This window comes from Aeromonas sp. 2MA4 (genome assembly GCF_029237305.1).
Taxonomy (GTDB): Bacteria; Pseudomonadota; Gammaproteobacteria; order Enterobacterales; family Aeromonadaceae; genus Aeromonas; species Aeromonas salmonicida.
Window position 1 is genome coordinate 114,366 of sequence record NZ_JAACFY010000006.1, and the last position, 104,584, is coordinate 218,949.

Genomic DNA, 104,584 nt, shown 5'->3' on the forward strand with positions numbered 1-104,584 from the left:
CCGCCGCCTTGGCCTTGCCCGCTGCGATATCGGCGGCCTTGGCCAGATGTCCCCAAGCCAGTGCCAGCAGCGGCAGGGCATACACCCATCTTTGCATCTTCTTCTCCTTGAAATGAAATAGCGCAATCGCCCGTTAGCCGAACTCGGCCGACGGCGGTATAAAGAGTGACACGAGCATACGCAGGGACGAATCGTACCACCATGAAGCTGATCAACACTTTTGCCACTGAATTGCCCTGGGCTTGTGAGCCTGTCGTCCCCCTGCCACTGCGTGAACCCAGGTTGCTGCATCTCAATCGTGGCCTGCTGGCCGAGCTGGGGCTGGATGGTGTCAGTGACACTGACTGGCTTGCCTGTTGTGGTCTGGGGCAGCCGCTGCCTGGCATGCAACCTGTGGCGCAGGTCTATGCGGGCCATCAGTTTGGTGGTTACAGCCCGCGCCTCGGTGATGGCCGCGCCCTGTTGCTGGGGGAGCAACTGACCACCGATGGTCAGCGCTGGGATCTGCACCTGAAAGGGGCGGGCAAGACGCCCTTTTCCCGCTTCGGTGACGGCCGGGCAGTGCTGCGATCCAGCATCCGCGAGTATCTTGCCTCAGAGGCGCTCCATGCCCTCGGTATCCCCAGCACCCGCGCACTGGTGCTGGTGGGCAGCAAGGAGCCTGTCTACCGGGAGCGGGAAGAGACGGGCGCAACCGTGTTGCGTACCGCGCCCAGCCATCTGCGCTTCGGTCACATCGAATATTTTGCCTGGAGTGGTCAGGGGGAGAAGATCCCGGCTCTCATCGACTATCTACTGCGTTACCACTTCCCCGAACTGGAAAACGGCGCCGAGCTGTTTGCTGAAGTCGTGCGCCGCACGGCACGGCTTATCGCCAAGTGGCAGGCGGCTGGTTTTTGTCACGGGGTGATGAACACCGACAACATGTCGCTGCTCGGGCTGACCCTGGATTACGGTCCATACGGTTTCATCGATGCCTATGTGCCGGATTTTGTCTGCAACCACTCGGATCCGGATGGTCGCTATGCACTGGATCAGCAACCGGCGGTGGGTTACTGGAATCTGCAAAAGCTGGCGCAGGCGCTGGCCGGGCATGTCGACGGCGACGCCCTGGCCACCTCGCTGGCCCAGTACGAACATCAGCTGATGCTGCACTACTCCGAGCTGATGCGGGCCAAGCTTGGGCTGACGCAGTGGGAGGAGGAAGATCCCGCCCTGTTCCGCCAGCTGTTCCAGCTGCTGGCGAGCCAAGGGGTGGATTATCACCTCTTCCTGCGCCGCCTGGGTGAGGTGACAGGGAAGGGGGAGTGGCCTGTCTCTCTGCTGGCCTTGCTGCCGGATCCTGCCATCTGGCAGGGATGGCTTGAACTTTATCGGGTCAGGCTGACCCGGGAGGGGAGCGAGGATGCTGTCCGCAAGGCACAGATGGATGCCATCAATCCCAAGTACGTGCTGCGCAATGCCCTGGCCCAGCAGGCGATAGATGCCGCCGAGAGTGGGGATATGACCCAGTTCGAGCGGTTGCTTGCTGCCTTGCAGCAGCCCTATGATGAACAACCCGAGTATGCAGATCTGGCTACGCCCGTCCCTCAGTGGTATTGCGGTGGTGAGCTTTCTTGCAGTAGCTGAGGAATAAACCATGAATTGGCGCGTGAATCGCATCGAACTGGAACAAGGGGTTGTGATGCTGGATTGCCCGGGACTCTGCTGGGATACCTTTCCGGCGCTGGCTGAGGGCTTGTTGCAGGAGTGGGAGTTAGGGTTTGTCGACAAGGAGTGGGGCGCCGATCGTCACAGCTGGCGGCTGGAATTTGAAGGGAGTCAGCTCAGGCTGGAATATGAGCACTACAGCGGTTGCTGGCTGGCGGCAGTGCAGCCAGCAGATCGCGAGGTGGTGATCTGGCTTGGCCGACAGCATAAAGATTGAACTATCGGTTTGGGGCCTATGGTCTTGTTCCTTAGGCGACAATGGCCGCTGGCCGAATCAGCAGCATAAAGATTGAACTATCAGTTGGGGGGCGTATAATCTCGCCCCTCAATTATCGCCAATGGTGGCGGTATGGGTTCCCTAACCCCATTAACCAAAAAGGTCACAATATGAATTTGACCCCTGCTCAGCACCGCACGGCGCTGGTGCGTCTCTCTTTGTTCCACATCCTGATCATTGCCAGCAGCAACTATCTGGTGCAGCTGCCGATCACCATTTTCGGCTTTCACACCACCTGGGGGGCGTTCAGCTTCCCGTTTATCTTTCTGGCCACCGACCTGACGGTGCGGATCTTCGGTGCCGGTCTGGCACGCAAGATTATCCAGACAGTCATGCTGCCTGCGCTGACAGTGTCCTATGTCCTCTCGGTACTGTTTTTCGAAGGCAGTTTCCAGGGGGTCGGTAATCTGGCCGAGTTCAACCTGTTCGTGGCGCGCATCGCTCTGGCCAGTTTCATGGCCTATCTGGTGGGCCAGTTCATGGATGTGGTGGTGTTCAACCGGCTGCGGCTGCTCAGGGCCTGGTGGGTGGCGCCGGCTGCCTCGACCCTGTTTGGCAATCTGGTGGATACCATCGCCTTCTTCAGTATCGCCTTCTGGCGCAGCACGGATCCCTTTATGGCCGAGCACTGGGTCGAGATCGCCACCGTGGACTATGTATTCAAGTTGCTGATAAGCCTTGGGTTGTTTGTACCGCTCTACGGTGTTTTGCTGCGTTACCTCAGCCGCAAGCTGGTGGGTGAGGCCGGATTGGCCGGTCTGCAAACGGCGACGCGCCAAGCCTGACGAGATTGACCACCCCGGCGGTGGTCAATTTTTTTGCACTTTCGGAAAATAAGGGTTGCTTAGTTAAATGAGAATGATTATTGTTAACTTGTTTTCCGGGAAAGACTTCATTCGTTCCAACGTGATGGACTTCTTGTGAAGGCACGACATTGCTCACATTGCTTCCAGTTATAGGGCCAGTTCTTCTGGCCCTCTTTTTTTGTCTTTTTTCAGCAAGTTTCAGCCATAAAAAATGGGAGCCAAGGCTCCCATCGTCATGTTGATTTCGGCTTACTCGATATCGAGTGCCTCAGGGGAGAGGATCACCCCTGTGGTATCTGCGTAGAGATGATCATCCGGCAGGAAGGTGACGCCACCGAAGTTGACCGGCAGATCTGTCTCTCCCACGTCCTTGCTGTCGGCGCCGACCGGAATGGCCGCCAGTGCCTGGATGCCGATATCCAGATCTTCCAGGATGTCGACTTCGCGCACACAGCCATAGCAGACGATCCCTTCCCACTCGTTCTCGGCGGCTGTGGTGGCAATGTCGCTGTCGATCAGGGCTCGGCGCATGGAGCCACCGCCATCGATCAGCAGCACGCGGCCGACGCCGTTCTCTTTGACGAGCTCACGAATAAGACCGTTTGATTCGAAGCATTTGACCGTGGTGATGACGCCGCCGAAAGAGGCGCGGCCGCCGAAGGAGCAGAGCATGGGTTCGAGCACATCCACCATGTCCTGATAGATGTCGCACAGTTCTGAAGTGTTGTATTCCATTGTGTCAAATCCACCGCTGGAAACAGGTGGAACCAGTATAAGGAGTGGGACTGGCATTTCAATGAATATTCCTTGAACAACAACAGGGATAACGTTTTCTGCATAAGCTCAATGCAGTCCATCCCTTGTTTGTGAGAGGCCCATAGTGTTGATCCGTCATAAATTGATCCTGAATACCGCGCTGGTGGCCGTTGCCATGCTGGTGCTGAGCGCTCTGTTCCTCTACTCCAGCCAGGTAAGCCGCCATCTGGCTGAAGCCCAACGCAATGTGGACGGGCTCGAAATCGCCATGTTGAACCTGCGGCGTGCCGAGAAGGATTTTCTGATCCGCAAGGATCTGACCTTCGTCGAGCGCTTCAATAAAGAGTTGGCTGATTTCCACACCCTCAACCGGACTCTGAGCACAGATGACAACATCAGCGTCGTGCACGGTGAACTGGCCCGGCTGGATCAGCAGATGGGGCTCTATGGCAAGGCCTTCAACGATCTGGTGACCCAGCAGCAGACTATCGGGTTGGGGCCGGAAGATGGGCTTTATGGCCGCTTGAGAGCGGCGGTGCATCAGGTTGAAGAGGGGCTCAAACAGCTGGATCAGCAAGGGCTGCTCGTCACTATGCTGCAACTGAGACGGGCGGAGAAAGACTTCATGCTGCGCTCCGACATCCAGTATCTGGAGCGTTTCCAGACCCTGCACAAGAGCTTCCAGGATAATCTGGCAGTATTGCCGGAGGCTGACCGTGGCAAGCTGGAGCAGGCCAGCCAGCAGTACCGGCAGGACTTCGTTGCCCTGGTGCAGGGGATGCAGGTGCTGGGACTGAAAGAGGATGAGGGACTGCGCAACCAGATGCGGGATCTGGTGCATCAGACCGAGCAGGGCTTTGCGGCTGTCGGCCAGCATATCGCCGACGAGCTGGTACGGCAGACCTCCCGCCTCAACAGTCTGATGCTGGTGTGTGGCGGTGTGATCATAGTGCTGATTGGCGTCATGAGCGTACTGCTGGGCCGCAGCATAGACAGACCCATCTCGCGGGTGAATGACACAGTCAATCGCATCCGCCAGGACAATGACCTGCGCCTCAGGATTGAGTTGAAAGGGGCTGACGAGATGGCCCAGCTGGCGGGCAATCTGGACGTGATGCTGGGCGGCTTTCGCCATCTCATCGGCGACGTGAAGCAGAGCGTGCATACCCTGACCGAGGCGGCGGATCACCTCTCCAGCAACGTCAGACGCACGAGCGAAGGGGCGTCAAGGCAGTTGCAGGAGACAGATCAGGTGGCGACGGCCTCCACCGAGATGGGCTCCACCATAGAGGAGATAGCACGCAACACAGAGCAGGCTGCCAACAATGCCCAGGCGACCAACATCAAGGCGATGGAGGGGCGCACCGCGGTCGAAAACACGGTTCGCCAGATCCGCTCGCTGGCGGGCAATCTGGAGAGCTCCTCCCGCGAGGTGGCCCAGTTGCAGAAAGAGAGCGAGACCATAGGCTCTGTGCTGGACGTGATCCGCGGCATTGCAGAGCAGACCAACCTGCTGGCCCTCAATGCGGCCATAGAAGCGGCGCGGGCGGGAGATCAGGGCCGTGGCTTTGCGGTGGTGGCAGACGAAGTACGCAGTCTCGCCATCCGTACCCAGAAGTCGACCCAGGAGATCGCCGGCATTATTAGCTCGCTGCAAAAACAGACCGGCAGCATAGTGGGCATGATGGCAACCTGCCGAGAGCAGGGCAACAGCAGCTCGGAGCAGGCCAGCACGGCGGGTGATCTGCTGGGGCAGATCACCCAGGATGTCACTCACATCATGGACATGAGCACCCAGATCGCTGCCGCCATCGAGCAGCAGAGCCTGGTTGCCAACGAGGTGAATCGCAACGTGACCAACATCCGTGATATCGCCCAGGAGTCGAGCCTGATGGCGGAGGAGAATGCCAAATCCAGCCATGGGTTGACCGAGCAGGCCAAGCTGCTCCACCAGGCGGTGGCCAAGTACCGGGTGTAGCTGCCCGAGCGGGATAGTCAAAGGGAGCCATAGTGGCTCCCTTTGTTGTTTGAGGCTGGTCGTTCCTAGATGAGGAACAGGGTGGCCAACCCGAGGAAGATGAAGAAGCCACCGGTATCCGTGATGGCGGTGATCATCACGCTGGCGCCTATTGCGGGATCCCGGCCGAGACGGGTCATGGTCATGGGAATGATGACCCCCATCAGGGCGGCGACCAGCAGGTTGATCATCATGGCCAGCGTCATCACGGCACCCAGCGCCGGATCCTGATAGAGCAGATAGGTCGCGACCCCCATGGTGCCGCCCCATACCAGGCCGTTGACGAGGGCTACTCCCAGCTCACGCCACAGCAGGAAGGAGATGTTGCCCGCCTGGATATGCTGCAGTGCCAGCGCTCGGACTATCATGGTGATGGTCTGGTTGCCGGTGTTGCCACCTATCCCTGCGACTATGGGCATCAGGGCCGCCAGCGCCACCAGTTGTGAGATAGTGTGCTCGAACAGACCTATGACCCGTGATGCCACGAAGGCGGTACAGAGGTTGATGGCGAGCCAGGCCCAGCGGGTCTTGACCGCCTTGCTGACAGGGGCGAACAGGTCTTCATCTTCGCTGATACCCCCCATGCGGCGCAGGTCTGTGTCACTCTCTTCATACACCAGGTCCACCACCTCGGCGACGGTGAGGCGACCCATCAGCTTGCCCTTGGCATCCACCACAGCCGCGGAAATCAGGTCATCCCGCTCGAAGGTTCGGGCCGCCGCTTCATCGTTGTCTTCCGGGTCGAAGGTAACAGGATCCCGCTCCATGACGTTGGCGACCAGGGTATCCGGTTTGTGCAGCAGCAAAGTGGTGAGGGGCAGCTCCCCCTGCAGGCGGTTGCGCCTGTCGATGACGAACAGCTTGTCGGTGTTGACGGGGATCTTGCCGCGCAGGCGCAGGTAGCGCTGCACTGTCGCCAGGCTCACCTCGGCTCTCACCGTGATGATCTCGAAGTCCATCATGGCGCCGACAGTGTGCTTGCCATAGCGGATCACGTCCCGTACCCGTTCGCGCTGGGGCGGGGCCATGGAGGTGAGCAGGCGGCCCATCAGGTTGCGAGGCAGGTACTGGCCCAGATAGATCTGATCGTCGATGTCGAGAGAGCGCAATGCGTGCAGCAGCGCCTTGTCGCTCATGCCGTTGATGAGGCTGTCCCACATAGTCTCCGATGCCTCGACCAGGATCTGGCCATGCTTCTCTTCATTCACCAGCTGCCACAGCGCGTGGCGCTCGTCCGGCGGCAGGGATTCCAGGGTATCGGCGACGTCTGCGGCGGGCAGTCGGTTCACCAGACGGATGATTTCGCCAGTCTGGTCGCGCTGCGTCGCATCCTGTGACGACTGGGGGTCGAGCAGGCTGTCGGTGAGGGCATCGTCGGCCAGCAGCAGGGTGAGGATGCGCCTTCTGTCTTTTTCACGCTGTTTGGCGCTGTTCTTGACGGGGTGAGACATGAAACGGAATTCCTGAAATCGGTTGGCCGGATGACCTCCCCATAGGATACCAGACTCAAAACAGGAGGTTATGACCATGAGTGCCGTCAGACGTCATAAAAAACCGCCGCCATGATGGCGGCGGTCTGAATGGACTGGCAGATAGCGGGTTCAGGCCAGTGCGGTGGCTTGCATCCCATGGTTGGTCTGACCGAACCAGGCGAGCTTGTCGGCCAGGGTGACTACGGATCCCACCATGATAAGAGCGGGACTCTCGACCCCGACGGCCAGCTCCGGCAGCTGGTCGAGGGTGCCGCGGATGACCCGCTGGCGAGGCTGGGTGCCCCGCTCGATCAGCGCCACCGGCGTTGTGCCCGCCTTGCCGTGAGCCGTCAGCTTCTGGCGTATGGTGGCGCAGGATGAGAGTCCCATGTAAAACACCAGAGTCTGTTGATCCCGAGCCAGCAGGGGCCAGTCCAGATCCTGGGTGCCACCCTTGCCGTGGGCGGTGACGAAGCGCACGCTCTGGGCGTGATCGCGATGGGTGAGAGGAATGCCCGCATAGGCCGCGCAGCCGCTCGCCGCCGTGATCCCCGGCACCACCTGGAAGCCCACGCCGCTGCCGACCAGCGTCTCCAGCTCCTCGCCGCCCCGACCGAAGATAAAGGGGTCGCCCCCTTTCAGCCGCACCACCCGTTGCCCCTTGCTGGCTTCTTCCAGCAACAGCTGGTTGATCCCCTCCTGCGGCACGCAGTGGTTGCCCGCCTGCTTGCCGACGAAGATACGCCTGGCATCGCGGCGCACCAGCGCCATCACCTCGTCGGAGACCAGCCGGTCATAGACCACCAGGTCCGCCTGTTGCATGTGGCGCAGGGCGTGCAGGGTGAGCAGACCGGGATCCCCCGGGCCTGCGCCCACCAGGATCACTTCCCCCTTGGCACCTGCATCCTCGGCAAACAGAGCGTCGGCCAGCTGGTTGGCCGATGCCTTGTCACTCCGTGCCAGCGCCTGACCGAGCCGGTCGGCGCCAAGCAGCCGCTCCCAGAACTGGCGCCTCTCTCCCATGCTGGCGAAACGGGCCTTGACCCGCACCCGCAGGCCGCCGGCAAAGGCGGCCACGGCACCCAGATGCTGGGGCAGCAGGGCTTCGAGTTTCTCCCGCAGCAAGCGGGCCAGCACGGGTGCCTTGCCGCCGGAGGAGATGGCCACCATCAGCGGTGAGCGGTCGATGATCGACGGCATGATGAAGCTGGAGCGTTTGGGATCGTCCACCACGTTGGCGAAGATGCCCGCCTGGTTGGCGCTCTGGTAGACCAGCGCATTGACTTCACGCCTGTCGGTGGCGGCCACCACCAGCCACTTGCCCGTCAGGTGTGCCGGCTCGAACTCGGCAGCCAGCCAGTCGATCGTCCCGCTGGTGGCCAGCGCTGCCAGTTCGGGGTCGAGTGCGGGAGAGACCACAGTCAGGCGGGCACCGGCGTCCAGCAGCAGGCGCGCCTTGCGCTCCGCCACCTCGCCGCCGCCAACCAGCAGCACGGGTTTGTTGTCGAGTCGGCAAAAGATGGGCAAGTAGTCCATGGGGCCTCCGGATCAGGCTGTTTGGGTATGGCTGGCGGCGGCGTTGGCGTCTGTCACTGCGACCGGACGATCCGCTTTCGGGGTGGCATACCAGTAGCCGAGACCCATGAAGAGGGCGCCGGAGACGGTGTTGCCGAGGGTGACCCACAGCAGGTTGTGGCCTATGCCGCCCAGTGTGTAGGCCTCGGAATGGGCACCGAACCAGGAGAGGGTGAACAGCGTCATGTTGGCGACCGAGTGCTCATAACCGGAGGCGATGAAGGCCAGCAGGCACCACCAGATGGCGATGAACTTGGCGGCACCTTCGGTGCGCAGCGCCATCCAGATGGCGAGGCAAACCAGCCAGTTGCAGAGGATCCCTTTCATAAACAGGGTCAGCGCCGGTGCCTGGGTCTTGGCCAGCGCCACCTTGTGGGCCAGGCTGCCCGCATCCGGCAGCAGGCTGCCACCGTAGGAGTAGATCAGTGCCACCGCTATGGAGCCGAGCAGGTTGCCGGCCCAGGTCTGCGGCAGGATGCGCAGCAGGTCGGCCATGGCGATCTTGCCGCTCTTCACCCCGAAGGTGAGGAACATGGTGTGGCCGGTAAACAGCTCGGAGCCGGCGATGACAACTAAGGTGAGGGCTATGCCGAAGGTGGCCCCCATCACCAGCGGACGCACGCTGGGATCCACCAGGTTGCCCAGGGTGAAGATGAGGATGATGCCAAGGCCCACATAGGCCCCCGCCATGGCGGAGCTGAGCCAGAAGCCGAGCTTGTCGCTGCGCTCGAAGCGGTTGATGCGGGCCGCATTGGCGGCGCACTTGTTGATGGTGTCGGTATACATAGGTGTTCTCTTTAAAGGGGGCCGCCCGTAGGCAGCCCTGATGTTCATGGTGTTAGACGGCGACCCAGACTTGCTGGTCGCGCACCTCAGCGGGATAGCTTTGCACCGACATGGCGGCGTTCTCGAGACAGTGGCCGTCGCTCAGGCGAAAGTGCTGCTTCTTGAGCGGGCTGGCGACCCAGAGTTCACCCTCGTGTTCACCTACGATGCCCCGTGACAGCACGTTGGCGGCGAAGAAGGGATCCCGGTTGTCGATGGCGAACACCTCGGCCGCCGCGCTCGGGCGGAACAGGGCGATCTGGCGACCTTCAATGAGTGCGCACACGCCGGTTCCTGGCAGGATGTCGTTGAGTTGGCAGGCAAGTTTCATCGCTTAATCTCCACGTCGAGTTGGATGAACTGGCTATCGAGCAGGGCGCAAACGTCCATGCAGCCCGACAGGATGTCATTGCGTTGGCAGGCAAGTTTCATTATTTGGTTTCCACCTCGATCTGGTAGACGGGGATGCGCTCCGCCGGAGTGGCGGGCCTGTGCTGATCGCGCTCGCTGACGAACTGCACGTCCGGGTCACGCTTGCCGCTGTTGATGAAGTGGCTGAAGCGCTTGAGCTGCTCCTCTTCATTCAGGGTGCGGGACCACTCGCACTCGTAGCTGTCGATCAGCACCTGGATGTCGCGCTCCAGGGTGGCATTCAGTCCCAGCTTGTCGTGGACTATCACCTCGCGCAGGTAGTCGACACCCCCTTCCAGGTTGCCGAGCCAGACCGAGGTGCGCTGCAGCTTGTCGGCGCTGGTGACGTAGAACATCATGAAGCGGTCGATCAGCTTGATGAGGGTCTCTCTATCAAGGTCGGAGGCCAGCAGGTCGGCGTGGCGCGGTTTCATGCCGCCGTTGCCGCCCACATAGAGGTTCCAGCCCGCGTCTGTGGCGATAATGCCGACATCCTTGCCCTGAGCTTCCGCACATTCACGGGTACAGCCGGAGACACCGAACTTCATCTTGTGGGGGGTGCGAATGCCCTTGTAGCGGTTCTCGAGGAAGACCCCGAGGCCGACGCTGTCCTGCACGCCGAAGCGGCACCAGGTACTGCCGACACAGGTTTTGGCCATGCGCAGCGCCTTGGCGTAGGCCTGACCGGTTTCGAAGCCTGCGGCCAGTAATTTCCGCCAGATGGCGGGCAGATCATCTTTTTGGGCACCGAACAGGCCGATGCGCTGGGCGCCGGTGATCTTGGTGTAGAGCTTGTAGTCGCGGGCCACTTCGGCCACCGCCAGCAGGCCTTCCGGGGTCACTTCGCCACCGGCCATACGCGGGATGACGGAGTAGCTGCCGTCTTTTTGCATGTTGCCGAGGAAGATGTCGTTGGTGTCCTGCAGCTGGGTATTGAGCGGGCTCAGTACGTAGTCGTTCCAGCAGGAGGCGAGGATGGAGCCGACCGTGGGCTTGCACACCTCGCAGCCATAGCCGTGTCCGTGTCTGGCCAGCAGCTCGTCGAAGCTCTTGATCCCCTCCACCTTGACCAGATGGAACAGCTCCTGGCGGGAGTGGGGGAAGTGGGCGCAGAGGTGGTTGTTGACCTCTATGCCCTGCTTCACCAGCTCGGCGTTGAGCACCTGGCTGATGAGTGGCACGCAGCCGCCGCAGCCGGTACCGGCCTTGGTGTGCTGCTTGATGGCGGCCAGGGTGGTGTGGCCCTCGGCGACTGCCTGGGCTATGTCGCCCTTGGAGACGTCGAAGCAGGAGCAGATCTGGGCGGTGGACGGCAGGGCATCCACCCCCAGGGTCGGCTTGGCACCGGCATAGGCGGGCAGGATCAGGGTATCCGGGTGGGCGGGCAGCGGCATGGCGTTGAGCATCAGTTGCAGCAGGTTGCCGTAGTCATCCACATCGCCAACCAGCACGGCGCCGAGCAGGCGACTGTTGTCTTCGCTCACCACGATACGCTTGTAGACGCCGGCCTGATCGTCCTGGAATACATAGCTGTGGCTGCCGGGGGTGCGGCCATGGGCATCGCCGATGGAACCGACGGAGACGCCGAGCAGCTTGAGCTTGGCGCTCATGTCAGCCCCTTCGAAGCGGCTGTCGCCACCGAGCAGGTGGTCGACCGTGATCTGCGCCATCTTGTAGCCGGGCGCCACCAGGCCGAAGAAGCGACCCTGCCAGGCGGCGCACTCGCCGATGGCATAGATGTCGGGATCCGAGGTGAGGCAGTGATCGTCGACAGCTACGCCGCCGCGCGGGGCTATGGCCAGTTCACAGTAACGGCCGAGCGTATCTTGCGGGCGTATGCCGGTGGAGAAGACCACCACATCTACTTCAAGCGTGCTGCCGTCGGCAAAGGCGAGTCGATGCCGGGCGTCACGACCGCCGTGCATCAGGATCTCGCTGGTGCTCTTGCTGGTGTGAACCTGCACACCCATGGATTCGATCTTGCGGCGCAGCAGCTGGCCACCCTGACCGTCGAGCTGTTCCGCCATCAAGACAGGGGCAAACTCCACCACGTGGGTCTCGAGGCCGAGCGCCTTGAGAGCACCGGCCGCTTCCAGGCCGAGCAGGCCGCCACCAATGACAACACCACTCTTGCCGCTCTTGGCGGCGCTGCGGATGGCTTTCAGATCCTCGATGGTGCGATAGACGAAGCACTCGTGGTGCTGACTGCCCGCAATGGGCGGCACCCAGGGGTAGGAGCCGGTGGCCAGCACCAGCTTGTCGTACGCGACCACAGTGCCCTTGTTGGAATGCACCTCGCGGGCCGCCCTGTCGATTTTTTTCACCGCTTCGCCGAGCAGCAGGCGGATGCCGTGCTTCTCGTAAAAACCGGGTTTGACGAGGGAGAGATCTTCGCTGGTGTGGTGGGAAAAGTAGGAGGAGAGATGGACACGATCGTAGGCGGGACGCGGTTCTGCACCGAAGACGGTGATCTCGAACCGGTCCGGATCGGCCCGCTCGATCAACTCTTCGATGAAGCGGTGCCCCACCATGCCGTTCCCTATGACGGCCAGCCTGACTTTGCTCATGATTGCCTCTAGTTTGGAGTAATAAAACATCATTCTGAGGCTAGGCTACCCAGTCGCAGGGACGGGACGATTGATGCAAATCAAGTGTCTATTTATATATCTCCTCAGGGGTAATTCGAGGGAATTCAAACCTATACATAAATGGGTATACCAGTTGACGGTTTCCGTACCCGGCGCGACCGCTGGCCCCGGTCGAGTTCCAGCATGGGGGGCAAGAGGCCGCCCCCTGGCAGGGGCCGGGTCATCAGGCGATATGGCGGCGGAACATGGCCAGCGCCAGGGAGAGGGTGACACCGGCGATGGCGAGCAGGGGCCAGAGCAGGGGCCAGGCCGCCGACCAGCCGAGATCCTTGAGGAAGACCCCCTTGAGCAGCAGGATGAAATGGCTGAGGGGATCCACGGCCGCCAGCCACTGGAACAACAGCGGCATGTTCTCGATGGGGGAGACATAGCCGGAGAGGATCACCGCCGGCACCATGAAGGAGAAGACCCCGAGAAACGCCTGCTGCTGGGTCGAACAGAGGGACGAGACGAAGAGCCCTATCCCCGCCAGCGCCAGGCCGTAGCAGACCATGCCCGCCATCAGCAGAGTGGTGCTGCCGCCAAACGGCACCTGATAGAGGAAGCGGGCTGCCAGCGCGACTATGGTACCCTGGCCCACCGCCACCAGAATGCCGGGTACCGCCTTGCCCGCCATGATCCAGCCCGCGGTGAGGGGGGAGACCAGCAACTGGTCGAAGGTGCCCTCTTCCCGCTCCCGCGCCACCGACAGGGCGGTGACGATGAGGCAGCCTATGGTGGTGATGATGGCCACCAGGGAGGGCAGTATGTGCCAGCTGAACTCGATGTTGGGGTTGTAGAGGTGGCGCACCGCCAGCTCCGGCAGCCCCTTGCCCTCGCTCTGCCAGCGGGCGATCACCTGATTGATGTAGCCTGCCGCGACCTGCCCCCCGTTGGAGCGGCGCCCGTCGATGATGAGCTGCAGCTTGGCTTGTTCGCCCCTGACCAGACGGCGGGAGAAATCCTGCGGGATGATGAGGCCGATCAGGGCCTGCTGCCCCGTGATGGCATCTGTCATCCCAGCCTCGCCCGCCACCGGCATTACAGTGGTGAAGGCGGGCATGTGGGTGAGGCGTTTGATGAGCTCCCGGCTCTGCGCCCCCCCATCCTGGTCGTAGATGGCCAGGGTGTTGCCGGTCACCTCCAGGGTGGCGGCGAAGGGGAAAAGTGCCGTTTGCAGCAGCACCGGCATGATCAGCAGGAAGCGTCCCTGGGTATTGCCCATCAGGGCTTGCAACTCTTTTCGGATCAGCCACCAGAGTCGGATCAGCATGGGGTTACTCCAGGGTGCGCCGCGTCTTGCGGGCGGTGAGGGCCAGCCAGAAGGCGGCCAGCAGTAACAGGCAGACGCCGTTAACCAGCAGGATGGAGAGCACGTTGCCCGCCTGGTAGAGGGTCTGCAACGAGCTCGCGAAGTAGCGGGCCGGGATCAGGTGGGTGATGGCTCGCAGCAGCGGCGGCATGCTGGCGATTTCGAACACGAAACCCGAGAGCATCATGGCCGGCAGAAACGCCGCCGTCAGTGCGGCCTGGGCGGCGTTGAACTGGCTGCGCATCACTGTGGAGAGAAAGAGCCCGAGCCCGAGGGCGCTGCCGAGAAACAGGGTGGTGAGCACGAACAGGGCGATCAGCGAGCCGCGCCAGGGGACCCCCATCACAGCCACCGAGAAGAGCAGGCAGATGAGCATGGCGGCGATGCCGAGCCCGTAGTAGGGCAGCAGCTTGGAGAGTAGCAGCTCTGTCTTGGTCACCGGGGTGGCGAGCAGCGCCTCCATGGTGCCGCGCTCCCACTCCCGGGCCACCACCAGGGAAGTGAGCAGTGCGCCTATGATGGTCATCACAACGGCGATGGACCCGGGCACCAGGAAGTTGCGGCTCACCAGCGCCGGGTTGAACCAGGCGCGGCTCTCCACCGCCACCGGCAGGGAAACTCCCTCCCTGACGAGCCACCCCTGCCAGATCCCCTGCACATAGTTGGTGACGAAGTTCGCCGTGTTGGGTTCGGAGCCGTCGGTGAGCAGCAAGACCCTGGGGGTGCTGCCGCCCTGGCCCGCCATGGCACGGGAGAACCCCTCGTCGATCACCAGCAGGCCGCGGATCTCGCCGCGCTCAAGGCTGCCGAGCAGCGCCTCCTTGCTCGGACCGCCCTGCACCTCAAGGGCGTTCGAGCCGCGCAGGGCCTGTTCTAGGCGGATGGCCGGTGCGCCGCCATCGGTGCGCCAGATGCCGAGTCGCAGGTGATCCACGTCCAGGTTGATGGCGTAGCCCATCACCACCAGCAGCACCACAGGCATGATGAAGGCGATGAGGATGCTGCTGGGGTCGCGCACTATTTGCAGGGACTCCTTGTGGCACAGGGCCAGCAGACGGCGGCGGTTGATGCTCATGCGTCCTCCTCGCTGGCCTGTTCGACTAGCGTGATGAAGGCCTCTTCCATCGTTGGTAATGAAGAGGTTGGTAAGGAGAGGGTGGCCCCCCCGGCGGCACTGGCCTTGAGTTCGTCCGGGGTGCCGAGCGCCAGCAGGCGACCGCGGTAGATGAGGGCGATGCGGTCGCAATACTCCGCCTCGTCCATGAAGTGGGTGGTGACCAGCACTGTCACGCCGTGATCGGCCAGGGCGTTGATGTGGGACCAGAACTCCCGCCGGGTCACCGGATCGACCCCTGAGGTAGGCTCGTCGAGGAACAGCAACGGCGGTTCGTGGAGCAGGGCGCAGGCGAGGGACAGGCGCTGGCGCAGGCCAAGGGGCAGGGATTCCGTCTGCTGGCCGAGCCAAGGGCCGAGGGTGAACGCCTTCACCATGGCGTCGATGCGCGTCTGCTGCTGGCGACCGAACAGGCCGTAGATGCCGGCGAAGAACGACAGGTTCTGGGCCACGGTGAGTTGCTTGTAGAGGGAGAACTTCTGGGCCATGTAGCCGAGGTGCTGACGCGCCGCCGAGGGACTGCGGGCCAGATCGATGCCAGTCACCAGCGCCTGCCCGCTGCTTGGGCGCAGCAGGCCGCACTCCATCTTGAAGGTGGTGGACTTGCCCGCGCCGTTGGGGCCGAGCAGGCCGAAGATCTCCCCCCGGCGCACCGCGAAGCTGACGTCGTCGGTGGCGGTGAAATCGCCGAAACGCTTGGTGAGGCGGCGGGCCTCGATCACCGCCTCCGGGGAGACCCCCTTGGGCAGGCTGGCCTCGCGCATCAGCTGAGCCAGGCTGGATTCTCCACCCGGGCCTCCCCCCAGCAGATCGATAAAGGCATCTTCGAGCCGCGCAGGGGTCGGTACGAAGCCACCCTCCGAGAGGCCGAGCTCCGCCAGGGGAGGTGGTATCTGGCCCGGGCGCAGCAGCAGACGCACCCGCTCCCCCGCCACAGTGCCGTCCATCACCGCCGGGTGGGCCAGGGCGCGGCGCAGCAGGGCGCGCCGCTCACGGCCGTCCAGTTCTCCGGCTTCCAGCAGCCAGCAGCGGCTCGCCATGGCCCCCATGAGATCTGCTGGCGTGCCGCTGGTGCGCAGCTCGCCGTCCGCCATCAGCAGCACGTGGTCGCACAGCTCAGCCTCATCGAGGTAGGCTGTGCTCCAGAGCACCGTCATGCCTCCCTGAGCCAGCTCGCGCACCATCTTCCAGAGGGCACGGCGGGAGATGGGATCGACCCCGACCCCGGGCTCGTCGAGCAGCAGCACGTCCGGGGTGCCGAGCAGGGCGCAGGCCAGACCCAGCTTCTGCTTCATTCCCCCCGACAGCTTGCCCGCCGGCTGTGCGGTGAAGCGGGCTAGATCGGTTAAGGCGAGCAGGCGCGCAAAGGTGGGGCTGCGCTCTGGCTCCAGCACCCCGCGCAAGTCAGCATAGAGGCTGAGGTTCTCCTGCACGCTGAGATCCTCGTAGAGCCCGAACTGCTGGGGCATGTAGCCCAGCCGCTGACGCAGGGCGTCCCCCTCGCGCACCGGATCCAGCCCCAGCACCCGGATTTCCCCGGTCTCCGGTACCAGCAGACCGGCCAGCAGGCGCAGCAGTGTGCTCTTGCCAGCTCCGTCGGGCCCCACCAGGCCCGTGATGCCGCCGGCCGGAATGGTGGCCGAGATGGCGTTGAGAGCCACCCGTTCGCCGAAGCGCTTGGTGAGCCCTGCGAGCTGGATGGCGGTGTTCATGGCTGTAGCCTGACGGTGACCGGCATCCCCTGGCGCAGGGCGGAGTCAGGATCCTGTACCACTATGCGCAGCCGGTAGACCAGGTGGGTGCGAAGATCCGGCGTCTCCACGGATTTGGGGGTGAACTCGGCGGTGGGGGAGACAAAGCCCACCACCCCCTGATAGGGCTTGTCCGGCCTTGAGTCAGTGGTCAGGGTCACCCTGGCACCGCTCGGGAAGTGGCCGAGCCAGGGCTCCTCCACATAGGCGCGCACCCAGACCGGCGCTGTCAGTGAGAGGTTGAAGGCGGTAGCCCCCGGCTGCACTATGCTACCGGCCTCGATGGCGCGGGTGAGGAGTATGCCGTCGCTCGGGGCTGTCAACACGGCGTCGGCGAGTGCCAGTTCGGCGCTGGCCAGCGCCGCTTTGGCCCCTTGCAGCTGGGCATCTGACTGGGCAATTTCTTCGGGGCGATAGCCGGTCTCGAGCTGGCCGAGCTGCTCGCGGGCGGAGCGCACCTGGGCCTGGGTCTGATCCCGCTGGGAGCGGGCGCTGTCGAGCTGGCCACGGGAGATGGCGCCGGTCGCCGCCAGCGCACTCTGGCGACGCCACTGCTGCTCTGCCTCGAGGGCGGCCGCCTCGGCGGCGGCCAGCTCGGCCCGTGCCCTGTCGGTCTCTTCCCTGCGATACCCCTTGTGGATCAAGGCGTTGGCCGCTTCAATCGCGGCCAGATTGGCGCGGGCGCTGTCGCGCTCGTGGGCGAGGGGTACGGGATCGAGACGGGCCAGCGGCTGACCCGCCTTGATGATGTCCCCCTCATCGACCAGCACCTCGCTGACCCTGCCGCCGACCCTGAATGCCAGGTTCACATCGCGGATGTCGACGTTGCCGTAGAGGATGGAGCCGTCGGCTGGGCGGCTTTGCCACCAGAGGTAGCCACTGAGCAGGGTCAGCAGCACGGCCAGAATGGCGATGCGTTGCTTCATGCGGGATCTCCTTCGGGGCGGCGCAGGCCGCGCAGGGCCCATACCAGGCGTTGCTGGGCGGCCTCGGGATTGTCTATCTGGGACAAAAACGGCGCCGCCTCCGGAGGCAGCCAGCCGAGCTGGCGACCGCCACCGGCGATCACCAGGGGCAGACCGACGGAGCCCATGATGAAGATCATCAGCTGCAACGGGTTACCCGCCACCAGGGATTCCTCCGCCTGCGCCTTCTGAACCTGCTCGAGCAGCAGCAGGGGGTGGCGGCGCGGCAGGCTCAGCAAAAAGCGCTGGGCCGCGCTCTCGCCGGACAGGGCATCGCCAAATAGGTGATTGATGAAGCTGCGCTGGCGCGCCACCAGGGCGATCACCGCCACCATGGTGGCCTCGAAGGTTGCGAGGGCAGAGGGGTAGGTGCCGCGGGCAGCCACCGCCTTGAGCTCATCAAAGAGGGGGGTGTACCAGAGCTCCACCAACTCGTCGATGAAGGCGTCGCGGTTGCCAAAGTGATAGACGAAGGTGCCGAGATTGACCTCGGTCGCCGCCGCCAGCTCGCGCACCGTGAGGCCGCGCAGCCCCTTGTCGGTGGCGATCGCAAGGCCCGTATCGAGCAGTTTTTGACGAGTGGGGTGCATCTAATAGCGCTCCTGTTGCACAGATTTTGATCTGAATTATACGCACGTATAAACTCGAGGGAAGGGGCGGGCCGATCTTTTTTTGAACAAGGGGTGAGCGGCGCCTCGCGGCTCTGTGTGACGGAGGGAAAATGCGGGTTCAGCGGGCCGGAGCCCTCGGGATCCCGGGCAGCCGCGCCGTGCTCCCCGGGCGGCCAGGAGGCGGATTTGCCTGCCGCCGGGGGGATCAGCTGTCCCTGATGTCCCCTCCATAGGGTGCCTGGGCGCAGGTTTCGCGGATGACGGTGCGCAACCAGCGGTGGGCCGGATCGGCGTCCAGCCGTGGGTGCCAGAGCAGGGCCAGGGTGATCCCGGGCAGGGGAAAGGGCAGAGGCAGAGTCACCAGATCGGCGTGCAGGGAGGCGCAGTGCAGGGCTGGCACGGTCGCCACCAGATCGCTGCCCCGCACCAGCGCCAGCGCAGTGGCAAACCCCGGCACCAGGGTGGTGATGGCACGCTCCAGCTTCAGGGCGGCGAGCGCCTCGTCGACGGGGCCGTGCTCCTGCCCGCGCCGCGACACCAGCACATGGCGGGCGGCGGCATAGCGGGCGGCGGTCAGGGGCTCCTCGCACAGTGGATGGCCCGGCCGTACCACGGCGACGAAGCGATCCTGAAACAGCGCCTGGGTGCGCAGCTCGGGCGCCGTATTGGTGCCGATCACGCCGGTTTCAAAATCCAGCTCACCGCTGCGCAGGGGCTGACTCTCCTTGTCGGGCTTGGCCATGAAATGCAGCCGCACCCCGGGCGCCTCGGCTGCGAGCCGCGCCAGCAGGGCCGCCCCGACACTCTCCACGAAACCGTCGCTGGATCTGAGACGAAAGGTGCGCACCAGGTGGGCCGGATCTATCTCCTGCTGGGGGCGCAGTACGGCCTCGGCCTCCTGCACCAGCTGGCTGACCCGCTCGCGCAGGGCCAGCGCGCGTGGTGTTGGCACCAGCCCCCGGCCCGCGCGCACCAGCAGCGGATCCCCAGTGGTGTCACGCAGGCGGGCCAGTGCCCGGCTCATGGCGGAGGGGCTGAGTTTCAGCCGCCTGGCCGCCCCGGCCACGCTGCCCTCATCGAGCAGCGCATCCAGGGTCAGCAGCAGATTGAAATCGGGGGTGGTCATGGTCGTGCCCTCGCCGAGCCGGGTGTTAGGGGTAACCAACCTGATGGCGGTCGGTTGGATTCATCATACGCGAGAATCCGGCTCTTCATATGGCGTGCCGTGCAGCTATAAGTTGCAAGCCGTGCGTCTTCCGCCAGATACACGCTCTGACTAGCCTTGTCGGCATCATAGTTCGCCGGAGGTCATGCCCATGTCACATTCCATCACAATCCCGACGCCTTTTGCCCGCCGTGCTGGCCTGCTGGCGCTCGGTCTTGCCACCCTGTTGCCCATGCTGGCGGGGAGCATGGCCAACATGGTACTGCCCGCGTTGGAGCAGGTATTTGCCGTGCCCTTTGCCAGCGTGCAATGGGTACTGGTGGCCTATCTGCTGGGGATCACCTGCCTGACAGTGGTGGCTGGCAGGCTTGGGGACAGGTTTGGCCGGCGGCGTTTGCTGCTCTGGGGCATGGCGTTGTTTGCATTGGCGTCCCTGCTGTGCACCCTGGCTCCCACCATGGGTTGGCTGATCGCGGCGCGCGTCCTGCAGGGAGCCGGTGCTGCCTGCATGCTCTCTCTGGCGCTCGCCATGGTGGGGCAGCTGGTGCCACCAGAGCGGCGTGGCTGGGGCATGGGACTGCTCGGTACCCTGTCGGCCTGTGGCACAGCCCTTGGCCCCTCGTTCGGCGGCCTCTTGATCGGTGCGTTTGGCTGGCAGGCTCCCTTTCTGCTGCTGGTGCCCGTCAGCCTGCTGGCACTGGGGGCCGGCATGCTGGGTCTGCCACCTGAGGGCGCTTTGCCACAAAGAGAGAGGGTGAACCTGGCGAGTCTGTCGATGCTGGTGATGGCGCTGCTCTGCTACGGACTGGCGCTGACCTCGGGAGGGACTTTGGCGCTGGGGTTGTGGGCGGGGGTACTGCTTGTCACTGCACTGTTCATTCGCCGCGAGCGCCTCGACCCCTCTCCCCTGTTGCCACTGGTGCTGTTGGCCGAACCCCGGCTCAGGGGCGGCTTGCTCGCCAGTGCCCTGGTGGCCAGCGTCATGGTGGTGACACTGCTGATCGGCCCCTTTTACCTGCGCGGCGTGTTTGACCTCGATATGGCGACGGTCGGGCTCATGATCTCGGGGGGACCCCTGCTGGCAGCCTTGACGGGTATGCCTGCCGGCTGGCTGGTGGACAGGTTTGGCGTGCTATGGGTCGTTCGGTCGGGGTTGGCTGTCATGGTCATAGCAGCCCTTGGACTGGCAACCCTGACGGCGGGATATGGTCCGCTCGGCTATCTGTTGCCCATACTGCTGCTGACGGCCGGTTATGCATTGTTCCAGACCGCCAACAACAGTGCCGTGGTCGGTGGGGCGAGTGAGCAGGCACGGGGGGCAGTAGCGGGCTTGTTGACCCTGTCGCGCAATCTGGGTCAGCTGACGGGAGCAGCCGGGCTCGGTGGCCTGTTTGCCACTCTGGTGGGGACGCACAATCTGAGCATGGCCATGCCGACCGATCTGGTGTTCGGTACTCAGGTTACCTTTGCCCTGACCGGCCTGCTCACAGGGTTGGCGCTATGGCTGGTGGGGCGCAGACGAGAGGAGGCGCTGGCGGTGGTGTGAGGATCATGAGACACAAAAAAGACGCCTCCATAGTGGAGGCGTCCAGAATAGTCAGTGCGGTGCCGAGACTCGCTTACAGGATAAAGCGGCTCAGGTCCTCATCTTCAATCAACTTGCCGAGGTGAGCGTTGACGTAGTCGGTGTCGATCACGAAGGTCTCGCCGGACTTCTCGGAGGCATCGAAGGAGATGTCTTCCATCAGTCGCTCCATCACGGTATGCAGGCGACGGGCACCTATGTTCTCGGTGCGCTCGTTGACCTGCCAGGCCGCTTCGGCCAGACGGCGGATGCCATCCTTGGTGAACTCGATATTGACCCCTTCGGTGGCCATCAGCGCCTTGTACTGATCGGTCAGGGAGGCGTTCGGCTCGGTCAGGATGCGCTCGAAGTCATCTGTGGTCAGCGCGGTCAGCTCGACCCGGATCGGCAGACGACCCTGCAGCTCGGGGATGAGATCCGACGGGCGGGCGACCTGGAAGGCGCCGGAGGCGACGAACAGGATATGGTCTGTCTTGACCATGCCGTGCTTGGTGTTGACGGTACAGCCTTCCACCAGCGGCAACAGGTCGCGCTGTACCCCTTCACGGGAAACGTCCGGGCCGGAGCTCTCGCCGCGTTTGCAGATCTTGTCGATCTCGTCGAGGAAGACGATGCCATTGTTCTCGACCGCCGCTATGGCTTTTTGCTTCAGCTCTTCCGGGTTGACCAGACGAGCGGCTTCCTCTTCGATCAGCGCCTTCATGGCCTCTTTGACCTTGATCTTGCGCTTCTTCTTCTGGTTCTGGCCCAGGTTCTGGAACAGCCCCTGCAGCTGGTTGGCCATCTCTTCCATGCCCGGTGGTGTCATGATCTCGACACCCATCGGGGAGGCTGAGAGCTCCAGTTCGATCTCCTTGTCATCCAGCTGACCTTCCCGCAGTTTCTTGCGGAAGATCTGACGGGTGTTGGAGTTGTCGGCTTTCTCTTCCTCACCCCAGGTGTTGCGCGGGTTGGGCAGCAGGGCGTCGAGGATGCGCTCTTCGGCGGCCTCCTCGGCGCGGTATTTCATCTTCTCCATCTCGGTCTCGCGCACCAGCTTGATGGCGACATCGGTCAGATCGCGGATGATGCTGTCCACTTCCTTGCCCACATAGCCCACCTCGGTGAACTTGGTCGCTTCCACCTTGATGAAGGGCGCGTTGGCCAGCTTGGCCAGACGACGGGCGATCTCGGTCTTGCCGACACCGGTAGGGCCTATCATCAGGATGTTTTTCGGGGTCACTTCATGGCGCATCTCTTCACCGAGCTGCATCCGGCGCCAGCGGTTGCGCAGGGCAACGGCGACGGCGCGTTTGGCATCGGCCTGACCAATGATGTGTCGGTCCAGCTCGTGAACGATTTCTCTCGGGGTCATCTCGGACATGATGGCATTCCTGTATCCGGGGCGGGCAGGGCCTACCCCTTCGAAAATGGGTTACTTGGCTGGCTTATTTAGCTGAATAATCCAGCACTTCTATGGTGTGGTTGCCGTTGGTGAAGACGCAGATGTCGCCCGCAATCTTGAGGGACTTCTCGACTATGGTTTTGGCATCCAGCTCGGTGTTTTCCAGCAGGGCGATGGCCGCGGACTGGGCGAAGTTGCCGCCCGAGCCGATGGCGATGAGATCCTGCTCCGGCTGCACCACGTCACCGTTGCCGGTGATGATGAAGGATTTGTGTTCGTCAGCGACCGCCAGCAGGGCTTCGAGGCGGCGAAGGGCGCGATCGGTGCGCCAGTCTTTGGCCAGCGCCACGGCGGCGCGCTCCAGATTACCCTGATGGGCCTGCAGTTTGGCTTCGAAGCGTTCGAGCAGAGTGAAGGCATCGGCAGTACCGCCAGCGAAACCTGCCAGCACCTTGCCGTTATAGAGACGATGAACCTTGCGGGCATTGCCCTTCATGACTGTGTTGCCGAGGGATACCTGGCCATCACCACCGATCACGACCTGACCGTTGCGGCGAACTGAAACTATGGTAGTCACTTTACTTACCTCGCTTGAGCCGAATAACGGCCTGACTGTGCATGGCAAGAAAGATGGGGATGCCTGCCTGGCTTTTCAACCCTGGGGGAGTATCCGAAGCGGGTCGACCTCTATCGAGACTCGGTGGCGCAGAAAAGAGAAAGGGCCGGGTCTGTCGACCCGGCCCTTTCTCAAGGTTCCCCTGACAGGGTTCACCCCTTCTTGGGGATGCAACCGCTGATGCCAGCGCTTTGCAGCTTGCGGTTGGCCGCATCTGTGGCTGCCTTGCCGCTGAACGGACCCACCATCACCTTGTAGACGGCACCACCTGCCCCGTTGACAACTTGCAGGCTGGAGGAGAGCCCGGCGGTGAAGGCGATACGGGCCTTGAGCGATTCGGCAGAATCCTGCGAACGCAGGGCGGCGCACTGCATCATGTAGCGTCCGCTGTCGTCGCCCGCGGCTGCCGCAACTTGTGGTTTGGGCGCAGCGGCCCGCTCACGTTCCAGTTCTGCACGGATCTCCCGCTCCATCCGCTCCCGGTCCGCCTGACGATCGATCACCTGCTCCTGGGCGCTGGCCACAGGGGCGGGTTTGGCCGGTTGAACCGGTTGCGGCTTGTAGGGCTGCACCTGACCAATGGGCGTACCCGGTTGGGGGATGTCGGTCGGTACCGGCTGCGGCAGTTTCTCCGGCTGCAGGGTGAGCGTTTCCGCCGGTGGCGGCGGCAACACACCCGGCTGGGGAGGTGGCGCTATGACATCGACCTGCTTGTTTTCAAGCCGTTCGATATAGCTCCACTTCTCCTGGGGCAGACCATTGTTCTGCGTCTTGGGCTTGTTGGCCTTGACCTGTTCTTCAATGGTGGGGGCATCGCTGCCCTTGCCATTGATCATGTAAAGGAAGGCGCCGAAACCCGCCAGCAGCGCCCCGGCCAGCAGTGCCGGGATAACAGGAAAGCGGCGAGGTGCCGCTTTCTTGGTGTTACGACCACCGGCCCGTCTTCTCGGGCTGTTGCCGACGTAATCCCGGGTTGCCATCTATTACATGCGCTCCAGGGTATGAATGCCCAGCACGCCCAGACCCAGTTTCAGGACCTTGGCAGTGGCGGCGCACAGCAGCAGGCGGCTCTGGCGGGTGGCTTCATCGACGCCATCCTTGTTGATCGGACAGGCTTCGTAGAAGGTCATGAAGTTGCCTGACAGCTCATACAGATAGGTACAGAGCAGGTGCGGCATGCCTTTGTCGGCAACGCCGTTGACCGCGTCGGAGAACTGGATCAGCTTCTGGGCCAGCACCTCTTCCGCCTCTTCGTTCAGGGTCACGTTGCCAATAAGCGTGCTGGCATCGATGTTGGCTTTGCGGAAGATGGACTGGATGCGGGTGTAGGCATACTGCAGGTATGGCGCAGTGTTGCCTTCAAACGACAGCATCATGTCCCAGTCGAAGATGTAGTCTGTGGTGCGGTTCTTGGAGAGATCCGCATACTTGACCGCGCCCATGGCGATGGCGTTGACCACGTTGGCCTTCTCTTCTGCAGAGAGGTCGCTGTTGCGGCTCTCCAGCAGGGCGGCGGCGCGCTCTTCCGCTTCATTGAGCAGGTCAACCAGCTTGACGGTACCACCGGAGCGGGTCTTGTAGGGACGGCCATCCTTGCCCAGCATCATGCCGAAGGCGTGGTGCTCGAGGGGCACGGATTCCGGTACATAGCCCGCCTTGCGGGTGATGGTCCAGGCCTGCATCAGATGCTGGTGCTGACGAGAGTCGATGAAATACATGACCCGGTCGGCGCCCAGGGTTTCATAACGGTATTTGGCGCAGGCGATGTCGGTGGTGGTGTAGAGGAAACCTCCATCGCTCTTCTGGATGATGACGCCCATGGGCTCGCCATCCTTGTTCTTGAATTCGTCCAGGAAGACAACGGTGGCGCCTTCGCTCTCGACTGCCAGCCCTTTGGCTTTCAGGTCGGTGACGATTTGGGGCAGCATGTTGTTGTACATGGACTCGCCCATGATGTCCTTGTTGGTCAGGGAGACATTCAGGCGGTCGTAGTTGATCTGGTTCTGTTCCATGGTCATGTCGACCAGCTTCTTCCACATGGTGCGGCAGTACTCATCGCCACCTTGCAGCTTGACCACGTAGTTGCGCGCACGCTCGGCGAAGGCTTCGTCTTCGTCGTAGCAACGCTTGGCCTGGGTGTAGAAGGCTTCCAGATCCTTGAGCGCCATGTCGCTGGCGTGCTCGTTGGCCATCTTCTCCAGATAGGCGATCAGCATGCCGAACTGGGTACCCCAGTCACCAATGTGGTTGGCGCGCACAACGTTATGGCCGAGGAACTCCAGAGCACGAGCGGCCACATCACCGAGCACGGTAGAGCGGATGTGGTGCACAGCCATCTCTTTGGCGACGTTCGGCGCCGAGTAGTCCACCACCACGGTTTGCGGCGTCGGCAACTTCACGTTGGCGTTGGCGCTGGTCACCATGGCCTCGACCTGGCCGGCCAGCCAGCGCTGGTCGAAGAAGAAGTTGATGAAGCCGGGACCGGCGATCTCGACCTTGGCGATCAGATCCGAGGCGGGCAGGTTTTCAATGATGGCAGCGGCCAGCTCACGGGGATTCTTGCGGGCCGGTTTGGCCAGCAACATGGCCAGGTTGGTGGCCAGGTCACCGTGAGCCTTCTCCTTGCATCGGTCTACTTGCACCCGGGCTTCCAGGTCCGCCGGCAAGACGCCTGCTGACTTGAGATTGGCTACCGTTTGTTCAAGTAGATGATGAATATGCTCTTTCATAACTGACCACCAAGGTTGCGCGTCGAAAAATGACTGATATATAAGGGCGTGAATTTTACCCGCATCGGCCCGAGAAAACTATAGGGACGGCCCGCCAGAGTTGGTCGGACGGATATTTCACTGCATTTGCCACCACTATCCAGAATATTCACTGGGATAAGCGGTGCTTATCCATTTCTACTGCATATCGAATCGGGTTGTCCAGGCTATTTTCCCCTGATTGTTAAGGGTTTTTCTATTCCAACTGGCACTCAATGATCTGCTCTGGTGCGGCCGTCGTATCAAGAAGCATCTCCAACAGAGGAATATCCTGATGAAACTGGCGCTGTTTCCCCTCTCGGCTCACCTGCTGCCCGGTGGCATCATGCCGCTGCGTATCTTCGAGCCCAGATACCAGCGCATGATCGCCGAGGCGGGAGATCAGGGCTTTGTGCTCTGCATGCTCGACCCCCGTCAGCCCGATGCGCTGCGCAACATGTACCCCATCGCCACCCGGGTGCGAATAGTCGATTTCGATCAACTGCCGGACGGTCTGCTGGGCATTACAGTGCTCGGCATGGAACGGGTCAGGATCGTCGATCTGTGGCAGGAGTCCGACGGGCTGAGAGTCGGCGAGGTGGAACTGCTGCCGCTCTGGCAGACAGGACGGCTCAATGCCGACCAGCACTCCCTGGTCAGTGCATTGCAGGAGGTGTTCAACGACTACCCGGAGTATGCGGCTCTCTACCACAACCCCGACTGGGATGATGCCAGCTGGGTGGCCCAGCGCTGGCTGGAGGTGTTGCCCATTCCCGTGGAGCAGAAGCAGTGGCTGCTGGCGGCGGAGAACAACCTGCCCGCGCTTTCCCTGCTGAGCGGCCTGCTGGTTGCCACTCATTGAGCGCGAATGTGCGACCCAGGGGTGATCCTTTTTCCGCGTCAGGCGTAATGGTGATGACCACAACATTCAAGGTATGGCGCAATGGCATATACTGGCCAACCCCAATCGACTCTGCGCAGGATATCGCCCCCCATGGACAATCCAGATGGCGATCTGAAGTCTCTTCTCATTCGGGTGGCCGAACATGCCGACAAGGCCGCGTTTGCCACTCTGTTCACTCACTTTGCGCCGCGCATTCGCAGCTACGGTCTGCGTCACCTTGGCAGCGAGGCCAACGCCATGGAACTGGTACAGGAGACCATGCTGCTGGTGTGGCAGAAGGCTCGTCTCTACCATCCCGAGAAGGGGGCGCCGACCACCTGGATCTACACCGTCATGCGCAACCAGAGCTTCGACATGCTGCGCCGCCGCCGCGCCAGCAAGGAGGATCTCTGCGCCGAGGAGTTGTGGCCCATGCTGGAGTTCAGAGCGGAAGAGGAGCACCTGAGCGGTGGTGAGGATGCGGTGCTGACCCGCCAGATGGCGCACTATCTTGCCACCCTGCCGGAACCGCAACAGCAGGTGGTGCGCGGCATCTATCTGCAGGAGTTCTCCCAGCAGGAGCTGGCGGAGCGACTCGGCGTGCCTCTTGGCACCATCAAATCTCGCCTCAGACTGGCATTACAGAAATTGAAAGAGCAAGTGGAGCAAGGCCATGATTAAAACCCATCCGACTCACGCCATGTTGCGCGCCTTCGCTGCCGACGAGCTGCCCCTGCCGCTGGCCGTCGGTGTCTCTGCCCATTGTGAGCTCTGCCCCGAGTGTGCTGCCAGTCTGCGAGCCTGCGAAGAGGAACTGGCTCGCCAGTATCTGGAGTCGGCCGAGCAGCCAGCCGAGGTGAGCGAGCCCATGCCAGCCGCACTCGATGCCGTACTGGCCGGCATATTGCAGCAGCCAGTGGCCAGCCAGGCCGAGCTCGGCCAACCGGCGCCGTCTACCCCCGAATTGCAGGTAGCCGGCCATTCATACCGCCTGCCCCGGGCACTTGCCCGTCACCATGCCCCCAAGTGGCGCCACATCGGTGCCATTCGTCAGCACAGCTTGCCGCTGGACGAGATGGGGGCCCGCGCCAGTCTGCTTCACATCGAGGCCGGTGGTCGTATCCCCGAGCACACCCATCAGGGCTATGAGCTGACCCTGTTGCTGGCGGGCAACATGCAGGATGGTGACACCTGCTATCAGGCGGGGGACTTCATCTGGCGCGATGCCAGCCATGCCCACAGCCCGCATACACCGGATGGTTGCCTCTGCTACACGGTGCAGGATGCGCCGGTCCAGTTCACCAAGGGACTGTCGCGGCTGCTCAACGGCATCACCCATCGTCTCTATTGAGGTGGGGCAGCAATAGAAAAAGGGACCGAAAGGTCCCTTTTTCATTCGGCTATTTGCCTGTCATCAGGCAACAAACACCAGGTAGACGGCGAAGGCTACGATGAAGCGGTAGATGGCGAACGGGATGAAGTCGAGGCGACGGATCAGCGCCAGGAAGGTCTTGATGGCAATCATGGCGACCACGAAGGCAGTGATGAACCCCACCGCAAACATGGGAAAGTCGGCCATGGAGAGGAGGTCGCGGCTCTTGTAGAGATCCAGCCCGCTTGCCGCCACCATCATGGGCACCGCCAGAATGAAGGAGAACTCGGCCGCTGCCTGACGGCTGATCCCCATCAGCATGCCGCCGCTGATGGTGGCACCGGAGCGGGAGAAACCGGGCCAGAGCGCCAGACACTGGAACAGACCTATGCCGAACGCCTGCTTGTAGCTGATGTCATCCAGGGTCTCGGAGCGTACCGCCGGACGAAACTTCTCGGCGATGATCAGCAAGATGCCGCCGGCAACCAGGGCGTACATCACGGTTTCCGGTCCGAACAGGTTGGCCTTGATCCAGCTGTGAATCCCCAAGCCGATGATCACGGCGGGCAGCATGCCGAGGATGATGTGCGCCAGGGAGAGGGTGGCGTGATCCTGAGGTGGTTTCTGGCCAAAGTGGATGCCAATCAAGCCAAACAGGCGGCGCCAGAAGACGGCCACGACAGCGAGAATGGAGCCCATCTGGATCACCACTTCGAAGGTGGCGGCCTTGGGCCCTTCGAAGCCCAGCAGGTGGCCGACGATGATCATGTGGCCGGTCGAGGAAACGGGCAGAAACTCGGTCAGGCCCTCTACTATGCCCAGCACAAAGGCGACAAACAGGGCGTAAGACTCTGTCATGGTTCAGATCTCTTGGTTGATTGGTCCGGATAAGGTCAGCCCCGAGCTGGGTCGGGGTGGCCAATGATGGAGGAAAACCGGGCAGGCAACCAGAAAATATTGGGGTGCTGTGAGGGACTGTCGTCATACAGGGTTGCCAGATCCCACCCTGCCCCTCCCTTGTCAGGGGAGGGGGGCCCTCTCTCGGGGAAGGTGCCGCCGTCACGCTCCTCTTGTCCACGCCGATGCAGCAGTGGTTCCTCCCCCCTTGCAAGAGCGGCGGCGGGAGAGGGTCAGGCCAGGGTCGTCTCTATCTGCCGTTGCAACGGCTCATCCAGCGAGGGTAAGGCGAGGGCATCGACAGCGTTCACTATCTGCTCGGGGCTGCTGGCGCCAATCAGGGCGCAGCTCACCACGGGATCGCGCAGCACCCACTGCAGCGCCAGTTGTGACAGATCCTGTCCTCGCTGCTGCGCCAGGGTGTGCAGGGCCCGGATCCTGGCCAGCTTGTCCGGAGTGATCTGTTCCGGCTTGAGAAAGGGGCTACCGCTGGCGGCACGGGAATCCGCCGGTATGCCCGCCAGATAACGGTTGCTGAGCAGGCCGCCAGCCAGTGGCGAAAAGGCCACCACGCCAACGCCTTGCTCGCGGCAGACCGGCAGGGTTTCGGCCTCTATTTCCCGCTGGAACAGGGAGTATTTGAGCTGATTGACCAGGCAGGGGGTCCCGAGTTCGGCCAGCCGGTTCGCCGCCCGGGCGGCCAGTTCGGCCGGATAGTTGGAAAGGCCGACATAGAGCGCCTTGCCCTGACGCACCATGAGCGCCAGTGCCTGGCAGGTTTCCTCCAGCGGGGTGCGGGGATCCGGCCTGTGGTGATAGAAGATGTCCAGGTAGTCGAGTCCGAGCCGGCGCAGACTCTGGTGCAGGCTGGCAAACAGATACTTGGCGCTGCCGCCGTCGCCGTAGGGGCCGTCCCACATCACATAACCCGCCTTGCTGGCGATGATCAGCTCGTCTCTGTAAGGAGCCAGACTGCGTTTGAGCACGCCGCCGAAGCAGGTCTCGGCGGAGCCGGGGGGCGGCCCGTAGTTGTTGGCCAGATCGAAGTGGGTAATGCCCAGATCGAATGCCTGATGCACCATGGCTTTCACTCTGGCGGGATCGCTGCTCTCGCCGAAGTTGTGCCACAGCCCCAGCCCTATGCTGGGCAGGCGCAGGCCGTGGCGACCGGCGGGTCGATAGGGTTGGCGCTGGTAACGGTTGGGGGCGGCCAGGTAGTTGTCATCCATAAAGACTCCTGAATCGGCTCGATAACTGTCAGTGTGCTGTCATGCCCGGTGTCGTTGGCCAAAGCCCCCACCCTTGTCGGAAGAAAGGGCGCAAACAAAGCGTCTCGTTGTCAGAGGGGGTGTCAGCCGGTTCCTCCCCTGACAGAGGGGCGGTCGGGAGAATGACGCCACCAGCACCTGTTTTAGTCTGCGGGGATAAAACGGTAACGGGTCTGGTGATGATAGTGCTGGCCCGGCAGCAGCCAGGGATCACCGAGCGCTGGCCGGTTGGGACTGTCCGGCAGCTGCTGCGCTTCAAGGCAAAAGCCGTCGTAATCCTGATGGGGCTGACCGCTGCGGTTCGGCGTGTTGGCCAGCCAGTTGCCGGTGTAGAACTGCAACGAAGGCTGGTTGGTATAGACCTCCATCGTCAGCTGTTTATCCCCCGACACCACCTGCGCTGCTCGCCCCTGTTCAGGACCATTGAGGAGAAAAGCGTGATCGTACCCCTTGGCCTGCCGTTGCTGGGGGTGGCTCAGCCAATCCAGGCCTATGGGACGTGCAACCCGCAGATCGAAGGGACCTTCCACTGGCACAATGGTCAGCGGCAGGCCGCTGCCGTCGGTAGGCAGGAAGTAGTCGGCATTGAGACTGATGGCATGGTCGCGCACATCGCCGCCCTTGCTGTCCCCGTCCAGATTGAAATAGGCGTGGCTGGTGAGGCTGACTGGAGTGGGGGCATCTGTGCTGGCTCTGAACTCCACCACCAGGTCGTACTGTTCCAGTCGATACTCCATCGTCACCCGCAAGTTGCCGGGAAAGCCCTGATCCCCTGCCTTTGACAGCAGGACGAGTTTGACCCGATCCGATTCCTGTTCCTTGATCTGCCAGATCCTGTGATGAAACCCCTCCTGTCCACCGTGCAGGCAGTGAGGCGGCTGATTGGCATCCAGAGCCCAGTGCTGGCCATCACGTACCAGCTCTGCCCCGCCGATGCGGTTGGCAAAACGGCCCGCGACGGCGCCCAGCCACACCTGTTGTGCGGGATAGGCTTCATCGGCGCAGCCCAGCAGCACTTCACGCCTTGAGCCTGTGACTGGCAGGGTGAGGGAGGTGAGGGTGGCGCCAAAGTCGAGGCCGCGCAGGCGCAGCCCTTCTTCATTTTCCAGCTCGAATGGTGTCATGGCTTGCCTGCCCCTGTGGTGTGGGGGCGGCAGAGAGGGCTGCCGCTCTTCATCCTGTCATTACATCCATATGCACTCATAGCTTGCCTGCCCCGGCACTGGCGCGGCAGACATAGCTGTCGGCCTTGATGCCGAAGCGGGCCGGGTACTCGGCGTCGACGGCGGCAATCACCTCGGCGACCTGCGCCGGGCGCAGCAGGGCAACCACGCAGCCACCGAAGCCGCCACCTGTCATCCGTACACCGCCCTCGCGGCCAAGCCTGGCTTTGATGATCTCCACCAGACCGTCGATGGGGGGCACTGTGATTTCGAAGTCATCGCGCATGGCGGCGTGGGACTCGGCCATCAGTTGGCCGAGGCGTACCAGGTCGCCGGACTCCAGCGCATCGGCGGCGGCCAGAGTACGGGTGTTGTCGCCCACCACATGGCGGGCGCGGCGGTAACAGACCTCATCCAGCCCGGCTTTGCCTGCTTCCAGTGCAGCCAAGTCCAGATCCCGCAGTGCCTTGACCCCGTAGTGGCGGGCGGCGGTTTCACACTGCTGGCGGCGGGTGTTGTACTCGCTGTCCACCAGACCGCGGCGCACGTTGGAGTTGACGATCAGCACCGCCAGGTCGGATGGCATGGGGATGAGGCGGGTTTCGAGCGAGCGGCAGTCGAGCAGCAGGGCGTGATCCTGCTTGCCGCTGGCGGAGATCATTTGATCCATGATGCCGCAGTTGCAACCGACGAACTGGTTCTCCGCCTGCTGACCGTTGAGGGCAATCTCGGCCTGGCTGATGTGCAGCCCCTGCGCCTCCTTGAAAGCCTGGCCTATGGCCACTTCCAGCGAGGCGGACGATGAAAGGCCCGCCCCCTGCGGCACATTGCCCGAGACCACCAGATTGAGGCCGTGCAAGGCCTGGCCGCGCTCCTGCAGGTACTTCACCACACCGCGTACATAGTCGCTCCAGCGTTGGCTGGGGTGGTGCTCTATGGGCTGGTTCAGGTCGAACAGGTCGCGCTGGTTGTCGTAATCGGCGGCGATCACCTGCACCTGGCTGTCGTTGCGCAGGCCGATGGCGACGCAGGTCTCGTAGTCGATGGCGCAGGGCAGTACGAAACCGTCGTTGTAGTCGGTGTGCTCGCCGATGAGATTGACGCGGCCGGGGGCGCGCACCAGCAGGTCAGGTTGCTGTTCGAACTGCTCGACAAAAACGGCGCTGACGCGTTGGCTGGGGGTCATAGGGCCTCCTCATTGGCTGGGCTGGTGTGTTTGTAGTGGATTGGACTGAGTGCGCGCAGTCGTTCTGCCGCTTGTTCCGGCGTCAGATCGCGCTGGGTCTCTGCCAGCATCTCGAAGCCCACCATAAATTTGCGCACTGTGGCGGAGCGCAGCAGGGGCGGATAGAAGTGGGCGTGCAGTTGCCAGGCCTCGGGACAGTCTGAATGGGGCGGGGCGAAGTGCCAGCCCATGGAGTAGGGAAAGCTGCACTCGAACAGATTGTCGTAACGGCTGGTGAGCTCCTTGAGCGCCACCGCCAGATCCTGCTGCAGCTCGGGGGTGAGGCCGAGCAGGGAGGGCACATGGGTCTTGGGCAGCAGCAGGGTTTCAAACGGCCAGGCGGCCCAGAAAGGAACGACTGCCAGCCAGTGTGCTGTTTCCACTACGATGCGGCTGCGATCTGCCAGCTCCCGCTCCACGTAGTCGACCAGCAGCGGGCGGCCGTGCTCGGCCAGCCAGTCGCGCTGGTGTTGCTCTTCGCGGGCGATCTCGTTGGGCAGAAAGTCGCTGCCCCAGAGCTGGCCATGGGGATGGGGGTTGGAGCAGCCCATGACGGCGCCCTTGTTTTCAAACACCTGCACCCATTGCCACGGGCCCGACAGCTCGGCCACCTGTTCCATCCAGGTGGTGATCACTGCCTCTATGGCGGGCAGCGGCAGCTCGGGCAGTGTCTTGCCGTGATCCGGCGAGAAGCAGATGACCCGGCTGGTGCCGCGGGCGGCTTCCAGTTTCAACAGGGGATCCTGGTCGCCGCGGGTGGCCGGTGTGTCTTGCATCAGGGCGGCGAAGTCGTTGGTGAAGACGAAGGTGCCCTGATAGTCCGGGTTCTGGTCGCCGGTGACGCGCTGGTTGCCCGCGCAGAGGAAGCAATCCGGATCGTGGGACTGGCTCGGTGCCTGACTGACCTTCTCGACCTGGCCTTGCCAGGGGCGCTTGGCCCTGTGGGGGGAGACCAGCACATATTGACCGGTCAGCGGGTTGAAACGACGGTGGGGGTGATCAACAGGGTTGAACATCATCACTCCTCATTACCTGATGAAATGGATGGGGTGGCCGCTAACGGGGGCCTGGAAGAGAGGGCGAGCGGCGCTGTGCATGCTTACGCCTCGTACCCCTGTGGATTTCTGGATTGCCAGCGCCAACTGTCGGCGCACATGGTTGCGAGGTCACGGCTGGCACGCCAGCCCAGCTCGCGCGCGGCCTTGGCGGGATCGGCCCAGCACTCGGCGATGTCGCCAGGGCGTCTTGGTTCGATGCGGCAGGGTAGCGGTTGACCGGAAGCGGCTTCGAACGCTGCGACCATCTGCAGCACGCTCTGGCCCTGCCCCGTGCCCAGGTTGTAGATATGTACGCCGCCCTGACGGGCGCAATGTTGCAGCGCTTTGACATGTCCCTCGGCGACATCCATCACATGGATGTAATCGCGCACGCCAGTGCCATCTATGGTGGGGTAATCGTTCCCAAAGACAGATAGACAGTCACGACGACCGATGGCGACCTGGGTCAGAAAGGGCATCAGATTGTTGGGGATACCCTGGGGATCCTCCCCCATGGTGCCGGACTCGTGGGCCCCGACCGGGTTGAAGTAGCGCAGCAGCGTCATGCTCCAGTGCGGTTCGGCCCGGTGCAGATCCTCGAGGATCTCTTCGATGATCAGTTTTGATCGACCATAGGGATTGGTGGCGCTGCGGGGGAAGTCTTCCCGGATGGGCGTGCTGGCCGGATCGCCATAGACGGTGGCCGAGGAGCTGAAGACCAGGCTGTTGACCCCCGCGCGTTTCATCGCCTGCAACAGGGTGAGGGTGCCAGCGAGGTTGTTTTCATAGTATTCGAGGGGAAGGCGGGTCGATTCACCGACCGCCTTGAGGGCGGCAAAATGGATCACGGCGGCTATCTGCTGTTCGGCGAAGATGCGATCCAGCAGTGCCGGGTCACGTATGTCCCCCTGATAGAAGAGGGGGGCACACCCGCTGATGGCGGCGATGCGGGCCAGCACGCCCACCTTGCTGTTGCAGAGATTATCCACCACCACGGGTTCCATTCCCGCGGCCTGCAAAGCCAGACAGGTGTGGCTGCCAATATAGCCGCAGCCGCCGGTGACCAGTACTTTCATCCTCTTCTCCATGCTGAAAAAAGCCTGTGAAGGAGTTTAGCCGAGCCCCTGACGAGCAAACTGTGAACTGCTTAACAAAAGTGTGTAAACGATTACATTTGCATGAGTGGTCATAAATGACACTACTTGGCTTTTTCCCCTGTTATCACTGATGATGCCCGGTATAATGGCTTCGTCTTGAACTGTGAAATAAGTGAAAACAGCATGAGTACCATCAAGGATGTCGCCCGTTTGGCCAATGTATCTGTGGCAACGGTTTCACGGGTGATGAACAACTCACCCAAGGCCAGTGCCGCTTCTCGCGAGGTGGTACAAAAAGCCATGGCCGAGTTGGGCTATACCCCCAACGCCAACGCCCGAGCACTGGTCAGCAAGACCTGTGACACCATGGGCGTGCTGGTGGGTGACGTGGCAGATCCCTTCTTCGGTGCCCTGATCAAGGGGGTTGCTGCGGTGGCAGTGGAGCAGGGATTGCACCTGCTGATGGGTAATGGTTTTCACAGGGCGCAGCAAGAGCGCGAGTCCATCGATTTGCTGATCGGCAAGCGGTGCGAGGCGCTGGTGGTACACAGCAAGGCGTTGAGTGACGAGGAGTTGATCGATTATGCCCTGCGGGTGCCCGGCATGGTGCTGATCAATCGCGACATTCCTGCCTTGAAGGGGCGCTGCATCGCTCTCAATAATCGACAGGGGGCCGCCACTGCGACCCGGCATCTGCTGGAGCTGGGCCACCGGCATATCGCTTTTCTCAGCTCGGACCACGCCATCGAGGATGCTACCTTGCGGTTGCAGGGTTACCAGGATGCGCTGACCGAGGCTGGGCTGCGCGCCGATCCCGAGCTGGTCGAGAGCGGCATGCCCAACGAGGAGGGGGGGGAGCGCGCCATGCTCAACCTGCTGGCCAAAGGGCAGCCCATCACGGCCGTGGTTGCCTACAACGATGCCATGGCGGCGGGGGCCATCTCAGTGCTGGCTGACAACGGCCTCAAGGTGCCTGAGGAGGTCTCGGTGGTGGGCTTCGATGACATCATCTACGCCCGATACCTGAGGCCCAAGCTTTCCACCATGCGTTATCCCATCGAACTGATGGCGGCCCAGGCAGCCAAGCTGGCGTTGCAGCTGGCGGCGGGTGAAAGTGAAGCTGTGCAGAGCCGTATTTACACCCCGACGCTTATCAATCGTCACTCTGTGGCACCCGTTCGAGCCTGATCCCTCCTGTTTCCGTCAGTTTCCTGTCCCGGGTCGCCCTTTTTTCAGGTGGGCGATCCGGCGGCGCTCATTTTTACCTTCATTTAGCGATTTTTTACCCTGTTTTACTTAACACAATGAGTGTAATCGTTTACATCTGTGTGAGCGAGATCGCCGATCCCCAGGCAAAACTCCCCTACACTGCATAGGTTTTCAGCGTCGATGCAGGGAGAGAAAAAGATGCTCAGGGAGATAGTGGCCCGTCAGGATTGGCAGACCCAGGCGATTACATCGGTGAATCGTCTGGCGGCTCATACCCCCTTGTTCAGCTGGCGCAGTGAGGCGGATGCCCGTACCGCTCTCGCCTCACCGTCACGGTTGCTGCTGGATGGCGAATGGCGTTTCTCCTTCTTCGAGGCACCGGAGTTTGTACCTGAGCAGTGGCTAGAGCAGGATCTGGCGGATGCCTGTGCCATCTCTGTGCCCGGCAACTGGCAGCTGGATGCCGCCTATCCGGCGTCGCGTCCCGCCACTGACGGTCCCATCTACACCAATATCAAGTATCCCTTCCCCTGTAACCCGCCCCGGGTACCAGCAGACAATCCGACCGGCTGTTACTCCCGCGAGTTCGAGTTGCCCGCCGACTGGCTGGCCAGCGGCCAGACCCGCATCATCTTCGACGGGGTGGACAGCGCCTTCTACCTGTTCTGCAACGGCCGCTGGATCGGTTATTCCCAGGACAGCCGGCTGCCTGCCGAATTCGATCTGAGCCCATGCCTCAATGCCGGTCGCAACCGGTTGGCGGTGCTGGTGCTGCGCTGGTCTGATGGCTCCTATCTGGAAGATCAGGACATGTGGCGCCTCGGCGGGATTTTCCGTTCCGTCAGCCTGCTGCACAAACCCGAGCGCCATCTGATGGATGTGCGGCTGACACCCGTGCTGGATGCCTGTTATCGGGATGCTCGCCTCAAGGTGGAGTTGCAAGTCAATGAGGGCGCCGGGCTGGCGGTGGAGGCCAAGCTCTATTTCGGTGAGACGCTGATCGCCGACCGGCGCCAGCTGTTGGGCACAGGCGCCATCGACGAGAAGGGCGCTTACACAGACAGGGCCGAGCTATGGCTGGAGGTAGCGGCGCCGCACAAGTGGAGCGCCGAGACGCCCCAACTTTATCGACTGACCCTGACCCTGCTGGATGAACAGGGCGAGTCCATCGAGAGCGAGGCCCATGACGTGGGCTTCCGGGCGGTGGAGATCCGTGACGGTCTGCTGCGGGTCAATGGCCAGCCTCTGCTCATTCGCGGCGCCAATCGTCATGAACACGATCCCGCCTTGGGCCATGTGGTGACCCCTGCCGCCATGGAGCAGGATCTGCGGTTGATGAAACAACACAACTTCAACGCGGTGCGCTGCTCCCACTACCCCAATCATCCTGACTTTTATCGCCTGTGCGATCGGCTCGGTCTCTACGTGGTGGACGAGGCGAACCTGGAGACCCACGGCATGGTGCCCATGGGGCGACTGGCGCAGGATCCCGCCTGGAGTGGCGCGTTTCTGGAGCGGGTCACCCGCATGGTGGCGCGCGACTTCAACCACCCTTCCATCATCATCTGGTCACTGGGCAACGAATCCGGCTATGGCCCTGCCCACGACGCCATGTATGGCTGGCTCAAGCGCAGTGATCCGAGTCGCCCGGTCCAGTACGAAGGGGGCGGGGCAGACACGGCCGCTACCGACATCATCTGCCCCATGTATGCCCGTACCCATCAGGATCAACCCTTCCCGGCCGTGCCCAAGTGGGCGCTGGCCAAGTGGATCGGTCTGCCGGGCGAGACCCGGCCACTCATCCTGTGTGAATACGCCCATGCCATGGGTAACAGCCTGGGGGGCTTTGCCCACTATTGGCAGGCGTTTCGCGATCATCCCAGGCTGCAGGGCGGCTTCGTGTGGGATTGGGTGGATCAGGGGCTCGACAAGCAGACCGGCGATGGCCGCCACTATTGGGCTTACGGCGGTGACTTCGGCGACCAGCCCAACGATCGCCAGTTCTGCTGCAACGGCCTGCTGTTTCCGGACAGGACGCCCCATCCCGCCCTGTTCGAGGCAAAGCGGGCCCAGCAATTTTTCGAGCTGACATTGCTGAGCCAGCATCCCCTGGTGGTGGGGATCGACAGTGAATACCTGTTCCGTACCACGGATAACGAATTGCTGCGCTGGCGACTGTGCGAGAACGGCGTTGTCGTGCAGCAGGGGGAATGCCCACTCACACTCGCGCCTCGGGCCAGTGTGGCGCTGACCTTGCTGGATACGCTGCCAGCCTTTGCGGCAGGCTCCCTCGCCTGGCTGGATCTGGCCATAGTGCAACCCGCAGCTACGGCCTGGGCCGAGCCGGAGCATGAGGTGGCGCACCAGCAATTTATGCTGCCAACGCCTATGGCGATTCCGGCGGCGTTTAAACCCGCCGCGATAAGCGAGCAGCCGGATCACTGGCTTGTCTGCGCGGCTGGCTGCGAGTGGCAACTGGACAAAAGCAGTGGCCGCATCCGCAGTTGGCAGAAACATGGCCGCGAGCGGCTGCGGGGGGCCATTGCCGATCACTTCTATCGCGCGCCGCTGGACAACGACATAGGTACCAGCGAAGCGGATCACGCCGATCCCAACGCCTGGATTGCCCGTTGGGAAAGGGCAGGGCTCAACCATCTGCAGCATCGCTGTCTCGGGTTGGAGGTCAATGCTCATCAGGGCTGTGTGGTGGTCACTCACGGTTACTTCGTCAACGAGGCGCTCAAGCTGTCGACCCGCTGGCAGCACAGCTTTGGCGCCGATGGTGCCATGGGACTCACCATCAGGGTGGAGGTCGCCGCAGACATGCCATCACTGCCCCGCATCGGTGCCAGGCTCTGGCTGGATGGAGGAGTGAACCATGAGTTCAATGAGGTGAGCTGGCTGGGTCGCGGCCCCCATGAGAACTATCCGGATCGCCTGCTTGGCGCAGATCTCGGTTGCTGGCAGTTGCCTCTGACGGCTCTGCACACCCCTTATGTGTTCCCGACCGACAACGGACTGCGTTGTGATACGCGCCAACTGTTGCTGGGGGACCTGACGTTCGAAGGGCAGTTCCACTTCAGCGTCAGTCGCTACAGTCAGCAGCAGCTGACCCTGGCGCGCCATCAGACCGATCTGGTGGCGCAGGGAGGCCTGCACCTCTGTCTCGATGGTTTTCATATGGGGGTGGGTGGCGATGACTCCTGGAGCCAGAGCGTGCGACCGGAATATTGGTTGCAGCCAGGGAGCTACTATTGGAACTGTGTTCTACGCTGAATCTGACCTGCTCATAGGTAGCGAAAAGGCACGTTCAGGTCCCTACCACGCGGGGTTAACTTCAACATTATGATTTTTAATGAATTTATTGCTATGTAACAGAATGTAAACGTTTTCATTTTGTTGCCATGATCACAGACCGGTATACAACAAACTGATTACATTAGGCTGGCGCCAGTTCAATTGGTGTACAGCATTCCCTACAAAAACAGATAGAGAGATCGGAGCATAACAATGAAAAAAATCACGACAGTTGCCGCCGTACTGATGAGCCTGATGGCAGGGGCCACTGCCCATGCTGAAACCCGTTTGGGTGTGACCGTCTACAAGTACGACGACAACTTTATGGCTGTGGTACGCAAGGCCATCGAGAAGGAAGCAGCGGCAAACCCGGGTGTGGAGCTGCTGATGAATGACTCTCAGAATGACCAGTCCAAGCAGAACGATCAGATCGACGTGCTGCTGGCCAAGGGTGTGAAGGCCCTGGCGATCAACCTGGTTGACCCGGCGGCTGCCCCTGTCGTGATTGAGAAGGCCCGTGGCGAAGATATTCCGGTCGTCTTCTACAACAAGGAGCCGAGCACTGCCGATCTGGCCAGCTATGAGAAGGCTTACTACGTGGGTACCGACTCCAAGGAGTCAGGCATCATTCAGGGTCAGCTGATCGCCAAACACTGGAAAGCCCATCCCGAGTGGGATCTGAACAAGGATGGCGTCATCCAGTTCGTGCTGCTCAAGGGCGAGCCGGGCCACCCGGATGCCGAAGCCCGCACCTCCTACGTCGTCAAGACCCTGAACGATGGCGGTCTCAAGACGGAGCAGCTGCACATGGATACAGGTATGTGGGATACCGCCATGGCCAAGGACAAGATGGATGCCTGGATCTCCGGCCCCAACGCCAACAAGATTGAAGTGGTCATTGCCAACAATGACGGCATGGCAATGGGCGCCGTCGAGTCACTGAAAGCCCAAGGCAAGACCGCCATACCAGTATTCGGTGTGGATGCACTGCCCGAGGCGCTGGCCATGGTCAAGAGCGGTGCCATGGCGGGCACAGTGCTGAACGATGCAGCCAACCAGGCCAAGGCCACCTTCGAGCTGACCAAGAATCTGGCTGAAGGCAAGCCGGCCGGTGAAGGTACCCAGTGGACTATCGTCGACAAGGTCGTACGTGTTGCCTACGTGGGTGTGGATAAAGACAACCTGTCTCAATTCGAGTAACTCCCTCCTCCAGGGCAAGGGAGATCCCCTTGCCCTTTTTTCAACCAGATGTGATGGCTGATATGACAACACAGCAACAATCAGAATGGCTGTTGGAGATGATTGACGTCAGTAAAAGCTTTCCCGGCGTCAAGGCACTCGATAATGTCAATTTACGGGTCCGTCCTCATTCTGTGCATGCGTTGATGGGCGAGAACGGGGCAGGGAAATCCACGCTGCTCAAGTGCCTGTTCGGCATCTATGAAAAGGATCAGGGCAAGATTTTCTTCAAGGGGCAGGAGGTCAATTTCACCTCATCCAAAGAGGCGCTGGAAAATGGCGTCTCCATGGTGCATCAGGAGCTCAACCTGGTATTGCAGCGCACCGTGATGGACAACATGTGGCTAGGTCGCTATCCCACCAAGGGCTGGTTTGTCGACCATGGCAAGATGTATGACGATACCAAGCGCATCTTTGACGAGCTGGATATCGATATCGATCCCAAGGTCAAGGTAGGCACGCTCTCCGTGTCCCAGATGCAGATGATCGAGATCGCCAAGGCATTCTCCTATGACGCCAAGATCGTCATCATGGACGAGCCTACCTCCTCCCTGACCGAGAAAGAGGTAAACCACCTCTTCAAGATCATCAACAAGCTGAAAGAGAAGGGCTGCGGCATCGTCTATATCTCCCACAAGATGGAAGAGATCTTCCAGCTGTGTGACGAGATCACCATATTGCGGGATGGCCAGTGGGTGGCAACCCAGCCGCTCAAGGGCATGACCATGGATCAGATCATCGGCATGATGGTCGGTCGCGAGCTGACCCAGCGCTTCCCGGAAAAAACCAATCAGCCCAAAGAGGTGATCCTCGAGGTCGAACATCTGACGGCCAAAAACCAGCCCTCCATCCAGGACGTGACCTTCAACCTGCACAAGGGGGAGATCCTCGGCATCGCCGGGCTGGTGGGGGCCAAGCGCACCGACATAGTCGAAACCCTGTTCGGCATTCGCGATCACAGTGCGGGTGCCATCAAGCTGCACGGCAAGGTGGTGGCGAATCATACGGCGCACGAGGCCATCTTGAACGGTTTCGCCCTGGTGACGGAAGAGCGCCGCTCCACCGGTATCTATTCGCGCCTCGATATCGCCTTCAACTCCCTGATCGCCAACATGGACAGCTACAAGGGCTCCATGGGGCTGCTCAGCAACAACAAGATGAAGAGCGACACCCAGTGGGTCATCGACGCCATGCGGGTCAAGACGCCGACCCAGCAGACGCAGATTGGCTCTCTCTCCGGTGGCAACCAGCAGAAGGTCATTATCGGCCGCTGGTTGCTGACCCAGCCGGAGATCCTGATGCTGGATGAACCGACCCGCGGCATCGACGTGGGGGCCAAGTTCGAGATCTACCAGCTGATTCTGGAGCTGGCGAAGAAGGACAAGGGCATCATCATCATCTCGTCTGAAATGCCCGAGCTGCTCGGGATCACCGACCGCATCATGGTGATGAGCAATGGTCGGGTCGCCGGGATCGTCAACACCAAAGAAACTGACCAGAGCGAGATACTGCGCCTGGCATCTCTGTACCTCTAGAGACAGGAAGACATTTATGGAGTCGGCTAAAAATTTCAATCTGATGCAGGCGCTCAAGGAAAACGCCATCTACTTGGTGTTGCTGGTGCTGCTCATGGTCATAGTGATCCAGGAGCCATCCTTCCTGAGCCTCACCAACTTCAGCAATATCCTTACCCAGTCCTCGGTGCGGGTCATCATAGCGCTGGGGGTGGCGGGCATCATCATCACCCAGGGGACGGATCTCTCGGCCGGTCGTCAGGTCGGTCTGGCGGCGCTGATTGCGGCGACCATGTTGCAGGCGCTGACCAACGTCAACAAGGTGTTCCCTACGCTGGGTGAGGTGCCCATTCCCGTGGTGATCCTGCTGGTGTGTGCCGTGGGTGCGTTGATCGGGCTGGTTAACGGTCTGATCGTGGCCTATCTGAACGTAACCCCGTTCATTACCACCCTGGGCACCATGATCATCGTCTACGGCATCAACTCCCTCTACTTTGACTCCGTGGGTGCCTCGCCGGTGGCCGGTTTTGACCCCCGCTTCTCGAGTTTCGCACAGGGCTTTATCCGGATAGGAGGGTTCAAGCTTTCGTATCTCACCTTCTATGCGGCCATCGCCAGCGTCTTTGTCTGGGTGCTGTGGAACAAGACCCGCTTTGGCAAAAACATCTTCGCCATCGGTGGCAACCCCGAGGCGGCCAAGGTTTCCGGCGTCAATGTGGCGGTCAACCTGGTCATGATCTATGCCCTGGCCGGTGTCTTCTACGCCTTCGGCGGCATGCTGGAAGCGGGCCGTGTAGGCAGTGCCACCAACAACCTGGGCTTCATGTACGAGCTGGATGCCATCGCAGCCTGCGTGGTGGGTGGGGTTTCGTTCGCCGGTGGTGTGGGGACGGTTGCCGGCGTGATCACAGGGGTGCTTATCTTCACCCTGATCAACTATGGCCTGACCTATATTGGAGTCAGCCCTTACTGGCAGTTCATCATCAAGGGCGGCATCATCATACTGGCGGTGGCTCTGGACTCCATGAAGTACGCCAAGAAGAAATAACAATTGGCAGGGAGGGTTGGCAATGCCGGCCCTCCCTTCTGGAGGGAACCCATGCCATTCAAGGTCAAGATTTACCTCTTGCTGCTATTGGCCATTCTGGTCACCATCGGCACTGCCTGGTTCAGTGTGAATCACTTTATCAGTGGTTACATTCGTACCCAGTCCACACAGAACATCAATGAACAGATAGCGCTCGTCAAAGAGAAGCTGGCGGGAGACATCAATCAGAAAATCCTGCTGGCGGCCAACCTCAACTTCGGCGTGACCAACGTCAAAAAGACCCTGCAAGAGACCGGATTTCACAACATCGTCAAGGTGATCGGCGACATGGCGTTCGATGTGGGCGGTGTCATCAACGATGCGGCCAAGGTGGATGCACTGCGCAAGCTGATCCCCGAAGCCAACAACCAGATCACCATCAGCCCGTTACAACAGGTGGATGGCAAGCCGGTCATTACCATACTGGTGCCGCGCGGTGCCGATTCTGCCTACCTTTATTACCTCGACATGAGCGAGTTCAAGCATCTGCTGGAGAAAGTGAGCGGGGAAGGGCGCTACTTCTCCCTTGCTGACGGTCAGGGCAATGTGCTCTACAGCAGCAAGCCGCAGGGAGAGAGCGAGTCTCGCCCCAATCAGCTGGATATTCGTGGCAGCAGCTGGACGCTGACCGGTTATGTCGATCTCGACTATATCCGCGCCATGACTCAGGTACTCAACGGCAAGATTGTCATGGCCCTGCTGGCGGTGGCTGTACTGGTGCTGGTGCTGGCCATGCTGGCGCTCAACGTGGCCTATCGTCCCATCCTCTCGTTGCGGGATCTGGTGCTGGAGCTCTCTCGCGGCAGCGGCGACCTGACCCGCCGACTGGCGGTGACGAGCAAGGATGACCTAGGCCAGATCTCGGCCGGCATCAACCGCTTCATCGAGCGTCTGCAGGAGATGATGAGAGAGGTGCAGGGGGCGAGTGGCCAGCTCAATACCGGCATCGAAGGATTGGCCAATCAGACCGGTGCCGCTCAATCCTTGCTGGCGGATCATGTGCGCGAGACCGAACAGGTGGTGACGGCCATCAATGAGATGAGTCGCACTGCGGTTTCCGTCTCGGAGAGTGCCGCCAGCACGGCCCAGCTCACCGGTCAGAGCCAGCAGCTGGCGGATCAATCCCGTCAGGTAGTCGATCAGGCCATGGCCAGCGTGATGGCGCTGGTGGACGAGGTGGCGGCGACGGCGCGATCCATCGAAGCCATGCAGCAGGATGTGCAGCAGATTGGTTCAGTGCTTGGGGTAATTGGCAGCATTGCCGAGCAAACCAACCTGTTGGCGCTCAACGCTGCCATAGAGGCGGCTCGCGCCGGTGAACAGGGACGGGGTTTTGCGGTGGTGGCGGACGAGGTGCGTTCGCTGGCTGCCCGAACCCAGAAGAGCACGGCCGAAATCCAGACCATGCTGGCCAGCTTGCAGCGGGGAACCCAGACAGTGGTGGATGCCATGAGCAACACCAAGCAGAGTTGTCAGGGGGCGGCCGAGAACACCACCAAGGTCAACGAGTCGCTGGACTTGATGGCGGGCGAAGTGGTGGAGATCAACGATCTCATCAGCCACATTGCCACGGCTGCCGAGCAGCAGAGCGCGGTAGCGGAAGAGATCAATCGCAACATGAGTGCCATCGCCGAGGTGATCCGTCAGCTGACCAGCAACGGGGAAGAGACGGTGGCAAGCTCGGCGTCGATGCAGAAGACTTATGATCGGCTGAGAGAAATCGTGGGGCACTTCCGACTGGCGTAATAGCGGTATGGTGTGGCCGAGGTAAAAAAAAGCCAAAAAAGATGGGGGCGACTTGCGTCGCCCCCGATAGTCTTATCGCTCATATCCTTGAACGAAGTTGCTCCCTGCAATCCCTGACTATACCTCTTCCTTTAGGTTTCCCCTTCCCAATCCTTTGGGGTGTCCTTTAGCCATCATGGCCTGACGAGTCATCCGTTCCCGTCGCACTTTCTCCGTCCTGGGAGGTGTCCTTTACCACATCCTGTGGTGAGTCCATTTGCCCAACCCTGGCAGCCAATCTTCCTGACCGACTTCATTGCGTCCGTGCAGGAGTAACTATAAGGATTTCAGGAGGGACGACAACGGCAGTGTGAAAAACGTTTTTACCGATCTGGTTACGAAGGAAACCTTTATGGTTTTTTTGTTTTTAAAATCATTATGTTAATAATTTTTTGTTCAGGTTTTTCGATCCTGTCTTCCGACTATCGCGGGGTCTTTTCAGGCGCCTGGCTTACGCAGTCAATGGCGAATGTCTCACACTCTATTTAACTCGGGTTCAGGAAGTAGAGAGGGAGTCACTACAGGGGAGCAGGGGGATGAGAATGGCTGTCAATACGGTGAGATTCAGTTGTGCTCTTGCAGCCGCTCATAGATGGTTTGGCGCTCTTCCGGGCTAAGAGAGGAGAAGTAGTGGGTGAACAGGCGCAACAGCAAGGATTTGTTCATGCCGTCCTGCTGGGTCAGGTTGCCCAGCTCGTCGATGGCCGCCGTGCTCAGGGAGAAAGTTGCCTTTTTATAGCTGGGTTTCAGGTGTTCGCCACGCTCGATAAAGGCGAGCGCCGTCAGGGCTTCATCCCGATGCAGGCTCAGCTCAAGACTGACTACTTTGGGTTTGCCCTTGGCGTAGAAATCCGCATCCTCGATAAACTCGTCGATGGTGAATTTCTTCTGATGATGCAGATTGTGCTTCTTCTTCAGGTCGGCAAGGCCCATTTCACACCTCCAGCTCCAAAAACTCCTTGGCGATGGTCCGGATCTCTTCGGCCGACTTGCCATCTGGCTCGATCTCCATGACGGAGAGGCCCTTCTCTTCGCTGTCGTCATAGACGTTGCGGCTGTAGGTGATGGCGTTCAGTACATCGACCCCAAACGAGGAGCAGACCTCCTTGGCCTCCAGAATGCGTTTTACCTGGTTGGGCAGAGCAGGGCACTGGGTCAGTACAACGGCAGCCTTGAGGGTGGGATTGACCATCTTGCAGGTAGTGATGAGGTCTTCCATGTGCGGCAACGTCTTGAGATCGCGGCGCTTGGGTCTCAGCGGGATCAGGGCATGGGTGGCCACCGCCATGGTGGAGCGCAGAGCCCGGTTATCCTGACCACCGCAGTCGACGATGACGTAGTCGTAGCGGTTCTTCAGGCTGAGGAGGTCGTTGCGAATGTTGCCGTAGAGCTGCACGCAGCTGATCTGGGGGAGATCCGGGTTGTCATTGCGCTCCTGGATCCAGTCGGAGGTGGTGCGCTGGGGGTCACAATCGACCAATAATACTTCGCCATGAAACCGGGTTCTGAGGTCGACTGCCAGATTCTGAGCCAGGCAACTCTTGCCGCTCCCACCCTTCTCACCACCGACCAGCAGGATCATGACAGTCCCCTATCCCTATGAAAAATAGCTGCCTTGAGTATAGGAGGGGGTTGATGCATGACAAGCCAGGAGGAGCCGAGCTCCTCCTGGCTGTCACACTCAGTAGTGCTGACGACCTCCGTACCACTGACACACATACTCGGGGACCAGCATCTGGGGGGCCTTGTCCACATGGCAGACCACCATGGGGATGGCGGGGGCGCCTTGCGCGCTGACCAGGGACGGTGTTGCGGGCAGAACCAGGGCGGCAAGCAGAAACAGGGACTTGATCTTCATGACTATCTCCTTGGTGACAGAACAGGGCGTGATCCGGATCACTTTCTGAGTTAAGTCGAGTCGGCCTGTGACGCAAGGTTGCGAAATAAATTCAACTAATGAAAAAAGTTTGAAAAGAGGGTGTGGCAGGGGCGGTGAAAAATGCATGACCAAGATGCTGGTTTTGTGCATATCCATATAAAAGGTATGTCACTGACAGCTTGCGGCACAGGCCTGTGCTGGCGGGTCTGGCACAATGCCATGATCTGGGACAAGAAGAGGATTATTCAGCGGGCGATCTGGTTATGACTATTTATCTTGGTATCCCTCCCTTTAAAATCAGTGAAGAATTCATTTTTTTGAATATTAAATTCAATAGATTAAGAATTTCTCTTTATGTGAATGAAAAATAAGTGTTTTTGTTTTTGTTTGTTTTGCACCATCGAGATTTAAAATGAATGAAATAAGCTGAAATATGAAATTAAAGTGTAGGAAATTGCTTATTCAAGCGGTTCTCTTGAATGGGAGATTGTCAGTTCTGTTATGCTCGTCAAAGAATAAACTGTGGTTTTATTCAGTTCTGGCTGAATGTGATCAATGTCCAAGTTTGGCGTGATTTGCAGGTCTAACCTCGGTCTCGAAAGGCAAGGGCAGGATAGAACACAAGCTGAGTACCCTACATAAAGAATATCCCGCCTTAGCCACGAGCATGAATAGAAGGAATCTATTCAATCACTCGCAGGGACCACTGCTAGACGGAATATAATCATGAGCAAATTTTATGTAGGTTCTGAAGTTGGCCAATTGCGCCGCGTCATGCTGCACCGCCCCAACCTCAGTCTGAAGCGTCTGACCCCCTCCAACTGCCAGGATCTGCTGTTCGACGATGTCCTGTCAGTTGAGCGTGCCGGTCAGGAGCACGACAAATTCGCTCAGGTACTGCGCGATCAGAATGTCGAAGTTTTCCTGCTGACCAACCTGTTGGCTGAAACCCTGGATGTGCCGGAAGCCAAAACCTGGCTGTTGCAACATCAGGTCTCCGATTATCGTCTCGGCTCTTCTCTTGCCAATGACGTGCGTTGCTTCCTGGCGGACATGCCGCACCGTGAGCTGGCCCGCATCCTCTCCGGCGGCCTGACCTACTCAGAGATGCCTTACAGTGGCGTCAACATGGTCGTCGGCATGCACGCTCCGACCGATTTCATCATTGAACCTCTGCCGAACCATCTCTTTACCCGTGACACCTCCTGCTGGGTCTACGGTGGTGTCTCCATCAACCCCATGGCCAAGGCCGCCCGTCGCCGTGAAACCAACCATGTGAAGGCCATCTACCGCTGGCACCCGCAGTTTGCCGGTCAGGACTTCATCAAGTACTTCGGTGATGAGGATCATGACTATGACAACTCCACCATCGAAGGGGGAGATGTGCTGGTAATCGGTCGTGGCTCCGTGCTCATCGGCATGTCCGAGCGCACCACGCCGCAAGGGGTCGAGCACCTGGCTCGTAGCCTGTTCAAACACGGTCAGGCCAAACAGGTCATCGCCATGCAACTGCCGAAACACCGCAGCTGCATGCACCTGGATACCGTCATGACCCACATGGATATAGATACCTTCTCCGTCTATCCGGAAGTCATCCGCAAGGACGTGAACTGCTGGAGCCTGACTCCGGGCGGTGCCACCGGCATGAACATCAAGGAAGAGGGTTACTTTGTTTCCGCCATTGAAAAAGCGCTGGGCGTGGATCAGCTCAAGCTCATCACCACGGGTGGTGACAGCTTCGAAGCCGAACGCGAACAGTGGAACGATGCCAACAACGTGCTGACAGTGCGTCCTGGCGTGGTGGTGGGGTATGAGCGCAACACCTACACCAACGAGAAATATGACAAGGCCGGCATCACAGTGCTCTCCATTCCGGGTGAAGAACTGGGTCGTGGCCGCGGCGGCGCCCGCTGCATGAGCTGCCCGATGGAACGTGACGGCATCTGACAAGACGGCGTGGCGCCGGCAGAGGTTGGCGCCACACATACCAAGACTCGAGATCAACACTCATGAAAAAACCAACTGTCGTCGTCGCCCTGGGTGGCAATGCCTTGCTCCGTCGTGGCGAGCCCCTTGAAGCGGATATCCAGCGCAAGAATATCGCCACCGCCGCCAAGACCATCGCCCTGATAGCTCAGGAGTACAACGTGGTGCTGGTGCACGGCAACGGCCCGCAAGTCGGTCTGCTGGCCCTGCAAAACAGCGCCTATACCAAGGTGTCTCCCTATCCTCTGGATGTGCTGGGCGCCGAGTCCCAGGGCATGATCGGCTACATGCTGATCCAGGAGCTCAAAAACCTGATGCCGAGCCGCAACGTGACCGCGCTGCTGACTCAGGTGCAGGTTGACCCCAAGGATCCGGCATTTGCCAATCCGACCAAGTTTATCGGCCCCGTCTATGAGGAAGCGGAAGCCCGCGCCCTGGCTGAAGAGAAGCGCTGGGTCGTCAAGGCTGACGGCAAGTTCTTCCGCCGCGTGGTGCCGTCACCGCTGCCCCAGCGCATCGTCGAAGGCGATGCCATCGAAACCCTGATTGCACAAGGACACCTCATCATCTGCACCGGTGGTGGTGGCATTCCCGTGACCTGGGATGGCAAGTGCCTGACCGGTATCGAAGCCGTCATCGACAAGGACATGTCTGCCGCCTATCTGGCCAAGCAGATCAAGGCCGACGCCCTGCTGATCCTGACCGACGCGGATGCCGTCTACCTGGATTGGGGCAAGCCGACCCAGCATCCGCTGCGAGTCACCAGCCCGGATGAACTGGCTGGCGTCAAGTTCGATGCCGGTTCCATGGGACCCAAGGTTGAGGCGTCCTGTGAATTTGTCAAAGCGACCGGCGGCATGGTCGGGATCGGCTCGCTGGAGGATGGTCTGGCCATCCTCAAGGGAGAGGCGGGTACCAATATCATCGCCACTCGCACCGTGGGTGTGTAGCCAATAGTGCACCCGAATGTGACTCGAACAAATTTGAACTGTGAATGCGTAGCCAACACTACTGCCTATTTGGTCTGAACAAATATAGAGAGAGAACTCATCATGGCTTTTAATCTGCGTAACCGTAACTTCCTGAAACTGCTGGACTTCACCCCACGCGAAATCCAATACATGATCGACTTGGCCATCGACCTGAAAAAAGCCAAATACGGTGGCTATGAGCGCAAACACCTGACCGGCAAGAACATCGCTCTGATTTTCGAGAAGACTTCCACCCGTACCCGCTGTGCGTTTGAAGTGGCGGCTTTCGACCAAGGCGCGCAAGTCTCTTACCTCGGCCCAAGCGGTTCCCAGATTGGTCACAAGGAGTCCATGAAGGACACCGCCCGTGTGCTGGGCCGCATGTATGACGGCATCGAATACCGCGGCTACGGCCAAGAGATAGTGGAAGAGCTGGGCGCCCATGCCGGTGTCCCGGTCTGGAACGGCCTGACCAACGAATTCCACCCGACCCAGATCCTGGCCGACTTCATGACCATGCTGGAGCACGGCAAGGGCAAGCGTCTGGATCAAATCAAGTTCGCCTACCTGGGGGATGCCCGCAACAACATGGGCAACTCCCTGATGGTCGGTGCCGCCAAGATGGGCATGGATATTCGCCTGGTCGCTCCGAAAGCCTTCTGGCCGGAAGAGGATCTGGTTGCCAAGTGCCGCCTGATCGCCGAAGAGACAGGCGCTCGCATCACCCTGACCGAAGATGTGAAAGAGGGTGTGCTGGGCACCGACTTCCTCTACACCGACGTCTGGGTATCCATGGGTGAAGCAAAAGAAGCCTGGGATCAAAGGGTGAAACTGATGACCCCGTATCAGATCAACATGGACGTCATCAACGCCACCAAGAACCCGGATGTGAAGTTCATGCACTGCCTGCCGGCGTTCCACAACGATGAAACCACCATGGGCAAGGAAGTGGCTGACAAATATGGGATGAAAGGTCTGGAAGTGACCGAGGACGTGTTCGAGTCAGAGCACAGCATCGTGTTTGACGAGGCCGAAAACCGGATGCACACCATCAAGGCAGTGATGGTTGCTACGCTGGGCGACTAAGGTCGCAGTAGTGGTGCCGGGGGGCAACCCCCGGCTTTTCGACCATGTGACAGCGGCATAATACCTCTAACCCTACAACCCGCAGCTTGCATGGATACCACACCACAGAAGGAAGCTGGACCATGACCAAATTCAAGTTCCCGTCAGCCTACACGATACTGTTTGTGCTGATCGCCTTGGTGGCCGCCCTGAGCTGGGTAGTGCCAGCCGGCAAATACGACATGATCATGAACGACGCCCTCGGCAAGGAAGTGCCGGTGGCCGGAACCTACAAGCTGGTAGAGGGGAATCCCCAGGGGATAGTCGACGTGCTGCTGGCACCTATCGATGGTCTCTACAACCACGACACTTATGAGGCAGGCGCCATTGACGTCTCCCTCTTTATCCTGATCATCGGTGGTTTTCTTGGCATTGTGACCAAGACGGGTGCCATCGATGCCGGTATCGAACGGGTCACCGATCGGCTGCGTGGCCGTGAAGAGTGGATGATCCCGATCCTGATGGCGCTGTTCGCCGCAGGGGGCACCATCTACGGCATGGCCGAAGAGTCGCTGCCCTTCTACACCTTGCTGGTGCCCGTGATGATGGCCGCCCGCTTCGACCCGGTAGTAGCCGCAGCGACCGTATTGCTGGGTGCCGGTATCGGTACTCTGGGTTCTACCATCAACCCGTTCGCCACCGTCATTGCCGCCAACGCGGCGGGCATCTCCTTCACCGACGGCATCTGGCTGCGCGTCGCCATGCTGGTGGCCGGCTGGTTGCTGTGCGTGGCTTATGTGATGCGTTACGCCAAGATGGTGCGCAACGACCCCAGCAAATCCCTGGTGGCTGACAAGTGGGAAGAGAACCGTGCCCATTTCCTTGGTAACAAGAGCGACCAAATGCTGGAGTTCACTCTGACTCGCAAGATAGTGCTGGGTATCTTCGTCGCCGCCTTCGCCGTGATGATTTACGGTGTGGCCGTGCTCGGCTGGTGGATGGCGCAGATCTCCGGCGTCTTCCTGGCCGCCGCCATCATAGTCGGTGTCATCTCCCGCATGAGCGAAGAGGAGCTGACCACCAACTTCATCGACGGTGCCCGCGACTTGCTCGGTGTGGCCCTGATCATAGGTATCGCTCGCGGTATCGTGGTGGTGATGGACAACGGCATGATCACTCACACCATTTTGCACAGCGCAGAAGGGATAGTGACCGGTCTCTCCACAGTGGTGTTCATCAACGTCATGTTCGTGCTGGAAGTGGTGCTCTCCTTCCTGGTGCCGTCCTCCTCCGGTCTGGCCGTGCTGACCATGCCTATCATGGCGCCGCTGGCCGACTTCGCCAACGTGGGTCGCGAGCTGGTGGTGACCGCTTATCAGTCTGCCTCCGGTCTGGTGAACCTGGTGACCCCGACCTCCGCCGTCGTCATGGGCGGTCTGGCCATCGCCAAGGTGCCTTATGTGCGCTGGCTGAAGTGGGTGGCGCCGCTGCTCGGTATCCTGACAGTGCTTATCGTGGTCTGCCTGAGTCTGGGCGCAGTGCTCTCATGACACCGATGACATGCAATATGAAACGGGAGCCTGTGGCTCCCGTTTTTTATGGCTGGATAACGTGGATGACCATTTTCCTTAGCACAATTAGGGAGACGTGGGGGAAAACGGCAGGAGCGGGTGATGATACGAGCGGCGCTCAGGCAACAAAAAGGCGACCCCAGGGTCGCCTTGCTGCATTCAGGGGAGGAGCTCAGCGGGCCTGCTCCAGGGTGCGCACCACGGCGGCGTGGGCCTGACGGGTACGGCTGATATGGCGCGGGGCGACCAGCACAACATCGTTGCCGGCGACGGCGCCCATGATCTCGGGATTGGCGTTGCGATCCAGCAGGCGGGCCACTACGGTGGCGGCGCCCGGTGTGGTGTGGATCAGCACCATCTGCTGGTTGTGCACCACTTCTCGCACCATGTCGTGAATGGAGCGGGTGCTGCCGGCGGGTTCCAGCTGGTCGTCCACCAGGGTGTAGACCTTCTTGCCGTTGGCATTCTGGGCCTTGGCCACGCCGAGACGACGCAACAGACGGGAGATGGTGGACTGGCTGATGTCGGCAAAGCCGCGCATCGACAGCTCGCGGCGGATCTCTTCCTGGGTGCTGTAGCAGTGCTGGCCGATGATCTGGCGACAGGCATCCAGCTGGGCCAGATCGGGCTCTTGTTCAACGGGACGACTGAGGGTTTTGACCACGGCGATTTCCTTTGACTGTGACCGGAGGCTATCGCTCGATATCTGCCATCAATGCTTTTTTATAGCTAAAAATTCTGATGGTAAGACGTGAGGCAGGGAATCAACGATGTTTAGCCTTTATAGGATGGCAAATTATAGCTAAACGGAGAATCTGTGATGTGACAGGGGTCAAAAATGGGCCCATTGGGGCCCACTTGGATATCAGTAACGTTCGCTGACGATGTCCTGGGTGAAGGACTTCTCGCAGTATTTGCACTTCATGCGTACTACGCCCTTCACCTCGCGCACCCGGAAGTAGCTGTCGACCGGCTCGTTGTGGGAGATGCAGTTGGAGTTGGGGCAGTGGAACACACCGGTGATGAACTCAGGCAGTTCCAGCTGATGCTTCTTCACCACGGCGAAGTCTTCGATGATGTTGACGGTCGCCTTGGGGGCGAACAGGGCCAGCTGGTTGGCCTGTTCCGCGGTCAGGCGGGTGTTCTCTATCTTGATGAGATCCTTTTTGCCCAGCGCACCGGATTTGAGGTTGAAACCGACGGTGATCCGCTCCTGAGTCTCGATCAGCTGGAACAGCTTGAGGATCTTGATGCCCTGGCCGGCGGGGACGTGGTCGATGACGGAGCCGTGACGGATGGCTTCGACTTGCAGTTGATTCTTCTCGGACATGATGTTCCCCTTTTCCCTTAGACGGTTTCGTTCAGTACCAGAGCCAGCAGTGCCTGGCGCGCGTAGACCCCGTTTTCCGCCTGCTGGAAGTAGTAGGCGTGGGGCGTTTTGTCGACCGCCACATCGATCTCGTCGACGCGGGGCAGGGGGTGCAGGATCTTCATGGTGGGCTTGGCCCCTTCCAGGGTCGCCAGCTCCAGCACGAATTTGGCGGCCATGTGCTTGTATTCGGTCTCGTCGAAGCGCTCTTTCTGCACCCGGGTCATGTAGAGGATGTCGAGCTCCGGCATCACCTCTTCCATGGTTTCGTGCACGCTGAACCGTATGCCCTTCTCTTCCAGCTCTTCGCAGATGTAGTCCGGCATCGCCAGCGCTTCCGGGGAGATGAAGAAGAAGCGGCAGTTGAACAGGCTCAGGGCCTGGGCCAGGGAGTGGACGGTGCGGCCGTATTTCAGGTCACCCACGAAGGCCACGTTGAGGCCATCGAGCTTGCCTTGTGTCTCATGGATGGAGAAGAGGTCGAGCAGGGTCTGGGTCGGATGCTGGTTGGAACCGTCACCACCGTTGATGACAGGCACCCGGGAGAACTCGGAGGCGAGACGGGCGGCGCCCTCTTTCGGGTGACGCATCACTACGGCATCCGAGTAGGAGCCGATGATCTTGATGGAGTCGGCCAGGGTCTCGCCCTTCTTGGCACTGGTGTTGCCGCCGTCGGCGAAGCCGATGATGTTGCCACCCAGGCGCTGGACCGCGGTCTCGAACGAGAGACGGGTGCGGGTAGACGCTTCGAAGAAGCAGCTGGCAATCAGCTTGTCTTTCAACAGGCGGGTGTCGGGCTCGGCCTTCAACCGCTGTGCGGTTGCGACCACCAGTTCCATATCGGGCCGGGTCAGGTCCGAAATGGAGATGACATGTTTCTTATAGAGTGGATTGGTCATCGTCTGCATTCCCTTTGACATCAATGAAGGTTTTTCGGGCACAAAAAAAAGCCCCTGAAACAGGGGCCTTTTTTAAAAACAACTGGGGATCTGTGGGGCGGGAACCGGAAACAACGGGGCCGCTCTGGTGCGCACCACCCGTCTGCAAGGCTGTTTTCCGAATCAAAAACTGCATCGTCTTGTCCCGACCTTTTTCAAAACCGGACAGATTATAGGGCCGGTTTTTGAATTGTCAAAAATTTATTTCAAAGGCAGGATTTGTGCGGGAAAACGTTTAAGTGCCGTGAACGGGTCGGCAAACCCACACGCTGTGTTCTGTTTGCAGGGGCTGTTGATCTTCGGCCATGGAACGCAAATAGGCGAGTCTGTGATGTCCTTCCAGCAGGCAATAGGGTTGCGGCAGCGGCTGTCCATCCGGGTAGCGGCTATCCGGCGCGGGGGCCAGCACTATGATGGGTTCGGACCAGGTGCCCTGGTTCAGCATGTAGTCGCCGAGCCAGGATCTACGTACGTAGCGGTTGTGGCGCAGCATCTCGCCCCAGCGCTCGATCACCTCCATATGACGGGAGCCGATCTGGGCGATGATCCGCTCGGTGGGCCACTGCTCGTACTCGAACTGGTGACGGGCGAGATCGATAAAGCTCCAGTTGGACTCAAAACCGCGCCAATGACGATAAATCCATTGAGAAAGCACGCTGTGGGGAATGAAGGGGACCTGCGGGGCAACCCGGTCGAGATAGTCGGGCAGGGACTCCGTCTTGCGTTCATCCCTGAAGTTGAGCGGCGCCAGTTGTTGGAGCAATCGGTAATTGAGCATGAACAGCCTCCCGGAACCAATCTTCACCCTACCCCCATTTATGCGGCTTTCCTACCCTGACAAGGCTGTAAATACAGCAAGTTACCCAGTGATGCTGCGCAAATTACTGCTAGTTGCTCGTCATTTGTGCAATCGCATCGAAAGTGAGAAAAAAGCCTTTACCTTTGAACCCGGCTTTGTATAATTCGCCTCGTTTGTTGCAGGGGCGTAGTTCCAATTGGTAGAACAGCGGTCTCCAAAACCGATGGTTGCGGGTTCGAGTCCTGCCGCCCCTGCCATTTTCAGAAAAGCCAGCTCATTGAGCTGGCTTTTCGCATTTCTGCGTTCCCGGTTTTGTTCCCCTGGTTCCCTCTATCTTCCCTGTGTTGCGGCCGTTTCGCGGCAGTTGTCTCGCTTCACATTCAACGCCTGCCTTGACCGCTAGTCGCTATTGCACCAATCCGCCCTGTCGTTTCTGGCAATCGTGCTTCATGGCTCCCTGTGCTACACAAGACGGGCGGTGCCATTGCGCCTTGATGGCACTCAGATAGCCAATGCTCAAGCCGTGGATTGTGGGCGTGAACATCACTTGCGGAGATAGACTCATGAACGAGGCAGTTGAAACCCGACTGAACAAGTCTCGCCCCGGCGGCTGGGTACCCCGGGACAGTGCCCATATAGCGCGCTGGATCCGGCGGATGAAGCACTATGTCGCCAACCAGCCGGGTGAGCTGGTGCCCCCCATCGCCGAGCTGCGGGATCTGGTCAATGCCGATCCCTGGTTGCACTCCCAGGCAGAAGCCATGTTCAAGGAGGCCTGGCGTCACAAGCATCTGACCCCGCTCGGCCAGGTCGAGGTGCGATCCTTCGAGGAGTTTCTGGGGTTGCTCAACGGCATCATGACCACGGCACCCGAGGCATATCAGGATATTCCGACGCACGAACCCTCCGGCCTTATCGGTTTTCCCATCAATGCCCTGCTCGACTGGCCCATGGCGACCCAATCCGGTTATCACTTCTTTGCCAACGCCCTGATCAATCAGCAGTTCAAGAAAATCCTCGATTACTGGGCGCAGTTTCTGCAAAGCCCGGCTTCGCGCTATGTGCTGAATGAGCCGGTCAGCAGGCTGGATAAAGAGACTCTGGTGGTGCCCTGGCTCGGCAAGGCGGCCAAGAGCGAGATGGTCAAGGTGGCCTGCGGGGCCCTGGGGGAAGGGACAAATCCGACACCTGGCAGCTTTGAGCAGATTTTCCAATGTGACCCGTCGGCCGAGTATCACGGTTTCAGTTGCTGGGATGACTTTTTCACCCGCACCTTCCGTCCCGATGTGCGACCCGTTTCGGCACCTGAGGATGACAACGTCATCGTCAATGCCTGCGAATCGGCGCCGCTGCAGGTGAAGAAAGGGGTGAGCCGCAGCGATCAGTTCTGGCTCAAGGGACAGCCCTATTCGCTGGACAATATGCTCGATTTCGACGATCTGGCGCCCCGCTTCGATGGCGGCACCGTGTATCAGGCCTTCCTCAGTGCGCTCAGCTATCACCGTTGGCACAGCCCGGTGAGCGGCACCATCCGCAAGGTGCGCGTGGTCAACGGCACCTACTATCTGGAGAACCAGTTCGAGGGCTTTGTTGACCCGCAGGGGGCGGATCCCAGCGCGCCCAACAACTCGCAGCCTTTCCTTACCTCGGTGGCAACCCGGGCGCTGATCTTCATCGAAGCAGACAACCCCAAAATCGGGCTGATGTGCGTGGTGCCTGTGGGCATGGCTGAGGTGTCGAGCTGCGATGTTATCGTGAGGGCGGGGGACAGGGTGAAGAAGGGGGATCCGCTCGGCATGTTCCACTTCGGCGGCTCGACCCACTGTCTGGTGTTCCGCCCAGGGGTCAAGCTGGAGTTCGAGTTTTACGGTCAAACCCCGAGCCTGGATGCTGGCAATATGCGGCTGAATACCGCCATCGCCCGGGTGCGCTAGGTAGGCGCGTGTGACGGGATACAAGACGGGCCGCCTCTCAAGGCGGCCTTTTTACATTGGTTGGGGTTGCACCGACAGTGGATCAAGAGGGAAAGGATGAGTGCCGGATGGAAAGGAGCGTTGCCAGGGGGGATGGCTACTGATGCATTTAAAATCAAGGGATTGGTATTCATGGAACAGGATTTTCAGTCGATATAGTCCACACAAGGTGTGCAGCTTTGTTTGACGCCATTGAGACAGCCATAAGGATATCCCATGAATCTCTCCCTTCGCGGCAAGTTGTTGGCCACCAGTCTTGGCGTGGTCCTGATCACGGTTTGCCTGCTGGGCATGACCGCCTTCTATACCCTGAAAAACCAGACCCTGAGCGCCATCGACAGCGAGGCGCGCAACTATGCCAGCGCCTACGCCGAGGGGATCGGGAAATGGATGCAGGACAGGCGTGAGAGCCTGACCGCCCAGGTCAATGTCATCGCCAACCACCCGACGTCCGAGCTGGTGCCTCATCTGCAGCAGACCTTGCGCTCCGGCGGCTTCGGGCTGGCCTACTACGGCTCGGAGGAGGGGGTGATGACCCGCAACGATCCCTCCCTCAACAAGGGTGACTATGACCCGCGTGCGCGGCCCTGGTATCAGGATGCGGTCAAGGCGGGCAAGCTCATCATCACGGAACCTTATGTCAGCGTGACCATGCAGCAGCTGGTGGTGACCCTGGCCGAGCCCGTGATGCAGCAGGGCCGACTGGCCGGTGTGGTCGGTGCCAACCTGGCGCTGGAACAGCTCATCAAGGATGTGCTGGCGATGCGGGTGCAGGGGGATGGCTACGCCATGCTGCTGGACAAGAGCGGCCTCATCGTCGCTCACCCGAACAAGGATCTGGCGCTCAAGAAGAGCCAGGACTTGGCGCCTGAGCTCGATGCCAACCGCTTGGTGGGCATGAGTCAGCAGGGCGGCCTGCAGGCGGTGCAGATCGGCGGACGCGACACCAAGATGCTGGTGTTGCCGATCCCCAACACCGACTGGCTGCTGGCCATGGTGATGCATGAGGATGTGCTGATGGCGCCGTTGCAGAGCCTGCTGTTGCAGTTGTCACTCATCAGTGCGGGTCTGATCCTGGTGTTCGGCCTGGTGCTGACCAGCACCTTCAAGTACCTGTTCCAGGATCTGGGCCGGGTGGCAGGGGCGTTGCACGATATCGCCCACGGCGAGGGGGACCTTACAGTCCACATCAACACCCGCAGCAAGGATGAAGTGGGCCAGCTGGCCGAGAGCTTCAACCAGTTTGTGGCCCGCCTGCACGGCATCGTCAGCCGCTTGCGGGATGTGACCGTCGAACTGGCAGCCCAGTCCCGTACTCAGGCGGCCGGCGCCCTGGCTCGCAGCCAGCGGGTGCGCCAGCAACAGGACGAGATCGTCATGGTGGCGACTGCGGTGACCGAGATGGCTTCTGCAACTCAGGAGATTGCCGGCAACGCCGAGTTTGCGGCCACCACCTCGGGGGATGCGGTCAAGCTCGCCGTTGCGGGCCAGTCCCAGGTTGGCCAGAGCCAGCGCAGCATCACAGGGCTGGCGGATGAAGTGGCCGATGCCAGCCAGATCATCAATGAGCTGGATGCCCATGCCCAGAAGATCAGCGGCATTCTGGCGACCATCAGCGGCATCGCCGAGCAGACCAACCTGCTGGCGCTCAACGCCGCCATCGAGGCGGCACGGGCCGGCGAACAGGGCCGTGGCTTTGCCGTGGTGGCGGACGAGGTGCGGGTGCTGTCCAAGCGTACCCACGACTCCACCGACGAGATCCAGCAGATGATCGAAACCCTGCAGCAGACCACTCGCCGTGCGGTCGGTGGCATGGAGACCAGTCGCCAGCTGGCGGGCACCAGCGTGGAGGATGCGGAAGCCGCCAACCAGAGTCTGTCACTGATCAACCAGGCCATAGGTTCCATAAGCGACATGGCGACCCAGATAGCGGCGGCGGCCGAAGAGCAGACCTCGGTCACCAGCGAGATCAGCCGCAATACCGAGAACATACGCCACGTTTCTCAGGAGCTGGCCGAGCAGGCGGGCGAAGAGGCTGCTCAGGCCGCCGAGCTCAAGTCGCTGACCGAGCGGCTGGAGCAGGAGATAGGCCGCTTCCGGCTCTAAACCGGCCAGCAATAACCGGCCAGCAATAAAAAGGGCAGCCCGCGGGCTGCCCTTTTGCATGTCCGCAGGTTATCCGGGCTGCTTGACCCAGATGAGCTTGTTGGTGGCAAAACCCAGTCCTCTCGCCTTGGCGACCAAGGCATCGACCTTGGCTTTCGGCGGGTTGGGGGTGCGGGAGAGGATCCAGAGATAGTCGTGGTTGTAGCTGGTCACCAGGGAGAGCTGGTAATCGGGGTCAAGATCGATGACGTTGTAGCCGCCGTAGAAGGGGCCGAAGAAGCTCACCTTGAGCCGCGCCTCGTCCGGCTTGTCAACGAAATAGGCCTTGCCCTCGGCCTCGCGCCAGCTGCCATCGCTCTGTTTGCCCCGATTGATCACCCTGACGCCACCATCATCACGCAGGCTGTAGCTGGCACTGACCTCTTCCAGCCCCCGCTCGAAGCTGTGATCCAGACGCGCTATCTCATACCAGGTGCCAAGATAGCGGTCGAGCTGGAAGCCGGTGACGGGACGGATGCCATCGGCCATTCCGGTACAGGCCGTCAACAGCAGGCCACACAACAGACAGAACAGTGAACGCATAAGTTATCCCTCTTTTTATCCCTCAATGATACGAAGTTGGCCGTCCCGAAAGCGGGAGGCCTGATCGGTTGGCGTGCTGCCGAAATAGCGTTTGTACTCCCGGCTGAACTGGGAGTTGCTCTCGTAGCCGACCTTTGCCGCCGCCGCACCGGCCTTGATGCCGTCGTGCAGCATCATGAGCCGCGCCTTGTGGAGGCGAAATGACTTGATGTACTGCAACGGCGAGGTGGAAGTGACCGCCTTGAAGTGGTGGTGAAAGGCGGAGACGCTCATGTTCACCTCCCGCGCCAGCTCCTCCATGGTGAGGTTGTCGGCGAAGCGCGACTCTATCATACGCAGCACCCTGGCTATCTGGCCCACATGGTTGTGACGGTTGGCCAGCGCCTGCAGCGCCGGGCCACCCCCCTCATGCAGCGCGTAGAAGAGCATCTCCCGCACTGTCTGCGGTCCCAGCACCCGGGCGTGGTGGGGCTTGTCCATCAGGTCGATCAGTCGCTCGGCGGCACAGAACATTTCTTCGGACAGGGGGACTGAGTGGACACCGCTCTTTTGCACAGCCGGGGCGGGCAGGGCATCCCCCAGTTCCAGCAGCAGCTCCTGCAGGGTGGCGACGTTGATCTCGAGGGAGAAACCGACAAGCGGCTGCTCGGGGGAGGCAAAACACTCGCACTCACAGGGCAGCGGCAGCGTCATCAGCAGATAGTGGCTGGGATCGTAACGAAACACCTGATCCGCCAGATAGCCCACCTTGTGTCCCTGCAGTATCACTATCATCCGTGGCTGGTAGAGCACGGGGGTGCGACCGTGGTACTCGGTGGTGTAGATGAGGTTCACCTGCTCAACCGGAGAAGCTGTGATGCCGGGAGCCGTGACGTGACGGGTCAGTTTGGCGGCGAGGTCGGTGTAACGGTTCTGCATGGAGTCTCTTTTGTGGTGATTCTGGCGGGTTTGTAGAAATAGGCAAGAATAAAGCAGGATGTTGTCTTGATGGTAGAGGTGGTCTGGAGAAAAATGCAATCACATTTTGCGGCCTGGCCGCCCGAAACATAGAAAGGCAATGTCGATGAACAACTTTACTCTGCATACCCCGACCAAGATCCTGTTCGGCAAGGGCCAGGTTGCCCAGCTTCGTGAACAGCTCCCGAGCGATGCCCGCATCCTGATCACCTATGGCGGTGGCAGTGTGGTGCGTACCGGCCTGCTGGCCCAGATCCGCGACGAGCTGGCGGGCATGACACTGTTTGAATTCGGTGGCATCGAGCCCAACCCCACTTACGAGACCCTGATGGGGGCGGTGGCGCTGGCACGCGCCGAGCGCATCGACTTCCTGCTCGCCGTGGGCGGCGGCTCAGTGCTCGATGGTACCAAGTTTATCGCCGCCGCTGCCCATTACGATGAGGCCCGGGATCCCTGGCACATACTCGAGACCGTTGGTAACGAGGTGCGCTCCGCCATTCCGCTCGGCGCCGTGCTGACCCTGCCGGCCACCGGTTCCGAGATGAACATGGGTGCCGTGGTGACCCGCCGCAGCACGGGTGACAAGGTGCACTTCTTCTCGCCCTTCGTGATGCCGCGCTTCGCCGTGCTGGATCCCGTGCTCACATACACGCTGCCGGCTCGTCAGGTGGCGAACGGTGTGGTGGATGCCTTCATCCATATCCTGGAGCAGTACCTCACCTACCCGGTCAATGCCAAGGTGCAGGATCGCTTCGCCGAAGGCCTGTTGTTGACCCTTGTCGAAGAGGGCCCCAAGGCGCTGGTGGAACCGGAAAACTACGAGGTGCGCGCCAACATAATGTGGAGTGCCACCATGGCCCTCAACGGTCTGATCGGTGCCGGTGTGCCCCAGGACTGGGCTACCCACATGCTGGGTCACGAGCTGACCGCCCTGCATGGCCTGGACCACGCCCAGACTTTGGCTGTGGTGCTGCCCGCCCTGTTGCAGGCCAAGCGCCAGCAGAAGCATGCCAAGTTGCTGCAATACGCAGAGCGGGTGTGGGATCTGCGCAGCGGCAGCGAGAGCGACCGTATCGATGGGGCCATTGCCGCCACCCGTGACTTCTTCGAGCAGATGGGCGTCAAGACTCGCCTGCGGGACTATGGTCTGAGCGAGTTGGGCATCGACACTCTGATCGGCAAGCTGGCGGAGCACGGCATGACCGCCATTGGCGAGCATGGCGATATCGATCTGGTGCAGAGCCAGCATATTTATGAAGCAGCCTGGTAACAGCACAGGGGCAAAACGTCGGGATCGAAACGATTAATTCAGAGGGGTCGGGGCCTGCCATTTGGCGGGTGGCCGGCCCCTTGTCTGTTACAAAACAGTTACTTTTCCTGTTTTCGCCCCGATATCTGTGATCGGAGCAGATTTTGTAAGAACAAAAAGCGCTAAGATAGAGGGCCGGTAAAACATTTTTTTTGACTGGTTGGATCACTTTTTCCAGTGCTTTTTACTGGTATAAGTCGCTAATTTGGTTTGTTTTTTTAAATCCAGGTCCGGGATGGGCTGAATTCTGTACGCGCGCCATCGGGACTGCGGTTGTAATAAAACTCCAAAATTTGATACTAATCACCTTCGCGCCTGAGAAGCGGGGGCCTGACCATGACAGGAGGTTGAGGTAAAGCCTACTGATTTTCATAACAAAGGGCCCGTGACCTGCACTTTGGTCATGTCTTGTTTCGCCAGAAATGCGACACTGGGCAGCGATTGCTTATTAACCATCAGGGAATAGTCATGCAGATTGGAATACCGAGAGAGAGTCTCGCCGGTGAGACCCGGGTCGCAGCGACCCCGGCCACCGTTGAGCAGCTGAAAAAGCTCGGCTTCGAGGTCGCCATCGAGGCCGGTGCCGGCCAGCTGGCCAGCTTCGATGATGCCGCCTTCGAGGCTGCCGGTGCCAGCGTGGTACCGAGCGTCTGGCAAGCCGACCTTATCTTCAAGGTCAACGCGCCGACCGATGCCGAGATCGCACAAATTAAAGATGGTGCCACCCTGGTGAGCTTCATCTGGCCTGCCCAGAACCCTGAGCTGGTCAAGAAGCTGTCCGAGCGCAACATCAATGTGATGGCGATGGACATGGTGCCGCGGATCTCCCGTGCCCAGTCCCTCGATGCCCTCTCCTCCATGGCCAACATAGGCGGCTATCGCGCCGTGGTCGAAGCTGCGCACCAGTTTGGTCGCTTCTTCACCGGCCAGATCACTGCCGCCGGTAAAGTCCCGCCCGCCAAGGTATTGGTGATCGGTGCCGGTGTGGCCGGTCTGGCTGCCATCGGTACTGCCGGTTCCCTCGGTGCCATCGTCCGCGCGTTTGATACCCGTCTGGAAGTGGCCGAGCAGATCGAATCCATGGGGGGTGAATTCCTCAAGCTGGACTTCGGCAGCGAAGATGGTGCCTCCAGCGATGGTTATGCCAAGGTCATGTCCGATGAGTTCATCGCGGCCGAGATGGCGCTGTTTGCCCAGCAGGCCAAGGAAGTGGACATCATCATCACTACCGCCCTGATCCCTGGTCGTCCGGCTCCGAAGCTGATCACCAAGGAGATGGTCGACAGCATGAAGCCGGGTTCCGTGATTGTGGATCTGGCTGCGGCGACGGGCGGCAACTGTGAATACACCAAGCCGACCGAGTTGTTCGTGACCCCCAACGGCGTCAAGGTGATCGGTTACACCGACCTGCCGGGTCGTCTGCCTGCCCAATCCTCCCAGCTCTACGGTACCAACCTGGTCAACCTGATGAAGCTGATGTGCAAGGAGAAGGACGGCCAGGTTGCCATCGACTTCGAAGATGTGGTCCAGCGCAACATGACGGTGATCCAGGCCGGTGAAGTGACCTTCCCGCCGCCCGCCATCTCCGTCTCTGCCGCGCCGCAGAAGCCTGCAGCTGCCCCGATCAAGAAGGCCGAAGCGAAGCAGCCCTCCAACAAGAAGTTCGTGTTCGGTGCCCTTGGCATCGCCGCCTTCGGTTGGGTGGCGGCCGTGGCACCTGCTGCCTTCCTGTCTCACTTCACCGTATTCATCCTGGCCTGCGTGGTCGGTTACTACGTGGTGTGGAACGTCTCCCACTCCCTGCATACGCCGCTGATGTCGGTCACCAATGCCATCTCCGGCATTATCGTGGTCGGTGCCCTGCTGCAAATTGGTCAGGGTTCTACGCTCGTCACCGCGCTCTCGTTTGTCGCCGTGCTGATTGCCAGTATCAACATCTTTGGTGGCTTCACAGTCACCCAGCGCATGCTGAAGATGTTCCGTAAGGATTAAGGGGGTTTAACGTGTCTCAAGGACTGGTAACAGCATCCTATATCGTTGCCGCCGTGCTCTTCATCCTCAGTCTCGCGGGACTGTCGAAGCAAGAAACGGCCAAGCATGGCAACTTGTTCGGTATCGCGGGTATGGCCATCGCCCTGCTCGCTACCGTATTCAACCCGGAAACCAGTGGCGTGCACTGGATCATCCTGGCCATGGTGATCGGCGGTGCCATCGGCGTGCGTCTGGCCCTCAAGGTCGAGATGACAGAGATGCCCGAGCTGGTAGCCGTGCTGCACAGCTTCGTGGGTATGGCGGCCGTGCTGGTGGGCTTCAACAGCTTCATCGACTTGCACCCGTCTGCGCCCGCCGAGGTGGTGGTGTCCGTCGGTTCCAACCTTGATGCGACTCTGGCTGCTGCCCGGGCGGCGTTCGAGCAGGCGGCCAGTGTCGCCCAGGTCGAGCACCTCTCCGGCGCCATGCTGAACATCCATCTGGTGGAAGTGTTCCTGGGCGTCTTCATCGGTGCCGTGACCTTCACTGGTTCCGTGGTGGCGTTTGGCAAACTGCGTGGCCTGATCTCTTCCAAGCCGCTGATGTTGCCCCATCGCCACAAGCTGAACCTGCTGGCCGTGCTGGCCTCTCTGGCGCTGATGGTCTACTTCGTCAATGCCGGTGGTTCTACCTTCGCCCTGTTGGTGATGACCCTGATCGCCTTCGCCTTCGGCTGGCATCTGGTTGCCTCCATCGGTGGCGCCGACATGCCGGTCGTGGTCTCCATGCTCAACTCCTACTCGGGTTGGGCAGCTGCAGCGGCGGGCTTCATGCTCTCCAATGACCTGCTGATCGTGGTGGGTGCGCTGGTAGGTTCCTCCGGTGCCATCCTCTCTTACATCATGTGCAAGGCGATGAACCGCTCCTTCATCTCCGTTATCGCCGGTGGCTTCGGCTCCGACGGCGTGGCCTCCACGGCCGACCAGGAGATGGGCGAATACCGCGAAACCAGCGCCGAGGAAGTGGCTGATCTGCTGAAGAACGCCAGCTCCGTCATCATTACCCCGGGCTACGGCATGGCGGTGGCGCAGGCCCAGTATCCGGTGGCTGAAATCACCCAGAAGCTGCGTGATCGCGGCATCAAGGTGCGTTTCGGTATCCACCCGGTTGCCGGTCGTCTGCCAGGCCACATGAACGTGCTGCTGGCGGAAGCCAAGGTCCCGTACGATATCGTGCTGGAAATGGACGAGATCAACGACGACTTCAACGATACCGATGTGGTATTGGTGATCGGTGCCAACGACACCGTCAACCCGGCTGCGATGGAAGATCCGGGCAGCCCGATCGCCGGCATGCCGGTGCTGGAAGTGTGGAAGGCGCAGAACGTCATCGGCTTCAAGCGCTCCATGAACACTGGCTATGCCGGTGTCCAGAACCCGCTGTTCTTCAAAGAGAACACCCAGATGCTGTTTGGCGATGCCAAGGCCAGCGTCGAGGCCATCCTGAAAGCGCTGTAAGCGTCGGCCAGGAGAGACAAAAGGAGGCTTCGGCCTCCTTTTTTATTACTCACTTTTTGGTATATCCTCAGCCAATGCATGGATGGAGATCACGGCATGATGTGGCGTAAAGGATGGATCCTGCTCTGCCTCTGGTGGGGATGGACGGTACAGGCAAACGAACAGCCGAGCCTGACTCTGTTGACCGAGTTGTGGCCGCCCTATGTGATGCGGCTCGACGACGGCAGCCTGGGGGGCGCCGATCTGGAGCTGGCCCGCAAAGTACTCACAAAAATGGGCTATCGCACCACAGTCAAGGTACTGCCCTGGAAACGGGTGCTGCAGGAGGCCAGATTCCAGAACGGGGATGCCATCGTCGATGCCTTCTTCGAAGAGCGGCGGCTGGAGTGGCTGCACTATCCGGATGAGCCGCTCTCCCAGAGTGGCGAAGTGATATTTTTCCCCCTGAACAAACCCGTCGACTTCCAGAGCCTCGCCAGCCTCAAGGGGCTGCATATCGGCACCCAGGCGGATTATGCCTATGGCGAAGCCTTCCTCACCGCGACCGAGTTCACCCGCTTTCCCATGACGGGAGAGAGCAACATGATCAAGCAATTGCACATGATGATGGCGGGGCGGCTCGATGCCGTTGTGATGAACCAGAGGGTGGGGTTGCATCTGCTCAAGGGGCAGGGGTTGCAGGATCTGGTGGGCCATAGCATCAAGACGGTGACCGACAACAACCGCAACTTTCTCGCCTTCACCCACAAACCCGGCCACGAGCGCCTGGCCTATCAGTTTTCCCTCGCCCTCAAAGCCTTCAAGCAGACCCCCGAGTATCAGGCCCTGCTAGCCCGCTACGGGCTCTGAGGCGCGGCCAAGTCCCGTTTGTTGAGTCGTGTCACCAGGCGGGTCCTTTTGTTGTGCTCTCGTTCACAATCTGTGGCACTTTGCCGCCACTTGGGCATAATGCCTGCGCAAAAAGCGATGTGGCTCAACTTTATTTGAGTCTGATTGCTTTAGCGTTACCCCAAGTTGACTGGATGACTCCTATGATGCAGGCCACCCCATTACGCCAAGCCAGTGCGTTGACCGATGAAGAGCGCCACCTGATCGCCAGCTTCGAACCTGCCGTGGAGGCGCTCTCCGCCCTGTTCGGCCCGGGTTGTGAAGTGGTGCTGCACGCTTTTGACAGCCTGCACGCTTCCGTCATCAAGATCGCCAACGGCCATATCACAGGCCGGGAAGAGGGTGCACCTGTCACCGACTTTGCCCTCAACAAATTGCAGAGCGCCGCAGGCAGCCAGTGGAGCAGCTACTTTTCCCGCACCCGGGAGGGGGGTCTACTCAAGTCTTCCTCCATCACCATCAGCAACCGGGAGGGCAAACCCATCGGCATGCTGTGCGTGAACTTCAGCCTGGAGACGCCGCTCGGGGCACTGCTCGATACCTTCTCGCTGCCCGCTGCGCCAGCGCCCCTCAACAACGAGACCTTTGCCAGCTCGGTTGACGATCTGGTCGCCCAGGTGATCCACAAGGTGGATCAGGATGCGAGCCTCGGCAGCAGCGTGCGCAACAAGGCGATCGTGCACCGGCTCTACGACATGGGCATCTTCGAGATCAAGGATGCCGCCCAGCTGGTGGCCGAGATGCTCGGCATCTCCCGTCATACCGTCTATCTGCATATCCGCAACCGCAAAGCGGATCTGAACGAACAATAACAGCCCGATCGTGGGCGCCAGAACATGAGAAACACAGCAATGAAAGCACAATGGACCGACTTTATTACCCTGCTCAAGCGTGAAGTGGTGCCGGCCCTGGGCTGCACCGAACCCATGTCGGTGGCGCTGGCTGCTGCCAACTGCCGCAAGCTGCTGGGACAAACGCCGACCCGTGTCAGCGTCTGGGTCAGCGGCAACCTGTTCAAGAACGGCATGGGGGTCGGCGTGCCGGGCACCGGCATGATAGGCCTGCCCGTGGCCGCCGCCGTCGGGTTCACGGGGGGCAACCCGGATGCGGGGCTGGAAGTGCTCAATACCCTGACCCCGGCCCAGGTGGAAGAGGCCAAGGCGCTGCTGCCCATCATCAAGGTGGACGTGAAGGATGTGCCGGATGTGCTCTACGCCGAGGTACTGGCCGAGGTGGAGGGTCACAGTGCCCGTGTGGTGATCTGCACCGATCACACCCGCATCGTTTTGATGGAACTGGATGGTGAAGTGCTGATGGAGCAAAACAGTGCCCCGGGCGTGCAGATCCAGCCAGCCAAGTCTGACAAGCCCGCCATGACACTGCGCGAAATCGTGGCCTTTGCATTGGAGGTGCCGCTGGCTGAGATCGACTTCATCGGTGCCGCCGCCACCATGAACCAGGCGCTGGCGGATGAAGGGCTGCAGGGTTACGGCCTGCGCATCGGCAAGATCCTGACCGAGCAGGTGGAGCGCAAGCTGCTCTCGGACGATCTGATGACGCTGGCCATGCGGCTCTCCTCCGCAGCCTCCGATGCGCGGATGGACGGTGCCATGCTGCCTGCCATGTCCAATTCGGGCTCCGGCAACCAGGGCATAGCCGCCACCATGCCGGTGGTCGCCGCCGCCCGCTTCCTCAAGGCGAGTGACGAGCAACTGACCCGGGCGCTGGTGATGAGCCATCTGGTGGCCATCTACATCAAGACCCATCAGAACAAGCTGTCGGCGCTGTGCGCCGCCAGTACCGCCGCCATGGGCTCGGGAGCCGCCATTACCTGGCTGCTGGGGGGGCAATTCGAGCAAATTAGTCACTGCATCAACAACATGATCGGCGACGTTTCCGGTATCATTTGCGACGGCGCGGGCAGTGCCTGCTCCATGAAGGTCTCTACCTCCACCTCGGCGGCAGTCAAATCATCGCTGATGGCCATCAACAATCTGCACGTGCCCCAAAGCGAAGGCATCGTCTCCGATGACGTGGACGAAACCATCGCCAACCTGGGTCGCCTCTCCAAACTGGGGATGCTGGATACGGATATCGAGATCATCAACATCATGCGGGCCAAGCAACAAGGCAAGGCCCAGTGATGCAAGGGGTGGCGCAGGCCACCCTCTGTTTTTCCGTCTGCTGACGCCACTCCGGCCACGGGGAGTCCGATACGGTCGATGTCAGGGAGGTGTCTGCCCGGCACTTCCCGATTTTGCGTCACCCCGGTTGCACCGGGGGACGTGCCGCCACGATGCGGCGAGTTTCAGGGAGGAGTGTGCGTACAGGGCACTCGTCCGTACACCTCGGGCCCGGCCCGATTATTTTGGGGAATATCGTCATGACTCTTAGCGTTATAGGTAATCTGGCCATTGCGGCCATCTTGCTGCTGTTTCTCTATCGCTTGCAGCAAAAACATGTGAGCTTCACCCGTCGGGTGTTTGCGGGTCTGGGGTTGGGCATACTGTTTGGTGCCGCCTTGCAACTGCTCTACGGGGCTGGCGCAGGGGTCATAGGCCAGACCATCGACTATCTGGATATCGTCGGCAGTGGCTATGTGAAGCTGCTGCAGATGATCATCACGCCGCTCATCATGGTCTCCATCATAGGGGCCATCCTCAAGCTCAATGGCGGCACTGCCCTTGGCAAGATCAGCGCCATGACCATAGGGGTGCTGATCTTCACCACCATGCTTGCTGCCGGCGCAGGCATATTGATGTCCAACCTGTTCGGTCTGACTGCTGAAGGACTCACCGCCGGTGCCGCCGAGACCGCCAGGGGCGCGGCATTGCAGACCACCCTCGGCAGCGTCGAAAGCATGTCCTTTGCCAAGATGGTGCTGGAATTCATTCCTGCCAACCCCTTCCTCGACATGACAGGTTCGCGCAAGACCTCCACCATAGCCGTGGTGATCTTCTCCATTTTCATCGGTCTGTCCGCCACCGGCATAGCCCGCAAGAAGCCGGAGATCTTCGAGAGCTTCGGCCGCTTCATGGAGGTGGCCCACGTCATAGTGATGCGGATGGTGACTCTGGTACTGCGCCTCACCCCCTATGGCGTGCTGGCGCTGATGGCCAAGGTGGTCTCCGGCTCCAACTATGCCGACATCCTCAACCTGCTCAACTTCGTCATGGCTTCTTACGGCGCCATTGCCATCATGTTCGCCGTGCATCTGCTGCTGGTGGGTCTGGTGGGGATCAATCCGCTGCGTTTTCTCAAGAAGATCATGCCGGTACTGGCGTTTGCCTTTACCTCTCGCACCAGTGCGGGCTCGATCCCGATGAACGTGCAGACCCAGACCAAGGCGCTCGGCATTCCAGAGGGGATCGCCAACTTCGCCGCCTCCTTCGGCTCCACCATCGGCCAGAACGGCTGCGCAGGCATCTATCCGGCCATGCTGGCGGTGATGATAGCTCCCACAGTGGGGGTCAATCCCATGGATCCCGGCTTCATCATGACGCTGATCGCCATCATCACGGTCAGCTCCTTCGGGGTGGCCGGGATAGGTGGTGGTGCGACGTTCGCCGCCTTGATCGTGCTCTCAGCTCTGGACTTCCCGGTGGCACTGGCGGGCCTGCTCATCTCCATCGAGCCGCTGATCGACATGGGCCGCACCGCCCTGAACGTCTCAGGTTCCATCACTGCGGGCACTGTCACCAGCCGCTTGCTGGGCGAGACAGACATGCAGGTGTTCAACAGCGAGCATGAAGTGTGTCTGGACGGCGAAGAGTCCACCATCTGACCCGCTTGCCAGGGCAGGGGCCAGCCCTGCCCATCGATAGACCAGAGGGAGGGCATGCCCTCCCTCTGCCATTGAAAGGAGAAAGTATGAGAATCCTGATCATAGGTGGCGAAGCCGCCGGTATGAGTGCGGCGGCCAAGGCCCGTCGTCTGGCCAAGGATGCTGAAATTGTGGTGTATGAGGCGTCCGAGGTGATCTCCTTCGGTGCCTGCGGCCTGCCCTATTTTGTCGGCGACGAGTTTCAGGCGCCGGGATACATGGCCGAGTTCACCTCCGAGCAGTTCGCTGCCAAGGGGATCGAGGTCAAGACGGGCCATAGGGTGCTGTCGCTCGATGCCAGCGCTCGTACTGTGCAAGTGGAGCACCAGGGGGATGTCTTCACCGACACATACGATCGTCTGATGGTCGCCACCGGTGCCCGTGAAGTGATGCCCCCCATTCCCGGCCTGCAGCAGCAAGGGGTGTTCGGCCTGCGGCGCATGGCCGACGGTCTGGCGCTGAAGGCGGCTGTGCAGGACAAGCGTAGTACCCGGGCTCTGGTGATCGGCTCCGGCTTTATCGGACTGGAAGTGGTTGAGGCGCTGGTGCATCAGGGTAAAGAAGTGCGCCTCATCGAACTGGCGGATCGGGTCATCCCGGATGCCTTCGACAGTGAAATCACCCGGCACATCGAAACCGAGCTGCGCGAGCAAGGGGTCTGTGTCCATCTGGGTGAGCGAGTCGAGGCTTTGCTGGGGAATGGCAGGGTGACCGGCGTGCGTACCGACAAGGGAGAGTATGAGGCCGACATAGTGGTGGTCTGCACAGGGGTCAAGCCCAACACCGAGTTCCTGGCCGACACCGGCATCAAGCGGCTGGCCAATGGTGCCATCGAGGTGGACAGGCAGGGCCGCACCTCGCTGGCCAACGTCTGGTCGGCTGGCGACTGTGCCAGTGTCTGGCACAGCGTCAAGCAGCAGCAGGTCTATGTACCGCTCGCCACCATAGCCAACAAGCTGGGGCGCATGGTGGGCGAGAACCTGGCCGGGGCCGAGCAGGTGTTCCCGGGCACGCTAGGCTCTGCGGCGCTCAAGGTGCTGGGGCTGGAGGCGGGTCGCACTGGTCTCTCTGAGCAAGAAGCCCAGGCGATGGGCATCGATTACCGCACCGTCGTCATCAAGGACAAGTGTCACACCAACTACTGCCCAGGCCAGTCCGATATTCACGTCAAGCTGGTGTTTGATCCGGCCAGCAAGCGCCTGCTGGGTGGCCAGATCCTGGGTCGCAAGGGGGCGGTACACCGCATCGACGCGCTGGCGGTCGCCATCACAATGGGGGTCACTACCGAGCAGCTCGGCATGCTGGACTTTGCCTATGCGCCGCCTTTCTCCCGCACCTGGGACGTGCTCAACGTGGCGGGCAACGTCGCAAAATAAAAAGCGAGGGTATGACGACACTGCATATATGCGCCGTATCTCTCCTCCCGCACCTGAGACGTGCTCAATGTGGCGGGCAATGTGGCCAAGTAGCTGACTGAAGATGGCGGCGCGTACACGGCGCTGTCATGCCAGTTGCACTCTGCAGGTAAATTGCAGACATAAAAAAACCGATGCTTGGGCATCGGTTTTTTTTGCTACCTGTCTAGCCGTTTCACTCAGCCGCGGCCGAGGCGGTTATCCGGGTAGTTCTTGGCCAGCACTTCACGGGCATGCTGGGCAAGGGTCGGCATCTTCAGGGTGTCGTAGGACTCGACCATGATCTCCAGCGCCTTTTCGGTTTCGGCCGTATCGGGATAGGTCTCGACAATCAGCTTGGCACGGTTGGCGGCGGCGATCAGAGCATCACGCTTCACGTAGTACTCGGCCACGCTCAGGTCGTAGCGGGCAAGGCGGTTCTTCAGGCCGATCATGCGAGCACGGGCATCGGCGGCATAGACGCTGTTGGGATAATTCTGCAACAGTGTCTTGAAGTCCTGGAAGGCCTGACGGGCATAAGAGGGGTCTTTATCGTCCCGATTGATGCCCAGGAAGTCCTGGAAGAAGTTGTAATCGCCGGCCATGTTGGTCAGACCGCGCATATAGAACACATAATCGATATTTTTATGCGCCGGATTGAGGCGGATAAAACGGTCGATATTGGCGATCGCCTGAGCGGTATCGTCCTGTTTGTAATAGGCGTAAATCAGGTCAAGCTGAACCTGGTTGGAGTAGGCGCCGAAAGGATAGCGCGAGTCCAAAGCTTCCAGTAACTCGATAGCATTCACATAGTTACCGGCATCCAGCTTGAGGCGTGCTTTCTGGTACAGGGTCTCCGGCGGTTCGTCGGGTACCTTGGGTTTTGTGCTGGAACAGCCTGTGATCAAGGTAGCGACCAAGGCGAGTGACATCAGCAGGTGAGACTTCTTTCCCATCAACAACATCCGGTCCATTTCCACGAAATTGGCAAAGTATCCGTTATGCTTGGCTAAAAGAAAAGCTAGAATACCCGGATTATTTCGAATTGATACCCCCCGCTCAAGAGACCATACATGAGCCAGCATATTGAACTGACAGGCGAATTTCAGGATCACCAATTCGGGCAGCGACTCGACCAGGCCCTGGCCGAATTGTTTCCAGACTACTCCCGAACCCGCATCAAGGAGTGGATTTTACAGGACAGAGTGACCCTGGATGGTCAGGTTGCGAACACGCCGCGCGAGAAGGTACTTGCCGGACAACAGGTGCATGTAGATGTCGAGCTGGAAGACGACACCCGCTGGGATGCCCAGGACATAGCACTCAACATCGTCTACGAAGATGAACACATTCTGGTGATCGACAAACCGGCCGGTCTGGTTGTTCACCCGGGCGCAGGCACGCCGGATGGCACCATTCTCAACGCCCTGCTGCACCGTTATCCCGACATCGCCGAGGTGCCTCGCGCCGGTATCGTGCACCGTCTCGATAAAGACACCACAGGTCTGATGGTGGTGGCCAAGACGGTACCGGCCCAGACCCATCTGGTGGAAGCGCTGCAGGCACGCCAGATCACCCGTGAGTACGAAGCCATCGCCATCGGTCACATGACCGCAGGTGGCACGGTAGATGCCCCCATAGGTCGTCACCCTACCCAGCGTACCCATATGGCCGTGGTGCCCAATGGTCGTCCTTCCGTGACCCACTATCGGGTACATGAGAAGTTCCGTGGCCACACCCGTCTGCGTCTGCGACTGGAAACCGGTCGTACCCACCAGATCCGCGTTCATATGTCTCACATCAAGCATCCGCTGGTTGGGGATCCCGCCTACGGTGGTCGTCTGCGCCCGCTGCGCAATGCGACACCCGAGCTGACCCTGGCGCTGCGCAACTTCAACCGTCAGGCGCTGCATGCCACCATGCTGCAACTGGCTCACCCCATCACGGGTGAAGTGATGCAGTGGCACTCGCCCACGCCGCAGGACATGCTGGATCTGATGGAAGTGATGCGGGCCGATACCCTCGCCAATCCGGATGATTTGGTCTGGAACTGATGAGCTGATGAACAAGGCTGTCCGCGACGGTTTCTGCCGTTGCCCGGCCTTGAATCATGCCTGGAACGGGGCTCCTTGACTGGCAACAGCGAAGGAGCCCCGTTTTTATATGTAGAAATGTGAGAGGAGCCTCAGATGAAATGGATCGAACCCGACTGGCCGGCACCGGCTCGTGTCAGAGCGCTGTCGACCACCCGGGATGGCGGTGTGAGCCAGGGTGTCTTCGCCGGTCTCAACCTGGGAGCCCATGTGGGTGATGAAGTGGCGCGGGTTGAGGCCAATCGGGCCCGCCTGCAGCAGGCGGTACAGATCCCAGGGTCCCTCAACTGGCTCAATCAGGTGCATGGCACCGCAGTGCATCAGGTTAGCAACCAGTATGATGTCGTGCCGGATGCCGATGCAGCCTGTGCCCATGAGGCGGAGCTGGCCTGCATAGTGATGACAGCCGATTGCCTGCCGGTGCTCTTTTGCGATCGGGCAGGTACTGTGGTGGCGGCCGCCCATGCCGGTTGGCGCGGATTGTTGGGCAATGAGCAGGGTGGCGTACTGGAAGCCAGCATTCAGGCCATGGGGTGCCATCCTGCCGATATCCTCGCCTGGCTTGGCCCCGCCATAGGCCCCGGGGCCTTCGAAGTGGGGGGTGAAGTGCGCGACGCCTTTATGGCGCAGCAGGCCGAAGCAGAAGCTGCATTCGTACCTTCATCCAATGAGGGGAAATGGCTGGCGGATATCTACTTGTTGGCCAGGCTGCGGCTGGCCCGTGCCGGGGTCGGCGCCGTTTACGGTGGCGAGTTCTGCACCTTCGGCGATGGCGAGCGTTTTTACTCGTATCGCCGCGATGGCCAGACTGGCCGCATGGCATCGCTTGTCTGGCTGGCAAAATAGCCTGTGCCCGGTTCTTTTCTCCGGAAAAGGGCCGGGATCCAGCCCATCCCCGCCTTGCAGAAAAAATAACCAGCTCTTGCCCTTGAAATAACCCGTACGGGCCTCATCTTTCTTGTCAGAAAGTTATGTTGTTTGCCGCGCAAGCGGCGTCTGCCTTGAAGGGGGAGTGCAATGCGCCTCGATCGTCTTACCAGCAAATTCCAGATTGCTATTTCCGATGCCCAGTCTCTTGCACTGGGTCGTGATCACCAATTTATCGAACCCGTCCATCTGATGACTGCGCTGGTCAATCAGGATGGCGGCTCCATTCGTCCACTGCTCACCCTGACCGGGATGGACATCAATACCCTGCGCTCACGCCTGGGGATTGAGCTGGATCGACTGCCCAAGGTGAGCGGCGTGGAGGGCGACGTTCAGCTCTCCAGCGGCCTCGGTCGCCTGCTCAACGTCTGTGACAAGCTGGCCCAGCAGCGCAAGGATCAGTTCATCTCTTCCGAGCTGTTCGTGCTGGCGGCCCTCGACGAGAAGGGCAACCTGGGTGAGCTGCTGCGTGCCCAGGGGCTGACCAAAGAGAAACTCGAAGCTGCCATCGACAAGGTGCGTGGCGGCAGAAAGATCGATGATGCCAACGCCGAGGAGAATCGCCAGGCGCTGGAGAAATACACCATAGACCTCACGGAGCGGGCCGAACTCGGCAAGCTGGATCCCGTGATCGGTCGCGACGAAGAGATCCGCCGCACCATACAGGTGCTGCAACGCCGGACCAAGAACAACCCTGTGCTGATCGGTGCCCCTGGCGTCGGCAAGACCGCCATTGTCGAAGGGCTGGCCCAGCGCATCATTAACGGTGAAGTGCCGGAAGGGCTCAAGAACAAGCGGGTATTGTCGCTGGATATGGGGTCCCTGGTGGCCGGTGCCAAGTATCGCGGCGAGTTTGAAGAGCGGCTGAAAGCCGTGCTGAGCGATCTGGCCAAGGAGGAGGGCAACGTCATCCTCTTCATCGACGAGCTGCACACCATGGTCGGCGCCGGTAAAGGCGAGGGCGCCATGGACGCGGGCAACATGCTCAAGCCCGCGCTGGCCCGTGGCGACCTGCACTGCGTCGGTGCCACCACGCTGGATGAGTACCGCCAGTACATAGAGAAGGATGCAGCCCTCGAGCGCCGCTTCCAGAAGGTGCTGGTGGAAGAGCCGAGTGTGGAGGACACCATCGCCATACTGCGCGGCCTGAAAGAGCGTTATGAACTGCACCACCATGTGCAGATCACCGACCCCGCCATTGTGGCGGCAGCCCAGCTGTCTCATCGCTATATCGCGGATCGCCAGCTGCCGGACAAGGCCATCGACCTCATCGACGAGGCCGCCGCCAGCATTCGTCTGCAGATTGACTCCAAGCCGGAGTCTCTCGACCGGCTTGAGCGACGCATCATCCAGTTGAAACTGGAGCAGCAGGCGTTGATGAAAGAGGATGACGATGCCAGCCGCAAGCGCTTGGATCTCATCAGCAAGGAGATTGGCGAAAAGGATCGGGAGTACAACGAGCTGGATGAGGTGTGGAAGGCCGAGAAGGCTGCCCTCGCCGGTACCCAGCACATCAAGGCGGCGCTGGAACAGGCCCGTCAGGATCTCGACGTGGCGCGTCGCGCCGGCGATCTCGGTCGCATGTCAGAGCTGCAGTACGGCCGCATCCCCGAGCTGGAGAAACAGCTGGATCTCGCTACCCAGGCAGAGATGCAGGAGACCAGCCTGCTGCGCAACCGCGTCACCGACGTGGAGATCGCGGATGTGCTGGCCCGCTGGACCGGCATTCCGGTGGCGCGCATGCTGGAAGGGGAGCGTGACAAGCTGCTGCGGATGGAAGAGAAGCTGCACAGCCGGGTGATCGGTCAGGAGGAAGCGGTCGAGGCCGTCTCCAACGCCATTCGTCGCTCCCGTGCCGGGCTCTCCGATCCGAACCGGCCCATAGGTTCCTTCTTGTTCCTCGGGCCGACCGGGGTGGGCAAGACAGAGCTGTGCAAGGCGCTGGCCGAGTTCCTGTTCGATACCCAGGATGCCATGGTGCGGATCGACATGTCCGAGTTCATGGAGAAACACAGTGTGGCCCGTCTGGTGGGGGCGCCTCCCGGCTATGTGGGTTACGAAGAGGGGGGTTACCTGACCGAGGCGGTACGCCGTCGCCCCTACTCGGTGATCCTGCTCGACGAAGTGGAGAAGGCGCACCCGGATGTGTTCAACATACTGCTGCAGGTGCTCGATGATGGCCGCCTGACCGACGGTCAGGGCCGCACTGTCGATTTCCGCAACTCTGTGGTGATCATGACTTCCAACCTGGGGTCGGATCTGATCCAGGAGCACCACTCCGAGAAGGATTACGACGAGATGAAGGCCCTGCTGATGGAGGTGCTGACCCGCAGCTTCCGACCGGAGTTCATCAACCGGATCGACGAGACAGTGGTGTTCCATCCGCTCGGCGAGGATCACATCAAGTCCATTGCCCGCATCCAGCTCAAGAGCCTGATGGGTCGTCTGGAGGCTCAGGGTTACGAGGTGGAGGTGAGCGAGGCGCTGCTCGAGAAGCTGGTGCATGCCGGGTTCGACCCCGTCTACGGGGCACGGCCCCTCAAGCGGGCGATCCAGCACAAGGTGGAAAACCCGCTGGCCCAGGCACTGCTCTCCGGTCGCATCGTTCCCGGCAAGAAACTGCTGCTGGGGGCCGACAGCAACGGCCTGACCATGAACCAGTAAACCGAACTGTGTCGATGCCAACAACGCCAGCCCTCGGGCTGGCGTTGTCATATCTGTCGGCTGTGATATCGGAGAATAAAAAAATGGCAATCCTAAGATTGCCGGGAGGAATGTAGTCATGCGACCTGACGTGGGTTGAGCGGGTCGCAGGGGCAAGCCCCGGTTTCGCAGAGGGTCGGAATGATCCTCTCCTTACAGCATGCCCGTGATGCGCTCTCTCATCCCGGGCGGCCACACACCTGTCAGGCCTGACCTGAACGCCGCAGCATGCGGGTCAGACCCATTGAATCATCTTGCTTACAGCATGCCAGGGATGGCGGCCTTCATCTCTGAGGGCCAAACGCCGACCTGAACCTGACCTATATGCTCTTTTTGCAGCAGCAACATGGCCAGACGGGATTGGCCTATGCCGCCCCCTATGGTCTGCGGCATCCGCTCTGCCAGCAGATCCTGGTGCCAGTCATATTGCAGGCGACCTTCATCACCTGTGATGGCGAGCTGGCGGCGCAGGGCCTCTGCGTCCACCCGGATCCCCATGGAGGAGATCTCGAAGCTGTCTTCCAGCACAGGGTTCCACACCAGAATGTCACCGTTCAGACCCGCCAGACCCAGTTCGCTGTGGCTGCTCCAGTCGTCATAGTCCGGGGCGCGCACATCGTGACGCTCGCCGTGGGAGAGGGCGCCGCCGATGCCGATGAGGAAGACTGCACCCAGCTCCTTGGCGATGGCGCGTTCGCGTCCCTTGGCATCGAGATCCGGGTAACGGGCCAGCAGCGCTTCGCTGTGGAGGAACTGGATCTCGCCCGGCAGGAAGGGAGTCAGTTCGTGTTCGGCGCAGACGGCACGCTCGGTGGCCTTGATGGCGGCCCAGATGCCGCGCACGGTTTCTTGCAGATAGGCGAGATCGCGGCGCTCGCTCGGCATCACCTTCTCCCAGTCCCACTGATCCACGTAGACGGAGTGGATGGGGGTGAGCTTGTCTTCGTCCGGGCGCAGCGCCTTCATGTGGGTGTAGATGCCTTCACCCGGGCCGAAGCCGAAGCGACCCAGGGTCTGGCGCTTCCACTTGGCAAGGGAGTGAACCACTTCGTAGCTGTGTCCGGGGAGTGTCTTCACCTTGACCTGCACCGCATTCTCGCTGCCTGACAGGTTGTCCTGAGTACCATCTCCGACCCGGCTCAGAATGGGGGCTTGCACCTCCATCAGGCCCAGTTGCTGGGCGAGTTGGCGGGAGAACATCTCTTTGACGAAGCTGATCTGCTGTTGGCTGCGAATGTAGTGCTGTTTCATGCTGAATACCTGTCTAGAACCCGTTGGATGTGACGATTCTTCAACATAATGAACACTAAATTCAATATTCGATAATAGAAATAGGCTTTACACATTTTTTTATTCAAAATATACCTCAAATTAATGAGGTATCGTCAACGGGAGTGCAAAAAAGTGCCGGAAAATTATCGGATCGATAATCTCGATCAGGCCATCCTCACCGCCCTGATGGAGAATGCGCGGATCCCTTATGCCGAGTTGGCCAAACAGCTGGCGGTCAGCCCGGGTACCATCCATGTGCGGGTGGAGAAGATGAAGCAGGCGGGGATCATCGAGGGAACCCGGGTGCAGGTGAACCCCAAGAAGCTGGGTTACGACGTCTGTTGCTTCATCGGGATCAATCTCAAAAGCGCCAAGGATTATCCCTCTGCACTGGCCAAGTTGCAGGCGCTGGACGAGGTGGTGGAGGCCTACTACACCACGGGTCACTACAGTATTTTCATGAAGGTGATGACCCGCTCCATCGACGAGTTGCAGACTGTGCTGATCCACAAGATCCAGACCATAGACGAGATACAGTCCACCGAAACGCTCATTTCGCTGCAGAACCCGATATTGAGGGATGTGAAACCGTGACGAGCCGCCTGACCGTCGGGATCAGGGTTCGATATAGGGAATGCCGTACTTGTCGTAGATAGCCTTGAGTCGGCCATCCCGCTTCATGCGCAACAACTCGGCATCGTAGGCTGCCATCATGGCTGGTGTATCGGCATCGGCCCGGGCCCTGGTCCAGGCGGTGTAGTAGGGGCTGGCCTTGAGTGGCTTGGGCAGGTAATCGAGTTTGCCCTCCAGCCCCTCCTCTCTGATCTGGGCGAAGGCGGTAACCAGCGGCATGGGCACAGTATCGATGCGCCCGGCGATCAGTTTGCGCAGTTGCAGCTGGTTGATGGGGATCTCCTGGATCTGATAGGCGGGGTCTTTGAGCGCCGCAGCCAGTTCGGGAGTGTAGGCAAAATCCTTGGTCAGCCCGATGCGCCAGGGTTTGAGGTCTTCCAGGGTATCGTAGCGGATCCTCAGCATATCGGCCTTGCGTACGAAGAAGTGCCAGCTGTGGCGCAGATGGGACTGCTGTGGATAGAGCAGGTAGCTCTCTCGCTCCGGCTTGTAGGAGTGGGTCATCACAAGGTCATACACGCCGGTCTCGGCATTGCGGGTGAGGCGGGCACCCGCATCGGTCAGTTCGATCTTGATGGGGATCTTGAGCTTGTTGAAGATGGCGGTGACCACGTCCACATCGAGTCCGCCAGGCTGGGCCTTGTCATCCAGAAACTTCAATGGTGGCTCAAGGGTGCCGCCTATGACCAGCTCTTTGGCCTGGAGCCAGAGAGGGAACAGCAGACAGAGCAGGGGTAACTTTCGCAAACCAAATCTCCTGCACGGAATAGGGAATCGCTCATGGGCATGATTCAAGTATATTGGCCCGAATATTCAACAGAGACGACCCGGATGGCAAATCCTGAAATCGAAAGTGAGTTGGATGGCATCGACAGGTTATCTGTCCGCTTCTATCGTCTTGGCTTGAGTCTGGCAGCTTTATTGCTGGTGTGTCGAGGGGCCAGCCTGCTGATCGGGCAGGATTTTTTAGCGCCCTCAGTCTGGTTGACGGCGTTGGTGGTGGTCTGCGGGGTATGCGGACTCTGTCTGCATGTCTATGACAAGCGCATCCGTTTCATCTTGCAGGTGTTTGCCTGGGGTGGCCTGGTGCTGAGTGCCAGCGGAGCACCCGAGGTGCTGGTATTGGGAGCGTCGTTGGCGACGCTCTCCGGGCTGGCGTTCAAGGAGCAGTTCTGCTTCGCCATTCCGGGCATCAAGGCGCTGCCCCTGTTGTTGCCGTTGCTGTGGGGACTGGAGTGGGCGCAACTGGGCTGGGCAGCCGCGCCGGTTGCCCTGGCGTGCGGCCTGTTGCTTGGTTTGCTCTGTCTGGCAAAGTGGCGGATGCCCCTGCACTTCGACATCGGTGACAAGGGGCGTTACCAGATTTAGGTCTGATGGCAGCCTTTCATCTGCTGATTGAGGGCTTGCATCACTTGATGGCGGCTGATGATGCCGATCACTTTGCCCTGCTCCAGCACCGGATAGATCTTGGGTTTTGCCCCGGTCATCTGGCGCGCCAGATCCAGAATACTGTCGTCCGGGTCGACCGAGAGAGGCGTCCGGCTCATTATGTCTTCCACTTGAGTGCGGGTATCGCAGTGGTAGCTGCCGGTGATCAGACTGGGAATGCAGTCCTGTTCGGAGAGAAACCCGACCAGCTGTTGTTGGTCATCCAGCACAGGCAGGCCGCTCAGCCCTGAGTGGTGCAGCCGATCCAGCGCTTCGGCCAGGCCGAGTTGCGGGGTGAGGAAGTGGGTCAGGCGACTCATGTGATCGCGAATATGTAGCATATGATGGCTCCAGATGCGGGGTGTAGTGCCACTATGGGCGCTGTGAGGCGGACAAGGCCAGTGGTTTGTGCCATGGGGATTGATAGGTGTCGCCGTCGCGGGTATGCCAGTGGCTGGTGAGCAATGACAAAAGGAGAGGTTATGCGTGCATTGGTAACGGGCTGTGGCCGTCGACTCGGTTTCTACCTGTGTGAACAGCTGGTGGCGGCAGGTTGGCAGGTAACTGGAAGCTATCGCAGCGAGCGACCCGAGCTGGCTCGGCTGCGCGCCCTGGGAGTGACGCTGGTGCAGGCGGATTTTGCTTGTGAAGAGCAGGTCGGCCAGCTCATTGAGGTGTTGGCATCACAGCAGGATCTGGCCTTGGTGATCCACAACGCCTCGGCCTTCGAACCAGAGGCGGCAGATGCTGCAGCGCAGCTGGCCCAGTTCGATCAGTTCTATCGGGTACACATGGCGGCGCCATTTCGGCTCAACCGGGCGCTGGCGCCCCAGCTGGCCCGCAATGCCAATGCCAGCATCATCCATATCACGGATATCTACATTCACGCTCCGGCACCCCAGTTTGCCAGCTATGTGGCCACCAAGGCCGGAGCCCACTCCCTTGCCATGAGCTTTGCCCGCGAACTGGCGCCTGCCATCCGGGTCAACACCATAGAGCCGGGCCCTATCCTGTTTCTCGACGAACATGGCGACGCGTGGCGCCAGCAAGTGCTGGCGAAGACGCCGCTGGCGCGGGAAGGCGGGCTTGAGCCTATCTGGCAGGCGGTGCAGCTACTGATGGGGAACGACTACATGACTGGGGCCAGCATCCGGGTAGATGGCGGCCGCAGCCTGGCGGTCATCTGAACCCTGACTGAGCCGCAAGGGGGTCAAGCCTACCTGCAGCTCTTCGATCACCTTGCCCTTCATCAGCCGGGTATGCAGTGGCAGCGTGACCTTGCGGTCATGCACTTCTCCCTGGCCATACAGTTCGGCCAGCAGTTCATTGAGATAGGCATCGACGCGAGTCGCGGCAAAATCGTCTGCGGCACTGCTGGCTAGAATGTCGATATCCAGCGGCCGGTCGAGCACCTTGCAGTTCGGATCGCTGCGATCACGGCCATGGGCCAGTTCCATGGCGATGAAGAGGGTTTTCAACTGCTGGGTTGTCAGCCCGCTTTCGGCAACGAACAGGCAGTTGAGGAAGTCGTGCCTGGAGTGCATTCCCACCGGTTTGGTCTGGATCACCGAACTCAGCTGCAGGCGGCCAAAGTGTTCAAGCAGTTCGCCAACCACCTGACTGACGTGAATATGGGGATCAAGATTCGATCCAATGCTGCACAGATAGAACATGCTCACCGATCCTTGGGTTGGGCTCATCTGAAATGTATACACGGCTCACGGTTATGGGATTAACTATGCATTAACATACATTTGTCTGTTGTGATCAGGCTCTTGTTGGCAAGAAAGGAGGTTTGCATGAGTGTGGAACTGAAATGGGCACTGTTGACCGCATCCAGCGCGTTGGCAATGATCCTGATTATCTGTGTGGCATCCGTCGGTCTGGCGTGAACCCCGTCCCTCATTTGCGGTATGAACCGGCCTCTTGGCCGGTTTTGCTTTTTGGGGGAGTGCAGATATGCTGACCCACCCATGATGAATCGAGACAGCACAAGATGACCAAGGTACGCCCACGTTCCTTGCTGCAAGTGGTATTGATGGGCTTCGTCCTGGTATTGATGCCGCTGGGCGGCATGATCTGGCACGACAGTCAGGCCCTCGAACACTTGAGCCAGTTGACCAGCGACGAGCTGGAGCGGGCGGTGCGCGATACCCGTCGGGCGACCCTGCTCACAACCCAGGCCATTGATCTGGAACGTACTCTTCGCCGTTATGCGGTACTGGGGGATGAGCGCATCCTGGCCAGTTACCAGCAGCAGCTTGCCAGTTACCGCAGCCTGCTCGCCGCTCATCAGGGCTCGATCCCGGATGCTGAGGCTTACACCGGCCTCGAGCAGGCGCTGGCCTGGCTCGAGAGCCTGCAGGATCTGGCCCAGGCCAGAGCCGCCTCGGCCAGCCCGCAATTTGATGAATTTAATCAAATTAATCAGCAGCTTGAAGTGATTACCCGAGGTCAGGTCGATGAGCATGTGAGCCGGGTACGCGCCATGATTGCAGAATTGATGAGAGAGATCTGGTGGGTCAGCGGTTTCGTAGCCGTGCTCAGCCTGCTGCTGGTGTTGTTGTTTACCTATCTGATTATCCACCCTGTGCGTCAGATTGAGTCGCGGATCTTGAGTCTGGGTGCGGGTGTGGAGCCGGACAAACGACCCGTGGACGGGCCGGCAGAGTTGGTGGTATTGGGGGAGCGGATCAACTGGTTGCACGACAAGCTCAAGGAGCTGGAACAGCAGAAATACCAGTTCCTGCGCCATGTTTCCCATGAGCTCAAGACGCCGCTGGCGGTGCTGCGGGAGGGCTCGGACCTGCTTGGCGAGCAGCTGGTGGGGCCGCTTACGCCGGATCAGCAGGAGATCTGCCAGATGCTGGAGGAGAACAGTCGCCGATTGCAGACCCTGATCGAACGTCTGCTCGATTTCAACCGCCTCAGCCAGCAGGAGGTGTTTACCCTGACGCCGGTGGCGCTGGCGCCCTTGCTGTCAGAGTTGACCGCAGAGTACCGGCTGGCGCTGGAATCCAAACAAATCAGTGTACACTTGCCGACCGATCCCATCATGCTGCAGGCGGAGCCGTATCGCTTGCGGTTGATCCTCGATAATCTGTTTTCCAATGCGGTCAGCTATGGCGCCAGGGGTGGCCAGATCTGGATCCGCGCCGGGCAGGATGCCAACGGCGGCTGGCTGGAGGTGGCCAACGAAGGGCCCGTCATTCCGGTAGCCGAACGGGAGCGGATCTTCGAGCCATTCGAGCAGGGCAGTATAGTGCGGCAAGGTTTGTTGAAAGGCTCCGGCATGGGGCTTTCCATCGCCCGCGAGTCGGCGATGAGCCTTGGCGGTGAATTGGTATTGATTGAAGACGAACAGGCTGATGTCTGTTTCCGGTTGACGTTGAAGTGAAGCAAAAGATGAAACAATGTGTTGTTCCGGTATTGATGATGGGCCTGCTCACAGGCTGTTCTTTGCTGCCAGCGGGTGACCCGGCGGCGTCGCCGGATCTCGCCCTCGCCAAGCGCATGGAGTTTGCCAACAAGGAGATGCAGGTACGCCTGCAATACTCGGACTGGTTGCTGGCCAGTCACGCTCAGCAGCGGGTGCAGGAGCGTCAGCGCCTCAAGGGTGCGACCGATGTCGAGAGCCGGGTCAGTCTGGCCATGGTCAATACCCACCCCTCCGAGTCGGTGGCAAACCGTCGGGCCGGGCTGGACAAACTCAAGAGCCTGCTGCCCGAGCTTGGGCTCGATGCCCAGGCTTTCCTGCGCAGCTGGATTGCGCTGGGTAAGGAGCTGCTGGTACGTGACAGCCGTCGTGACGACCAGAGTCAGGAGGTGCAGCGTCTGCGCCGCCAGATTGAACAGCTCTCCGCCATCGATGAACAGCTCAATCAACGCAAGCTCAACGGCAGTGGCGAGGCCCTGCCATGAGCCGGATCCTGCTGGTTGACGACGATGTCAGCCTGCTCAAGCTGATGAGCATGCGCCTGCGCAGCCAGGGCTACGAAGTGGATACCGCCGACAGCGCCGAAGGGGCGCTGGACAGACTGCGCCAGCAACGGGCCGATCTGGTGTTGAGCGACTTGCGCATGGCCGGCATGGACGGCCTGGCGCTGTTCGAGCGCATCCAGTCACAGTGGCTGGGGTTGCCTGTCATCATAATGACAGCCCACGGCACCATTCCCGATGCCATCCAGGCTACCCGCTCCGGGGTGTTCAGTTTTCTCACCAAACCCATCGACAAGGATGAGCTGTTTGCCACCATAGAGCATGCGTTGAGCCTGACACGCCCAAAGCAGCAACAGGAGTGGCAATCGCTGATCCTGACCCGCAATCCGCAGATGGAACAGTTGCTGATCCAGGCCAACAGCATAGCCGGCATGGAAGTGCCCGTGCTGATCATGGGGCCGTCCGGCTCAGGCAAAGGGGTGATGACTCAAGCCCTGCACCAGGCCAGCAGTCGCCGTGACAAGCCGCTGCACGTCATCAACTGCGCTGCCTTGCCGTGGCCTGCGCTGGATCTGCAGCTGTTTGGCGAGGACGGTCAGTCCGGCCTGTTCGAACAAGCCAAAGGCGCGACCCTGTTTCTCGACGAGATAGGAGATCTGTCGGAATCGCTACAGGCCAAGCTGTTGCAGGTGTTGCAGGAGTACGGTCAGGGTACGCCCGAGGTGCGGGTCATCAGCTCCAGCCATCAGGATCTGGTGACGGCGATGGAAGAGGGGCGTTTTCGGGAAGATCTCTTCTACCGCCTCAATGTGGCCAACATCACCTTGCCACCTCTCAGCGCCCGCAGTGAAGACATTCCGCTGCTGGCCAGACAGGCGCTGGACGAATATCGCAGTCGTCACAATGACTGTGCTGCCCTGGGTTTTTCACCCGAGTCGCTGGCCATGCTGGCGGCCGCAGCCTGGCCTGGTAACGTGCGTCAGCTCTACAGCGTGGTGGAACAGCTGGCGAGCCTCTGTTGCAGTCCTGTGATTGGGGTGTCCATGGTGGAGTCCGCCCTGAGTGGCGGTGGCGGTGGCATCCCCTCGTTCAACGAGGCGCGGGCCGAGTTCGAGAAGGAGTATCTGATCCGTCTGCTGCGTACCACTGAGGGCAACGTGACCCTGGCGGCCAACATGGCGGGCAGAAACCGTACCGATTTCTACAAGTTATTGAATCGGCACGGCATAGAGGCGGCAAACTTCAAATCCAAGGCATGACTCCGGCAGGAATGACTACTCAATAAACAGGATGCCGATCCCTGCACTGGTGCCCTGGATAGGGGGAGAGGATTCAGGCCGGATCGACTACGGCGGTAGAGGTTTGGGCTTTCTGGGTTTTCTGGGAGAGCCAGAGCCCGCTCGCTTTCATCAGATAACCGAGTAGTGCGCCTATCACCAGAGACGGCAGTATCAGGCGCCACTCCCCCGCGGCACCGAAGGTGGCGCAGCAACCGGCAAAGGTGCCGGGAATGTAGTCCAGCCACTGCTGCTTTGCCTGCACACACATCAGGGTCGCAACCACGCCCGTCATCATATAGCCCGCCATGCCCGCTCCCCACCAGGCATCCCCGTGGATCAGCAGCAATGCCCATAGCATGCCGCTCCCATTGCACAGCATGGTTTGCAACAGCGCCTTGTAGCCACCGTTGGAGGCGAAGTAGCTGGTGCAGCCGAGAAAGCCGACCCAGGAGATGAGGCCGAGTGTGACGGCAACCCAGCCCCAGACGGCAGAGAGGATCCCGGTCGTGATGGCGATGGCGATCAATGGGCTCATGGCGTGACTCTTCTGTAGTGGAATTCGTAAAGAAAGGGAGCCTACCCCGCGCAGGGGGGGCGGCAAGCAGGGGCGAGATTGTGTGTGATCTTCATCACTCATTTCAACTCAGGAATACGCTTGCGCTCGCGAAAAAAATTCATTGGAGGCGTGCTCGACCCTGCACCATAGTTATGAGCCCTGTCCTGCTCATGGAGTGAGTCTGATGGCGCCAAATGTGATCGTTCCTCTGCTGGTATTCGTAGCATTGTTCCTGGTCGGAACCATGGCCAAGGCTCTGCCCCTTTACCAGCTCATGTAAATTTTCGTGAAATAAAACTCGGCCGGGGCAGGTCTTATGGTTGTTACCCTCATAGCCCCGGGAGTTTTTCCATGTTGATCAAGCGCCGTTCTTCTCATCATCCCACCGAACAGGATGTTACCCCGGAAGCCGTTTATCAGGATCGCCGTCTTATCCTGAAAGGGTTGGGGCTGGGGGCCGCCACTCTGGCGTTTCCCGCTCAGGCTGGCGTGCTCGACCTCTTCTCCGGCGACAAACCGGCACCTGCCGCATCGACCAGACCGCTCAACATTCGCGCCGCCGCCAGACCTGAGGGCGTGATCATCACCCCGGAGGAGAAGGCCACCACCCACAACAACTTCTATGAGCTGGGTACCGACAAGGGGGACCCGGCCCGCAATGCTCACTACCTCAAGCCCGAGCCGTGGCAACTGCGGGTAGAGGGGGAGGTGGCCAAGCCCTTCACCCTGGATGTGTGGGACCTCATCAACAAGACAGAGCTGGAGGAGCGCATCTATCGGCTGCGCTGCGTAGAGGCCTGGTCCATGGTGCTGCCCTGGAGCGGCATCAGTCTGGCGGAGCTCATTCGCCGCGCCGAGCCCACCAGTCGCGCCAAGTTCGTGGCCTTCGAGACCCTCTATGATCCCGAGCAGTTGCCGGGGCAGGCATCCCGTTCTCTTGGAGGGGGCATAGATTATCCCTATGTGGAGGGGCTGCGCATCGACGAGGCGATGAACCCGCTCTCCTTTCTGGCGATGGGCCTCTATGGCAAGACGCTGCCCGCCCAGAACGGGGCACCGATCCGGCTGGTGGTGCCCTGGAAGTACGGCTTCAAGAGCATCAAGAGCATAGTTTCCATCCGGCTGGTGGAAGAGATGCCACCGACCACCTGGAATCTGCTGGCATCGAACGAATATGGCTTCTACGCCAACGTCAACCCGGAGGTGGATCACCCGCGCTGGAGTCAGGCCAGCGAGCGCTTCATAGGGGAGGGTGGCATCTTCGGTGCAAAGCGTCAGCCTACCCTGATGTTCAACGGTTATGCCGACGAGGTGGCCTCGCTCTATCAGGGAATGGATCTGAGACAATGGTACTGAGACTGACAACCGCTCATACCAAGGGCCTGCGAGTGCTGGTGCATCTGGGTTCCCTCGGCTTTCTGCTCTGGCTGGGGTATGCCTTGCCAGCCGGGCTGCTGGGGGGGGATCCTGTGCAGGGCTTGACCCACTATCTCGGCAAGGGGGCGCTCAATCTTTTGCTGATCACCCTGCTGGTGTCACCGCTCGCCAAGCGCTGGCGGCAGGGGCAGCTCATCAAGCTGCGCCGCCCTCTCGGGCTCTGGTGCGCGGCCTGGGCCGGGTTGCATTTTATGGTGTGGCTGGGGCTGGATCTGCAATTCGACTGGGGGCTCATCGGCGGTGAGCTGGTGAAGCGCAGCTACATACTGGTGGGGGCAGTGGCGCTCTTGTTGCTGGCGGCGCTCAGTCTGACCTCTATCCCCGCCCTGCTGCGGGTCATGGGGCCGGCCTGGCAGAAGTTGCACAACTGGATCTATGCCGTTGCCCTGCTGGTGCCGGTGCACTACTGGTGGTCGGTGAAGAGTGGCTGGCAGGAACCACTCATCTACCTGCTGCTGGCCTGTGCTCTGCTATGGCCACGGCGGGAGAAGTTGCTACGCCCCTGGCGTCAGCGTCAGCGTCAACGCCAGAAGCTGAAAGAGGCGTGAGTTGCCGCTCAGGCATAACAACGCAGAACTCGCATAGCAAAAGAGGCCTAATCGGCCTCTTTTTTGGTGATGTCGCCCGTGTAGGCATCGACCAGCAACTGCACTCGCTGTTCGTCGGCATCCAGGGTTTCTACCTCGAATTTATCCCCTTCCAGCTCCACTTCCCGAATGTCGTGGTACCCTTGGGCCAACAACAACTTGACCAGCGCCGGCATGTCGAGACGCACCTGAGCCGCCCAGCCAAGGGTGGAGAAAAGGCAAAGGATCAGCAGGAAACTGCGTGGGATCATATTCATTCCAGATTCATGGCTGGCAGACTATAAACGGCATTATGTTAGGTTTTTGGAGATGAATCACCCATGAATAGAGCCCTGTCTCTGCTTGGGTTGCTGCTGCCCGTGATGGTGCAGGCGACCACGCCGAACGAGGCCTTGCTGCAACAAGCTGTCAGCGAGGGTCGGGTCAGGCCCTTTCATGAGGTGATGGAGGTGGCCTCCCTCCTGCCGGTGCGCGTGCTGCGCGTCGACCTGGGGGAAGAGGATGGCATCTGGCTGTATGAGCTCAAGCTCATCGACAGCGAGAACAGCGTGATCAAGGTCGGCTATCGCGCCGACAATCTGGAGATGGTGTGGCTCAAGGGCCACCATCTCGAGCGGCTGTTCGAGCCACGCCCGCCGCAAGAGGAAGATTGACCTTTGGGTGGGTGCCAGGTTGGGATCCAAACTGACAACCCGGCACAACTGTTCAACCCTCCCATCTCCGTTGACGCAAGAGTAACCCTGCTTTGGATACCCATTTATGCGAATTCTGATAGTTGAAGATGAGAAGACCCTGGCGGGCCAGCTGGCCGAACAGCTGCGTCTGTCCGGTTTCGTGACCGACCTTTGCCACGATGGCAACGAGGCCGGCTTTCTCGGCGAGACCGAGCCTTATGACGCCATCATTCTGGATCTCGGCCTGCCGGGTCGCGATGGCCTGAGCGTGCTGAAGGAGTGGCGCAGCAAGGGGATCGATACCCCTGTGCTGGTACTGACCGCCCGCGGCCAGCTGCACGAGAAGATTGAGGGGCTCAATGCCGGTGCCGACGATTACCTCACCAAGCCGTTCCAGGTGGCGGAGCTGGTGGCGCGGGTGCAGGCGCTGGTGCGACGGGCGGCGGGCAATGCCAGTTCGATCCTGGAGATAGGCGGGGTGCGGCTCGACATGGCGGCCTCCCAGGTGTGGTACGAAGGCACCCCCATCAAGCTCACCGCCCACGAATTTCGGGTGCTGGGCTACCTGATGCAGCACAGGGGCAAGGTGGTGTCGCGCAGCGAGCTGATCGACCACATCTATGCCCAGGATTTTGACCGCGACTCCAATACCGTCGAAGTCTTCATCGGCCGGATCCGCAAGAAGACCCACGCCGATCTCATTGAGACTGTGCGTGGTCTTGGATACCGGATCAACGAATGAGTCGGGCCTTGATGCAACCCCTGCCAGGGTACGGTGAATGAGGCTGGTCAGGACCCTGCGGGGGCGGCTGGTAGTCATAGCGCTGGTCTGGTGCGGTCTCTTCCTGTTTGCCACAGGTTTCAGCCTGCAGACCATGATGCGCAACTACTGGCAAGAGGCGGAAGCCGACGGCCTGCGCCTGCAGCTCTACGATCTGCTCTCCCGCCTCGAGATCCAGCCAGATGGTCTGCCCATCGTCACCGAACCCATGGCCGACCCCCGCTTTCGTCAACCCTATTCCGGCTACTACTGGCAGCTGGAGCTGGGGAATGAGGTGGTCAGCCGCTCGCGCTCCCTGTGGGATGTGCACCTCAAGGTGCAGGGTCTGAAGTCGGCGTTCGGCGATCCGGATCTGTTTGTCGGCAGGGGACCCAACAAGGAGCCCCTGCTCATCATGACGCGTACCGTGCTGCTGCCCGGGTCGGATCGGACGTTTACTCTGGTGATGGCCAAGGACAGCAGCGCCTTGACCCAGACCCTGAAGAAGACCCGCATCAGCCTGTTCCTGGGCCTCGGCTTCGCCGCCACGGGTCTGGTGCTGGGCTTCATGTTCCAGATCGTCTATGGTCTGCGTCCGCTGCATCTGTTGCGCCGCGAACTGGGACGAGTACATCAGGGGCATCAGGAGGGATTCCGGCTGCGCTATCCGCTGGAGATACAGCCGCTGGTGGAAGACATCAACCGCCTGCTTCACCACTACAGCGAGCTGCTGCAGCGAGCCCGCTCCCACACCGGCAATCTGGCTCACGCCCTCAAGACGCCGCTCAGCATAATGCGCAATCAGGTGGCCCAGCTGTCACCCGAGGATCAGGCCGCCATCGGCGAGCAGCTCGACCAGATCCAGCGCCACATCGACTATCACCTCGGCAAGGCGCGGGTGACCGGCGCCGCCAAGATCCTAGGGGTGTCGACTCCGGTGCGGGCACGGGTGGAGTACATCTGCCGTGCCTTCTCCCGTCTCTATCCGGGCAAGGAGGTGGATCTGCAGGTGCCGGCCAATCTGGCGGTCGGGGTGGAGGAGCAGGACTTCGACGAGATGGTGGGCAACCTGCTGGAGAACGCCTACAAGTGGTCGGCCGGTCAGCTGCGTATTTCCAGCGCCGAGCTGGGGGGCTGGATCACCCTGCGCATCGAGGATGACGGCCCCGGCATGAGCGAGGATCAGATCGCCAAGGCGGTGTTGCGCGGGGTACGGCTCGACGAGAAGGTGCCGGGCTCGGGGCTCGGCCTCAACATAGTCTCCGATCTGGCCGAGGCCTATCGAGGCAACCTCATCATGGGTCGGGCGGAGTTGGGTGGTCTGGCTGCGTCTCTGTCACTGCCCAAGGTGGCCAGGGTAGAGAGCTAGATATTATCAGCCCCGTTATGGGGCGGATGGAATTGTGGTGGTCTGGCCGCGTCCCTTCACTGCCCAAGGTGGCAAGGGGGGAGGGTCAGGCATAAGATAAGACACTTGTTCAAGCCTGAGGAAGGGTAGCAATGACAGACGATCCATGGGCACTATGTCACCTTGATGACTCGTTCGATTCCTCCGTGTTGGGGATCAAGGGGGCACAGCTTCAGTGGTTTGAAGACAGAGATAGCCTGATCGCATTCCTGCTGGAAGATTTCATCGATCTGCTGGCCGATGTAGGTGAGCTGGACGAAGACGAAGTTGCCAGCGCCCGCGAGCGCTTCACTCTGCTGGTGGAGCAGATCAGCGACGATCGTGCGTTGGTGGATGCGCTCAACGATCTCGCCTCCGGCCTGCGCCGTATCGCCTGGCTGGGGCCGCTCTCCGAGCTGGCCGAAGTCAGCGATGACTTCGCCGCCGGCCTGCGCCGCTATTTCTGGACCCAATACGACGGCGATGAAGATGACCCGGATGCCTGGGTACCGGAAGAGCTCTGGCCCCAGCTGGTGGAGTGCGCGGAAGAGTATATGCAAGAAGGCGACTTCTGAGCCACTTTGTCCAAACTCTGGCAGCAGAGCGGGTGGCATGTGCGAAAGCGCGCATGCAGTAAAAGAGCTTCTGAGTCTTCACTGCCACAGTAAATTGACAGCAATAAAAAACGGCGCCTGATGGCGCCGTTTTTGTTGGTCGAGTGTGGACTCAGCCGTTGGCCGGGACCGCGTGAGCGGTATTGGCCAGTGCCGGGCCCCTGTATTTCTCGATCTGCAGCTGGGCCATGTGGCCGCAGTTGCCCTGCGCCAGGCTGGAGGTGCCCTCGTCGAAGGTCAGGCAGTTGACGTTGCCGTTCTTGCAGATGGCCCCCGCCTCACCCGGTTTGGCCGGGTCGAACCAGGCCCCTTCACAGATGCGCACCACGCCCTGACGTATGTCTTTCGACACCAGGGCGCCCACCAGGATCTGGCCGCGATCGTTGAAGGCGCGCACCAGATCCCCATCCTGAATGCCACGAGCCTTGGCATCATCCGGGTGGATCAGAATGGCCTCCCGATCGGCGATGGCGAACTTGTCTCGCAGCGGTGTGTTGTCCAGCTGTGAGTGCAGGCGCTGGGTCGGGTGCGAGGTGTTGAGCGACAGCGGATAACGGCTGGCCGTTTCGCTCTTCACCCACTCCTTGGGCTCATACCACTTGGGATGGCCGGCGCAGTCGGCATATCCCATACCGGCGATGGTGTTGGAGAAGATCTCGATCTTGCCGGACGGGGTGCCGAGCGGGTTGAGCAAGGGATTCTCGCGAAAATCGGCGTGACGGATCCACTGGCGGTTCGCCTCCGGAATGGGGAAGCGGATGTAGTTGTTGGACTCCCAGAACATGTTGAATGGCGGCAGCGCCACCCGCGCGCCACGGGCCTGGGCGGCCATGCCGTCGTACATCTGCTTGAGCCACAGCATCTCGTCCTTGCCTTCGGTATAAGCCTCCAGCAGGCCCAGCTTGGCGGCAATGGCGCTGAAGATGTCGAAGTCGTTGCGGGACTCGTGCTGGGGCGGCACGCACTGGTGCATGGGGAACACGTAGCGCTGGGAGTAATCGCCCCCCATCTCCAGATCGTTGCGCTCATAGCTGGTGGTGGCCGGCAGCACGATATCGGCGTGCTTGGCGGTGGCGGTCCAGTAGGGTTCATGGACTATCACGGTCTGCGGCTTGCGCCAGGCCTTGAGCAGGTTGTTGGTGTCCTGATGGTGGTGGAAGGGATTGCCACCCGCCACGTAGACCAGCTTGATGTCCGGATAGCTGAGCTGACGGCCGTTGAAGTCGATGGTCTTGCCCGGATTGGCGAGACAGTCGGCGATGCGGGCCACCGGGATCGGCGCCGGGCTGTTCTTGGGTGCATTGCCGGCCGAGATACCCGCCAGTATGCCGCCCTTGGCGGTGGGGCTGCCACCGGAGGAGTAGTGGTAGCTGAAGCCGTAACCGCCGCCGGGCAGGCCGATCTGGCCCAGCATGGCGGCCAGGGTCACCAGCATCCAGTTGGGCTGCTCGCCGTGATGCTGACGTTGCATGCCCCAGCCCGCCATGATCATGGTGCGCTTGGACGCCATGTCGAGAGCCAGCTGACGGATCACGGCGGCATCGACGCCGCAGACAGTGCTCGCCCACTCGGCACTCTTCGGCTGACCGTCGTCCTTGCCCAGCAGGTAGGTGAGGAACTTGTCGAAACCGCTGGTGTAGCGATCGAGGAAGGCCTGATCGTGCTTCTGCTCGGAATAGAGGGTATGGGCCACCCCCAGCATCATGGCCACGTCGGTATAGGCGTTCGGTGCAATCCACTCGGCCCCGGCCAGCTTGGCGGTCTCGTTGTAGACGGGATCGATGCTGATGATGCGGGTGCCCTTCTCCTTCAGCGCCTGGAAGCCAGCCTGACCCTCGTGGTCCGGCATGTTCCAGCTGTTCTTCAGGGTCACCTGGGCGTTGACGCCCCACAGCACCACCAGTTCGGCGTGTTCGATCACGTTCGGCCAGGCGGTCTGCTGCTCATACACCTCGATGGAGCCCATGACGTGGGACATGATCACCTGGGCGGCGCCGGCGGAGTAGTCACCGGCATAACCGGTGAAGCCACCGGCCAGGTTCATCAGGCGGTGCAGCAGGGTACGGCTGTTGTGGAACATGCCGACGCTCTTCCAGCCGTAGGAACCGGCGTGGATCGCCTGCGGGCCGAAGTCGCTCTGCACCCGGCCAATCTCGCCGGCCACCAGTTCGATGGCCTTGTCCCAGCTCACCCGCACCCATTCATCGGCGCCGCGCAGCTCGGGTCTGGCACCAGGGCCGTGCTCCAGCCAGCTCTTGCGTACCATGGGGTACTTGATGCGGTTCTTGGCGTGAACCTGGAATGGCGCCATGTCGATGAGATCGTTCGGCGCCGGATCATCGGCCACCGGCTGGACGCGCACCATGCGGCCATCTTCGACTATGGCTTCGAAGGCGCCCCAGTGGGCACCGGTCAGTATGCCCTTCTGGGCCGGTACCAGGGTCGGGAACTGTTCCAGCGCCGTGCTGATGGCCTTGGCCAGGGCACTTTTCGGGAAGATGCCAGCCAGCAGCGGCAGGGCCGCACAGGCGCCGAGCCCCTTGAGCAGGTTGCGGCGGGACAGATTGGTTTTCTTATCGGTAAAAAAAGTCATGACGATTTCCTCTGTGCCAGCCTTAGTGCGCCGCGCTCATGTCACTGGCATGTTTCTGGACGTATTGGGTCAACATGCGAGCCTGTTCCGGGGTCAGGGAGGTACGGGATTCCATCCCCTTGATGACGCCGATCCACTGGTTGGCATTGAAGTGATCCAGCGCCGTGAGGCCGTGGCAGCCGGTACAGTTGTTGGACATCAGGGTGGAGGCGTATTGCCACAGCTTGCCCTGATCGCCGATGAGCTGGCTCTGATCCACCCAGGCGGTCAGTTTGACCTGATGCCAGGTGAGGTTGGTGGCGCTGTCGGTTTCGCTCTGGCCGGTGACCAGGGATTTCTTGGCGTTATCGCCGACCAGCACGCTCAGGATCCGCTTGCCGGGGGCGGCGTAGAAGACTTCGCTCACGCCGTCCTGCTGCCAGCCTTCGATCTGCACCTGGGCGCGGCCATTCTCGTTGGCCAGCACTTCCACCCTGGTGGAGGGCATCAGGGTGCCTTCGTCTGTCTTGGCGGCGACATCGAGGAACAGCGGCGCCGTGGCGATGGCGTAACGGGTGGTGACGTTGGCCGGAGTCTGGGCGGCAGCCTGGGCGAGCTCGCTCGCACCGGCGGCAGCCAGCTCGCTCATGTCAGGCATGATGTGGGCGACACCGCGGTGGCAGTCGATGCAGGTCTGGCCTTCCTTGATGGCAACCGGGTGCTCGGCCCGGGCATTGGGGCGCTGGGCCAGAATGTCCATGGCGGCGTAGCTGTGGCAGCTGCGGCAGGTGGCGGAGTCGTTGGCCTTGAGCTGGTCCCACACTGTCTGGGCCATGCGCAGCTTGTGCGATTCGTATTTTTCAGGGGTGTCGAGGGTGCCGATCGCCTCGTGATAGATATCCTTCACGGCGCGGATCTTGGTCCACAGATAGGCGCTGGGTTCATTGGGAATGTGGCAGTCTGCACACTCGGCCCGGATGCCCTTCACGTTCTGGAAGTGGACGCTGCCCTGATATTCGGCCAGCGGGGTCTGCATGGAGTGGCAGGAGACGCAGAACTCGGTAGAGCTGGTTTTATGCATCACTGTCATGGTGACACTCAATGCCGCGACGCCCAGCAGGGCCCCGAGCAGCAGGAGCCAGAACCAGGTCTTTCTCAATAATTTTCCAAGCATGGCGGCATTTTCCTACGATCAAATATTACCAATATAGTATTAGCTAGAGAGAGGTAGGGGATTGACCTCTATCATGATTTTTATTTTGTAATTTCATTTTAAATGCATTAATTATTTTGTATTTTATCATTTAATTGAATTTAATTTAATATCCACGCTTTCTTCATCCCATTCGAACTCGTTCGGGTCAGGTTTCATTACATGGCCTGCATGAGCATCCTGAAGGGTAGTCGTCCGCTTTATCCTGAGTCGCACCTCTGACCGACAGCGTGCTCATGATCAGCGAACCCGCGGATGGCCAGGCTTGGGCTTTGCAAAAGGCTCGGTATATACTGTTCGCATATACAGTATCCAGGTGTGTTTACCATGCGACTCTTTATCGCCGAGAAGCCCAGTCTTGGCCGAGCCATTGCCGATGTGTTGCCCAAGCCCCACAAGAAGGGGGACGGTTTCATCGAGACAGCCCAGGGGGATGTGGTGACCTGGTGCATCGGCCACCTGCTGGAGCAGGCCGAGCCCGATGCCTACGACGCCGCCTTCAAGCAGTGGCGCATGGAGCAACTGCCCATCATCCCCGCCCAGTGGCAGCTGGTGGCCAAGCCCAAGACCAAAACCCAGCTCACAGTCATCAAGCGGCTAATCAAGCTGGCCGACTGCGTGGTGAATGCCGGTGACCCGGACAGGGAAGGGCAACTGCTGGTGGACGAGGTGATCGACTTTCTCGGCTACCCCAAGACCAGACCGGTGCAGCGCTGCCTTATCAGCGATCTCAACCCGCCGGCGGTGCGCCGCGCCCTCGACAAGCTCAGAGACAACAAGGAGTTCGTGCCGCTGGCGGTATCGGCACTGGCCCGCAGCCGTGCCGACTGGCTCTATGGCATCAACATGACCCGGGCTTACACTCTGCTCGGTCGCAAGGGTGGTTGCAGCGAACTGCTGTCGGTCGGTCGGGTACAGACACCGCTGTTGGGGCTGGTGGTGCGGCGGGATCTGGAGATAGAGGCCTTCGTACCCAAGCCCTTCTATGAGGTGTTGGCCCATCTGGTGACCGACGGCAACGAGCGCTTCAGCGCCAAGTGGCTTCCCTCCGAGGCCTGCCTGCCCTGGCAGGATGAGGAGGGGCGGGTGCTCAACCGGGCGCTGGCGGAGAAAGTGGTCAGTCGCATCAATGGCCAACCAGCATCGGTGGAAGAGGTAGAGGAACAGGCCCGCAAGCAGGCGGCGCCGCTGCCCTACAACCTCTCCAGTTTGCAGATCGATGCCGCCAAGCGCTTTGGCATGGATGCCAAGCGAGTGCTGGATGTCTGTCAGGGGCTCTACGAGCGCCACAAGCTTATCACTTATCCCAGATCCGACAGCCGTCACCTGCCCAGCGATCACTTCAATCGGGCGGCCCAGGTACGGGAGGCCATCGCTGCCACTGCGCCGGCACTCGCCAGGGCGGTGAGCGAGGCGGACGGCAAGATCCGCAGCAAGGCGTGGAATGACAGCAAGGTGGATGCCCACCACGCCATCATCCCCACCGAGAAGCGTGGCAACGAGGGCAGCCTCAGCGGAGATGAGGCCAAAATCTACGGTCTGGTGGCGCGCCAGTACCTGCTGCAGTTCTACCCGCTGTTCGAGTACAACGACAGCAAGGTGCTGCTGCGTATCGCGGGTGGCCTGTTCCAGGCCAAGGCGCGGCGGATCCTCAAGGCGGGCTGGAAGGCGCTGCTGGGGGTCGAAGAAGATGACGACGAAGAGAAAGCCGGTACCCTGCCCGCCCTGAAAGAGGGGGAGCAATTGCTGTGCGAGCGCGGCGAGCTGCTGGAGAAGATGACCCAGGCGCCCAAGTCGTTCACCGATGCCACCCTGCTGGCCGCCATGACCGGCATAGCCCGCTACGTGCAGGATCCCGAGATCCGCAAGACGTTGCGCGAAACGGACGGCCTCGGTACCGAGGCGACCCGGGCCGGCATCATAGACCTGCTGTTCAGGCGTCGTTTCCTGGTGCGCCAGGGCAAGAGCATCAAGGGCACTCCCACTGGACGGGCACTGATCCTGGCGCTGCCCGCCACCGCCACCACGCCGGACATGACGGCCCTGTGGGAGCAGAGCCTGGGCCAGATTGCCGAGCGGCACGCCAGCTATCAGCAATTTATGGGGCCACTGACAGATCAGTTGAATGCCTTGATTGAGGGAGCTCGGCAGGATTCCGGCGCCAGCTTCAGCGCCCTGCCCAAGACTGCGTCGGGGGCCGGCAAGCCCCGTTTTACCCGTCGCAAGAGCAGCACAGGCACCACTGGCACTCCTCGCAAGAGTACCGGCAAGCGCCCGGCCAAGAGCAAGGCGACCTGAGTCGCCGCGCCGCAATACCAGGCTGGATAAGCCATATAGAAAAAGGGGCCCTTGGCCCCTTTTTCTATATGGCACCTGGAACTAGCCCGTATAGACACTCTCTTCCGGGTACTTGATGCGGGTTTCGCTCGGGCGAGCCAGCATGAAGGCCAAGGTCAGTGGACCGAGACGACCACATATCATCACCAGTACCAGGATAAGCTTTCCCGGCTCGCTCAAGGAGGCAGTAATACCGGTAGAAAGCCCCACAGTGGCGAACGCAGAGACGGTCTCGAACATGATTTTGTCGAACGGCAGATCCTCGGTCACCATCAGCAGGAACATCGCCAGCATCAGCACCATGGTGCTGACCATGATGATGGCCAGCGAGCGGGTCACTATCTGGGGTGAGAGGGTGCGGCCAAAGGCGGTGACGTGGGGCCGCTTGCTCAGGAAGGCCCTGGTCGCCAGCAGCACCACCGCAAAGGTAGTCACCTTGATACCACCACCGGTAGAGGTGGTACCGGCCCCGATAAACATCAACATCATCATGAACAGCAGGGCGGCAGGGACCATCTGCCCGGTGTCGATGCTGTTGAAGCCCGCGGTCCGCGCACTGGCCGACTGAAAGAAGGCTGCCAGCCATTGCCCCCCAAGGGAGGCGCTGCCAAGGGTGCCCGGATTGTTGCGCTCCAGCAGCCAGAACATCAGGGTGCCCAGCAGCAGCAGGGCAGGGGTCATCACCAGCATCAGCTTGCTGTGCAGCTTCAGTTTGCGCCAGCGGCGGTTGCGTACCAGATCGACGATGACGGTAAAGCCTATGCCTCCCAGGATCAGCAAGAGCGCAATCGTCAGCGAGATCAGGGGATCATCCCGATAATCCATCAGGCTGTTGGGAAACAGTGAAAAACCGGCGTTGTTGAAGGCGGAAACTGCATGGAAGAAGCTGACATAAAGACCGCGTTCCCAGCCCATATCGGGCACCCAGCGGATGGCCATGACAGCGGTGCCGATCAGTTGGGCGATAAAGGCGAACAGCACTATGCGTCTGACCAGCCCCACTATGTTGACCGAGCCCTCCTGTCCCAGCGCCTCCTTGGCCAGCACCTGCTGGCGCAGGCCGACCCGTTTGCTGAACATGGCGATCAGCAGCAGTGTCATTGTCATCTGACCCAGACCGCCAATCTCCATCAATATCAACAGGAAGATCTGTCCCTGCAGCGTGAAGGCGGTACCTGTATCCACCACACCGAGCCCGGTCACGCTGATGGCCGAGGTGGCGGTGAACAGGGCGTTGACGAAGGTCACCTCGCCATTGTGGCTGGAGGGTTGCACCAGAAAAATGGTGCCGATCAGCAGGATGACCAGAAAGCTGCCCAGGATCAGCTTGGCTTCGCTCCAGCGGGAGTTGTCATCCCGATGCAGGGCGAAGGCGTAGCTGCTGCGCCAATTGATCACAGGGTTTCCAGCCAGTGGTCGATGGCGTGTTTGTTGCCCGCCATGATCAGTATGTCGCCCAGTTGCAGCTCCATCTTGCCGGTCAGCACGTTATGCAGCACATCGCCTCGCTTGATGGCGAGCAGCTGGAAGTCGTTCTGTTGCAGCAGATGCAAGTCACCGAGATTGCGGGCATTTTGCTGCAGACCGATAACGACTTCGGTCAGCACCATGTCGTGGCCCAGCTCCAGATAGTCGAACAACCGGTTGTCCAGCATGCTCTGGGCGACCCGTCGGCCCATGTCCCACTCCGGATTGATCACCTTGTCGGCCCCGACTTTATGCAGGATTTTGGCGTGAAACTTGTCACGGGCCTTGACCCACACCTTCTTCACGCCCGCCTCTTTCAGGACGAGCGTGGTGAGAATACTGGTCTCGAGGTTGTCACCGATGGCGACAAAAACGATGTCGAAGTTGGCCAGCCCCAGCTCTGCCACGGTAGCCTCATCGGTCGCATCGGCGACGATGACATGGCTGCACAGAGTGGCTATCTGGCGGGTCTTGCTTTCGTCGATATCAATCGCCAGCACCTCGGCATCCTGCCGTTGCAGCTCTTCGCACAGGGCGCTGCCAAACAGCCCCAGTCCGATGACGGCAAATTGGTTGTTCATGAGTACTTCCTCGGGAGTCGGAACCGGATACTCTACTCCAGCAGATCGAGTCCGAAAAGAGGGCGGGATTTTTCGTCCGGCGGGAATATAAGGTAGACTGCCCGCTTGCTATTGTCGGGACACGCAGATGAAACTCACCCCCCACGCCTCCTTGTTGACGCTCAACACCCTGGCCCTCGATGCCCACTGCCTCTGGCTGGCGGAGGTAGACAATCTTGATGACCTGCCGCAGATCCTGGCCAGTCCTGAACTGGCAGAATTGCCCCGCCTGGTGTTGGGTGGTGGCAGCAATATATTGTTTTGCAATGATTTCGCTGGCCTGGTGGTACTCAACCGGCTGAAGGGTATCGCACTGCAGGAGGAGGGGGATCACTGGCTGTTGCATGTGGCCGCCGGTGAGGACTGGCATCAACTGGTGTGTCATGCCCTGCAACAGGGATGGTATGGTCTGGAGAATCTGGCGCTGATCCCGGGCACAGTCGGCGCCGCGCCGGTGCAGAATATCGGTGCTTACGGGGTCGAGCTGGCTCGTTTCTGTGCCTATGTGGAGGCATTCAACTGGCAGAGCGGTCAGGTGGAGCGGATCAAGGCCGCCGATTGTCATTTCGGCTACCGTGACAGCATCTTCAAGCACGCCTGTCAGGATTCTCACTTCATTACCGCCGTCGGTCTGCGTCTGCCCAAGGCCTGGACGCCCATGCTGGGTTATGGCCCGCTGGCGGCGCTCGGTGACACGCCCACGGCGCAGGCCATCTTCGATACCGTCTGCGCCACCCGGATGGCCAAGCTGCCGGATCCCAACCTGCTCGGCAATGCGGGCAGTTTCTTCAAGAACCCCGTGGTAACGACGACGCTGGCCGACACGCTCAAGCAGCAATATCCGCAGATGCCCTGCTACCCGGCCGGGGAAGGGCAGGCCAAGCTGGCGGCTGGCTGGCTCATCGATCAGTGCGGTCTCAAGGGTTTTGCCATCGGCCGCGCAGCCGTCCACCAGGAACAGGCGTTGGTGCTGGTCAATCTGGGGGGGGCCAGCGCCATGGAGCTCATCGCTCTGGCGGCCCATGTGCGTGACAGCGTGGAGCAGAAATTCGGGGTGGTGCTGGAGCACGAAGTGCGCTTCATGGGGCTGACCGGTGAGACTTGGCTCGATGAGGTACTGGCATGACGCTTACTCCCATCAGGCAGACGCTGATCACCCTGCTCAGCGATGGCCAGTTTCACTCCGGCGAGCAGCTCGGCGAGCAGCTCGGCATCAGCCGTGCAGCAGTGGGCAAGCACATGGCAGCGCTCAAGGAGCTGGGGCTTGACCTGTTCAGTCTGACCGGCAAGGGTTATCGGCTGGCGGTGCCAATGGCGCTGTACGATCAGGCGCAGTTGCAGGCGCTGGCCCCCATGGCGCCGGTGCACTGCTTCCCGGTGATCGACTCCACCAATCAGTATCTGCTGGAGCGGGTCAACCAGCTGCAGTCCGGCGAGAGTTGTCTGGCCGAGTGCCAGACTGCCGGTCGTGGTCGCCGTGGCAAGCCCTGGGTTTCCCCCTTCGGTTGCCAGCTGATCCTGAGCATGTATTGGCGACTCGAGCAGGGCATGGCGGCGGCCATGGGCCTGAGTCTGGCGGTCGGAGTGGCCGTGGTGCAGGCGTTGGAATCCCTGGGTTATCCGGGGGTCGAGCTCAAGTGGCCGAACGATCTCTATTATCAGGGCCGCAAGCTGGCTGGCATTCTGGTGGAGATGAGCGGCAGCGCCGGCGCCAGCTGCAACCTGGTGATCGGGGTGGGCCTCAACCTGGCGATGCCAGCCCGTGAGGGGGAGCGGATCGATCAGGCCTGGTCCGAGCTTCGCCACATCCAACCGGAACTGGTGGATCGCAATCTGCTGGCCGCCCGCATGCTCGGCCACCTGCAACAGGCCATGTTGACCTTCGAGCAGCAGGGGTTGTCGCACTTTGTCGATGACTGGAACCGGCTCGATCACTTTGCCGGTCGGCCGGTGCGCCTCTTGATGGGGGAGCAGGAGATCCGGGGCATCGCCCGTGGCATCGATGATCGCGGCGCCCTGCGACTGGAGACGAGCGAGGGGATCAAGTTCTATCTGGGGGGAGAGATTTCCCTGCGACGGGGCGACTGATATCCCGGTGTGCCAGAGACACCAATGGAAGAGGGGGCCTGCAGGCCCCCTCTTCGTTCATGTACTGTGCTCACCCGCCATCACTTGCGCAGTTTGATCTGCTCGATGGCATGCTCATGACCTTTGGTCAGGATCAGATTGGCCCGCTCCCGGGTCGGCAGGATGTTTTCCTGCAAATTGAGATAGTTGATATCTTGCCATATGGTGTTGGCGATCTTGCTGGCTTCACTCTCCGCCAACTTGGCGTAGTGGTGGAAGTAGGAGTCGGGATCCGAGAAGGCACCGCTGCGAAACTTGAGGAAGCGCTCGACATACCAGGTGCGCAGCAATTCGGTTTCGGCATCCACATAGATGGAGAAATCGACAAAATCTGACACGAATACTCTATGGGGTTCCTGTGGATAGTCCATGCCGCTTTGCAGCACATTTAGCCCTTCCAGGATCAGGATATCCGGCTGTTCCACCACCTTCTTCTCATCCGGAATGATGTCGTAGATGAGGTGGGAGTAGACTGGCGCCTCTACCTTCTCATGGCCGGCGCGGATATTGGCGACAAACTCAACCAGATGGCGGATGTCGTAGGATTCCGGGAAGCCCTTGCGGCGCATCAGGCCCCGCTCTTCCAGCACCTTGTTGGGATAAAGGAAGCCATCCGTAGTGACCAGCTCTACCCGAGGATGCTCCGGCCAGCGCTCCAGCAGCGCCTGCATGATACGGGCCGTGGTGCTCTTTCCCCCCGCCACGCTGCCGGCGATGCTGATGATGTAGGTGCCCTTGCCGCGGGACTGGCCGAGGAACTGTTCCAGCACCCGGCTGCGGCGCTGCTTGGCCTTGACGTAGAGATTGAGCAGGCGAGAGAGGGGCAGGTAGATCTCTTCCACCTCCTGCAATGACACCTTTTCATTGATACCGCGCAGGGTCTGCAGATCGTGTTCGGTCAGGGTCAGGGGGACCGCATCGCGCAATAACGCCCATTGTTCGCGGGTGAATTGCAAATAGGGGTTATGCTCTGTCGTCATGGTGTCATCACTGTTTCTTGGGCAGGGCGACCATACACCAAGGGGTGGGGAGCGACAAGCTATGCTGCGGATCCGAGCAGGGAGTGAGTCCTTTTTTGCATACTTCCCGGCAATAATGCACATTTTGCAAGGCGCAATGGTTGCATCCCCAAAATCCTTACAATAAAATGCGCGACGCTTGGATGTCTGTCGTCTATTTGCCCGGCAAAAGCGATAAAACAACGGGTGCAAGCAGAATTACCGTTGTGGCATTTATGCACCGGAGGGGTTCCCGAGCGGCCAAAGGGATCAGACTGTAAATCTGACGGCTCTGCCTTCGAAGGTTCGAATCCTTCTCCCTCCACCATATTTCTCTGCGGTTTGAGTTCTTTGGGTTAGAGAAATGCGGGCATCGTATAATGGCTATTACCTCAGCCTTCCAAGCTGATGATGCGGGTTCGATTCCCGCTGCCCGCTCCAAGATGCTGATATGGCTCAGGCGATAGCAAGAGTCACACCTTAGCGGGTGAGTTCGGCAATCGAACCTGGCTGCCAGCACCAACCTCTCTTCCCTACCAGATTCAAATCCATCATATAAACTGTTCTGTGGTTAGCTTGCCACCGCGTACTCAGCGTTAGTTTAGAGGGACGATCATGTCTAAAGAAAAATTTGAGCGTAACAAACCGCACGTTAACGTGGGTACCATCGGCCACGTTGACCACGGTAAAACCACCCTGACTGCAGCCATCACCAACGTGCTGGCCAAGCACTTCGGTGGTAAAGCTTTCGCCTTCGACCAGATCGACAAGGCACCGGAAGAGCGTGAGCGTGGTATCACCATCAACACCTCCCACGTAGAATACGATACCGCTACCCGCCACTACGCCCACGTAGATTGCCCGGGTCACGCCGACTACGTTAAAAACATGATCACCGGTGCTGCCCAGATGGACGGCGCGATCCTGGTAGTAGCTGCGACCGACGGCCCGATGCCGCAAACTCGTGAGCACATCCTGCTGGGTCGCCAGGTTGGTATCCCGTACATGATCGTGTTCATGAACAAGTGCGACATGGTAGATGACGAAGAGCTGCTCGAACTGG

92 protein-coding genes and 3 tRNA genes (1 of these 95 running past the window's edge) are annotated in these 104,584 nt (G+C 60.5%); 51 read left to right on the forward strand and 44 right to left on the reverse strand.

Features of this window, described 5'->3' with window-relative positions; genetic code table 11:
• Positions 1 to 97, reverse strand: the start of a protein-coding gene (locus GWQ31_RS08665; protein ID WP_275909138.1) for a c-type cytochrome. Its footprint begins 206 nt before the window's first position; 97 of the gene's 303 nt are visible here — the first part of the coding sequence; it begins with the start codon at positions 95 to 97; the stop codon falls past the left edge of the window.
• Positions 98 to 201: 104 nt separating this feature from the next.
• Here GWQ31_RS08665 and GWQ31_RS08670 point away from each other — a divergent pair, with 104 nt between their 5' ends.
• The 3 genes from GWQ31_RS08670 to GWQ31_RS08680 all read left to right on the forward strand — a co-directional run bounded on the left by GWQ31_RS08670 (position 202) and on the right by GWQ31_RS08680 (position 2,772).
• Positions 202 to 1,629 (forward strand): protein adenylyltransferase SelO, encoded by a 1,428-nt coding sequence (locus GWQ31_RS08670; RefSeq protein WP_275909139.1) that lies wholly within the window; start codon positions 202 to 204, stop codon positions 1,627 to 1,629.
• Between the two features lie 10 nt (positions 1,630 to 1,639).
• Complete coding sequence (locus GWQ31_RS08675; RefSeq protein WP_096118931.1) at positions 1,640 to 1,927, forward strand: DUF3630 family protein; 288 nt, start codon at positions 1,640 to 1,642, stop codon at positions 1,925 to 1,927.
• 170 nt (positions 1,928 to 2,097) lie between these two features.
• Entirely contained in the window at positions 2,098 to 2,772 is a 675-nt protein-coding gene (locus GWQ31_RS08680; RefSeq protein WP_059111846.1) for a 7-cyano-7-deazaguanine/7-aminomethyl-7-deazaguanine transporter, read from the forward strand.
• 270 nt (positions 2,773 to 3,042) lie between these two features.
• On the opposite strand, the gene rraA is transcribed toward GWQ31_RS08680, so the two are convergent.
• Positions 3,043 to 3,528: a ribonuclease E activity regulator RraA gene (gene rraA / locus GWQ31_RS08685; RefSeq protein ID WP_005318362.1), complete on the reverse strand. Its 486-nt coding sequence runs from the start codon at positions 3,526 to 3,528 to the stop codon at positions 3,043 to 3,045.
• Between the two features lie 145 nt (positions 3,529 to 3,673).
• On the opposite strand from rraA, the gene GWQ31_RS08690 reads away from it, so the two are divergent.
• Positions 3,674 to 5,527, forward strand: a complete 1,854-nt coding sequence (locus tag GWQ31_RS08690; RefSeq protein WP_096118930.1) for a methyl-accepting chemotaxis protein — start codon at positions 3,674 to 3,676, stop codon at positions 5,525 to 5,527.
• A 65-nt stretch (positions 5,528 to 5,592) separates the two neighbouring features.
• On the opposite strand, the gene mgtE is transcribed toward GWQ31_RS08690, so the two are convergent.
• The 11 genes from mgtE to GWQ31_RS08745 all read right to left on the reverse strand — a co-directional run bounded on the left by mgtE (position 5,593) and on the right by GWQ31_RS08745 (position 19,355).
• Positions 5,593 to 7,017 carry a magnesium transporter gene (gene mgtE / locus GWQ31_RS08695; protein ID WP_275909140.1) on the reverse strand — a complete coding sequence of 475 codons (1,425 nt, stop codon included), beginning with the start codon at positions 7,015 to 7,017 and terminating at the stop codon, positions 5,593 to 5,595.
• A 150-nt stretch (positions 7,018 to 7,167) separates the two neighbouring features.
• Positions 7,168 to 8,574 carry a siroheme synthase CysG gene (gene cysG, locus GWQ31_RS08700; RefSeq protein WP_275909141.1) on the reverse strand — a complete coding sequence of 469 codons (1,407 nt, stop codon included), beginning with the start codon at positions 8,572 to 8,574 and terminating at the stop codon, positions 7,168 to 7,170.
• Between the two features lie 12 nt (positions 8,575 to 8,586).
• Positions 8,587 to 9,399: a nitrite transporter NirC gene (gene nirC, locus GWQ31_RS08705; protein ID WP_275909142.1), complete on the reverse strand. Its 813-nt coding sequence runs from the start codon at positions 9,397 to 9,399 to the stop codon at positions 8,587 to 8,589.
• Between the two features lie 52 nt (positions 9,400 to 9,451).
• Positions 9,452 to 9,769 (reverse strand): nitrite reductase small subunit NirD, encoded by a 318-nt coding sequence (nirD, locus tag GWQ31_RS08710; protein ID WP_275909143.1) that lies wholly within the window; start codon positions 9,767 to 9,769, stop codon positions 9,452 to 9,454.
• 100 nt (positions 9,770 to 9,869) lie between these two features.
• Positions 9,870 to 12,416 carry a nitrite reductase large subunit NirB gene (nirB, locus tag GWQ31_RS08715; protein WP_275909144.1) on the reverse strand — a complete coding sequence of 849 codons (2,547 nt, stop codon included), beginning with the start codon at positions 12,414 to 12,416 and terminating at the stop codon, positions 9,870 to 9,872.
• 244 nt (positions 12,417 to 12,660) lie between these two features.
• Complete coding sequence (locus GWQ31_RS08720) at positions 12,661 to 13,749, reverse strand: ABC transporter permease (protein ID WP_275909145.1); 1,089 nt, start codon at positions 13,747 to 13,749, stop codon at positions 12,661 to 12,663.
• A 4-nt stretch (positions 13,750 to 13,753) separates the two neighbouring features.
• On the reverse strand, positions 13,754 to 14,863 hold the full coding sequence (locus GWQ31_RS08725) for an ABC transporter permease (RefSeq protein WP_265448359.1): 1,110 nt from the start codon (positions 14,861 to 14,863) through the stop codon (positions 13,754 to 13,756).
• On the reverse strand, positions 14,860 to 16,614 hold the full coding sequence (locus GWQ31_RS08730) for an ATP-binding cassette domain-containing protein (RefSeq protein ID WP_275909146.1): 1,755 nt from the start codon (positions 16,612 to 16,614) through the stop codon (positions 14,860 to 14,862). The genes GWQ31_RS08725 and GWQ31_RS08730 overlap by 4 nt, the downstream gene beginning before the upstream one ends.
• Positions 16,611 to 17,579: a secretion protein HlyD gene (gene hlyD / locus GWQ31_RS08735; RefSeq protein WP_265448361.1), complete on the reverse strand. Its 969-nt coding sequence runs from the start codon at positions 17,577 to 17,579 to the stop codon at positions 16,611 to 16,613. The genes GWQ31_RS08730 and hlyD overlap by 4 nt, the downstream gene beginning before the upstream one ends.
• The gene (locus GWQ31_RS08740) at positions 17,576 to 18,208 is read right to left on the reverse strand and encodes a TetR/AcrR family transcriptional regulator (RefSeq protein ID WP_265448362.1); all 633 of its coding nucleotides are present in this window, start codon (positions 18,206 to 18,208) and stop codon (positions 17,576 to 17,578) included. Before GWQ31_RS08740 ends, hlyD begins: the two co-directional genes overlap by 4 nt.
• A gap of 226 nt (positions 18,209 to 18,434) precedes the next feature.
• Complete coding sequence (locus tag GWQ31_RS08745; protein WP_275909147.1) at positions 18,435 to 19,355, reverse strand: LysR family transcriptional regulator; 921 nt, start codon at positions 19,353 to 19,355, stop codon at positions 18,435 to 18,437.
• Positions 19,356 to 19,545: 190 nt separating this feature from the next.
• Here GWQ31_RS08745 and GWQ31_RS08750 point away from each other — a divergent pair, with 190 nt between their 5' ends.
• Entirely contained in the window at positions 19,546 to 20,940 is a 1,395-nt protein-coding gene (locus tag GWQ31_RS08750; RefSeq protein WP_275909148.1) for an MFS transporter, read from the forward strand.
• A gap of 73 nt (positions 20,941 to 21,013) precedes the next feature.
• Here the strand turns inward: GWQ31_RS08750 and hslU are convergent, their stop codons facing one another.
• The 4 genes from hslU to argS form a co-directional block, all read right to left on the reverse strand.
• Positions 21,014 to 22,342 carry an HslU--HslV peptidase ATPase subunit gene (hslU, locus tag GWQ31_RS08755; RefSeq protein ID WP_005318386.1) on the reverse strand — a complete coding sequence of 443 codons (1,329 nt, stop codon included), beginning with the start codon at positions 22,340 to 22,342 and terminating at the stop codon, positions 21,014 to 21,016.
• Positions 22,343 to 22,406: 64 nt separating this feature from the next.
• Positions 22,407 to 22,940 (reverse strand): ATP-dependent protease subunit HslV, encoded by a 534-nt coding sequence (gene hslV, locus GWQ31_RS08760; protein WP_005318389.1) that lies wholly within the window; start codon positions 22,938 to 22,940, stop codon positions 22,407 to 22,409.
• A 191-nt stretch (positions 22,941 to 23,131) separates the two neighbouring features.
• A complete protein-coding gene (locus tag GWQ31_RS08765; RefSeq protein ID WP_275909149.1) occupies positions 23,132 to 23,959 on the reverse strand; it encodes an SPOR domain-containing protein in 828 nt (275 codons plus the stop codon).
• Positions 23,960 to 23,962: 3 nt separating this feature from the next.
• Positions 23,963 to 25,708: an arginine--tRNA ligase gene (argS, locus tag GWQ31_RS08770; protein ID WP_275909150.1), complete on the reverse strand. Its 1,746-nt coding sequence runs from the start codon at positions 25,706 to 25,708 to the stop codon at positions 23,963 to 23,965.
• Between the two features lie 313 nt (positions 25,709 to 26,021).
• On the opposite strand from argS, the gene GWQ31_RS08775 reads away from it, so the two are divergent.
• The 3 genes from GWQ31_RS08775 (at position 26,022) to GWQ31_RS08785 (ending at position 27,960) form a co-directional block, all read left to right on the forward strand.
• The gene (locus GWQ31_RS08775; RefSeq protein ID WP_021138448.1) at positions 26,022 to 26,588 is read left to right on the forward strand and encodes an LON peptidase substrate-binding domain-containing protein; all 567 of its coding nucleotides are present in this window, start codon (positions 26,022 to 26,024) and stop codon (positions 26,586 to 26,588) included.
• A 132-nt stretch (positions 26,589 to 26,720) separates the two neighbouring features.
• A complete protein-coding gene (locus GWQ31_RS08780) occupies positions 26,721 to 27,290 on the forward strand; it encodes a sigma-70 family RNA polymerase sigma factor (RefSeq protein ID WP_005318397.1) in 570 nt (189 codons plus the stop codon).
• A complete protein-coding gene (locus GWQ31_RS08785) occupies positions 27,283 to 27,960 on the forward strand; it encodes a ChrR family anti-sigma-E factor (protein WP_275909151.1) in 678 nt (225 codons plus the stop codon). The genes GWQ31_RS08780 and GWQ31_RS08785 overlap by 8 nt, the downstream gene beginning before the upstream one ends.
• Positions 27,961 to 28,023: 63 nt before the next feature.
• Here GWQ31_RS08785 and bacA read toward each other — a convergent pair whose 3' ends face one another.
• The 6 genes from bacA to galE all read right to left on the reverse strand — a co-directional run bounded on the left by bacA (position 28,024) and on the right by galE (position 34,647).
• Complete coding sequence (gene bacA, locus GWQ31_RS08790) at positions 28,024 to 28,839, reverse strand: undecaprenyl-diphosphate phosphatase (protein WP_275909152.1); 816 nt, start codon at positions 28,837 to 28,839, stop codon at positions 28,024 to 28,026.
• Positions 28,840 to 29,111: 272 nt separating this feature from the next.
• Positions 29,112 to 30,107 carry an aldo/keto reductase gene (locus GWQ31_RS08795; protein WP_275909153.1) on the reverse strand — a complete coding sequence of 332 codons (996 nt, stop codon included), beginning with the start codon at positions 30,105 to 30,107 and terminating at the stop codon, positions 29,112 to 29,114.
• A 182-nt stretch (positions 30,108 to 30,289) separates the two neighbouring features.
• The gene (galM, locus tag GWQ31_RS08800) at positions 30,290 to 31,270 is read right to left on the reverse strand and encodes a galactose-1-epimerase (RefSeq protein ID WP_275909154.1); all 981 of its coding nucleotides are present in this window, start codon (positions 31,268 to 31,270) and stop codon (positions 30,290 to 30,292) included.
• Between the two features lie 76 nt (positions 31,271 to 31,346).
• Positions 31,347 to 32,495 carry a galactokinase gene (galK, locus tag GWQ31_RS08805; protein WP_275909155.1) on the reverse strand — a complete coding sequence of 383 codons (1,149 nt, stop codon included), beginning with the start codon at positions 32,493 to 32,495 and terminating at the stop codon, positions 31,347 to 31,349.
• Positions 32,492 to 33,550 (reverse strand): UDP-glucose--hexose-1-phosphate uridylyltransferase, encoded by a 1,059-nt coding sequence (locus GWQ31_RS08810; protein ID WP_275909156.1) that lies wholly within the window; start codon positions 33,548 to 33,550, stop codon positions 32,492 to 32,494. The genes galK and GWQ31_RS08810 overlap by 4 nt, the downstream gene beginning before the upstream one ends.
• Before the next feature lie 83 nt (positions 33,551 to 33,633).
• Positions 33,634 to 34,647 (reverse strand): UDP-glucose 4-epimerase GalE, encoded by a 1,014-nt coding sequence (gene galE / locus GWQ31_RS08815; protein WP_275909157.1) that lies wholly within the window; start codon positions 34,645 to 34,647, stop codon positions 33,634 to 33,636.
• A 204-nt stretch (positions 34,648 to 34,851) separates the two neighbouring features.
• On the opposite strand from galE, the gene GWQ31_RS08820 reads away from it, so the two are divergent.
• The 6 genes from GWQ31_RS08820 (at position 34,852) to GWQ31_RS08845 (ending at position 44,760) form a co-directional block, all read left to right on the forward strand.
• On the forward strand, positions 34,852 to 35,856 hold the full coding sequence (locus GWQ31_RS08820) for a substrate-binding domain-containing protein (RefSeq protein ID WP_011898254.1): 1,005 nt from the start codon (positions 34,852 to 34,854) through the stop codon (positions 35,854 to 35,856).
• Positions 35,857 to 36,075: 219 nt separating this feature from the next.
• Positions 36,076 to 39,153 (forward strand): beta-galactosidase, encoded by a 3,078-nt coding sequence (locus GWQ31_RS08825; protein ID WP_275909158.1) that lies wholly within the window; start codon positions 36,076 to 36,078, stop codon positions 39,151 to 39,153.
• Between the two features lie 234 nt (positions 39,154 to 39,387).
• Positions 39,388 to 40,374, forward strand: a complete 987-nt coding sequence (mglB, locus tag GWQ31_RS08830; RefSeq protein ID WP_005318413.1) for a galactose/glucose ABC transporter substrate-binding protein MglB — start codon at positions 39,388 to 39,390, stop codon at positions 40,372 to 40,374.
• Positions 40,375 to 40,427: 53 nt separating this feature from the next.
• Positions 40,428 to 41,948: a galactose/methyl galactoside ABC transporter ATP-binding protein MglA gene (mglA, locus tag GWQ31_RS08835; protein ID WP_021141103.1), complete on the forward strand. Its 1,521-nt coding sequence runs from the start codon at positions 40,428 to 40,430 to the stop codon at positions 41,946 to 41,948.
• A 16-nt stretch (positions 41,949 to 41,964) separates the two neighbouring features.
• Entirely contained in the window at positions 41,965 to 42,975 is a 1,011-nt protein-coding gene (gene mglC, locus GWQ31_RS08840; RefSeq protein WP_042012355.1) for a galactose/methyl galactoside ABC transporter permease MglC, read from the forward strand.
• A gap of 51 nt (positions 42,976 to 43,026) precedes the next feature.
• The gene (locus GWQ31_RS08845) at positions 43,027 to 44,760 is read left to right on the forward strand and encodes a methyl-accepting chemotaxis protein (protein ID WP_275909159.1); all 1,734 of its coding nucleotides are present in this window, start codon (positions 43,027 to 43,029) and stop codon (positions 44,758 to 44,760) included.
• A 603-nt stretch (positions 44,761 to 45,363) separates the two neighbouring features.
• Here the strand turns inward: GWQ31_RS08845 and GWQ31_RS08850 are convergent.
• The 3 genes from GWQ31_RS08850 to GWQ31_RS08860 form a co-directional block, all read right to left on the reverse strand.
• Positions 45,364 to 45,732, reverse strand: a complete 369-nt coding sequence (locus GWQ31_RS08850; RefSeq protein WP_005318419.1) for a hypothetical protein — start codon at positions 45,730 to 45,732, stop codon at positions 45,364 to 45,366.
• A 1-nt stretch (position 45,733) separates the two neighbouring features.
• The gene (locus GWQ31_RS08855; protein WP_275909160.1) at positions 45,734 to 46,381 is read right to left on the reverse strand and encodes an AAA family ATPase; all 648 of its coding nucleotides are present in this window, start codon (positions 46,379 to 46,381) and stop codon (positions 45,734 to 45,736) included.
• Positions 46,382 to 46,480: 99 nt separating this feature from the next.
• Entirely contained in the window at positions 46,481 to 46,657 is a 177-nt protein-coding gene (locus tag GWQ31_RS08860; protein WP_005318424.1) for a hypothetical protein, read from the reverse strand.
• A gap of 747 nt (positions 46,658 to 47,404) precedes the next feature.
• On the opposite strand from GWQ31_RS08860, the gene arcA reads away from it, so the two are divergent.
• From arcA to GWQ31_RS08880, 4 genes are all read left to right on the forward strand, one after another.
• A complete protein-coding gene (arcA, locus tag GWQ31_RS08865) occupies positions 47,405 to 48,625 on the forward strand; it encodes an arginine deiminase (protein ID WP_058395113.1) in 1,221 nt (406 codons plus the stop codon).
• A gap of 62 nt (positions 48,626 to 48,687) precedes the next feature.
• Positions 48,688 to 49,614 carry a carbamate kinase gene (gene arcC / locus GWQ31_RS08870; RefSeq protein ID WP_005318428.1) on the forward strand — a complete coding sequence of 309 codons (927 nt, stop codon included), beginning with the start codon at positions 48,688 to 48,690 and terminating at the stop codon, positions 49,612 to 49,614.
• Positions 49,615 to 49,716: 102 nt separating this feature from the next.
• Positions 49,717 to 50,721, forward strand: coding sequence for an ornithine carbamoyltransferase (argF, locus tag GWQ31_RS08875; protein ID WP_234595625.1), 1,005 nt, complete (start codon positions 49,717 to 49,719; stop codon positions 50,719 to 50,721).
• A 122-nt stretch (positions 50,722 to 50,843) separates the two neighbouring features.
• Positions 50,844 to 52,250, forward strand: a complete 1,407-nt coding sequence (locus tag GWQ31_RS08880) for a YfcC family protein (protein WP_005318432.1) — start codon at positions 50,844 to 50,846, stop codon at positions 52,248 to 52,250.
• 193 nt (positions 52,251 to 52,443) lie between these two features.
• On the opposite strand, the gene GWQ31_RS08885 is transcribed toward GWQ31_RS08880, so the two are convergent.
• The 4 genes from GWQ31_RS08885 to GWQ31_RS08900 all read right to left on the reverse strand — a co-directional run bounded on the left by GWQ31_RS08885 (position 52,444) and on the right by GWQ31_RS08900 (position 55,356).
• Entirely contained in the window at positions 52,444 to 52,935 is a 492-nt protein-coding gene (locus GWQ31_RS08885; RefSeq protein WP_005318434.1) for an arginine repressor ArgR, read from the reverse strand.
• A gap of 201 nt (positions 52,936 to 53,136) precedes the next feature.
• Positions 53,137 to 53,601: an aspartate carbamoyltransferase regulatory subunit gene (gene pyrI, locus GWQ31_RS08890; protein ID WP_005318436.1), complete on the reverse strand. Its 465-nt coding sequence runs from the start codon at positions 53,599 to 53,601 to the stop codon at positions 53,137 to 53,139.
• 17 nt (positions 53,602 to 53,618) lie between these two features.
• Entirely contained in the window at positions 53,619 to 54,539 is a 921-nt protein-coding gene (gene pyrB / locus GWQ31_RS08895) for an aspartate carbamoyltransferase (protein WP_059111826.1), read from the reverse strand.
• Between the two features lie 274 nt (positions 54,540 to 54,813).
• Positions 54,814 to 55,356: a hypothetical protein gene (locus GWQ31_RS08900; protein WP_275909161.1), complete on the reverse strand. Its 543-nt coding sequence runs from the start codon at positions 55,354 to 55,356 to the stop codon at positions 54,814 to 54,816.
• 201 nt (positions 55,357 to 55,557) lie between these two features.
• Between GWQ31_RS08900 and GWQ31_RS08905 the strand changes: the two genes are divergently transcribed.
• The 3 genes from GWQ31_RS08905 (at position 55,558) to GWQ31_RS08915 (ending at position 59,456) form a co-directional block, all read left to right on the forward strand.
• A tRNA-Trp gene (locus GWQ31_RS08905) sits at positions 55,558 to 55,634 on the forward strand.
• A 306-nt stretch (positions 55,635 to 55,940) separates the two neighbouring features.
• Positions 55,941 to 57,311, forward strand: a complete 1,371-nt coding sequence (locus GWQ31_RS08910; protein ID WP_275909162.1) for a phosphatidylserine decarboxylase family protein — start codon at positions 55,941 to 55,943, stop codon at positions 57,309 to 57,311.
• Between the two features lie 255 nt (positions 57,312 to 57,566).
• Positions 57,567 to 59,456: a methyl-accepting chemotaxis protein gene (locus tag GWQ31_RS08915; RefSeq protein ID WP_021140785.1), complete on the forward strand. Its 1,890-nt coding sequence runs from the start codon at positions 57,567 to 57,569 to the stop codon at positions 59,454 to 59,456.
• Positions 59,457 to 59,525: 69 nt separating this feature from the next.
• Here GWQ31_RS08915 and GWQ31_RS08920 read toward each other — a convergent pair whose 3' ends face one another.
• Both GWQ31_RS08920 and GWQ31_RS08925 read right to left on the reverse strand, forming a co-directional pair.
• Positions 59,526 to 60,038: a lipocalin family protein gene (locus GWQ31_RS08920; RefSeq protein WP_275909163.1), complete on the reverse strand. Its 513-nt coding sequence runs from the start codon at positions 60,036 to 60,038 to the stop codon at positions 59,526 to 59,528.
• 15 nt (positions 60,039 to 60,053) lie between these two features.
• On the reverse strand, positions 60,054 to 60,956 hold the full coding sequence (locus GWQ31_RS08925; RefSeq protein ID WP_021140787.1) for an AraC family transcriptional regulator: 903 nt from the start codon (positions 60,954 to 60,956) through the stop codon (positions 60,054 to 60,056).
• Between the two features lie 145 nt (positions 60,957 to 61,101).
• Here GWQ31_RS08925 and yqhD point away from each other — a divergent pair, with 145 nt between their 5' ends.
• The 8 genes from yqhD (at position 61,102) to GWQ31_RS08965 (ending at position 71,879) form a co-directional block, all read left to right on the forward strand.
• Positions 61,102 to 62,265 carry an alcohol dehydrogenase gene (gene yqhD / locus GWQ31_RS08930; protein WP_169046985.1) on the forward strand — a complete coding sequence of 388 codons (1,164 nt, stop codon included), beginning with the start codon at positions 61,102 to 61,104 and terminating at the stop codon, positions 62,263 to 62,265.
• A gap of 507 nt (positions 62,266 to 62,772) precedes the next feature.
• Positions 62,773 to 64,296, forward strand: a complete 1,524-nt coding sequence (locus GWQ31_RS08935; RefSeq protein WP_021139838.1) for a Re/Si-specific NAD(P)(+) transhydrogenase subunit alpha — start codon at positions 62,773 to 62,775, stop codon at positions 64,294 to 64,296.
• An 11-nt stretch (positions 64,297 to 64,307) separates the two neighbouring features.
• Positions 64,308 to 65,792: a Re/Si-specific NAD(P)(+) transhydrogenase subunit beta gene (pntB, locus tag GWQ31_RS08940; protein ID WP_059111821.1), complete on the forward strand. Its 1,485-nt coding sequence runs from the start codon at positions 64,308 to 64,310 to the stop codon at positions 65,790 to 65,792.
• 96 nt (positions 65,793 to 65,888) lie between these two features.
• Positions 65,889 to 66,641, forward strand: a complete 753-nt coding sequence (locus tag GWQ31_RS08945) for a transporter substrate-binding domain-containing protein (RefSeq protein ID WP_005318459.1) — start codon at positions 65,889 to 65,891, stop codon at positions 66,639 to 66,641.
• Positions 66,642 to 66,823: 182 nt separating this feature from the next.
• Complete coding sequence (locus tag GWQ31_RS08950; protein ID WP_212541083.1) at positions 66,824 to 67,492, forward strand: PAS domain-containing protein; 669 nt, start codon at positions 66,824 to 66,826, stop codon at positions 67,490 to 67,492.
• Between the two features lie 24 nt (positions 67,493 to 67,516).
• Positions 67,517 to 68,824 (forward strand): L-serine ammonia-lyase, iron-sulfur-dependent, subunit alpha, encoded by a 1,308-nt coding sequence (locus tag GWQ31_RS08955; protein ID WP_011898262.1) that lies wholly within the window; start codon positions 67,517 to 67,519, stop codon positions 68,822 to 68,824.
• 239 nt (positions 68,825 to 69,063) lie between these two features.
• The gene (locus GWQ31_RS08960; RefSeq protein ID WP_042467774.1) at positions 69,064 to 70,464 is read left to right on the forward strand and encodes an L-cystine transporter; all 1,401 of its coding nucleotides are present in this window, start codon (positions 69,064 to 69,066) and stop codon (positions 70,462 to 70,464) included.
• An 86-nt stretch (positions 70,465 to 70,550) separates the two neighbouring features.
• Positions 70,551 to 71,879, forward strand: coding sequence for a CoA-disulfide reductase (locus tag GWQ31_RS08965; RefSeq protein WP_275909164.1), 1,329 nt, complete (start codon positions 70,551 to 70,553; stop codon positions 71,877 to 71,879).
• A 218-nt stretch (positions 71,880 to 72,097) separates the two neighbouring features.
• On the opposite strand, the gene GWQ31_RS08970 is transcribed toward GWQ31_RS08965, so the two are convergent.
• Positions 72,098 to 72,853: an outer membrane protein assembly factor BamD gene (locus GWQ31_RS08970; protein WP_042467795.1), complete on the reverse strand. Its 756-nt coding sequence runs from the start codon at positions 72,851 to 72,853 to the stop codon at positions 72,098 to 72,100.
• Positions 72,854 to 72,970: 117 nt separating this feature from the next.
• On the opposite strand from GWQ31_RS08970, the gene rluD reads away from it, so the two are divergent.
• The 3 genes from rluD (at position 72,971) to clpB (ending at position 77,581) form a co-directional block, all read left to right on the forward strand.
• On the forward strand, positions 72,971 to 73,951 hold the full coding sequence (gene rluD / locus GWQ31_RS08975; protein ID WP_005318472.1) for a 23S rRNA pseudouridine(1911/1915/1917) synthase RluD: 981 nt from the start codon (positions 72,971 to 72,973) through the stop codon (positions 73,949 to 73,951).
• Positions 73,952 to 74,086: 135 nt separating this feature from the next.
• Positions 74,087 to 74,836, forward strand: coding sequence for a peptidoglycan editing factor PgeF (gene pgeF, locus GWQ31_RS08980; RefSeq protein WP_265461763.1), 750 nt, complete (start codon positions 74,087 to 74,089; stop codon positions 74,834 to 74,836).
• Between the two features lie 171 nt (positions 74,837 to 75,007).
• Entirely contained in the window at positions 75,008 to 77,581 is a 2,574-nt protein-coding gene (clpB, locus tag GWQ31_RS08985) for an ATP-dependent chaperone ClpB (RefSeq protein WP_059168198.1), read from the forward strand.
• A 297-nt stretch (positions 77,582 to 77,878) separates the two neighbouring features.
• On the opposite strand, the gene asnA is transcribed toward clpB, so the two are convergent.
• Positions 77,879 to 78,871 (reverse strand): aspartate--ammonia ligase, encoded by a 993-nt coding sequence (asnA, locus tag GWQ31_RS08990; RefSeq protein ID WP_087756978.1) that lies wholly within the window; start codon positions 78,869 to 78,871, stop codon positions 77,879 to 77,881.
• Positions 78,872 to 79,024: 153 nt separating this feature from the next.
• Here asnA and asnC point away from each other — a divergent pair, with 153 nt between their 5' ends.
• Positions 79,025 to 79,486, forward strand: coding sequence for a transcriptional regulator AsnC (gene asnC, locus GWQ31_RS08995; RefSeq protein ID WP_005318482.1), 462 nt, complete (start codon positions 79,025 to 79,027; stop codon positions 79,484 to 79,486).
• 21 nt (positions 79,487 to 79,507) lie between these two features.
• On the opposite strand, the gene GWQ31_RS09000 is transcribed toward asnC, so the two are convergent.
• Complete coding sequence (locus GWQ31_RS09000; protein WP_275909165.1) at positions 79,508 to 80,272, reverse strand: transporter substrate-binding domain-containing protein; 765 nt, start codon at positions 80,270 to 80,272, stop codon at positions 79,508 to 79,510.
• Positions 80,273 to 80,356: 84 nt separating this feature from the next.
• Between GWQ31_RS09000 and GWQ31_RS09005 the strand changes: the two genes are divergently transcribed.
• Complete coding sequence (locus tag GWQ31_RS09005) at positions 80,357 to 80,893, forward strand: DUF2301 domain-containing membrane protein (RefSeq protein ID WP_265422535.1); 537 nt, start codon at positions 80,357 to 80,359, stop codon at positions 80,891 to 80,893.
• Here GWQ31_RS09005 and GWQ31_RS09010 read toward each other — a convergent pair.
• Complete coding sequence (locus GWQ31_RS09010) at positions 80,890 to 81,294, reverse strand: CBS domain-containing protein (RefSeq protein WP_275909166.1); 405 nt, start codon at positions 81,292 to 81,294, stop codon at positions 80,890 to 80,892. The genes GWQ31_RS09005 and GWQ31_RS09010 overlap by 4 nt on opposite strands.
• 141 nt (positions 81,295 to 81,435) lie before the next feature.
• Between GWQ31_RS09010 and GWQ31_RS09015 the strand changes: the two genes are divergently transcribed.
• On the forward strand, positions 81,436 to 82,140 hold the full coding sequence (locus GWQ31_RS09015) for an SDR family oxidoreductase (RefSeq protein ID WP_111588569.1): 705 nt from the start codon (positions 81,436 to 81,438) through the stop codon (positions 82,138 to 82,140).
• Here the strand turns inward: GWQ31_RS09015 and GWQ31_RS09020 are convergent.
• Complete coding sequence (locus GWQ31_RS09020; RefSeq protein ID WP_111588570.1) at positions 82,066 to 82,626, reverse strand: 2-amino-4-hydroxy-6-hydroxymethyldihydropteridine diphosphokinase; 561 nt, start codon at positions 82,624 to 82,626, stop codon at positions 82,066 to 82,068. The two genes, GWQ31_RS09015 and GWQ31_RS09020, sit on opposite strands and share 75 nt — an antisense overlap.
• 126 nt (positions 82,627 to 82,752) lie before the next feature.
• On the opposite strand from GWQ31_RS09020, the gene GWQ31_RS09025 reads away from it, so the two are divergent.
• The 4 genes from GWQ31_RS09025 to GWQ31_RS09040 all read left to right on the forward strand — a co-directional run bounded on the left by GWQ31_RS09025 (position 82,753) and on the right by GWQ31_RS09040 (position 86,151).
• The gene (locus GWQ31_RS09025) at positions 82,753 to 82,845 is read left to right on the forward strand and encodes a YnhF family membrane protein (RefSeq protein WP_096071838.1); all 93 of its coding nucleotides are present in this window, start codon (positions 82,753 to 82,755) and stop codon (positions 82,843 to 82,845) included.
• A 104-nt stretch (positions 82,846 to 82,949) separates the two neighbouring features.
• On the forward strand, positions 82,950 to 84,350 hold the full coding sequence (locus GWQ31_RS09030) for an ATP-binding protein (RefSeq protein ID WP_265422536.1): 1,401 nt from the start codon (positions 82,950 to 82,952) through the stop codon (positions 84,348 to 84,350).
• Positions 84,351 to 84,358: 8 nt separating this feature from the next.
• Positions 84,359 to 84,874 carry a hypothetical protein gene (locus GWQ31_RS09035; protein WP_275909167.1) on the forward strand — a complete coding sequence of 172 codons (516 nt, stop codon included), beginning with the start codon at positions 84,359 to 84,361 and terminating at the stop codon, positions 84,872 to 84,874.
• Positions 84,871 to 86,151 (forward strand): sigma 54-interacting transcriptional regulator, encoded by a 1,281-nt coding sequence (locus tag GWQ31_RS09040; protein ID WP_212540817.1) that lies wholly within the window; start codon positions 84,871 to 84,873, stop codon positions 86,149 to 86,151. The genes GWQ31_RS09035 and GWQ31_RS09040 overlap by 4 nt, the downstream gene beginning before the upstream one ends.
• Before the next feature lie 73 nt (positions 86,152 to 86,224).
• Here the strand turns inward: GWQ31_RS09040 and GWQ31_RS09045 are convergent, their stop codons facing one another.
• Positions 86,225 to 86,707: a DUF1097 domain-containing protein gene (locus tag GWQ31_RS09045; protein WP_275909168.1), complete on the reverse strand. Its 483-nt coding sequence runs from the start codon at positions 86,705 to 86,707 to the stop codon at positions 86,225 to 86,227.
• A gap of 372 nt (positions 86,708 to 87,079) precedes the next feature.
• Here GWQ31_RS09045 and msrP point away from each other — a divergent pair, with 372 nt between their 5' ends.
• Together msrP and msrQ are read left to right on the forward strand one after the other, a co-directional pair.
• Positions 87,080 to 88,084, forward strand: a complete 1,005-nt coding sequence (gene msrP / locus GWQ31_RS09050; protein WP_169046975.1) for a protein-methionine-sulfoxide reductase catalytic subunit MsrP — start codon at positions 87,080 to 87,082, stop codon at positions 88,082 to 88,084.
• Positions 88,075 to 88,713: a protein-methionine-sulfoxide reductase heme-binding subunit MsrQ gene (msrQ, locus tag GWQ31_RS09055; protein ID WP_275909169.1), complete on the forward strand. Its 639-nt coding sequence runs from the start codon at positions 88,075 to 88,077 to the stop codon at positions 88,711 to 88,713. The genes msrP and msrQ overlap by 10 nt, the downstream gene beginning before the upstream one ends.
• A gap of 47 nt (positions 88,714 to 88,760) precedes the next feature.
• On the opposite strand, the gene GWQ31_RS09060 is transcribed toward msrQ, so the two are convergent.
• Positions 88,761 to 89,009, reverse strand: coding sequence for a PepSY domain-containing protein (locus GWQ31_RS09060; RefSeq protein WP_021139857.1), 249 nt, complete (start codon positions 89,007 to 89,009; stop codon positions 88,761 to 88,763).
• 63 nt (positions 89,010 to 89,072) lie between these two features.
• Between GWQ31_RS09060 and GWQ31_RS09065 the strand changes: the two genes are divergently transcribed.
• The 4 genes from GWQ31_RS09065 (at position 89,073) to GWQ31_RS09080 (ending at position 92,148) form a co-directional block, all read left to right on the forward strand.
• Positions 89,073 to 89,405: a hypothetical protein gene (locus GWQ31_RS09065; RefSeq protein WP_275909170.1), complete on the forward strand. Its 333-nt coding sequence runs from the start codon at positions 89,073 to 89,075 to the stop codon at positions 89,403 to 89,405.
• Positions 89,406 to 89,511: 106 nt separating this feature from the next.
• Positions 89,512 to 90,168: a response regulator transcription factor gene (locus GWQ31_RS09070; RefSeq protein WP_005318517.1), complete on the forward strand. Its 657-nt coding sequence runs from the start codon at positions 89,512 to 89,514 to the stop codon at positions 90,166 to 90,168.
• Between the two features lie 37 nt (positions 90,169 to 90,205).
• Positions 90,206 to 91,555: a sensor histidine kinase gene (locus GWQ31_RS09075; RefSeq protein ID WP_265422542.1), complete on the forward strand. Its 1,350-nt coding sequence runs from the start codon at positions 90,206 to 90,208 to the stop codon at positions 91,553 to 91,555.
• Between the two features lie 131 nt (positions 91,556 to 91,686).
• A complete protein-coding gene (locus GWQ31_RS09080) occupies positions 91,687 to 92,148 on the forward strand; it encodes a hypothetical protein (protein ID WP_219597991.1) in 462 nt (153 codons plus the stop codon).
• A gap of 151 nt (positions 92,149 to 92,299) precedes the next feature.
• Here the strand turns inward: GWQ31_RS09080 and torA are convergent, their stop codons facing one another.
• Both torA and GWQ31_RS09090 read right to left on the reverse strand, forming a co-directional pair.
• Complete coding sequence (gene torA, locus GWQ31_RS09085; protein ID WP_275909171.1) at positions 92,300 to 94,780, reverse strand: trimethylamine-N-oxide reductase TorA; 2,481 nt, start codon at positions 94,778 to 94,780, stop codon at positions 92,300 to 92,302.
• A 22-nt stretch (positions 94,781 to 94,802) separates the two neighbouring features.
• Positions 94,803 to 95,933 carry a NapC/NirT family cytochrome c gene (locus GWQ31_RS09090; protein WP_275909172.1) on the reverse strand — a complete coding sequence of 377 codons (1,131 nt, stop codon included), beginning with the start codon at positions 95,931 to 95,933 and terminating at the stop codon, positions 94,803 to 94,805.
• Positions 95,934 to 96,299: 366 nt separating this feature from the next.
• On the opposite strand from GWQ31_RS09090, the gene GWQ31_RS09095 reads away from it, so the two are divergent.
• Positions 96,300 to 98,270 (forward strand): DNA topoisomerase III, encoded by a 1,971-nt coding sequence (locus tag GWQ31_RS09095; RefSeq protein ID WP_275909173.1) that lies wholly within the window; start codon positions 96,300 to 96,302, stop codon positions 98,268 to 98,270.
• Between the two features lie 81 nt (positions 98,271 to 98,351).
• Here GWQ31_RS09095 and GWQ31_RS09100 read toward each other — a convergent pair whose 3' ends face one another.
• Positions 98,352 to 99,707 carry a TrkH family potassium uptake protein gene (locus tag GWQ31_RS09100; protein ID WP_275909174.1) on the reverse strand — a complete coding sequence of 452 codons (1,356 nt, stop codon included), beginning with the start codon at positions 99,705 to 99,707 and terminating at the stop codon, positions 98,352 to 98,354.
• Complete coding sequence (locus GWQ31_RS09105; RefSeq protein WP_021139864.1) at positions 99,704 to 100,357, reverse strand: TrkA family potassium uptake protein; 654 nt, start codon at positions 100,355 to 100,357, stop codon at positions 99,704 to 99,706. Before GWQ31_RS09105 ends, GWQ31_RS09100 begins: the two co-directional genes overlap by 4 nt.
• Positions 100,358 to 100,484: 127 nt before the next feature.
• Between GWQ31_RS09105 and murB the strand changes: the two genes are divergently transcribed.
• Entirely contained in the window at positions 100,485 to 101,522 is a 1,038-nt protein-coding gene (gene murB / locus GWQ31_RS09110) for a UDP-N-acetylmuramate dehydrogenase (RefSeq protein ID WP_275909175.1), read from the forward strand.
• Positions 101,519 to 102,484, forward strand: a complete 966-nt coding sequence (gene birA, locus GWQ31_RS09115) for a bifunctional biotin--[acetyl-CoA-carboxylase] ligase/biotin operon repressor BirA (RefSeq protein ID WP_021139866.1) — start codon at positions 101,519 to 101,521, stop codon at positions 102,482 to 102,484. Before murB ends, birA begins: the two co-directional genes overlap by 4 nt.
• A gap of 80 nt (positions 102,485 to 102,564) precedes the next feature.
• On the opposite strand, the gene coaA is transcribed toward birA, so the two are convergent.
• Entirely contained in the window at positions 102,565 to 103,503 is a 939-nt protein-coding gene (coaA, locus tag GWQ31_RS09120; RefSeq protein ID WP_011898271.1) for a type I pantothenate kinase, read from the reverse strand.
• A 261-nt stretch (positions 103,504 to 103,764) separates the two neighbouring features.
• Here coaA and GWQ31_RS09125 point away from each other — a divergent pair.
• From GWQ31_RS09125 to GWQ31_RS09135, 3 genes are all read left to right on the forward strand, one after another.
• Positions 103,765 to 103,849 (forward strand) — tRNA-Tyr (locus GWQ31_RS09125).
• A 38-nt stretch (positions 103,850 to 103,887) separates the two neighbouring features.
• Positions 103,888 to 103,962 (forward strand) — tRNA-Gly (locus tag GWQ31_RS09130).
• A gap of 174 nt (positions 103,963 to 104,136) precedes the next feature.
• A partial coding sequence (locus tag GWQ31_RS09135) for a GTP-binding protein (RefSeq protein WP_275909176.1) occupies positions 104,137 to 104,584 on the forward strand: 448 nt, incomplete at its 3' end.

Coding starts and splice junctions, on each gene's coding strand:
- GWQ31_RS08670 (WP_275909139.1), top strand. CDS start 202: ATGAAGCTGATCAACACTTTTGCCACTGAATTGCCCTGGGCTTGTGAG.
- GWQ31_RS08675 (WP_096118931.1), top strand. CDS start 1,640: ATGAATTGGCGCGTGAATCGCATCGAACTGGAACAAGGGGTTGTGATG.
- GWQ31_RS08680 (WP_059111846.1), top strand. CDS start 2,098: ATGAATTTGACCCCTGCTCAGCACCGCACGGCGCTGGTGCGTCTCTCT.
- rraA (WP_005318362.1), bottom strand. CDS start 3,528: ATGGAATACAACACTTCAGAACTGTGCGACATCTATCAGGACATGGTG.
- mgtE (WP_275909140.1), bottom strand. CDS start 7,017: ATGTCTCACCCCGTCAAGAACAGCGCCAAACAGCGTGAAAAAGACAGA.
- cysG (WP_275909141.1), bottom strand. CDS start 8,574: ATGGACTACTTGCCCATCTTTTGCCGACTCGACAACAAACCCGTGCTG.
- nirC (WP_275909142.1), bottom strand. CDS start 9,399: ATGTATACCGACACCATCAACAAGTGCGCCGCCAATGCGGCCCGCATC.
- nirD (WP_275909143.1), bottom strand. CDS start 9,769: ATGAAACTTGCCTGCCAACTCAACGACATCCTGCCAGGAACCGGCGTG.
- nirB (WP_275909144.1), bottom strand. CDS start 12,416: ATGAGCAAAGTCAGGCTGGCCGTCATAGGGAACGGCATGGTGGGGCAC.
- GWQ31_RS08720 (WP_275909145.1), bottom strand. CDS start 13,749: ATGCTGATCCGACTCTGGTGGCTGATCCGAAAAGAGTTGCAAGCCCTG.
- GWQ31_RS08725 (WP_265448359.1), bottom strand. CDS start 14,863: ATGAGCATCAACCGCCGCCGTCTGCTGGCCCTGTGCCACAAGGAGTCC.
- GWQ31_RS08730 (WP_275909146.1), bottom strand. CDS start 16,614: ATGAACACCGCCATCCAGCTCGCAGGGCTCACCAAGCGCTTCGGCGAA.
- hlyD (WP_265448361.1), bottom strand. CDS start 17,579: ATGAAGCAACGCATCGCCATTCTGGCCGTGCTGCTGACCCTGCTCAGT.
- GWQ31_RS08740 (WP_265448362.1), bottom strand. CDS start 18,208: ATGCACCCCACTCGTCAAAAACTGCTCGATACGGGCCTTGCGATCGCC.
- GWQ31_RS08745 (WP_275909147.1), bottom strand. CDS start 19,355: ATGACCACCCCCGATTTCAATCTGCTGCTGACCCTGGATGCGCTGCTC.
- GWQ31_RS08750 (WP_275909148.1), top strand. CDS start 19,546: ATGTCACATTCCATCACAATCCCGACGCCTTTTGCCCGCCGTGCTGGC.
- hslU (WP_005318386.1), bottom strand. CDS start 22,342: ATGTCCGAGATGACCCCGAGAGAAATCGTTCACGAGCTGGACCGACAC.
- GWQ31_RS08765 (WP_275909149.1), bottom strand. CDS start 23,959: ATGGCAACCCGGGATTACGTCGGCAACAGCCCGAGAAGACGGGCCGGT.
- argS (WP_275909150.1), bottom strand. CDS start 25,708: ATGAAAGAGCATATTCATCATCTACTTGAACAAACGGTAGCCAATCTC.
- GWQ31_RS08775 (WP_021138448.1), top strand. CDS start 26,022: ATGAAACTGGCGCTGTTTCCCCTCTCGGCTCACCTGCTGCCCGGTGGC.
- GWQ31_RS08780 (WP_005318397.1), top strand. CDS start 26,721: ATGGACAATCCAGATGGCGATCTGAAGTCTCTTCTCATTCGGGTGGCC.
- GWQ31_RS08785 (WP_275909151.1), top strand. CDS start 27,283: ATGATTAAAACCCATCCGACTCACGCCATGTTGCGCGCCTTCGCTGCC.
- bacA (WP_275909152.1), bottom strand. CDS start 28,839: ATGACAGAGTCTTACGCCCTGTTTGTCGCCTTTGTGCTGGGCATAGTA.
- GWQ31_RS08795 (WP_275909153.1), bottom strand. CDS start 30,107: ATGGATGACAACTACCTGGCCGCCCCCAACCGTTACCAGCGCCAACCC.
- galM (WP_275909154.1), bottom strand. CDS start 31,270: ATGACACCATTCGAGCTGGAAAATGAAGAAGGGCTGCGCCTGCGCGGC.
- galK (WP_275909155.1), bottom strand. CDS start 32,495: ATGACCCCCAGCCAACGCGTCAGCGCCGTTTTTGTCGAGCAGTTCGAA.
- GWQ31_RS08810 (WP_275909156.1), bottom strand. CDS start 33,550: ATGTTCAACCCTGTTGATCACCCCCACCGTCGTTTCAACCCGCTGACC.
- galE (WP_275909157.1), bottom strand. CDS start 34,647: ATGAAAGTACTGGTCACCGGCGGCTGCGGCTATATTGGCAGCCACACC.
- GWQ31_RS08820 (WP_011898254.1), top strand. CDS start 34,852: ATGAGTACCATCAAGGATGTCGCCCGTTTGGCCAATGTATCTGTGGCA.
- GWQ31_RS08825 (WP_275909158.1), top strand. CDS start 36,076: ATGCTCAGGGAGATAGTGGCCCGTCAGGATTGGCAGACCCAGGCGATT.
- mglB (WP_005318413.1), top strand. CDS start 39,388: ATGAAAAAAATCACGACAGTTGCCGCCGTACTGATGAGCCTGATGGCA.
- mglA (WP_021141103.1), top strand. CDS start 40,428: ATGGCTGATATGACAACACAGCAACAATCAGAATGGCTGTTGGAGATG.
- mglC (WP_042012355.1), top strand. CDS start 41,965: ATGGAGTCGGCTAAAAATTTCAATCTGATGCAGGCGCTCAAGGAAAAC.
- GWQ31_RS08845 (WP_275909159.1), top strand. CDS start 43,027: ATGCCATTCAAGGTCAAGATTTACCTCTTGCTGCTATTGGCCATTCTG.
- GWQ31_RS08850 (WP_005318419.1), bottom strand. CDS start 45,732: ATGGGCCTTGCCGACCTGAAGAAGAAGCACAATCTGCATCATCAGAAG.
- GWQ31_RS08855 (WP_275909160.1), bottom strand. CDS start 46,381: ATGATCCTGCTGGTCGGTGGTGAGAAGGGTGGGAGCGGCAAGAGTTGC.
- GWQ31_RS08860 (WP_005318424.1), bottom strand. CDS start 46,657: ATGAAGATCAAGTCCCTGTTTCTGCTTGCCGCCCTGGTTCTGCCCGCA.
- arcA (WP_058395113.1), top strand. CDS start 47,405: ATGAGCAAATTTTATGTAGGTTCTGAAGTTGGCCAATTGCGCCGCGTC.
- arcC (WP_005318428.1), top strand. CDS start 48,688: ATGAAAAAACCAACTGTCGTCGTCGCCCTGGGTGGCAATGCCTTGCTC.
- argF (WP_234595625.1), top strand. CDS start 49,717: ATGGCTTTTAATCTGCGTAACCGTAACTTCCTGAAACTGCTGGACTTC.
- GWQ31_RS08880 (WP_005318432.1), top strand. CDS start 50,844: ATGACCAAATTCAAGTTCCCGTCAGCCTACACGATACTGTTTGTGCTG.
- pyrI (WP_005318436.1), bottom strand. CDS start 53,601: ATGTCCGAGAAGAATCAACTGCAAGTCGAAGCCATCCGTCACGGCTCC.
- pyrB (WP_059111826.1), bottom strand. CDS start 54,539: ATGACCAATCCACTCTATAAGAAACATGTCATCTCCATTTCGGACCTG.
- GWQ31_RS08900 (WP_275909161.1), bottom strand. CDS start 55,356: ATGCTCAATTACCGATTGCTCCAACAACTGGCGCCGCTCAACTTCAGG.
- GWQ31_RS08910 (WP_275909162.1), top strand. CDS start 55,941: ATGAACGAGGCAGTTGAAACCCGACTGAACAAGTCTCGCCCCGGCGGC.
- GWQ31_RS08915 (WP_021140785.1), top strand. CDS start 57,567: ATGAATCTCTCCCTTCGCGGCAAGTTGTTGGCCACCAGTCTTGGCGTG.
- GWQ31_RS08920 (WP_275909163.1), bottom strand. CDS start 60,038: ATGCGTTCACTGTTCTGTCTGTTGTGTGGCCTGCTGTTGACGGCCTGT.
- GWQ31_RS08925 (WP_021140787.1), bottom strand. CDS start 60,956: ATGCAGAACCGTTACACCGACCTCGCCGCCAAACTGACCCGTCACGTC.
- yqhD (WP_169046985.1), top strand. CDS start 61,102: ATGAACAACTTTACTCTGCATACCCCGACCAAGATCCTGTTCGGCAAG.
- GWQ31_RS08935 (WP_021139838.1), top strand. CDS start 62,773: ATGCAGATTGGAATACCGAGAGAGAGTCTCGCCGGTGAGACCCGGGTC.
- GWQ31_RS08945 (WP_005318459.1), top strand. CDS start 65,889: ATGATGTGGCGTAAAGGATGGATCCTGCTCTGCCTCTGGTGGGGATGG.
- GWQ31_RS08950 (WP_212541083.1), top strand. CDS start 66,824: ATGATGCAGGCCACCCCATTACGCCAAGCCAGTGCGTTGACCGATGAA.
- GWQ31_RS08955 (WP_011898262.1), top strand. CDS start 67,517: ATGAGAAACACAGCAATGAAAGCACAATGGACCGACTTTATTACCCTG.
- GWQ31_RS08960 (WP_042467774.1), top strand. CDS start 69,064: ATGACTCTTAGCGTTATAGGTAATCTGGCCATTGCGGCCATCTTGCTG.
- GWQ31_RS08965 (WP_275909164.1), top strand. CDS start 70,551: ATGAGAATCCTGATCATAGGTGGCGAAGCCGCCGGTATGAGTGCGGCG.
- GWQ31_RS08970 (WP_042467795.1), bottom strand. CDS start 72,853: ATGGGAAAGAAGTCTCACCTGCTGATGTCACTCGCCTTGGTCGCTACC.
- rluD (WP_005318472.1), top strand. CDS start 72,971: ATGAGCCAGCATATTGAACTGACAGGCGAATTTCAGGATCACCAATTC.
- pgeF (WP_265461763.1), top strand. CDS start 74,087: ATGAAATGGATCGAACCCGACTGGCCGGCACCGGCTCGTGTCAGAGCG.
- clpB (WP_059168198.1), top strand. CDS start 75,008: ATGCGCCTCGATCGTCTTACCAGCAAATTCCAGATTGCTATTTCCGAT.
- asnA (WP_087756978.1), bottom strand. CDS start 78,871: ATGAAACAGCACTACATTCGCAGCCAACAGCAGATCAGCTTCGTCAAA.
- GWQ31_RS09005 (WP_265422535.1), top strand. CDS start 80,357: ATGGCAAATCCTGAAATCGAAAGTGAGTTGGATGGCATCGACAGGTTA.
- GWQ31_RS09010 (WP_275909166.1), bottom strand. CDS start 81,294: ATGCTACATATTCGCGATCACATGAGTCGCCTGACCCACTTCCTCACC.
- GWQ31_RS09015 (WP_111588569.1), top strand. CDS start 81,436: ATGCGTGCATTGGTAACGGGCTGTGGCCGTCGACTCGGTTTCTACCTG.
- GWQ31_RS09020 (WP_111588570.1), bottom strand. CDS start 82,626: ATGTTCTATCTGTGCAGCATTGGATCGAATCTTGATCCCCATATTCAC.
- GWQ31_RS09025 (WP_096071838.1), top strand. CDS start 82,753: ATGAGTGTGGAACTGAAATGGGCACTGTTGACCGCATCCAGCGCGTTG.
- GWQ31_RS09030 (WP_265422536.1), top strand. CDS start 82,950: ATGACCAAGGTACGCCCACGTTCCTTGCTGCAAGTGGTATTGATGGGC.
- GWQ31_RS09035 (WP_275909167.1), top strand. CDS start 84,359: ATGAAACAATGTGTTGTTCCGGTATTGATGATGGGCCTGCTCACAGGC.
- GWQ31_RS09040 (WP_212540817.1), top strand. CDS start 84,871: ATGAGCCGGATCCTGCTGGTTGACGACGATGTCAGCCTGCTCAAGCTG.
- GWQ31_RS09045 (WP_275909168.1), bottom strand. CDS start 86,707: ATGAGCCCATTGATCGCCATCGCCATCACGACCGGGATCCTCTCTGCC.
- msrP (WP_169046975.1), top strand. CDS start 87,080: ATGTTGATCAAGCGCCGTTCTTCTCATCATCCCACCGAACAGGATGTT.
- msrQ (WP_275909169.1), top strand. CDS start 88,075: ATGGTACTGAGACTGACAACCGCTCATACCAAGGGCCTGCGAGTGCTG.
- GWQ31_RS09060 (WP_021139857.1), bottom strand. CDS start 89,009: ATGAATATGATCCCACGCAGTTTCCTGCTGATCCTTTGCCTTTTCTCC.
- GWQ31_RS09065 (WP_275909170.1), top strand. CDS start 89,073: ATGAATAGAGCCCTGTCTCTGCTTGGGTTGCTGCTGCCCGTGATGGTG.
- GWQ31_RS09070 (WP_005318517.1), top strand. CDS start 89,512: ATGCGAATTCTGATAGTTGAAGATGAGAAGACCCTGGCGGGCCAGCTG.
- GWQ31_RS09075 (WP_265422542.1), top strand. CDS start 90,206: ATGAGGCTGGTCAGGACCCTGCGGGGGCGGCTGGTAGTCATAGCGCTG.
- GWQ31_RS09080 (WP_219597991.1), top strand. CDS start 91,687: ATGACAGACGATCCATGGGCACTATGTCACCTTGATGACTCGTTCGAT.
- torA (WP_275909171.1), bottom strand. CDS start 94,780: ATGACTTTTTTTACCGATAAGAAAACCAATCTGTCCCGCCGCAACCTG.
- GWQ31_RS09090 (WP_275909172.1), bottom strand. CDS start 95,933: ATGCTTGGAAAATTATTGAGAAAGACCTGGTTCTGGCTCCTGCTGCTC.
- GWQ31_RS09095 (WP_275909173.1), top strand. CDS start 96,300: ATGCGACTCTTTATCGCCGAGAAGCCCAGTCTTGGCCGAGCCATTGCC.
- GWQ31_RS09105 (WP_021139864.1), bottom strand. CDS start 100,357: ATGAACAACCAATTTGCCGTCATCGGACTGGGGCTGTTTGGCAGCGCC.
- murB (WP_275909175.1), top strand. CDS start 100,485: ATGAAACTCACCCCCCACGCCTCCTTGTTGACGCTCAACACCCTGGCC.
- birA (WP_021139866.1), top strand. CDS start 101,519: ATGACGCTTACTCCCATCAGGCAGACGCTGATCACCCTGCTCAGCGAT.
- coaA (WP_011898271.1), bottom strand. CDS start 103,503: ATGACGACAGAGCATAACCCCTATTTGCAATTCACCCGCGAACAATGG.